Source organism: Streptomyces sp. NPDC019937, assembly GCF_040631655.1.
Classification (GTDB): Bacteria; Actinomycetota; Actinomycetes; order Streptomycetales; family Streptomycetaceae; genus Streptomyces.
The window spans coordinates 57,672-173,014 of record NZ_JBEYAL010000001.1 but is presented as its reverse complement, the minus strand read 5'-3'; the positions used below and the strand labels follow the sequence as shown (position 1 = coordinate 173,014).

Here is a 115,343-nt window from a genome sequence, read left to right as displayed (position 1 = left end):
CGAAGCCGATCCCCAGCGTCGCGAAGGACAGCAGGGTCGCCGACAGCGGGTCGGAGTCGGGGAAGAACACGTCGCCGAAATAGAGCGCCGCGGCCGTTCCGAAGCCGATGAAGTCGTATGTCTCGATGGTCGCGCCGACCCCGCATCCGACGGCGACCCTCAGCCGCTCGGGCGACCCGTGCGCCGCCTGTTGGGGCGCCCTGGACTCAGCCATGCCGATCCTCCTCGATCGTAAGCGGGTCATGTGTCCCGGACGATACCGACTGTTGCCTGTTGTCTGTTGACAGTCGACACCGAAAGAGATGCTGCGGCGGCAATGAGGTGCTGTCAACCCATCCGGCGAAGACTCTCGCCATCTAATCGGCTGGCGCGCGACCCCCACCGACACACGCCGGGCCGGGCACGCGGAGAGCGCAGGGGCGCCCGGCCCGGCGGTCCGGACGCACCACGTACCACCTCAGCGGAGCGCCGAGCGCGAGCGGGTCTCGGCGAGCTCGCTCCGGGCGGCTGCCAGGGTGACGAGAACGTCCTGAGCGGCGGCGCGGAGGGCGGTCCCGTCCGGCCTGGCAGAGATCTCGAGGGCTGCTTCGATCGTGTGGCCGAGCAGGTTCGCCCGGTGGGCCGGGGGGAAGTCCTCGCCCGGGGGGACGGCGATACCCCCCATGATGAACCCGGTCAGCACCGCGTCGATCGTGTAGATCTGCTCCGCCGCAGAGGCTGTCACGGTCATCAGCCCGTGCGCGCGCCATACGTCGACGAGGCGGGCGAGCAGGGCGTGGAAGCCCAGTTCCTGGATGACGGGAACGCCGTTCGCGGTGGTGGCGAGCGCGCCGAGGACTTCGCTGTCACCGGCATGGATGGCCCGGGCCACGGGGTCACGGGCCTGCTCCAGGAACACCTCGCGGACCAGCCTGCTGGGCAGGGCGGCGGACGGGTCCCGCTCGATTCCGGCGGCGACGGTGCCGAGCACCTTGTCGAGTTCGCGCCGCAGCAGCTCGGTGAACAGCGACTGTTTCGTCTTCCAGTGCAGGTAGACGGTGCCCTTGCCGATACGGGCGCGGCGGGCGATCTCATCGACGGTGACCCGCTTGTAGCCCCACGCCAACAGCAGTTCGCGCGCGGCGGCCAGGATGCGCTCGGTGCGTTCGTCGTCGTTCTGCGGGGAAGCGGCCAGGCGATCCGGGGTCATGAGCACAGCATCCACCCCGCGCATCGTGTGACCAAATTTCGAAACTGGTCATTCAGTATCGGCCAGGGGTAGGGTCGGGGCATGACCTCTCCGTCGCTCCCCCCACCCGGCGCCCGCCGTGCCCTCATCGTCGGGTCCGGCATCTCCGGTCTCGCCGCGGCCCTGAGCCTGCACCGGGCCGGCTGGCAGCCCCTGATCGTCGAGCGGGCGCCCGAACGCCGCACCGGTGGCTACTTCGTGCGCTTCAACGGTCCCGGCTACGCCGCGGCCGAACGCCTGGGCATCCTGGACTCGCTCCCGGACCGCCGCGACCCCCGGGGCCGCATGTTCGAAGTCGACTCCCGCGGTCGCCTCGCACCCGGCCTGACCTTCCCCGCACAGGTCAACGGCACCCCGCTGCGGATGCTGCTGCGCAGCGATCTGGAGCGCGTCCTGTACGAGGCTGTCCACGACCTGGTCGAGATCCGCTACGGCACCGGCCCCGCCGCCGTCACGCAGAACCGCGACCAGGTGACCGTGAGCCTCACCGACGGATCAGTGGAAGGCGCGGACCTGCTCATCGGAGCCGACGGCGTCCACTCCACCGTCCGCTCGCTGGTCTTCGGCCCCGAGGACCTCTACCGCAAGGACTTCGACCACGTGGTGGCCGCCTGCGTCATGGACGGGCCGCTGCCGGGCATGCGCGAGGGTGACGGCGCGGTGGCCACCGCCCCCGGCCGCTCCGCCTGGATCAACAGCTACCGCGACCACCCCCCGGTGGCCTTCCTTCTCTACCGCACCGACTGGCCCGCCGCCGAGATCCGCAAGAAGCCCTCCCACGCCCTGCGTCAGGCGTTCGCCGGCTTCGGCGGGGACATCGTGCCCGCCATGCTGGAGGCGATGGACCGCTCCGAGTCCGTCCTGTTCGACCAGGTCAGCCAGATTCACCTGGGCCGCTGGAGCCAGGGCCGGGTGGCCCTGCTCGGCGACTCCGCCTGGTGCATGACCCTCCACTCCGGCCAGGGCTCCGGCATGGGCATCGCCGGCGCCGAACTCCTGGCCCGCCTGCTCACCGAACACGACGATCTGCCCACCGCCCTGGGCACCTGGGAACAGCAACTGCGCCCGCTCGTCACCCGCTACCAAAGGGAAGCCCTGCGCATGCGGCACTTCTTCATGCCCGCGAACCGCTTCGGGCGCATCGCCCGCAGCACCCTGATCCGCGCCGCCTCCACCCCGGTCGGCGCCAAGCTCGGCAAAGCCCTGATGAGCTGACACCTCAACGAGAACGAGGACATGCGATGACCCGGACGACCGAGACGGTGGTCGATCGCTACATCACACTCGTTGACCGTGCGGTGCACGAGCCGGAAGCGCTCGGGACGGTGTTCGCACCGGAGGCCACCGTGCAGTTCGGCACACCCACAGCGGCACCGAGCGCGTAACCGTCGACGGTGATGCCGAGTAGCTCCGCCAGCTCGTCGGCCCCACGCCGTACGTCTCCCGGATCCGTACGCCGTCGGGGCCGACATCAACGTGAACCGGGGTGGGCCGAGCGGCGCTGCGAGCACGAGGAAGTGTTCGGCACGGTCAGCGACCCATCGAACCGGGCGCGGGTTCCGGGCGCGCACCGGCCGCTGGGGACTTGGTCAACCGCTCACCTTCTATGTCGACGTTGGGCAGGACGCGGTCGATCCGGACGGGCAGGGACCACGCCCGGCGGCCGAGGAGAGCCAGGACCGCCGGCACGATGGTCATGCGGACGATGAAGGCGTCGAGGGCGACAGCGATCGCGAGACCGAGTCCGAGGGCCGCGATGACGGAGTCGGTGGAGCTCATGAAGCCCGCGAACACACAGATCATGATGAGGGCCGCGGCCGTGACGACCTTGGCGCTGTGCTCGAAGCCCGTGACGACGGCCTGACGCGGATCGGCGCCGTGGACAAATGCTTCGCGGATACGGGTGACCAGGAAGACCTGGTAGTCCATGGCCAGGCCGAAGACGATGCCGACGGTGAGGATGGGCATCAGGCTCATGATCGGCCCGGCCTGTTCGACGCCGAACAGGTCCTTCAGCCACCCCCACTGGAAGACGGCTACCACGGCTCCGAGCGAGGCCAGGACGGACAGAAGGAAGCCCAGTGCCGCCTTCAACGGCACGAGCAGGGAGCGGAAGACGAGGATCAGGACCAGGAAGGCCAGTCCGACGACGACGAGGAGGTAGGGCATCAGGGCGGCGCTGAACTTGTCGGAGACGTCGATGTTCAGCGCGGTGCTGCCGGTGACCATGCTCCGTGCGCCGATGGAGCTCTCCGTCGTGGTCGCCAGGGAGCGGATGTCGGTGACGAGGTTCTTGGTCGCGTCGTCGGACGGCGCGCTGTCGGGGATGACGGTGATGAGGGCCGTGTCACCGGAGGTGTTGAACACGGCAGGGCTCGCCACGGCCACGTCGTCCAGATCACGGATCTTCGAGCCCATGATGGCGGCGGCTTCGTGGGCGGTGGCCATGGCTTCGTCGGTGACGACCACGGTCAGGGGGCCGTTGAAGCCCTCTCCGAAGGACCGCGCGAGCATGTCGTATGCCTTGCGCTGGGTGGTGGACGGCGGCTTGGAGCCGTCGTCGGGCAGTCCGAGCTCCAGCCCGGTGACCGGCAGCGCCACCACGATCAGTGCTGCCACGGCGGGGACGAGAACCCGCACCGGTCGGCGCACCACCGCCGCGGCCCACCGTCGGCCGAACTGCGCCTTGGCCTCACGGCGCTCGCCGCCCTCCGCGCGGTCGCGGGAACGTCCGCGGACGCGTTCGGGGCCGAAGGCGAGCATGGCCGGGACCAGCGTGATGGCGACGAGGACGACGACGGCGACGGCCCCGGCGGCGGTGACGCCCATGGCGGTCAGCACCGGGAGGTTGACCACGGCCAGGCCGACGAGAGCGATCATGACGGTGAGGCCGGCGAAGACGACGGCCGACCCCGCGGTGGCGTTCGCCCGGCCCGCTGCCTCGCGGGCATCGTGGCCCGCGGCACGTTCGGAGCGGTAGCGGGAGACGATGAACAGCGCGTAGTCGATCCCGACCGCGATGCCCAGCATCGAGGCGAGCGACGTGCTGCTGTTCAGATCGAAGACCGAGCCCAGCGCCGTGATCGCGGCGAGGCTGATGCCCACTCCGATCAGGGCCGTCAGCAGCGGAAGACCCGCGGCGATCAATGAGCCGAGGGTGATGAGGAGGATGACCGCCGCCAGAGCGAAGCCGATGGCCTCTGCCGGGGTGCCTTCCTCCTCTGTGGCGACCGCGTTGCCGGAGGCTTCGACCGTCAGCCCGGTCTTCCTGCCCTCGTTCAGAGCGTCGTCGAACCGCTCGTGGTCACGATCGGTGAGCTCCGCGGCCGCGGTCCGGTAAGTGACCGTGGTGTAGGCGGTCGCGCCGTCCTTGCTGACGGTTCCGCCCCTGAAGGGGTTACTGACGGCACCGACCCGGGAAGAGGAGGCCGCCAGGTTCTTCAGGGTCGTGGCCACCGAGGCCCGGTTGCCCGTACTGGTGATCTCTTCCCCGCGCGGGGCCCGCAGCACCACGCGGGCGGTGGCGCCGCCCGCGTCGGCCGCGGGGAATTTCTTGCTCAGCAGGTCGTTGGCGCGCTGCGCCTCAGTGCCGGGCAGGGTGATGGAGGACGTCGAACTGCTGGTGGTCTGCGCGGCGGTGGCGCCCACAACGGCAAGGACGATGACCCAGAAGAGAAGCACCAGCCAGCGCCGCTCGAAAGCGGTCCGGCCGATCCAGTGCAAGAAGGTGGCCATGAGGATGCGGAAACTTTCTGCTCTTGCGACTCGGGACGTGAGGTTGGGACGGGGAAGCGCGGTACACGCCGCCTCCTGGGGCGGCGCGCCGGTCGGAGGCCGAACCTCGGGAAGGCCCGCCGCCCGCGGTCACCATCGTCGGCCCGGGGCGCGGGGCGTCACGTCAGCCGTACGTACCGGGTGGGCGCGCGGCTGTCGGTCGTTCGGCCGACGACCGCGCGCCCACCGCGCTCCTACGCTGAGGAGCGTGGATCGAATTCTTCCGCGCACTCCGGACGTCAGACGGATGATCACCGTCAGCGGTCTGTTCGTGTTCGCTTTCACCTGGCTCGCGGACATCACCATGGTCATGAGCGATTCCATGACGTGCGGAACCGCCTGGCTGCCCGTTGTGGCTACCGGCCCCCTGATCGCCCTGGCTTCCGTCGAGACCCCCTGGTCGCCGCCGCTGGGGGCGTGCGTCGCCGCCGTGGTGTCACTGTCCTTGGCCCTGACCGCTTGGAGCCTGATCGCGCCGAGCACCATGGCGTGGTGGGGAGCACTGGAGACATTGGGGCTGCTGCACATGGCCCTGCGCACCACGGCCCAATCCGGCCGAACGGCCGCCGCGGTGGTGGAAACCGTCCTGATCAGCGCGACCGTACTTCTGCTGCCCCTGCGGGCCGGGTCGTGGCAGGCGTTCACCGGCGGCGGCTATGTGCTGACCGTCGGGCTCGCCATCTTCATCACCCTCGGCTGTACCATCCGAGCCCTGGAAGCACGCAGAGAGCGCACGGCACGGGAGGTCCGCTACGAGGAGCGCCTCGCCCTGGCCCGCGATCTGCACGATCTCATCGCCCATCACATGACCGGCATCATCGTGCAGGCCAACGCCGCTTTGTCCATCCAGGCCGCCGCTCCGGACAAGATCGAACCCATCCTGCGCGACATCGCCCAGGCCGGTGCCGAGACCCTGGAATCCACGCGCCGTCTGGTCCGCGTCCTGCGCGAGGAGAACAACACGCCCTTGCGGCCCGGCGACTTGCTCGCCGATCTGGGTGAACTCGTGTCCGCCCACTGCGCCGCCGCGTCGCCCGGCTCCGGGCCCATCGAAGCCGATACGGCACGTCTCGAAGCCACAGCGGCAGCGCGGGTGGCCCGACTGCGCCCCGAAGTGGAGACCTCCGCCCACCGACTGGTCCAAGAGGCCCTGGCCAACGTGCGCCGCCACGCACCGGACGCGCACACCACCGTCCGCCTCGACGCCGACACGGAGTATCTTCACGTGACCGTCACCAACACTCCGCCGCACCGCAGGGCGCTCACCCCGGCCGGGGGCCGGGGCGGCTTCGGCCTGCTCGGGCTCCAAGAGCGCATCGAGGCCCTCGACGGCACCCTGCGCGCCGGGCCGCTGCCCGGCGGCGACTGGGAAGTCTCGGCCTCCCTTCCGCTCGCACAGTCATGACCCCGGCCCCGAGAGGAACGGTCAGTGCCCGAACCCCGGATTGACGTCGTCATCGCCGACGACCAGGAACTGGTGCGGAGGGGATTCAGCCTGATTCTTGGTGTGCAGCCAGGGATCACGGTGGTCGGTGAGGCGGCGGACGGTGTGGAGTGCGTCGAACTCGCGCGTCGGCTGCGTCCCCGGGTCGTGCTGGCCGACATTCGTATGCCGCGGCTGGATGGGCTTGAGGTTGTACGACAGCTGGCCGGTCCCGGCGTGGCCGATCCGATGAACATCGTCGTGATCACCACATTCGACCAGGACGACTATGTGCGAACCGCACTACGCAACGGTGCATGCGGTTTTCTGCTCAAGGACGCCTCTCCCGCCCTTCTGGTGGAAGCGGTCCAGGCGGCAGCGCGGGGAGACGCCCTCGTCTCCCCCGCGGTCACCGTGCGGCTCCTGCGGAGGCTGGAAGCGACGGAACGCGGGATGGCACCGGCCCCCGCGGCGTCCGATGACGCCGGCCTCAGCGAACGGGAGCGGGACATCGTCCGACTGGTGGCCGTAGGGCGCACGAACCAGGAGATCGGCGATGAGTTGTTCCTGTCGTTGTCGACGGTGAAAACGTACCTGGGACGCGTCCAGGCCAAGCTCAACGCCCGCAACCGGGTCGAGGTAGCGGCCTGGGCCTGGGAACATGGAGCAGTCCGCGGGAGCCAATGAGACGGCCGGCGGTCAGGGCGCGGTGGGCTCGAGAGGCAACGGCCTGCCCCGGTCGAGAGGCCTGTTGACGCGCTGGCCGCGCCCGACTGGCGCTGCTATAACCGACACACTGATTGAATCGTTTTAGTATCCCGGCGAGAGCACGTCGCGCACCACGACGGTGAGTTCGCCCGGACCGGCTACCGTCTCGGTCCCGCGACGGCGTAGGCCGTGGTGCCGACGATCGTGAGGACCAGGGCTGTCCAGGTGCCCGCCGCCGTGCCGGGTGGCAGCAGCATCCAGGACGCCACCTGCGTCGGCACACTCGTCGGAGGCGGGGCGAAGAACGAGAACGAGAGCCAGACGAACGGCAGCGTCCACGCGTACTGTCCCCCGCACACCGCCGCCCCGACGGCGGCGAGCCCCATCAAGCCCGCGCTGTCGCGCACCACGAACGCGGCGGTGGCCAGGTCATTTCCCGCCGCCTGCACCGCCAGCGGCACCACGGCGACGACCGCGCCGGCGAGCAGCACGTGCACCGCCCTGCGGGGCACCCAGCGGATCGCGGCCGTCCGGTCCAGCGCGAGGTCCTGCCCGCTGAGCCCGATCGACAGCGCCATCGCTCCCACGGCGAGGACGAGCGCGGGCAGACGCGGATCGCCCGGCCCCTCGCTGCCGTCCCGAACGAGTGCCCACACGGTCACCGTGCTGATCACCACCGCGGCCAGTGACGCGGACACCTGACGCGAGCGCGCGTACAGCATCAGCCATCTCACCTGTGTGCACCCCCGGTCAGCGCGTCGAGTGCGTCTCCCTCGCAGGAGATCGCGGCGGCGCGCATCGCGTTGATCCGCGAGAGCTGCTCGGCCCGTGGCAGTACTTCGAGGTCCTGCCACACCGCGCGGGCCTGGGAGTCGATCTCGCGCCGCGATTTCGGTGGTCCCTGACCGGGCATCGTATTGAGGTGGCCGAGGACCCAGCCCACCGCGACGGTTCGCGCGATGTCCTCTCCCCCCGCGCCGCCGAAGCCGACGGGGACACACCCTGGCACCATGCCTTTGGCGATCAAAGCCCAGGTCAGCTCCTCGCCCTTCGCGGCGGCGATGATGTCGTCGTCGAAGTCGAAGAGCACGTCCTCGCGGGACCACCGCGGCGTGGAACCCTCGGGCTGTACGGCGGTGTTCTCCCGGACCGAGACCGGCGCCTGGCTCCCCAGGACGCCGTGCAGCAGGCGCAGCGCCTTTGTGCCGTGACGCGTGAGGTCGGTGAGTCGTTCCTGGTGCATCCTGGACACGCATACCGGACCATCGCACACCAACTCCGCGGCGTCCTTGTCGAGGACATACATCCGGCGCGGGTCGGAGGGGAGGACGAGCAGGGCGACGGCCGCGCCCGCCAGGGCGGGCGTCAGGGCGAGCAGCCGGGTGCGCGGTGTCGCGGCGACCAGCAGCGCGAAGCCCGTCGCGGCCAGGCCGAGCAGCCAGATCGTCTGCCCGACGTGCACGGCGGCGGAGAGCGTGACGAGCGCGTGGCGCACCTCTTCCACCTCCGGTGACAGCAGCGAGACCCGGTTCGGCTCCGAGATCGGGAAACCCTCCGCCGTCTCCGTCCGCGTCCGGCCCAGCGACATGCGCATGAGGGCCGTGAACGCGAAGGCGCTCATGGTCAGCAGTGGCGGGGTGAGGGCGGACGGCAGGGCGCGCCCGGCCCCCATGCCCAGCACGGCTCCCGCGACGAGTGAGAGTGCCCCCACCAACGAGATCGGCAGCCATCCGAGGTGGGTGTACTCGGTGTTGGCGAGTATCTGGACCGCGCCCACGAGGACGAGCACCACGAACGCCGAGGCCAGGGTGATCGCCATCGTGCCCGCCTGTGTGGCGGCGCGGTGCCAGGCGGGACGCGATGTGGTCGTCAGCAGCTCGGATGTCTTCGAGCGGTGATCGCGCAGCCCCTGCAACGCGCCGAGCCCCACGGCCAAGGGCCACAGGCAGAACAGCAAGGTGCGGGTCCACAGGGCCAGGGGCGTCCACTGGGCCGTCCACGCCGTGGTGCCTTTCCACCACTCTCCGTCCAGCAGGTACAGCAACGCCAGCGCGCTCGTCAGGACCACGGCTCCTGCCCAGGGGGCGACGGAGCGCTTCAGCTCGGTTCGCAGGACACGCGCATTCACCAGGCGCCCCTTCCCCGGCCCGGGCCCTCCAGCAGCGCCGAGTAGCCGCGCTCCAACGGGCTGTCGCCCACGTGCTCGGGGCCGCCCGCCGCGGCCAGCTCGTCCGGGGTGCCCTGGAAGACCAGTCGGCCCTCGGCGAGGAGCACCACGTGGGTGCAGGCGGCGGCGACGTCCTCCACCAGGTGGGTCGAGACGACCACGCAGGTGTCCGTGCCCAGTTCCTGCAGCAGCTCGCGGAAGCGCAGCCGCTGCGCGGGGTCCAGGCCGGCCGTGGGCTCGTCCAGCAGCAGGATCGACGGGTCGTTGACGATGGCCTGGGCGATGCCCACCCGCCGCACCATGCCACCGGACAGGGTCTTCATCCTCTCGTCGGCACGGTCGGCCAGGCCCACCCGCTCCACGGCGCGCTGCACCGCAGCGGGGATGTCCGCCTTGGGCACTTCCTTCAGCCACGCCATGTACTCGACGAACTCACGGACCGTGAAGCGCTTGTAGTAGCCGAACTCCTGCGGCAGGTAGCCGATCCGGCGGCGCAGCGCGCGGTACTCGCCTCTGCCGCCCGCGGACTTGCCGAGCAGCTCCAGGGTGCCCTCGGCGGGGCGCAGTACGGTGGCCAGCGCCCGGATGAGGGTGGTCTTGCCCGCCCCGTTGGGACCCAGGAGACCGTGTACGCCGGTGCCCAGCGACAGGTCGAGCCCGTCGACGGCCATGTGGTTCCTGCCGACTCCGACCTTCAGCCCGGTGGCCCGGATCTCCCAGGCGTAGGCCGTCGGTGCGATGTCGGCCGCGCTCGCCGCGAGCGTCATCGGCCGTGGCCGGCCACGAGGCCTTGACCGCGCCCGCCGGGCAGACCCGGCAGGTGCAGTACGTGTCTCAGCTCCGGCGCGAGGCGCCGGACCTTCCTCGTCCGGCTCGGCCGGTGCCTTCCTCACTGGTCTCACACCCTCTAGACGCCGGGTGGTGGCAGCGGGTTTTCGGTCGGCTGTGATCTCCGTCACTCCGGTAACGCGACCGACCAGGTCATCCACGGGCCGCACACAATGGCCTCGGCTCACCGGCTTCGACGTCCATCGACGGAGCGCTCCAGCAGCGGGCCGCGGAGCGCTCCGGGTGACCTGGTTCAGAACGGGCAGGTGTCCATCCAGCGCGTGACCAGGGAGGTGTTGTTCTTGTCGGCGTCACGCACGGCATCGCACAGGAACGAGCTGAAGCGGGTGTCGGCGCGTAGCCAGCGGCTGAGGAACGACACGATCCACTTGCCCTGCTTGTCCTTGTTGCCGTACCCGGTCATCGGGCAGAGGTGGTCGCCGGGAACCTCGATGTAGAGTTTCTCGGCCTGGGTCATGGAGTTGTACCAGGGCAGCGCATACCTGCTGCCGGGCGCGGCGACATCGCTTTGACAGGTGAGGAAGAAGGTGGGCTCGGTCACCCCGGAGAAGTTGGGGCTCGTGTGGTACGGGGCCGTGGGTACGCCGGCCTTGAAGCGGGGATCGTCGCGGAGGGCCGCCATGACACCGCCGCCGCCCATCGAGTGACCGACCGCGCCGAGGGTGCCGTTGAGCTTGCCGGAGACCGGGTTGCCGGTGGCGTTGCCGAGCGCGAGCAACTGGGTGCCGGCAGCGCTGATCTGGCGGCCGCGCGATTCAGGATCGTCGGTCAGCGTGTTGGTGCCGACGTTGATCACGACGAAGCCCCAGGAGGCGAGGCGGGGTGCGAGCCATTGCAGGTTCTGCTGGGTGCCCTGATAGCCGGGCATCAGCACGACGCCCGGATATGAGCCCGTGGCCGTGGGGTAGGTGATGGTGCCGGACCCGTATCCGCTCGGGTTGGGAACGGTGTAGGCAGCGGTGGACAGCGGCCCGTTCGTGGCCTCCAGCGAAGCGGTTGTCGGGTTCGGTATCCCGTCTCCGGGGGACGTGCCGCCGCTGGATCCGTATACCTGGAACTCCCACAGCGAGTAGCCATAGGGGGTGCCGCGCTGTGTGCCGTAGACGCGGACGTACCGGCCACTTCCGTTGACGTCGAGGGTCTGCACACCGCCGGTGCCGGTGGTGGTCGAGTGGATGGCGGTCCATGTGGTGCCGTCGTCCGAGGTCCGGATCTGGAATGCCCGGGCGTACGCGGCTTCCCAGCGCAGGACGATTCGGCTGATGGTGGCGGTGGTGCCCAGATCGACACCCAGCCACTGAGGGTCGCTGAACTGGCTCGACCAGCGGGTCGCGGTGCTGCCGTCCACCGCCGCGGACGCCGGGGTTGACGTGTTCTCGGTGGACGAGGCGGTCGCGGGTTTGCCCTGCGACAGCAACTCGGCCGCCTGCGCGGTCTTGCCTTGGGACAACGGCAGGGCAGTGGCCGTCGGCGATGTAGAGACGGTCAGCAGGGCCAGGGCGATGGTGGTGGCCAGGGTGATCAACAGCATCATGGCACGGGATCTGGTCCCTAAAGGCCACGTCGCGCAGGACGGACAACGGGGTGAGCGCATCAGGTTACCTCCGGTAGAACGCGCAGGTGCATTCCGGGAAACGCAGTGCGCCCACACCGTAGGCTCCGCGGCATCTACCGTGAAGCGATTCCTTTGCCGAGCGGGAGGATAAATAAATGACTGGTACGCATCAATACCCCTCACCGGAGATCGCCAATTATGCGGGAGGACCAGCCTGGATGACGCCGCGGTTGCCGAACGCTAGCCAGCGGGAGAAGTCGTTGAACGCCCGGCCTTGAGAAGTGCTTCTTTCCCCGCGACCAACAGGATTCTCGACAACCCCTGTCGTTGCGGGGGCAGAAGCACTTCTCGCGTCGGCGATCAAGCCTCGGGGCAGCTCACCCGATGAAAGCGCGAGGTCAGCGCTGCAGGGTAAGGACGCCCGGCCGCCAGGGCAGTTGGTCGTAGGGGCCGCTCGCGGAGGGGGATTTGCCCTGGTAGAGGAACTGCAGGTTGCAGGGGTCGATGGTCATGGTCTGGTCGGGGTTGTTGCGGACCAGGTCACCGTGGCTGATGTCGTTGGTCCACGTGGCACCACTGTTGGCCTTGCCCGCGAAGGGGTTGCTTTCGCTGCTGGCCTGCGGAGTCCACGAACCGCTCAGGCTGGAGGCCGTGAACGAGCGGAAGTAGCGCCCACGCGCACCCATCGCCTCCACGATCATGAGGTACTGGTTCTGGTCCTGAACCTTGTAGACCTGAACCCCCTCGAACAGGTTGTTCGTCGAGTCGCTCATGACCGTCGTGTACGACGAGCCGAAGTTGCCCGGGAAGTTCCCGATCGGCATGCTCGCCCGGTAGATCTTGCCGTTGTCACCGGCGAAGAACAGGTACATGTTCTGGCCGTCACCGATCAGAGTCTGGTCGATGGGGCCGGTGCCGGAGCCGGAGATGCTACCGGTGAACAGCGGCTGCGGAGAGGACCAGCCATTGGGGTTGGTGGGGTCGCTCGACGTGCGGTAGATGAAGGGCCACGCACCCCACTGGTACGCCAGCACCCAGATCTTCTTGGGTGCGAAGTAGAACAGCGTGGGCGCCACCGCGGACTGGCCCATCCCGGTCTGGCCGGCCGACGCCATGTCCGACCAGTTCGTGAAGGGACGGAACCCCATCGAGCCGTAGGACGATCCCGACACGTTCGACGCGTAGACCAGGTGCTTGCCGTTGTACACCACGTTGGTGAAGTCCTTGAGCGAGACCCACCCGTTCGACGGCTGCGCCAACACACCCGTCGACGTCCACCGGTACGTCGACGGAAGAGAACACGCGCTGGTGGCCGCCTGGGCCGGGCCGGCGACCAGCGTCGCCGCCAACGAGGCCAGGGCCGCGACCGAGGCGCCGAGCATCACAGACAGACGTTTGCGGCTGAAACTTCCTCTGCGCATGAGGACCTCTTGATTCTCGAGTAAGCGATTCCGGTGGGCCTCGTCAGAGGCCGTCCGGACGGGTTCGTCGAGCAGCGGAGAATGCGGGCGTGGCCCGGAGGTGTCCTGCTGAGCGAGTGGAGCACTGTGCTCTGTTCGCGATATCGAACAGGTGTCGAAGTGTCGAGCAATCCGGATAGTAGGGGATCGGTGGGCGGCGTCAATACCTCTCGCAAGCCGATCGAATGGCCGGGCTGGGCGGATGGACAGCCGCCCCCGGACAGATCGCGATCGGGCCGAGGTGTTCGGCTCGTGGATCAGTAGCCGTAGATCATCTTGTAGGCGGCCTCGGGGAGGAACTGTCCGGCCGAGGAGCCGGCTCCGACGCCGCAGTTGCCGTCGGATTCGCCCGGGGTCTTGATCCACAAGAGCATCTCGGCGCCTCCGCCCAGCTGGGTGGGGGTGCCGATACGGCGGCCTGAGGGGTTGCACCACTGACCGTTGGAGCCGTTGCCGTTGCGGCTGGTGTCCACCACGAACGGCTTGGTGTAGCCGTAGCGGGCTTTGAGTTCATTGTTGACGGCGTTGCCGTAGGCGGTGTTCTCGTTCGTGGTGAAGTAGTTGGAGACGTTGAGGGAGAAGCCGTGGGCCTGCCGGAGGCCGGCTTCGTGGAGGCGCCGGGCCATGGTTGCCGGGTCCGCCCAGCCCGGGTTGCCGGCGTCGAGGTAGACCCAGGTGTTGGGGGCCTGGCGGTTGAACTGGGCGAGGGCGCCGGTGAGCATGCCCTCGCGTTCGTCGATCTGAGCCTGGGTCATGCAGCCGTAGTCCCCGAGGGAGTCCGGTTCGAGGATGACGACCGCCGGTCGGTTGGCGATCCCGCCGGCGAACTGGGCGATCCAGGACGCGTAGGCGGACGGCGAAGCGGCCCCACCCGCGGAGTGCCCGCCGCAGTAGTCGCGGTTGTAGATGTTGTAGGCGACGAGGAGGGGCAGTTTGTCCCTGGAGTCCGCGGCGCCCGCGTAGGCGCCGGCAGCGGTGCCGATGGTGCCGCTCCAGGAGCCGAACCAGCGGGCCATCGGGGTGTTGGCGATGGAGGCGTTGATCGCCGACGCCCGGCCGTCGCCGGGGTTGGCGGCGGCCCAACGCTTCGCGCTGGAGTCGGGGTCCACGTAGAACCCGCTGGTCATGGTGGTCGGGTCGGCCGCGTGGGCGGACGGTGCGATGGCCAGCGCCAGCGGCAGAGCGAAGAGCGCTGCCATCAGGGCGCGGAGTCCGTGGCGCATGACTGTACCTCGGTTTCCTGACAGGGATGTGTCGCACGCTCTCGGTCACGAGCGAGCGACGCGCTGAGGAAGTGCGGTGGTACAACGCCCCCTTGCGCCGGCGACTCTCCGGCAAGGACGACAGGGCCGAAGGTCGGCAGCGAGCAGTGAGGGCACTCCGATTGGGAGCGCTCCCAACGGCACTGAGAGCACTTGAGGTGCGGCCCGTATCGTGTTGCGGGCTGGTCAAGCTGTCAAGGGCCGACGTACAACTCGCCCTTCACAGAGCGGAAGCAAGGCCCTACAGTCCCACAATTGGAAGCGCTCCCAACCTTCCGGTCTCTGAGGGCTCCGTACCCGTCCCCCGTCGCCCACTGGGCGGGTGGCAGCGGCATGAGCCGGAAGTGAGACGCATCCCGTCCGATCGAGAGGGAAGGGCTCATGACTCATGACCGAAGACGCGCCGCGCCGGCAGCCGACGCTCGACGAGGTGACCGAACTCGCCGGCGTCTCCCGCTCCGTGGCGTCCCGCGCGATCAACAACGCGCCGCACGTCAGCCGCGCCAAACGCGAGGCGGTCGAGCGGGCCGTCCGGCAACTCGGTTACGTACCCAATCCGACCGCCCGTGCCCTGGCCACCCGCCAGACAGGGTCGGCCGCCCTGGTCGTCTCGGGAGAGGATCCGTCGATCTTCGCGGATCCGTTCTTCGCCCAGGTGATCGTGGGAGCGTCGGCTGCCCTGGAGGAGGCCGACCTGCATCTGATGCTGTGCCTGGCCGCTTCCGACCGGAGCCGCAAGCGGGTGCGGGAACTCCTTCGGTCCAAGGGTGCTGACGGCGTGATGCTGATGGCGCTGCGTGAGGGCGATCCGGTGGCTCGTATGGCCGAGGAGGCGGAGATGCCCGTGGTGTTCGGCGGACGCCCGGTCGGTACGGCTCCCCGGTGGTACGTGGACGTCGACAACGTCGGTGGAGCGCGCGAGGCAACCGAGTACCTGGTCTCGCGCGGCCGGACCCGGGTAGCCGCGATCTGCGGGCGTCTGGACACCGAGGTCGGACGCGCCCGGTACCGCGGCTACCGGGACGCCATGCTGGCGGCCGGCCTTGGTCCGTTCCCGCCGCAGGAGGGGGACTTCACCGAGCCCAGCGGGGCCGCCGTCATGGCCGCACTGCTGGCGAGCCACCCCGACGTGGACGGGGTGTTCGCCGCCAACGACAACATGGGCGTGGGAGCGCTGCGCGCCGTGCGCGAGGCAGGCCGACGGGTCCCCGCGGACGTCGCGGTGGTCGGCTTCGATGACCTGGCCGTCGCCCAGATCGCCGATCCGCCCCTCACCACCGTCCATCAGCCCATAGCGGCTTTGGGCCGGGAGATGGCGCGTATGCTCGTCGCGCTCATCAGCGGACAGGACCCCACCCCGCTGATCCTGCCCACCCGCCTGGTCACTCGCGCCAGCACCTGATGGGCCTGTTCTCCCGCCTCTGGCCGCACCGGCCTGAGCATCGCCCGGCCGGGGGCATGACGCCTTTCACCGGCGTGCCGGTGCTGTCGGCGGTGCCGGAGGCGGCACCCGGGGCAGGCGGATGGTGAACACCGAGCCCTCGCCGAGGGTGCTGCTCGCCGTCACCGTGCCCCCGTGTGCCTGTACCAGCTTGCGCGCAATGGACAGGCCCAGACCGCCGCCGCCGGTCCGACGGCAGCGCGACTTGTCGGCGCGCCAGAAGCGGTCGAAGACATGGGGCAGGTCCTCGGCGGCGATTCCGGAGCCGGTGTCCGCGACCTCGATCAGCACCTCGTCACCGGCCTGGTGGGCGCGCAGAAACACGGCACCGCCGGACGGGGTGTGCCGGAGGGCGTTCGCCACCAGGTTGCCGACCGCCTGGTACAGCCGTACCTGATCGGCCTCGATGACCAGGCCGTCGCCGGGGATTTCCGAGCGGAGGGTGACACCCGCGTTCTCCGCCCTCGAGCGATGGGCCATCGCCGTATGGGCCAGCAGGTCCGCGATGTCGACCTCAGCGAGGTTCAGCCGCAGCTCTCCCGCGTCGGCCGCGGACAGATCCCGCAGGTCGTCGATGAGGTGCTGGAGGTGCAACGCCTCTTCCAGCAGCGAGGACACCAGCAGGTCGCCCTGCGGCACGACACCGTCCTGCGCGCCCTCCAGCCAGCCGCGAATATTGCTCAGCGGGGTGCGCAGCTCATGTGCCACATCGCTGACCATGTCCTTGCGCACCGCCTCCAGCTGGTCACGCCGTCTGGACATCGCGTTGAACGCCGAGGTGAGGCGGCCCAGTTCGTCGTTGCTGGTGACCGCCACCCGCGCGCCGGGCTCCCCCTCCTCCATGCGTCGCGCCGCATCGGTCAGCGCGTGCAGCGGCCTGACCAGCCGTAACCCGGCGAGCGTGGTGGCGGTGACGGTGACGAGCAGCACGAGGACGGCGCCGCCGGCGATACGGGCGCGGTTGCCCGCGGACAGGTCGAAGAACGTCGTGGCGCTCCGGCCGGGGCTGGTGACATACAGCGCCGCCGTGGGGGCGACATACGGTGCGAGCTGCTGGGCGCGGCCACTGGCCAGGCATGAGGTGACCAGTGAGCCATCTGCGTTCCCGGCACCACGCGACTCGGAAGGCGTCTTCTCCGGGAGGCCGGGACGCAACCCCGGCCGCGGCACGGCACGTGGTGTCCCCTGGTCGTCCAGGGCGAGCTTCACCTCGGCCGCGTGGCGCCGGGACAGGCAGGTGTTGACGAGGGCGTTGAGCGCGACCAGCGCCCTGGCCTCGGTCGGGGTGAGGGACTCGAGCGTCGTGGAGTCACAATGCGGGACCTCCGGCATCCGGGAGGCGCCGCTCTCCACGCGCGACCGCCCGCTCGGGGCCTCGACCACGGTCATCTCCTGGCCGAGGGCGGTCCGCAGGCACTCGGCCTGGCGTCGTGCCGCCCGGCGCAGCCTCGTGCGTTCTTCCTCGCTGAGCCGGAACGGCCCGACGGCGCGCGGATCGATCCGGGCGGAGGCGGAGTCCGAGAGCAGCTCGGGGCTCGCCGCCAGCGGGTCGATGGCGGCCGTCGCCTTGTCGGGCGGCCGGTAGGGGAGGTCCGGGGCGGGTTCGGAGTCGGCGATCCGCCGACCGTCCTCGGTGATGACGATACGGTGCCCGGTCTCCCGGGCCAGGGCGCGTACGGTCGGGCCCACGCCGTCCCAGCGCGGATGGCGGGCCGCGTAGCCGAGCAGGCGGTAGTAGATCCGGGTGTCGTCCGCGAGGGCCTGGCCCCGTTCCTCGTCGATGGCCACGACGGTCGTCCGCACGGCCAGCCATGCGGTCGTGGCGATCGAACACACGGAGACCAGCACGGATACGGCGAGCAGGCGCAGCAGCAGGCTGCGGCGCAGCGGTACGTCACGGCGCACGATGGGCTTCTCCGTCGTCGGCGGCATCCGTGATCACATCGGCCGCCGCGTCCGCGGCCGCATGTGCCGCCATGTCCGCGGTCCGACGTGCCGTGACGTCGACGATCTTGTAGCCGACGCCGTAAACGGTGACCAGGAAACGGGCCCGGCGCGGATCGACCTCCAGCTTCTTGCGAAGGTTCATCACATGCACGTCGACGGACCGTGTGGTGACGTACCGGTCGAAGCCGTGCAGCCGCTCCAGGATCTGCGGGCGGGTGAAGACGTGGCCGGGGCGGGCGGCCAGCATCTGCAGCAACCGGAACTCACCGGGTGTGCAGTCCACCGGCCGGCCGTGCATCGACACCTCGTACCGGGCGGGGTCGACGGTCAGGGGCCCGACGGTGAGCACCGGCTCCGTGCCCGTCGCGGCCGTGACGGCGGAGCTGCGCCGCAGCAACGAGTGGATCCGGGCCATCAGCTCGCGGGGGCTGAACGGCTTGGTCATGTAGTCGTCGGCGCCGATGCCCAGGCCCAGCAGCAGATCGTCCTCGGTGGCGCGGGCGGTCAGCATCAGCACCGGCAGGGTCGATTCCGCGCGCAGCACGCGGCATAAGTCGAGGCCGTCCACGTGGGGCATCATCACGTCCAGGACGAGCAGATCGGGCGGCTGCCGCCGGACCTCCGCCAGCGCGGCCCGCCCGTCGTGGGCGACCGTCACCCGGTGGCCCTCGTTCTCCAGATAACGACGGACCAGTTCGGCCTGCTTCCGGTCGTCCTCGGCGACGACCACGTATGCGCACATGGCGGCGAGTGTAGAAACTCGGGCGGCAAACGGACCGAGAAACTCCAGTCTTCACCAGGGCGCGGGCGATGGCGACGTCGGTTCACCCCGGACAGCTGATGCGGCCGCCGCTTCGTCCGCTCGGACCTTTACGTCTCCTTCCTGTCATTCAAAGCTGACAACAACCTCACATTCCGCATCCATCGTGATCTCCGGCCCCCGGAGACCCGGGCTCTCCCCTGTTGCCGCCCGCAAGGAGATCCGTACCGATGCACCCAACGTCCCGTCTGTACCGCTCGAGCGTGGTGCTCGCGCTGTGCGCCGCCCTCGTGGGCGCACCCGCCGCCGCAGCCGAACCCGCCGCCCCGGCCCCACCCGTCATCACCGCGGACCAGGTCATGCCGCATCTCGACGCCCTGCAGCAGATCGCGGACCGTAACGGGGGCAACCGCGCCCATGGCACCCCCGGCTACCGCGACTCGGTGGCCTACGTGAAGGCCGCGCTGGACCGGGCCGGATTCCGTACCGCCTTGCACCGCTTCACCCGTGACGGCGTCACCGGCTACAACCTCATCGCGGACTGGCCCGGCGGCGACCCCGAGCACGTCGTGTTCGCCGGAGCGCACCTGGACAGCGTGCCGATGGGGCCCGGTATCAACGACAACGGCTCCGGCTCCGCCGCCCTGCTCGCCACCGCCCTACAAGTGTCCAAGGCAGGTCTCACGCCCGACCGCCATCTGCGGTTCGCCTGGTGGGGCGCCGAGGAGGGGGGCTTGGTGGGATCCCGCGCCTATGTGAAGGATCTGTCGGCCGCCGACCGCGAACGGATCGACGTCTACCTGAACGTGGACATGGCCGGAACCACCAGGGAGAAACAGCTGTGGCTCGTCGTCGATGACGATCCCGCGGCGACCGCGGCGTTCAAGGACTGGTTCGCGGCCCGGGACCTGCCCACGTTCGACATCGGCATCGGCGGCAGCGACCACGTCTCGTTCGATGAGGCCGGCATCCCGGTGGGCGGTTTCGCCACGGGGGTCGACGACTGCATACACGAAGCGTGTGACCGCGTCGAGAACGTGAATCCGCGCACCGAGACCCTCAGCACCAACGCCCTCATCAACGCGGTCTGGCAACTCGCCGCGCGCCACTGACCCCGTCCCCGGGCCATGCCCTGGACACCTCCACTCCGAAGGAACAACCGCATGCCCGCACGCCGGACCCGCCGTCGCCGCGCCACCACCCTCGCCACCGCCGTGGCCGCCGGCATCGTGTTCACCGCCCTGCCCGCCTCCGCCGCCCCGGGCGGCCCCGGCGCCGGGGACCCGTACTACCCCGACGACGGCAACTCCGGTTACGACGTCAGCCAGTACGACGTGCAGGTGGACTACGACCCGGCCCGCCCCCGCCACTTGGCGGGCGACACCACGGTCCAGGCCGTCGCCACACAGGACCTGGACCGGTTCCACCTCGACCTGGTGGGCTTCCAGGTCAGCTCCGTCACCGTGGACGGCACGCCCGCCCGCGCCGTCACCCGCGAGGGCGCCCACGAACTCGTCGTCACCCCCGCCCAGCCGCTGGCGAAGCACACGCGCTTCTCCGTCCGCGTCCGCTACTCCGGCGAACCGGTCGGCGAGGGCTGGCACACCCTCGCCGACGGCGGCGCGAGCGCGGCCGGTGAACCGCACGCCGCCACGGCCTGGTACCCGGCCAACGACCACCCCTCGGACAAGGCCACCTTCCGACTCACGGCCACCGTCCCCGAGGGCTGGACGGTGGTGGGCAACGGCAGGCAGGGCGACACCACCAGCGGCGGTGGCACGACCACCTTCCGCTGGTACGAGGACCGGCCGATGGCCACGTACCTCAGCACCATCGCCATCGACAAGTTCACCGTGCACACCTCGAAGCTCTCCGACGGCACGCCCGTCGTCCATGCCTACAGCCCCGGGGCCGTCGTCAACCCGGAGTCGGAGGCGCTGCTGCCGGAGGTCGTCGATTTCCTGGCCTCGAAGTTCGGCCCGTACCCCTTCTCCTCGGCCGGGGGGATCGTCATCACCGGCAACGATGACGAGGGCCCGCTGGCGCTGGAGACGCAGAGCCGCCCGACGTATCAGGGGGCGTTCTCCGACAACTCCATGGTCCACGAGAACGCCCACCAGTGGTTCGGGAACAGCGTCTCCCTCGCCGATTGGCGCAACGCCTGTCTGGCCGAGTGCTTCGCCCAGTACGCCAACCAGCTGTGGGAGGAGAAGACCGGGGCCGACCTGGACAACGGTTTCTACCGCGCGATGCTGGAGGAGAGCGAGGCGGACCCCGGCTTCTGGTCGACCAGGCTCTACGACCCCGGCAAGGGCCGCGAACTGCACCATGTCCTGTACAGCAAGGGTCCCATGATGCTGCACGCCCTGCGCCGGACGGTCGGTGACCAGGCGTTCTTCGGCACCTTCAAGCGCTGGCAGCGCGACCACCGCTACGGCAACGCCTCCTGGCCGCAGTTCGAGGCGCTCGCCCAGGAGGTGTCCGGCAAAGACCTCACCGGTTTCTTCGACGCCTGGGCACACGGCACCACCGTCCCGCCGGAGAAGTACCTCCTCCCGGGCTCCCTCGGCTCCCTCGGCTCCCTCGGCTAGAAGGGCCACGGCGGCTCATGTCGCGGCGCGGTGGACTGTGAGGGTCCGGACTTCGCCGTCGGCGCGGGGCTTGTGGGGACCCGGCATGTGACGGGGGTCACGGCGGAGGGAAAACCTGGCGCCCGTGCTCGACGTCTTCCGGATGTGAGATCAGTCAGGAAGACATCGGGCGAACCGGACGAGGAGCATCTCGTCCGGCTGGTGGCCAGAGGTGACCGCGCCGCGTTCGAGGAACTGTACCGGCGTACGTCGCCGTGGATGGCGGTGCGGCTGCGGCGCCGCTGCGCGGACGAGCAGATCGTCGCCGAGGTCATGCAGGAGACGTATCTGGCGGTGTGGCGCGCGGCGGGTGCGTTCATCGGGACCGCGGCCGGGGGAACCGCCGTCGGCTGGCTGTGGACGATCGCGGCGCACCGGCTCGTCGACGCGTTCCGGCGCCGGGCCCACCACGCGGAGCCACCGCCCACGGCTGCCCCGCGGTCCGTGGCGCCCGCCGCCGAGGAGGAGGCGCTCGCGGCGACCGTCGGTGGTGAGGTCGGCGACGCGCTGCGGCGCCTCGCTCCGGAACTCCGACAAGTACTGCAGGCCATGGTGCTCGACGGGCTGTCCGTCCGGGAGACCTCCGTCTTGCTGGGATTGCCCGAGGGCACAGTCAAGACCCGTGCCCGCCGGGCCCGGATCGAGATGCGGAAGGCGCTGGCATGAGTGTGGAACACGCGTCGATTCGGATCATCGACGGTTACACGCGCGGCGACACGGACCTCGCCGCCGACGAGGTGTGGGCCCTGGAGGCCCACCTGGAGGCGTGCCGGGTGTGCCGTGACCGGCTGGCGGCCTCCGTCACGGCACAGGCGCCCGCCGTCGAGGCGCTGGTCGGCACGGTGTGGTCCGGCCTCGAACCCCAGCTCGCCGGCACCGCCCCGGTACCGCATCGACGGCGCTGGTCGGCGCGGCTGTCCACGTGGATGACGCCCGTGATGGTGCCGTGGTTGGCCATGGTCGTGGGGGTGACGCTGCTCGCGTTGCTGCTCGACCTGGCCGACACCGACTCCGGCGAGGTGTCGCTGGTGCTGCTGTTCTCCCCGGTCCTGCCCGTGCTCGGCGTCGCGGCGTCGTGGTCGCGCGGTCTGGACCCGGCGTACGAGCTGACGGCCTCCGCGCCGAGGGCGGGACTGTACCTGGTGCTGCGGCGTACCACGTCCGTGCTCGCCGTGGTCGTCCCCGCCTTGCTGCTGGGCGGATGCGTGACGGGGGTGATGGTCGCGCAATGGCTGCTGCCCTGTCTGGCCTTCACCTCGACGACCCTGGCGCTCGGCGGTGTCGTCGGTGTGACCCGCGCCGCCGCCTGGCTGGTGGCCGGATGGGCCGCTGTGGTCGTGGCACCGACACTGGCTGCCGGCCGTACGACCTTCGCCCTGGCGACGGACGGTCTGCCTGTGTGGGGGCTGATTCTCGCGCTCGGCATCGGTGTCGTGATCGCCCGCAGGGGCGCCTACTCCGTGCTGGGAACCCATCGTTGACCACGTGAAAGGAAAACCACATGATGCCCGGGGCGAGCGCGGCCGACATCGCACCGACGACCTACGCCTGGGAGATCCGGGCCACCGGACTGAAGGTCAGAGTCGGCAGGAACCACATGGCCGTCGACGGGCTCGACCTGTCGCTGGGCACCGGCGTACACGGTCTGCTCGGCCCCGGCGGGGCGGGCAAGACCACCCTCATCCGGGCGCTGGCCACCGTACTGCGCCCCGCCGAGGGCACCCTGGAACTGCTCGGCGAGTCCGTCGGCGACCTGAGCGAGCACCGCGCTCTGCGCCGCCGGATCGGCTACCTCCCGCAGGAGTTCGGCTACTACAGGCGCTTCACGGTGCGCGAGTCCGTCGAGTACATGGCGTGGCTGAAGGGGGTTCCCGGAGCGGACATCCCCGGGGCCGTGCAGCGCGCCGTGGAACGGGTGGGCCTGGCCGACCATGGCGAGGAGAGGATGAAGGCCCTGTCGGGCGGCATGGTGCGGCGGGCCGGGATCGCCCAGGCCATCGTCAACGATCCGGTCATCCTGCTGCTTGACGAACCGACGGTCGGCCTGGACTCGGCGCAGCGGCTGCGCTTCCGCGAGCTGCTGCAGGAACTGGGCACGGACACCTGCGTGGTCGTCTCGACCCACCTGGTGGAGGACGTCGCCGCCGCCTGCACCCACGTGGTGCTCCTCGCCGAGGGCCGACTGGTCTTCCAGGGCACCCCGGACGAGCTGGCCGCGGCGGGCGGCCCCGAGCACGCCGGTGCCAGTCCTCTGGAGCGTGGCTACTCGGCGCTGCTACAGGGCCCCGGCAAGCTCGGAGGATCTTGGTGAACCTGCGCATCCTGCGAATCGAGCTGAAGCGTTCCATCGCCCCGTGGGCCGGAGTCGCGGCCCTCACGTGGCGCCGGCCTTCTTGTACCTGACATCCGGCGAGGATGTTCCGAACCGCGCTCGCGCTATTCGCCCCGCGCCCGGCATCCGTTCGCCCGGATACGAGGGTCGGGGCGGCAGCGACCGGATGGCAGAGCGAAACCACAGGGTGTCCGAGGACGCCGGCGTCATTCCCCTCATCGCAGCGCGTTCGGGAAGCAACCTTTCCCGCCGCACGGCGTCCTGCACAGTGTCACGCTCGGAGGCTACCTCCGGGCGTGCGGCCAGCAAGAATCGTGAAAGGCGGTGCTGTCATGCTGAACCCTTCCTTCTGTCTGGACGTCCCGGACGGCTTCGACGACTCGGAGGCAGAGACCGGGGTGCACGCGGTGGCCCGAAAACTCTTCCTCGGATCCAGCCCCGCTCAGGTCTTCTCAGCAGCACACACCTGGGTGAGTGAGAACGATGTCCGCATTGCGGATCTGTCCTGGGACTTCCTTGACGGTGAGGTCGAGCCTCACTGCCTGAGTATGTATTTCACGTTCGAATCGCGACCTGCGGAAGGTTGAGAGCGGGGCGACAGCACCGTCATGCGCTCCGGTCGGCCGTAATGGAGCAAGCGCAGCCGGCACATGTCAGCATTCGTTGCTCACGCGCTTCACGCAGAGCTCCGCCACCGCTCGCAGCGGCCACGGCCCCATCAGATCGTCCGGGGTGGGGCCCTCGAATCCCAACTGGTTCAGCTGCTTCATCACTGCCGGCGCCATGACGGCGCTTCCTCCCTGCTGGATGTACGAGCAGTCCATGTCTACCGAGGCATCACCCCGAGCGATCTCCAGAGCTGCCGCAAGCGCTTCGTAGCCCGCTCCCCCGGCCTGCTTCTCCGGTCCAACGGGGACATCCGCTGCACCTGCGGCGTTGCCGGACGCCGTGGTCCCAACACCTGTCAGAGAACCGGACTCCGGCAACTCATCGCACCACACGAACTCGTGCGGACACATCAGGTCCGCGTTCTCACGCAGCGAGGCCAGGACGTGTGCGCGCACCTGGTCCTGCCTGCTCGGGTCCCCGACGAGTCGAGCCACGAGGGTCCGACCCTCCGATGGGCGCTCCACGACGCTGACCAGGGCAGCCTCGATTCCGTCCACCGAACTGACGATGTTCGCCAACTTGGCTGTATTGACCCAACTGTGATCGACATGGGCCCACCTCTCGTCGTAGGACGAGGCCGGTAGCCCGAATCGGTCGACCACATCCGCGACGGTGGCAGTCGCCAGATCCGGCTCATCCGCCCAGGCAACGAGGAACTGCTCCATCGCTGTCAGCATCTTCTCGATCTGATCTTGCTCAATCACGGACCGGTGAGCGATGAGATCCAGGTGTACCTCTCCGTTCAGCGCGGAGCTTCTGAGGCAAAGGTCGGTGTACTCGTCGCGCCACAGGCACTCAAGGCGCTTCATCGTGCTGCTCGGCCGCTCTCCTGCCGTCCGCTCCGTGGAGACTGGGCCACGCAGATTCCGCTCAAACCGGCCACCACAGTTGAGAACCGTGCCCAACCGGATCGACAGACCACGATCTGCCTCGATTCTTGCCTTACGGTCCCGAAAGGAAAGGTAGGAGTATTGCGCGTGCCGAGTTGCAACGAGAATGCGCTGCTTGGTTTCGGCCATCACTTCACTCATCGTTACTTGCGAGAGTATGTGTACCGACAGCAGCGCCTCCTGGAAGAAGCAGCCAACAGACTGACGTACCTCCTGGAAGCGATTTGAGAAATTCATCCTGAGGGTAGCTCTTGAATTTCCAGACAGAGCGGAAATCGCCACAGTAAATACAGCGGACAGATAATTCGTGACACTGAAACCTGAATTTTTGGAAAGTTTCCGCAGTGCCGAAAAAAGAGCGGGCGACTGGAGAACTACCCTATGATAGCAACTCTCGACATCCTGCCGCGGATCAACAGTCGCGGCGAAGCGAAATCGGGGGAATTGAGCAGCCGGGGAAGATGACAGGACATTCTCGCAATACCGCATCGCCCGCTCATGCGCGGGGGCGCGTCCAGTCGATTGCCGGCGCGCGACGGCGAGCGGCTGCATGTTCACTTTTTGATCATCTGTCGAGGATGAAATTTTCTCGTGCGAAACACTCAGATATCCTGTCAGTTCCGCCGCGATCCGATCCACACTGGTTCCGTCCACGGCGATGTGGTTCAGCACCAGGATGACCGTGGCCACGCGCCGATCCTTAAAGGTGAGACCTACCCTCAAAGGAAGTTCCACGGCCTGATCCATGGGCGGGGCAAAAAGAGCATGGAAGACGGCATCAATGTCTTCGATTTCATTACCGTCTCGACAGAACGGGGTGGGAGTCTCGAACTGATCGAGCACCAACTGAAAAGGCGCACCGGACTGGTCTGTCGGGTAGATCGTACGCAATGCCTCGTGCCGGTACATCAGATTCCGGACAGCGGCAATAACCAGTTCTTCCGGAACCCCCGGATCCGGCATTCGCAGGATCAGTCGAATCTTCGCACTGTCCACGATGGGAAGTGGCAGGTGATATTGATACCAGTACATCTCTTGAGACCACATCAGTGGCCCCCGGAGACCGGCGCCTGGCGGCGGCGTAGTTTTTTTGGTTTCCACACAGATTTGCCGTGACGTCATCGCAATCCTTCCCCGATCCACGCAACGGGCCTGCGCTTGAATTGCTGCGCGACCGAGTGCGCAACCAGTTCCACATTCGGCGTCACGTGGTAATCCGCTCGATGAGCCGGCGTACTGCCTCGTCCACTTTGCGTGGAGTGTATCGCTCCTCATACAGGCTTCTGGCATGCTCCGCGAGGGAGCGACGCTGGTTTCCGTCCACGAGTAACTGAGCTACCGCGTGAGCGAATGCCTCGACATCGTCCTCAATCCGAAGATGCACTCCGTTCTCGGCCGCCAACCCCTCACACCCGACACTTGTCGAGACGACAGGGACGCCGCTGGCAAACCCCTCAAGGATCTTGATCCGGGTGCCGCCGCCCACACGCAACGGAGCGATCATCACGTGCGCCCGGTCAAGATAAGGTCTCATGCGCGGCACTTCACCGACGACTTCTACACCAGGTGTCGATCCGAGATCTCTCACGGCCTGCGAGGGCTTTCCGACCAGCAGCAATCGAGCTTGTGGGTGCCTATCACGGACGCGCGGCAGAATATCTCGGACGAACCAGATCGCCGCGTCCTCATTAGGCGGCCATTCGTGCCACCCCTGGAACATAATAGTGTCGCCCGCACCGTAGGTTCGATTCCTCCTTTCTTGGCCGGCTCCCTCATCAGGCAGATAGGTGTTAGGAATCACGGTACTGTTATCGAAGGCCAACTTGGCTGCGTCCAGCTCGCTGGTGAACACCAGCATGTCGGCTCCTGCGGCAACCTCGGCGTGTGCGGCCCTGAGGCGATTGACTTCGGACTGTTGCGCCTCGAACTCAGCAGTGCCCAATGTGCTTCGTGTCGGACTCTTCCCGAGACGCAACCAGCGTTCCAGAAGCACGTCCTCCAGGTCATCCACATCCACCACGGCTTTTCCATTCGTCAGGCCGCCGGCGATGTGCCACAAGCGTTCCCTGTCGTACCAAACCACGTCGTACAGCTCGTCGCCTGCCCACTGCGGCAAGGCTTCCGCGAGCAATGCTCTATTCCGGGGAGTGTCGTAGGCGTCCTCCAGGAAGAGGACCTTGCGGAACGGGCCAACCGGTGGGTCGGTCTCCACCGGTGGCGCCCCCTTGAAGCGGAACACGACCAAATCGACCGTCCCGAGCCTGGCAAGAGCTTCGGAAGCGGCCCTGATGCGACGGGCCCCTCCCGTGGCCGCCCAGGGCCGCGTGCCGGTGATTACCAAAAACCTCATTACTTGCGCTCCTGGTGACGAAGAGAGTTTCGGCCGGCGGCTTTCGGATACACCCAATCCAAAGCAAGACCGGTTTTTTCTGTTGCACTGGTCACTACCCATCACCCCGCGGTTGAGAGACGCCGCCAGGCTCGCAGAAGGTCCTCCCTGAACAAAGAAACAGAGATCTGCCGACCGACGGTCTCTGCCAGCTCCTCACCTTCTTGACGTACATCGACACGGGCGAGACGCCGCACCACATCGGCGAGTCCATCAGCCGTTCGATTGAAGCGCAGTTTCTCGGGGAAGTCTTGCGGCCTCCACGAAGGGCGAATCAGGAATGACAGTGACCACTCCGCTCAACGCCGCCTCAAGCGGAGTGATGCCCAAGGTTTCGTACCTGGAAGTACATGCAAAAATAGCTTGTCTCCGCAGTGAAAGAAAAAGGGAATACAGCTCGCTCTTCGCAACCCTTTCCGTAATCATGAAGCTTTCGGCATACCGGACAGACACCCTTCCCCCGAGCTCTTTTCGCGAGATATCGTCGAATTCCCCGCCTCCAACGATAAGCAACTTCACCGGAACGCCGCTATCCATCAATCGCACACCAGCCTGCAGAAGCAGGTCGACATCCCTGAACACATCCAGTCGCGCCACGGCCGTAAACAAGACAAGACCGGCCGATTCGAGGAAGGAACACAGCTGTCGAGGAATCGGGCCGCCCGGATTTTTGTCCGGATTGACCGGCGGGGTCACCTCCACGATCTTCGCGCAGTCCACACCCTGCTTTACGAGGTATCCACGCTGGAGCCTGGAGTGCTGTCTGACGCGCATGCCGGCCGCGGTCCTGACCGCCCCGATCCCCTCCCTCTGCTGCTTCCTGATGTGCAGTGCTTTCTCCATTCCGCCAAAAGCCTCCAGAGCGGCGCCGACCGAGAATTGTTCCGCGAAGTCATCGAAAAATGGACCGTGGTGCGTGACGCACCCGCAAGGTAACTGGGGTGAAATCTTGCCATGACGTCCGTCTGATAATAGAGAGCGGGATATGGTCGCTTCACGTCTCTCCGGGAGGTCAACTCCACCACTGCCCGAGCAAGGAGCGAGCGGATCACCTCTTCTCGCATTTCAAACTGGAACCGCATTATCACGCAATCTATTCCGCCCCTCGTTGTTGAACACAACGAGGGCTCCTCCAGCCCCTCCTTCCTGCGGTAGAGAATCATCCCTACGAAAATGCCAGCCGCCCTGAAGCATTCCATTGCTTCGATAGCGAAAGACGTCGCACCCACCGCAGCCGGCTCATCGCGACGCCCTGGAAGATATCTGTCGTTCAACACGAGAATCGCCGGCGACAGTTCTCCAGCCAAAGGCATTCTTCCTCCAGATTCCGACTGGCCAGTGTGCCGCACTACAGGCTCAGTGGGCGACGCAGGCGTTGCGCCATAGTGCCCGGCAAAACGCCGGATGTGCCATCCGGAATCATGGAGGTGGCGAGCCACTCCGGGGTAGCCTCGGATTGCAGGTCCAGCTCGGCGGTAATCTCGGAGCCAAACAGCGCGTCAGTGTGGGCAACTACCCAAGCCGTCGGCTGAGCCAAGTCGAATCGTTCAATCGTGTGGCTGGTTTCGGCGCGCTCGGCAGGGCGAAGCCGATGCCATTCGGTGACCACATCACCGAACTGGGACAGCGTCAACGGCTTGCGAGAAGCGATGCGAGTGAGCCACCCCTCACGGAACAAGTGGAGGCAGGTGAACAAGAAGGCGTACTGCGGGAGGAGAGCGTATAGCTGCTGCCCAGGGCCGGTTTCGACGCTGCGCAGTTCTGCCAGAACCTCCTCCATTGGCACCTGCCAGGAACTGGTGTGCCAGGTGAGGCTGTTCGCGACGTCGACGGCGATGTACGGGACCACCGGGTCCGGGCCGAGTCGGTAGTAGTGCGGAAGGTGATCCGGAGAAAGCTGATAGACGCGCAACGCTGCCTTCGACTGCGGCACCAGGGTACGGGTGGTGGCATCGTAACGGGAGTGCCGGCTGTAGCCAGAGGCGGTGAGCACCTCGTCGACCGTCTTACGGTGCCGCGGGTGAATCATGAGGTCGATGTCGTCGAACAGCCGGGCTCCGGAGCTTTCGTGAAGGGTGTGGTGGGCCACCACACCCTTGGTCCAGGCTCCGGTGACGTTGGCGTCACGGAGTACCCCGCCGAGGCGCTGTGCTTCTTCGGTCAAGATCGCTGCGCGATGCCGTCCCGCATTGCAGTGGATGTCCAACTGGCCGAGCAGCCGATGTGGAACGGCACGGCGCAAGCCGTGGACTTTCAGGAAGTCGGCCAAGGCTGCCAGCAGGCGGTGACGTACCGCGTTCCCGATCAGTCCTTCGAAGTCGAAGCCCGGGGTGGCAAGGAGCGGCATGACGCGCTCCCGTCCGTCGGGGATCGCGCGGGCCGCTGCGACGGTGATCAGCACGTCCCAGATCGTGTCGGACATGTTTACCGGGGCCGGCCCCGCATCGAGGGTCGTGCTCATCGTGAATGCGATTCCTTTCGCTGGGGTCCTGTGAACCTTCGCCGACTGTGGTGACGTCTCACAGCAGCCCCACGGAGCGGTCCACCAGGCTGAGGGCGCCGGTGGCGGTCCAGAGACGGTCGTTGGAGTAGTTGAGCGCGGCCGAGCGCAGATCGCGGAAGACCCGTTCCAGGGGGATGGGGGCGTCAGCGCTGTAGCCGACGGACAGTCCGGCCAGTTGCACCATGCGGTCGACCGCGCGGAAAGTGAGCTCGGAGGCCGCGAGTTTGAGCGTGTTCACGTGGATGTGGAGATCTGGCCTATTGAGGCTGCGGCCCCGCTCGCGCAGGGACTCGATCTCGTTACAGGTCCGCTCCAGGTAGGCGTGGACCAGTTCCAGATCAACTCGAATGCGGGCAACGCGCTCCTGGACCAGTGGTGAGCCGCGATCGACCGGAACGGTAGTGCCGATCTGTTGCAGCAAACCGAGAAAGGCCTGCTGGGCGGCGCCCAGCCAGCATGCGCTCCAGGCCAGGTGGCCCAACGGGATCATGCTGTCGTGGGAGATCTCGCGGAAGCGTCCGGGCTGTCCGACCAGCCGGTCTCGGCGGACGGTTCCGTCCAAACGCAAGGCTCCGCTGGCGGTGGCCCGCATGCCTAGTGGGTTCCACTCACCGATCCTGCGTATCGTCAGGTCCGCGCGGGTGGCATAAACCAGGGAGACCCCCTGGTCGGAGTGGCCGGAACCGCAGCGCATCGTCACCAGAAACGCGTCGGCGTACTCGCCGCCGGTCACCACCGGGGCGGTCCGGCCGAGGGCGAGGACTTCTTCGTCGGGCGCGCCGGTCAGGGTCTCGTCGACCGACATCAGATGGCTGCCGGCGGTGCCAGTGGTGACTGAGGCAAGGTAGATTTCACCAGCGGCGACCCGCGGCAGGACTTCTGCCTTCAAGTCCGAACTGGCGTGCCGGACCAGGCAGTCGACTTGCTGGCAGTGCATCGCCCAGATCAGTGCTGTGGACATGCAGGCACCGGCAAGACCTTTGGCAATGCGGACCAGCCCGTTCAGGTTGCCGCCCATGCCGCCGTATTCCGTCGGGACGAGGTAGCCCATATAGCCGTTCGTCCGCAGTGCCGCCACACTCTCGACTGGGAAACGCGCCTCGCGGTCGACGTCGCGGGCATGGCGGCCGATGAGCTCCATCAGCGAGGCAGGGGCGACGGTCGGTGGGGGTGCGAGGCTGTCGGCTTCAGTCACGGAAGGTCACTTCCTGGGTGCGTAGTTCGAGGCGGCCCGCGGCGACTACGCGGTCGCCGTCGAGCACGACTTCGGCGGGGGGAGTACGGCTGAGGAAACCCAGGAGGCTTGCGGTGGGGCCGTAGGCGCCCGTGTTGGGAACCGCTAGCACCTGACCGGGGTAGAGGTACGGGGCGTCGATGGCGGGAGCGAGTACGTCGAGTGGCGTGCACAACGGGCCGACCAGGGTCACCGGGGTGGTCGAGCTGAGTTCAGGGGAGGGCGTTCCTGCATCGACGGGTATGGGGACGATGCTTGGCGGCCTGAGCCGGCCGATTCCCGACATTCCGCCGATCACGTTGACGCCGGAATCCAGCACGGCGAAGGTGCGATCACCGCTTCGCTTGACATCCAGAACGGTGGTAAGCAGCGTTCCGGCGGCCGCCACCAGGGCCCGGCCGGATTCGAAGACCACACGCGTGCCATTGCGGCGCCGGTCGGGGAAGACTGTGTCCAGGACCGCGTCGACGGCCGCCTGCAGCTGGGGATGGCGAGGCAGCGCTCCAGGGCGGGCGAACGGGGCGGGGAATCCTCCGCCGAGGTCGAGCACGTCAGGCGTGAATCCGGCAGGCCCGGCTAGTGCGGCAATCGTGCGAACGGACTGCTCGAACTCGGCAGCCAGTGCCGCAGGGTCTGCGATATTGGTTGCACAGAAGGTGTGCATACCGATGGGCCGGACTCTTTCGAGCGGTCGCAGCAACCGATCGAGAGCCTGGGTATCGGTGTGATCGACACCGAAGGCGCTGGGGCGACCGGTCATGCGCAGGGATCCACCGGTGCTCCCCCGCGGGCTGTTGATCCGTATCAGGTAGCCGGCCTCGGTGCCGGTGCGCGAGCATGCTTCGGCGAGGCGCTGCCGGTCAGTGACGGACTCGACCGAGAACAGCCGCACCCCACGGTTGAGTGCTTCCTCCACTTCTTCCGGGGTCTTGCCCGGTCCGGTGTACAGCACGTTGTGCGCTGGGCAGCCGGCGGCCAGTGCCACCGTCAGCTCGCCGATCGAGCTGACCTCGGCCCGTGCGCCCAGAGCGACCAGTTGAGCTACCAAACGTGGATGCGGATTGGCCTTCAGGGAGTAGAACAACTCCGAGCCGGCCGGCAGGTCGTCCCGGAGGGCGGCGAAGGACGAGCGCACGACGGCCATGTCGTAGACGTACGCGGGGGTGCCGACGTTCTGGACGATCCGCGCCAGACGGCGCCTGGTCGACGCAGGGAATTCCGATCCGGTGGAGGCCTCGGTCATGGCTGCACCCGTGTGGTTCGGCGGAGTTCCGATGCGTCGACCTTGCCGTGCGCGGTCAGGGGGAGGCTGTCGCACACGATGCAGCGGTCCGGGGTTCGCTCGGGGCCGAGTCGGGCCCGTACCCCATCGAGGACTTGACTCGGTGTGAGCGAGGTGACCGCCCACACGGTCAGCCGACCGTCGGGGCCGGGCGGTAGGGCTGCCGCGGCCTCGACGCCGGGGATGTCCGTGAGGACGACCTCGAGTTCTGTGGTGCTCATTCGCCACCCGCGATGCTTGAACATGTCGTCATCGCGTCCCATGAAGTACAACCTGCCGGCGTCGTCGAGCTTGCCGCGGTCTCCGGTGAACACCGCCTTGCCGTGGCCGTCCGGTGACGGCCGGAACCTTCGTGCGGTCTCGGCCGGTGCGCGCCAATAGCCGTCCATCACATGCGGCCCGGCCGAAACAATCTCGCCCGTCTTGCCCGGGGGCAGAGGTAGTGCCGCGGAGTCCACGATGAACAGCCGCGTGCCGGGCAGAGCGCGTCCGACGCTTTCGGGGCTGACCAGGTCCTCGTCCGGGGCTGCCACCGTGATGCGCTTGCACTCGCTCATGCCGTACATCAGGACGATGCCGGCCTCGGGGAACGCCGTACGCAGCCGCGCGGTGTGGGCCGGGGTCAGCGCTGCGCCGGTGTTTGTGAACAGTCGAACATGGGTCGGTCTGGAGTCGCGCCGGGCCAGTCGAGTGAGAGTCTGGGCCAGTGCGGGAACGACTGGGACGACCGTTGCCCGTGCGGCTCGCATATGTGCCAGCTCACGGGCGGACAGCTCCCCGGTTGGCACGACGAGTTCGGCACCTGTCAAGGCGCATAGAAAGAGCTGGTAGAGGCCATAGTCGAAGGAGACCGGGAGCCGGTTCCATATCACGTCGCCAGTGCGGTAGCCCACCTGTTCGGCGATGGCTCGCACGGCGAACAGGACCGCAGCATGCGGGCACACGATTCCCTTCGGGCGGTTGGTGCTGCCCGAGGTGTAGAGCAGCAGAGCCGGGTCCGCCCCGTCGATCTGTGCTGCCAAGAGGGCGGGACTGTCCTCGCGGTCCAGGTCGGCGGGTCTCAGGACGGCTGCGCCGGCCTGCTCGACCACGTCGGCTGACAGCCCGTCCGCGACGACAACGACCGGATCGGCGTCCTGGATCAGCCATTCCAGCTCGTAGGCGGTCGCATTGTGCCGGGCCGGGACCAGGATCGCGCCGAGTCGCAGGACTGCCGAGAGTACGGTGGCGAATCCGGGGCCGGGTGCTAGGGACACCATCACCCGGTCGCTCCGTCCGACCCCGGAGGCAGCCAGTTTTCCGGCCAGCCGCCGCCCGGCCAGGCCGAGCTCGGACCAGGTGAGCGAGTCCTCGTCAGTGGTGCGAACCGCGATCCGTGAGGCGTGGGCTCGCGCCGCGAACTCCAGGAGGCCGACCAGGTTGGTGCAGTCATGGGGAGCGGGGCGAAGTGTTACGGCGTCGGCGGGTGGCGGGACAGTCATCGCGTCACCTCTCGGAAATCCCTAACGCCCATGGTCTCCACTCTTCTCACGGTCGTTTTGCGCAACAGCACCAGGTAGGTGTATCTCCCGGTCCACGCTTACATTGATCGACTGGTGAGCCGACTGTCTCTCGATTTGCTGATATGCGCAAAGATTGGCGCCGGCGCAAGCCGCACGGAGACTCCTCAGCTGTAGCATGTCGGCTAATGAGGCGGCTCGGTAACGGCGTATTCTGCCGCTCTCGCATGTAGGTGAACACTCGCCGTTCGGGTCGAACCCTGAAGCACCATATCCCCCTTACGCCGGAATGGCCGCCGGCCCTCCGAGTCGCCAAAGAGAATCGAGAGGCAGGATTTCATGGAGCAACCGGAGATCGCAGACGCGGTTCGAGAGGTGGTTCGCGAAATCGCCCCCGATATATCCGAGTTGGAAGAACGCACATCATTGAATTCCCTGGGTCTTGATTCGCTGGCCAGCGTGGAACTCACCCTTCGCCTGGAGGATCGTTTCGGCGTGGTCTTCGAGGATGACGAGCTGGCATTTGAACATTTCGAGAGCGTTGCGTCCATTGTCGACCTGCTGTCGACGAAGACCGCTGCGTGAGAACCCGCCCTTCGGGCCGTCGGAGGATCAAGAAGCAGGTGAGACACCCCCACGACCTGGGGGCAATAGTTCCGTGGCCTTCACCATAAGGAGATCGGTGGTGCAATTCCGTGTGCTCTCTTCACGGATATCCCTCGTCAGATCGTTGCTGACCGACCGTCTCCACCTTGTGCGACTGTCCGTCGCCGACCGTCGCGCCGGTGGTCTCCTGGCCTTGGTCCACCTGTGGTCAGCGGCGGTACCCGCCCTTACCGCAGTGGCCACCGGCCGGCTGGTAACCGGACTCACCGGCGCCGCCACCGGGCGGGAGACCGCCTCGGCAGTGGCGTGGCCGCTGGTCGCCGTGTCCTCGCTGCTGGTGGCCGACGAGATCCTCACCTCACTGGGTGGCACACTCGAGCAGTACACCGCCGGACGCCTCGACGCGCGCATGCGGCGCCGGGTGCGCCGCCTGGCCATGACGCCGTCGAGCATGGCGCACCTGGAGGATCCGGCCTTCGCCGATGATGCCGCCCGTGCATCGGATGTCGGTGAGGGCCGGGTCCGCTCACCGGGGACCGCGGCGGTCGGTCAGCTCCGTCTGGTTTTCCGTTTTCTGGGGGCGCTGGGATCCGCGGCCGTGATCGCCCTGACCTTCTCCCCGTGGCTCGCCGTCATCCTGTTGGTGGTCTGCATGGTCAACCGGGCCCTGATACGGCGCTGGTGGGTGTATCTGGCCGAGGTGCGGGACGAGCGCGAGAGCATGCGGCGCCGCGCGGAGTATTGGAGCGAGGTCGCCTCGACGGGGCTGGCTGCCAAGGAAATCCGTCTCTTCGGCCTGCAAGAGTGGGTGGTGCGGCGGCGCACCCGCGAACTGCTGGCCTGGGCAGAGACGATCTGGTCGGCGCGCCGAGGGATCCTGCGCCGGCAGGGCTGGATCGCCCTGCTGGCAGCGATCGCCGCCGGCTCCGCGCTTCTCCTGCCGGGGCTGGCCGCCGCGCGCGGCAGCCTCCCCGCCGGCGATTTGATGACCGTGCTCGTGGCCGCATGGGGCGTCTTCCAAATCGCCGCCATGGGGCGCGAAGCATTCGACATCGAGTACGGGCTCGGCGCGGTCCGGGCGCTGGAGCGTCTGGACACCACCTACCGCGGGATCGCCCCGCCCGGCAGGACCGGAGCCCAGCGGTCCGGTGAGCCGTCGGCCACCGCGGGGGAGGTTGCCCCGGCGGCCCTGCGCACCGAGGGGCTCGTCTTCGCCTACCCCGGCAGCCGGCATCGAGTCATCGACGGTCTGGACCTGACCGTCCGTCCTGGTGAGGTTCTGGCGCTAGTCGGGCACAACGGCGTCGGCAAGACCACGCTGATCAAACTGCTCGCAGGTCTCTATCTCCCGACCGCCGGACGCCTGCTCGTCGACGGACAGCCCCTGGACGCGGCGCGCGTGGCGGCGTGGCGCAGGCGCGTCGCGGTCGTCTTCCAGGATTTCAACCGCTATCCGCTCACGCTCGCCGACAACATCGCCCTCTCCGCGCCCGAACACCGCCACGACAGGGAGGGGATCCGTGCCGCCGCCCGCCGCGCCGGTATCGACGCCCTCGCCGAGGAGTGGCCCGACGGCTATGACACCGTGTTGAGCGCCGATCGCACCGGCGGCACGGATCTTTCCGGCGGCCAGTGGCAGCGCGTCGCGATCGCGCGCGCCGTCTTCGCCGTCGAGCACGGCCGCGACCTGCTGGTCCTGGACGAGCCGACGGCCCACCTGGACGTCGAGGCGGAGGCCCGCTTCTACCGCCAGGTGGTCGCAGAGGTCGCCGGGACGACCGTGCTGCTCATCTCACACCGGTTGTCCACGGTGCGTCAGGCGGACCGGATCGTGATGTTGGAAGTCGGACGGGTCGCCGAGCAGGGCAGTCACCGCGAACTACTGGAGGGCGGCGGCGTGTACGCCCGCCTCTTCCGGCTCCAGGCCGCCCGCTTCACCGATACCCAACAGCACACCGGCGGGAAGGAAGCAGCACGTTGAGCACGAAGAGCGCGATGGGCGTGGGGAGGGCCGGATCCGGCACCCTGGTCACCGCACGCCACACCTTCGCCTTGTCTTGGCGCGCCGACCCCCCTGTGGTGAGCGCGATCATCGGCCTCTCTCTCGCCCAGGCGGGGGCGGTCGCGGCCACGGGACTGAGCCAGCGCTGGGTCGTCGACGCGACGCGGAGCCCCGGCGGGCAACCGCTCGGTGCCTTGGCCCTGGCCGTCCTGATCGGGGTGGCTGCCCACATGACCTCCGCGGCCGGCAACCGCACCCGGTACAACTACCAGCACGATCTCACCGACCGTGTCGATCTCGAAGTCAACCGGGAGATCCTCACCGCCACCGCCTCCATCCCGACCCTTGAGCACCTCGAACGCCCCGACTATCTCAATCGTCTGGAGCTGCTGCGCCGCCACACCAGCGCGCTGGCCGGCTCCTGCTGGGCCCTGACCGACACCGGGATCGCCGTGACGGGCGCCGGGCTGTCACTGTGGCTCCTGATCGGCGTCCACCCCGCCCTCGCCGCCCTGGCGTTACTCGCACTCCCCCCGCTGTGGGCGGCTAAGCGCGCCCAGCGCGGCCTCGCCGGCGCCCGTACCGCCACCGCCGAGGACCAGCGCTTGGAGGATCGGGTCCACCGCATGTTCCTGGCACCGGAGTCGGGCAAGGAAATCTACCTGGCCGGAGCCGACGCCGTCCTGGACGAGACCGCACACGCCGCCCGCACCCGCGTGGTCACCGCTGTCCTCAAGGCCCGACTCGGAGCGACCGGCTGGCAGCTCACCGGCTGGGTGTGCTACGCCGCCGGGTTCATCGCCGCTCTGGTCCTCACCGTCTCGCTCGTCGCCCGGGGGGCGGCTTCGCTCGGGGATCTCATGCTGGTCATCACCCTGGGAACGCAGCTGCGTTTCCAGATCCACGCCACCGTCTCCGGCTTCTCCCGCATCGCCGAGGCCGGCCACGCCACCGACCACTATCTGTGGCTGTCGGCCTACGCCCGTCGGCAGCGGCCCACCGGCACCCGCCAGGCACCCCGCAGGCTGGAGCACGGCATCCAGATGCGCGACGTTGCCTTCACCTACCCCGGTTCGCACGAACCGGTCCTTTCCGGAGTGAACCTTACGCTGTGGCCTGGATCCACAGTCGCCGTGGTCGGCGTGAACGGCGCAGGCAAAACCACCCTGGTCAAGTTGCTGAGCGGGATGTACGCACCCACCGCCGGGAAGATCGAGGCCGGCGGCATCCCGCTGGGCGAGCTGGACATCACGGCCTGGCGCCGCCGCCTCACCGGCGCCTTCCAGGACTTCGTCCGCTTTCAGCTGCCCGTCCGTCACACGGTGGGGATCGGCGAGCCGGACGCGATGGACGACCGGGAAGAGGTGGCCCGCGCGGTGCGTGAGGCGGGGGCCGGCCCGATCGTCGCCGCGCTGCCCGAGGGCCTGGACACCCAACTGGGCACCGTCTACGGGGGAGCGGAACTCTCCCAGGGGCAATGGCAGCGCCTCGCCCTGGCTCGCGCCCTGATGCGCCGGCGCCCCGTGCTACTCGTCTTGGACGAACCCACCGCCGCCCTCGACCCGCTGGCCGAGCACGAGCTTTACGAGGTGTTCATGCGGCAGGCGGATGCAGACCCGGGCCGGATCACGCTGCTGGTCTCTCACCGCTTCTCCACGGTGCGGGGAGCCGACCACATCGTGGTCCTGGACGGCGGCCGCGTCACCGAACAGGGCACCCACGTCGAGCTGATGGCCGCAGGCGGCCGCTACGCAGAGCTTTACATCACCCAGGCCGCCGCCTACCAGGAGAAGGACAGCCGATGAGGTGAGCCGCCTTGGGCATGGAGGACCGTGTCCTGCTCCGGACTGTGGGAGATCGCGAAGCCGCTGCTCCCACCGTCGAATCCTGTCGGACGCGGCCGGACTGCGCGGTGCCCGCCCGGCGGCGGGCATCCTGGGCCTGCCCTACTGACCGCCGCCGCCGGCCGCGCAGCCGCACGGCCGGTCCGCCGTCGGCCGCTGCGCGAGCAGGGCGGCGGCGAGCGCCTCGGTGGCCGTGCTGAGCGCCGCGAAGTAGGCCTCCTCGCCGGCGCCCGGGGCGGGTTCGAGGCCGAGATCGAGCACGGGATGGTGGCGCCCGCTGCGCCCGCAGGTCAGGTCGCACGTGCTGAGCGTGATCCGGACCGGCGCCGGGACGGCCGGGGCGGCGGCGCGCACGCTCCGGCACAGGGCCGCCGCCGCCCGCGTGAACTCCCGCGGGGAGCGGGGCAGTACGCCGACCCGGCGCCGGCCGGGCGCGAGGGACTCGGAGCGGTAGGCGTGGCCCTCGCAGCTGTCGTACGTGGCGAGCCGCCACGCGCCCGTGGTGAGCGCGGCCACCAGGGGCCAGACACCGTCCTCGATGGCGGCGCGCCACTGGGGGTGCCCGGGGTCGACGTCGTCCGCCTCGTGGATGCCCGGGAGCCCGACCGTGTTGATGTTGCCCTCCCGGCTCCTGCGCAGCCGGGCGGGGCGGCGGGGTGCGGCGGGTGCGTTCCAGCGGCCGAGGAACTCGTCGACGTCGGGCATGACGTTCGGAAACCGGGGGCGGTGCGCGAGCGTGCGGCAGCCCCCGCCCGTCACCGTCGCCGTCCCCTCTTCGGTGCCTGTCACGATTCCCTCCCGGTTTACGGTCCACGGATTCATAATGCTGTCCGGCGACCCTAACGACGAAAGGCGGCGAAACGGCCCGTCACTTCTCGCGGAGGGCCGGAAAATGCGCATTCCCGCAGGGCCCGGAGACGGCCGGCACCTTCTTCCGTTCGCATTTGCGCAATTCCTTGGCCGCGGGCCGGGCGTCTCGGTCATCCTGCTGGAACGTGCCGCCGTCCACGGCGGATCACAGAATCCTCTTCCGCCATATTGGAAGGAGTCGGGGCCGTGGCTGAAAGGTATGACCTGGCCGTCATCGGACTCGGTTACGCCGGACTTCCGCTGGTCGTCGCGGCTGCCCGCAACGGCATGCGGGTCGCGGGCTACGACCTCGACGCCGGCCGCGTCGCCGCCCTGGCCGGCGGGACCAGCTACGTGGACGACATCTCCGACCAGGAGATCGCCCAGGCGCTGGCCTCTGGCTTCACCCCGTCCTCCGATCCGGAGGTGATCGCCGCCGCGGCCGCCGTCGCCATCTGCGTGCCGACGCCGCTGCGGGACTCCGTGCCCGACCTGAGCGCCGTCCTGGACGCCGTGCGCCTGGTGGCACCCCGGCTGTGCCCCGGGGGGCTGGTGGTGCTGGAGTCGACCACCTACCCGGGGACCACCGCCGACGTCGTGCTGCCCCTCCTCGCGCAGGGTTCGCGGACGGTCGGCGAGGACTTCCTGCTGGCCTTCGCCCCCGAGCGGATCGACCCCGGCAATCCGGCGTTCGGACTGCACAACACCCCGAAGGTGGTCGGAGGCGTGACGGCCCGCTGCGCCGAGGCCGCCACCGCGCTGTACGAGCGCATGGTGCAGAAGGTGGTGACGGTGAGCACGCCGGCGGCGGCCGAACTCACCAAGCTGCTGGAGAACACGTACCGGCAGGTCAACATCGCGCTCGTCAACGAACTCGCCGTGTACTGCGACGGGCTCGGCGTGGACGTGTGGGAGGTGATCGCCGCCGCGGCCACCAAGCCGTTCGGCTTCCAGCCGTTCCGGCCGGGCCCGGGGGTGGGCGGCCACTGCATCCCGGTGGACCCCGGCTACCTGACCTTCAGCGGCCGGGAATCGGGGTTCCCGCTACGGCTGCCGGAGCTGGCGCAGAAGGTGAACGACCGGATGCCGGCGTACGTCGTCGACCGCATCGCCCGGCTCCTCGACGACCGGCGGCGCAGCGTCCGCGGCACCCGTGTGCTGCTGCTCGGGGCGACCTACAAGGCGGACATCGCCGACGGCCGCGGCTCACCGGCGGTGCCCGTGGCCGAACTCCTGCTGGACCGGGGCGCCCTCGTGCGCTTCCACGACCCCCATCTGCGCACCCTGCGGCTGCACGGGCGGAGCGTCGCCGGGGTCGAGTCGCTGGACGCTGCGGTGGCCGAGGCCGACCTCGTCGTGCTGCTGCAAGCGCACCTGGACTACGACCTGGCCGCCCTCGCCGACACCGCGCCGCTGCTGTTCGACACCACCGGACGTACCGTCGGCGCGCGCGTGGCGCGTCTTTGACCCGGTCGCACGACCACCCGGCCGGCCTCCTTCCGAAAAGGACGCCGGCCGGGCATTCCGCATTCCGCATTCCGCATTCCCGGAATAAAACGCTGCGGATATCGGAAATCAAAGCCTCTGCAATTCGTTGATCCGGCCGTCCGGGCGCTGCTAATTTCGTTCCAGGGAATCAACGGGTTCCTCGACGTAAAAGGAAGAGGTACATCATGCCCGAGAAGAACGAGATCACCTTCGACGCGTTCGTCGACGCCGTGAAGTCGTACGACCTGGAGTCCGTCAGCGCCAAGGACACCGCCCACTCGTCGGCGGTCTCGGTGAAGCCCTGGGAGCACGTCACGGAGCAGGCCTCGGACGCCGTCTGATCCGCTGCGCCACACCGGCGGGCGGCTGTCCGCAGCCGTCCGCCGGGACCCCCGCGCCCGCCGCGCTCCAGCGGCCCGGCGCCCGTCCCGTCGGCCCTGCGAGGTGGCACATGCTCGACCCGTCCCCGTGGGCGGACCCTGCGGACCGTGAAGTGGAGACCGAGGTGCTGATCCTCGGCGGCGGACTGGCCGGACTGGCGGCCGGTTCCCTGCTCGGCGACCGCGCGGTGGTGGTGGAGGCAGCGGACCGGCCCGGTGGCCTGGTGCGCACCGAACGCGTCGGGACCTACTGGTTCGACCGCGTCATCCACCTGCTCTACTTCAGTCATCCCGACGTCGAGGCCCGCGTCCGCGCGCTGCTCGGTGACGTCCTGCGCCCGTGCCCCCCGGACGCCCGGGTCGAGACGGCCCGGGGCACCACCCGCTTCCCCGTCCAGCTGAACCTGCACGGCCTGCCCCGCGAGGTCCGCGCCGCCTGCCTGGCGGACCTGCGGGCCGCGCACGCGCGGAACACGGCTCCCGGCGACTACGAGGAACTGCTGATGAGCGCCTTCGGCCGCACCCTGTGCGAGCTGTTCTTCTTCCCGTACAACCGCAAGCTGTGGCGGCGTCCGCTCGGCACGCTGTCGGCGTCCGGCTTCCACTGGAACCTGACCCGGCCCAGCGTCGCGGAGATCGAGCGCGGCGCCGACTCGGCACGCCCGGCGGACGGTTACAACGCGCGGGGCTGGTACCCGCGGCCCGCCCCCGGCGGCCTGCGCGGCATGGAGGTGCTCTCGCAGGCGCTGGCCGGCCGCGTCCGGGACCTGCGGCTGCGGCACACCGTCACCGCCGTCGACCCCGGGTCCCGTACCGTGCGCACCCGTTCGCCCGAGGGCGTCACCGACTTCCGCTATACGCACGACTGCGTCTCCACGCTCCCGCTGCCCGCCACCGTCGAGCTGTGCCGCGGGACGCCCGAGGCGCTCGTCGAACGCTGCCGTGCGCTGCCCCGCAACCGCGTGCGGTCGGTGGCGCTCGCCGTCCAGGGGCCGCGCCCGCGCGACACCGGGCACTGGCGGTACTACACGCGTGAGGACGTGCCCTTCACCCGCCTCGTCTTCATGACGGAGTTCGACCCGGACATGGCACCCGCCGACGGCTGGGGCGTGCTCGCCGAGGTACTCGAACCGTCCGAGGGGCCGCGCGCGGCGGACGACGCACTGGTGGCCGATGTCCTGCGCGCGGTCGGGACGGTCGAGCTGCTCGGTCCCGGCAGCCGGGTCGTCGGGACCCGGGTGTTCACGAGCGACCCCGGCTACGTCGTCTTCACCGACGAAGCCCGGGAGACCGCCGACGAGGCCATCAGCCACCTCGCTTCCCTCGGCATCACCCCGCTCGGCCGCTACGGCACCTGGACCTACTCCTCCATGTCCCAGGTCATGGAGGACGCCTTCGCCTGGGCAGCGCGGCGTTCGGCCCCGGCGACGACATGACCCGGACAGCAGACAGGGAGATCCCCTTGCCCAGCACCACGCACCACGGATTCCTCGCGCTGGAGGGCGTCGACGGATCCGGGAAGACGACGACCGCACGGCTCATCGCCGAACACGTCCGCGCGCAGGGACGGCCGCTGTCCCGCATCGGCCAGCACTCGTGGCTCGATCCGCAGGCGGCACGCGTCATCATCGACGTCCGCGAGGACCGGACGCACCGGCACAGCCACCGGCGGATCACCGAGGCCTACTTCCGCGACAAGCAGTTGCAGGCCGGCGCGATCGACGACCTGCTCCGCGACCGCACCGTGCTGTCGGACCGCTACATCTTCAGCGACGCCGCCTATCTGGAAGTGCTGTACGGCATCCCTGCCCGCGAGACGCTGGATCGCCACCACGCGCACGGCACCCTGCTGCCCGACCTGATCGTCTACCTCGACGTCCCCGTCGAACTGGCCGCCGACCGCGTCGTCTCCCGCGGCAAGAGCATGCGGCACTACGAGAACAGCTACACCCTCGACAAGGTCAGCACGGTGTACCGCGCGCTGCTCCTCGACGACCCACCCCCCTACCTGCCGCCGGTGCACGTGTTCCGCAACACCGCCGGTGCGCACGAGGACGGCCGGATGCGCGCCCTGTACCGGGCCGTGGACGACGCCGTGGCCGCGCCCGGACGCGAGCTGCTGGAGACCTCGTGAGCCGCCTGGACGTCGTGATCCCCTGCCACAACGGCGCGCACTGCGTGGGCCGGCAGCTCGCGGCGCTCGGCCGGCAGCGCACCGACGCCCACTGGGGTCTGGTGATCGTGGACGACGGCTCGACCGACGCCCTCGCGGCCGTCGTCGACGACCACCGCGGCCACCTGCCGGCGGACACCCGCATCGTGACCCGCCCCGTGCGCGGGGGCACCGGGGCCGCCCGCAACACGGGTGCACGCGCGACACGAGCCGACCGTCTTCTGTTCCTGGACGCCGACGACGAGATCGCCGACGACCACGTCGCGGCGATGGCGGCGGCGCTGGACCGGGCCGAACTGGTCACGGCCGGAATCGACTACCGGCGGCTCAACCCGCCCGAGGTACTGCGCGGCACACCGCCCGATCAGCTCCCCGACATCCTGACCGCGAGCCTGTTCAAACCGCACGTGCTGGGCGGGCTGATGGGCATCTCCCGGGGCCTGTTCGAGGAACTGGGCGGCTTCGACGAGCGGTTGCCCGCGCTCGCCGACGTCGACCTGTCCTGGCGTGCCCAGTTGGCGGGCCGCACCATCGGCGTGGCGGACACCGTCGTGTCGGTCGGCATCCGCGCCACACACCGCGGCAGGTTCCGCAGGGGCAGGTTCCAGGGGCACGACATCGTGGCCCTGCGGCGCAAGTTCGCCGCGCACGGCACCGATCCCGTGACCTGGCGAAGCCATCTGGCGGACTGGCTACGCCTGCCGGTCACGGCCGCCCGCGCGGGCGCCCCCGCCGCCCTGTCCGCCCTGGTGTGGGAACTCGGCTGGCAGACGGGGGTCCTGGACGTCCTCCGGTCCCGAAAGACGCCTCCCATCCCCCTCACCGCGCCGGAGCCTTCATGATCGCCCTGTCCCGGGGGCTGAACCCGCACGAGACGGCCTGGGCGGAACCGGTCGTCCCGGACCGGCCCCCCTTCACCCTCCTGCACGGCAGCCCCTCGTACATCAACGTGCTCGACGCGCTCGGCGCCCGGGAAGCGGTCCTGGCCCTGCGCGAGCGGACCGGCGTGGCAGCCTGCGCCTCGTTCAAGCACACCTCCCCCGCGGGCGTCGCGCTCGGCGGGCCCTTCCGGCCGGAGGAGCAGGACCTCCACGACCGGGGGCCGCTGCCGGACGGCGCCCTCGGCCGGGCCGTCCTACGGGCCCGGAACACCGCGCCCAAGTGCTCCTACGGGGACTTCGTCGCGGTGTCCGAGCCGGTCACGGCGGCTCACGTGCCGCTGTTCGCGAACGCCATCGGGGTCATCGCCCCGGACTTCACCCCCAAGGCGCTCGCCAGCCTCTCCCGCTCGAACCACGGCCGGTTCATCCTGCTGCGCTCCCACGAGGGCGAGGAGCCGAACGGGCACGGCGGGACCGCGCGGGAGTCGGTCGAGACGGCGGGACTCCGGCTGACGCGCTCGGCCGCACCGCTGCCGGGGTTCGCGGGCGGGACGCGTACGGAGTGCGGCACGCCCGGTAGCGCGGACGACCTGGCCGTCGCCGTCGAGGCCGTCCGGCACGCGCAGTCGAACGCCATGGCCTTCGTCGTGGACGGCAGCACGATCGGCATCGGCATGGGGCAGCAGAACCGTCTGGACTGCACCCGCCTGGCCGCGGCCCGCGCCCGGACCTGGCAGCGTCGTCGGCATCCGGACGTCCTGGGCCTGACATTCCGGGAGGGCGTGGGGCCCGCGGAACGCGCGGTGTGGCGGGCGCGGCTCGCCGAGGGCGACCTGACCCCCTCGGTCCGCGCCGAGTTCGCCGGGGTGCTGGCGGACCCCCGGGACGCCGACCGGGAACCGGACTGGAACGCGATGCCGCCGCTGTCCGGGGTGACCCTGGCGGCCGACAACCACTTCCCGTTCGTCGAGGTCGTCGAGATCGCGGCCCGCCGGGGCGTCACCCAGCTGGTCACGCCTGCCGGATCGACCGAGGCGGACGCGCTGCGGGACGCCTGTGCGGCCCACGGCATGAGCTGGATCGTGACCGGTGAGCGCTTCTTCCGGCACTGACATCGGCCCCCTCGGCACGGGACCCCTCGGCACGGGACCCCTCGGCACGGGCGCCGCCGAACGCCCCTGGCGGCAGCCCGGCTGGCGTCCGCGTGCCGTGGCCGTCATCGACGCCCGGCTGTCCGCGGCGGGCCTGCGGCGCACGGGGCCCGTCGAGGACGTCAAACGCTGGGCGCTGTCGGCCGTGCTGCGCTGCCCGACCAGCGGGGGCGCGGTGTTCCACAAGCAGTCGCTGCCGTCCCTCGCACACGAGGGCCGGGTGCTGGCCCTGCTGGCGGGCCGTCACCCCGGTCTGGTGCCCGAGGTCCTGCCACCCGGGCCGCCGGACGAGGGCTGGTGCACCCGCGGGGTCGCCCTGCGGCCGGGCACGGAACTGCCCGACGAGGCACGGGGCCGGGCCCTGGCCGTCCTCGGCGCGGTGCAGCGCGACTGGCTGGGCCGGACCGCCGACCTCACCACCGCCGGCTGCTGGGTGCGCACCCCGCGCGCACTGGCCGGCCTGGCGCCGCTGTCGGAGCGGGGCGACCTGTTCGGCCCGGACTCGGGACTGCCGGACCCGCTGAGTGCATCCGAGTCCGTCCGACTGGCCGATGCCTGCGCCCGGCTGCCCGAACTGTGCGCGGCGCTGGCCACGGCTCCGCCCGGCGAGAGCCTCGTCCACGGCGACCTGCACCCGGGCAACTGGGGCATGACCCCCGCGACCGGCCGGACGGTGTTCCTCGACTGGGCGGAGGCCTCCGTCGGCCACCCGTTCCTGGACATCGCGGCGGCCCTCAGGAGCTGCCCGGACCCCGGCGTCCGATCCCGCGCCCTCGACCGGTACTTCGCGAGCTGGTCGCCGCTGATGCCGACGGCCGAGTGCCGGGAGGTGTGGCGGCTCGCCGAACCGGTCGCCGCGTTCAACCAGCTCGTCACCTACGCGCACTTCACCGACATGGCGGAACCGCACGAGCGTTCGGGCTGGGCGCCACGGCTGCTGGGGTGGGCGCGGGCGCTGCTGCGGACCGCGGAGCGCGCCGGACGCTGCTGAGGCACCGCTCCCGCCCCCGCGCGAAACCCCCGATCCCCTCGGCCGCCCCTCCCCCGCTTCCCATCCGAAGGAGACACCGACATGTGGTCCACCCCCTCGACACCCGTGCTCGTCACCGGCGGCGCCGGCTTCATCGGCAGCCGGCTCGTCCGTTCCCTGGCCGCGGCGGGCCATCCCGTCCGGGTCCTGGACGACCTCACGACGGGCCGGCCCGAGTCCGTCGCGTCGGTCCCGGGTGCCACCTTGGTGCGCGGCAGCGTGCTCGACGCGGACGCGGTGGCCGAGATCGCGCGCGGCACGGGTCTGGTGCTGCACCTCGCGGGCGTCGTCGGCATGCGGCTCGCGGCACAGCAGGCCGAACTGGCCTACGCGGTGGGCCGCCAGGGAACGGCGAACGTCCTGGCCCACACCGGGGACACACCCGTCGTGCTGGTGTCCAGCTCCGCCGTCTACGGTCTCAGCGACAGCACCGCCGAGCTGCGCGAGGAGCGGGCCGTGGACCGGGCCGTCCCGCTGGCGTACGACGGCGGCAGCCCGGGCTACGCCACCGGCAAGTGGGAGATGGAACGGCTCGGGCGCGAGGCCGCCCGGCACCGGCCCGTGCTCACGGTGCGGCCCTTCAACGTCGTCGGCCCCGGCCAACGGGGGCGCTACGGCATGGTGGTGCCGACATTCTTCCGGCAGGCCGAGTCCGGGGAGCCGCTGACCGTCCACGGCGACGGCAGCCAGCGTCGCTGCTTCACCGACATCGACCAGTTCACCCGACGCCTGCTCGACCTCGCGGCCACCGAGGGCGCGTGGCGGCCCGGCTCCAACGTGTTCAACATCGGCTCCCGCACCGAGACGACCATCGCCTGCCTCGCCCGCCTGGTCCTCGACGCCACCGGCAGCACGGCGGGCTCCGTCCACGTGCCGTACGAGTCGGTCTTCCCCGGCCGCACCGACGTGACCGGCCGGGTGCCCTGCCTGGACCGGCTGACCGCCGCCGTCGGCGAGACGGACTGGCTGTCCGCCGCCGCACTGGTGTCCAAGACGGCGCGGGCACGGCGGGCCGACGCGCTCACCGCCGCCCGGTGACGAATTCGCCGCGTGCGGGTTCACGCAAGAAGAAAAGCATTTCGTTGACGCGTCTCCACCACCACGAGAGCATTTTCCCAGACATTCAGCACGGAGGAGCTGCACCATGAAACTTCAGCTGCCGGCTCCCGGGGAAACCATATTGGCGATGCTCAAACTCCCCGGAGAAATGTGCAATATCAACTGCCATTACTGCTACGAGCGGCGCAAGCCGTACCCCAACGCCCTCATGCTGAAGCCGGAGGTTCTGCGCAAGTTCCTCGCCCTGTGCGGCGGACGGCCGCTGGCGGTCGAACTGCACGGCGGCGAACCGCTGTTGATCGGCCGCCGAAAAATGGGCGATTTGTTCGCCGAACTGCGCGCCTACGAGGGCCCGGTGACGGTCTCGATGCAGACCAACGGCATCCTCCTGAACGAGGCGTGGCTGGACTTCTTCGACAGTGAATGGCCGGACATCGAGATCGGCATCAGCCTCGACGGCGACGAGCAGGGCAACGCGCACCGCGTCGACTTCCGGGATCGCCCCACCTACCCCAAGGTCACCAAGGCGCTCGACATGATGGCGGCCCGGGGCCGCAACGTCGGTGTCATCGTCGTCGTCACCCGCCGCATCCTCGGCCGGGCCGCGGACGTGCTGGACTCGCTGAGCACGTTCGAGGCCGTGAAGGTCGTCAAGCTCTCCGGGTGCCTCGACTTCAACGTGAAGAGCAAGGACTACCGGACGCCGAACCGCCAGTCGCTCCAGATCCTCAACCCCGACGGCGTCGGCATGCCCGGCTGGGCGACGACGCCCGACGAGTACGCCGACTTCCTGATCGAGGCGTTCGAGCACTGGTCGGCGACCCGCTCCTACGGCGCGTACGTGCTGGAGCCCTTCTTCAGTGTCATCCGGTCGCTGTCCGGGCTGCCCACGAGCTACACGAGCTTCAGTGACCGCAAGGAACCCTTCGTCGTGACGCTCTACCCCGACGGGCGCATCGGCAGCTCGGACGAACTGAGCATGCCCGGCGCGCTGCTGGGTTCCGTGGACACGGCAACCGGAATGGACGAACTGCTCACCCTGGACACCAACCCCGCGCTGCGCCGGGACCTGTCCGCGCTGCTCGACAAGTGCGCGGGCTGCTCGCACGAGGCCTCGTGCCGCGGCGGCGCCCTTCCCGACCGGCTCCGCTTCGAGGGGACCGGGTTCGAGGAGCAGTACTGCGACTACCGGCGCAAGGTCATCGACCATGTGGCCGCGGCCCTCCCGGCAGCGGTCTGAAAGGGAAAACCGCGATGTTCCTCCTCCCCGTCATCGACGACGACGAGACGCAGAACCGCTACTGGAACGCCTCGCTGGACGGCCGGGCCATCCACTCGTTCCTGCTGTGGGTCGAGCCGCACAGCACCGCCTGGGCCCGCCGTGCCGCCGTGGTGGCCGGCAGCGGGACGCCGGACACCACGGAACTGCCCGACCCGCTCACCCGTGCCCTCGTGGGTCTCGCCGGCGCCCCGGACATCGCCGTCGACCCCGCCGAGGTGGGCACCGCGCCGGCGGCCCTGCCGGACGGTCCCCGTCTGGCGGTCCTGCAGGGCATGCCCGAGGACGGCGGCCGGCTGCGGCTCGCCCCGGCCACCGCGCCGGACCGGGCAGCGGTGGGCGACGCCGTGCGGGTGCTGGACGGCGTCGGCCTGCGGTACATCGTCGACCTCGCGCTGGGGGCGGTCGTCCTCGGCGACGCGGCGGGCGCCGCCGTACCGGCCGACCTGTGCGACGTGGCCCGGTTCTCCCCCGGCGGGTCCGACGCGCCGTCCCGCGCCGAGGCGTTGCTGCGCGGGGGCGCCGCGTCCTGGATGGGCCAGTGGCTGCGCACCGAGGAGGCCGTCGGCGCCCGCGGCGGTCCGCTGTCCGGGACCGACCGCGCCTGGCTGACCGGTGTCTTCGCCGAATCCCTCGCCTTCCATCTGTACGACCGGCTCGCCGCCCGCCGGCCCGGGGAGACCCCGGAGCCCGTCGCGCGCCGTCGGCGGGAACTCCTGGACGGGCTTCGCGCGCTGCGTCCCGTACTGCCGGGCCGGGTCGGCGAGACGGTCGGCATGGGCATCGTCGCCGAACTGATCGGCACCACCTATCCCTGCTGGAACCGGCGGCAGTTCGCCGTCAAGTCCCCCTTCGACTACATCCGCGAGATCCGGCCGCTGACGGACGCCGAGAAGGCGGAACACCTCGACCGGTGGGCCGCCCCGAGCGCCGTACGATGACCACCGCCCCGAAAGGACCGGAGACCATCATGACCGCATCCGACACCCTCGAGGCGTCCGCGTCCGTCACCTCGCTCCGGACCGAGCTGACCGCGCGGCTGGTGCGACACCGTGCCGAGCGGGCGCGCACGCTGCTCGCCAGCCTGCGCAGTCTCGTGCCCGGCACGGAGCTCGACGGCCCGGACGGCGCTCCGGACGCCTTCGACAACGCCGTCCTGCACCACGCCTTCCAGCAGGCGCGCCTCGCCGCGCGGACCCGCGACGAGGACCGGGCTCGGCGGGCCGTGCGCCTGTGGCAGAACCGGGCGGCGCTGCGGGCCGAGGCCGTGCGGACCGCCGTCGGACCGGTCCTGGTGCTGCGGGCGGTGGACTGCGACGCCGTGGACGACGACCGCCTCGGCAGCCGTATGTACCTGCTCGGCGGCTCGACCGAGCAGGACGCGCAGGAGCGGGCGCGCATCGCGCGGGCCCTGAACGAGGCAGTCGACGCCGCGCTCGCCGTAGGCGGCGAGGTGCTGCGCTCCTCCACCGCCGTCGTCGTCTGGACCGAGGCCGTGCCGCTCGGGGCGACCTGCCGCAGCCACACGTTCGACTTCCTGCCCGGCACCGTCGTCCTGAACTGGACCGACGAACCGCTGCGCCTGGGCGAGACCCTCGTACACGAGGCCACGCACTCGTGGCTGAACGAGTCCTTCGACGCCGAGGGCGTGTCCTTCGCCGACGACGGCCCCCGCTTCCACTCCCCGTGGAAGAACGAGGACCGTCCGGTGTTCGGGATCGTGCACGCGGCCCTCGCCTTCGCGAACGTCATCCACTACCTCTCCCGCATCCAGCCGGCGCCGGACGACGACTCTCAGCTCGCCGCCGTGCTGCGGCGCCGCCTCGAGGTGGAACTGGAGTCGCTGGAGGTCGGCCACGCCTCGGCCCTCGCCTGCTTCGACCAGGTGCCCAGCGCACCACTGCGCACCTACCTGCGGGCCGCCGTCGCCGACGCGCGGCGCGCGGGCTGACGGCGGCACCGGTGCCGGGTCCGCCGTACCGTCACCAGGGGCCGCTGCCCGACCTCACCGCCGAGGACCTGCGCGAGCCCGTACGGACGCTGCTGGGCGATCCCATGGCCGAGGTGAGCGGCTGGACGGGTGAGCCGATCGGCTACGAGAGCTGGAGCAGGGGGAGCGACGGGCTGTACGCGGTGCGGGGCACGGCCTCGGGCGACGGTGACGGCGACGACCGCGCGTGGGAGATGGTGCTGAAACAGGTGCGGCACCGCCCCTGGGTGCCCGGCCCGCATGATCTGGCCCGGCAGATCGACGACGGCGGCGACGGTCCGGCGGACTGGGCCTACTGGCGGCGCGAGGCGCTGGTACTGGGCTCGTCGCTCCCGTACGCCCTCACCGGCCGGTTCGCCGCCGTCCGCTGTCTGGGGATCGTGCCGGGTCCCGGTGGCCGGCTCCGGCTGTGGCTGGAGCGGGTCGACGGGACGCCCGGCGGGGACTGGACAGCGCGTGAGCTGCTCGACTCCGCCGAGTTCCTCGGCGGGTTCCACGCCCGCTCGCTGCGGCGGCCGCCGCCGTCCCGGGAATGGTGGTGCAGGCCCTTCCTGGAACAAGCCGCGCTGCGCGGGCGGTTCGCCCTGATCGAACGGGTCGCCGACGCGGAGACGAGTGCGGATCCGACGGTGCGCGGCCTGTTCCGGCCGGGGACCGCCACGGCGCTGCGGTCGCTGGCCCGCCGGCACGCCGAGGCCGTCCGGACGGTGCGGTCCCTGCCGACGGGGCTGGTGCACCGGGACCTGACACCGCGCAACCTGTTCCGGACGGCGCGGGGCACGGTGGCGATCGACTGGGGTCAGGCGGGGCTGGGACCGGCCGGTGAGGATCTGGCCACCCTCGTCCTGTCGTCGGCGGTGGCCGCGGATCTGGACGCCGCCGCCACACTCGCCCTCGGGGGCGCCGCCGCCACGCGCCACGCCATGGGGATGGCGGAAGAAGGGAGCCCGTGTGACCCGGAGGACGTCGTCCTCGCCTACCGTCTCGTGGCCGCCTACCACTTCGGACTGCCCGTGGTGCGGTTCGCCGACCGGCTGCTCGCGCGGGACGCCGCGTCCCGCGCAGAGACAGCCGCCGATCCCGGCACGCGACGGCGGGTGGAGGTGATGACGGCGCTGGTGGAGGAGGCGCAGCGGGATCTTTGAGGTCCTCCGCATGCCGGCCCGAGCCCATCGGCCGCCGGGCGCAAGCCCTCGGGAGCCTCCGGAGCCCGGTCCTCAGGCAGGGCCCGACGGGCGCATACCGGTCATGGTGAGCCGGCCGCGTTCCACCCGCAGCCGGTACCAGGCGCCCCGGCTCACGATCCGCGGCAGCGCGCAGTCGTGGGCCGCCGACAGGTACGCCAGTGTGGCGGGGATGGCGTCGCCGTGCGAACAGGCCACCGCGTGGCCGCCGTCGTGCCGGGCGGCGATCTCCACCAGCGCGCCCACGGCCCGGCCGGCCGCCCACGCGCCGCCGAGCGACGGGCCGACGAGGGCGAAGACCCCCTCGGTCCAGGCTGCCGGCTCGGCGAACCCGCGCGCCTCCCGCAGCCGGTCGTCGGCCACCACGGGGACCCCGGCGACGGCGGCCAGCGGGGCGACGGACTGTCGGCAGCGCAGTGAAGGGCTGCTGTAGACGGCGTCGACCCCCTCCGAGAAGACGTGGCCGAGGACTTCCGCCTGCCGTGTTCCCTCGTCGCTCAGCGGACGCAGATCGTCGTCCCCGCTCCACGCCTCGCGCGGCGACGAGGAACAGTGCGGAACCAGATCCAGCACAACGGTGCATGAATTCGCGAACATAGCGCGCATCATGCCCGGGCCGCCGGACGGAAGTCCAAGGATTAGCTGGTATCCGCAAAAAAGTTGACCACGCCGATCGGGCGCACGGAACCTGAATCCGAAATGGAGTGCAGGGCGGGCATGTTTCGCAGGCTACGGAGTCGGTATGGAATTGGTCGACACAGCGGCGCACCACGGGGTGCGGGAATTAGCCCGGGAATTCCTTGAGCACGGGGCCCCGTTCCTCTGGCCGGAGCTGCCCGACCTCGCCGGCCTGCCGCCGGATCGTATCGCCGCTCTCCCTCCCCTGCCGTACGGCGACCCGAAGTTCAGCGCCCGGCTGCTACGGGAGCAGACCGACACCACGACGACGGACTCGTCCCGCCCCCCGGCGGTGATAGAGCAGCAACTCGCTTGGCTGCGCGACGAGTTGCCCGGGTGGCGAGCGGGCTGTGTGTACCATCCGCTGTGCGGACCCGGCGCCTACGCGGCCGCGCTGGGCGGTCACGGTCTGACGGCGTACGTCGGCGTCGACGCGGGCCCCGCGGTGGTCGAACACGCCCGCCGCCGCTTCGCCGGGCAGGACCACATCCGCTTCGTCCGCGGCGACGCGACGGACGCCGCCCGGCTCGGGGAGGTGGTCTGCGACACGATGCTGCTCACCTACGACGCCACCAACTTCTTCGCGCCGCGCGTCTTCCAGGAGCTGCTCGGTTCGTTGGTGCGGGGGCTGCGTCCGGGCGGCACCGCCGTCCTGGACCTGAGGCTGGCCGAGGACGGCACCGCGGGGTTCGACGAAGGCCGGCGCGTGCACCGGCGCCGCACCGGCTCGGTGTTCCGGGACGGCCCGCACCTGCTGCTCAGCGAGGGGTTCACCGCCGCGGACGGGGCCCTGCTCGGTCACCGCATCGTCGCGGTGGACGACGGCCCCGGCGGCCGGCCGGCCGAGGTCTTCCACTCCGTGCTGCACGTCCCGACCGCCGCGCGGCTCACCGCCGCGCTCACGGCCGCCGGACTCGACGTATGCGTACGGGGACGCCCTTTCGCCGGCTCCGACGACCCCAATCTCGCGCGGCACCTCGTCGCGGCGCGCAAGCCGCGCACCGCCCACCGCACCCCTCCGTGGAGGCAGCCATGAAGATCACGTTCCTCGGGCACGCCGGCGTTCTCGTGGAGGCCGACGGCGTGAAGCTGGTCTGCGATCCGTGGTTCTCCGAGGGCGGGGCCTTCCTGTCGGGTTGGCACCAGCTGCCCGACAACAGTTCCTGTGCCCCGCTCGTGCACGAGGCGACCCATGTGTACGTGTCGCACGACCACCAGGACCACTTCGACGCCGACGTGCTCGACGCGCTCGACCCGTCGGTCACGCTGCTGATGCCCGACTACCCGCTGCCCACCTGGAAGCGGCTGGTCCGCACGCTGCGCGGCCCAGCGCCCGTCCTCCTCGGCGACCAGACGGTGTTCCAGGCCGGCCCGCTCCGGCTGCGCCTGATCCACTCCCCCACGCCCCGGCACCAGGACTCGGCCCTCGTCATCGAGGACACCGGCACCGGCCAGGTCGTCGTCAACCTGAACGACTGCCAGGTGGACCGGGACCAATTGCGGACCATCCGCCGGCTCCATCCCCGCATCGACGTCGTCCTGGCGCAGTTCTCCGGCGCCACCTGGTTCCCGTTCGCCTACTCCTTCCCCGCCGCGGAACAGGTGGAGGCGGCCCAGCGCAAGAGGGTCAACTCCATGCGCCGGTGGACCCGTTACATGCGGGCCCTGGCCCCGCGCACCGCGGTCGCGTTCGCCGGGCCGCCGGCGCTGCTCGACCCGGAGCTGGCCCCGCACTTCTTTGCGGAGTCCTCGGTGTTCACCACGCCGCCCGAACTGCTCGCGTGGCTCCGCCACGACCACCCGGGCCTGGCGGAGCGCACCGTGGCACCGCTGCCGGGTGACGAACTCGACGTGGCCACGGGACGGTTGACCGCCGACCCGGAGATCCGACGGGGATTCGACTGGGAGAACCTCGCGCCCTACCTCGCGGACTACGCCCGCAGACGCGCCCCCGCCATCGCCGAGGTGGCCGCCCGGTACCCGGAGCCGCGGCACAGCCTTTACGACGGCTTCGCCGCCCACTTCACGGCGCTGTTCGCGGCCGGGGAGAGCCTGTGCCGTGCCGTCGACGCCGTCGCCGCCTTCGATGTGCGCGGCGCCGGGGGCGGCTTCTGGCTCGTCGACTTCCACTCGCTGGAGGTGCGCGAGGGCACCGGGCCGGAGACCGACGCGTACGACTACCGCTTCACCCTGTCCTCGCGGTACCTGCCGGAGATCCTGGAGGGCGGGATGAGCTGGGAGGAATTCCTCTTCTCGTTCCGTTTCAGCGCTTGGCGGCCCGGGATCGGCGCGTACAACGAGGAGCTCATGTCGGTGCTGCGGTGCAGCGATCCCGACGACCTCGCCGCGTACCTGCGGCGGACGGCACAGGGCGGCGAGCGCCCGGCCGGCACGTTCACGCTGGAGACGCCGAGGGGGACGTACCGGGTGCCCGACGTCTGCCCCCACCTGGGCGCGCGGCTCGGCCCGGGGGACTACGACCCGGAACTGGACGCGGTCGTCTGTCCCCAGCACGGCTGGCGCTTCGCCCTGCCGGACGGCGCCTGCGCCAACGGCCGGGCACGGCTCGGTGTCTCGCCGGCCGGAGCGGCGGCGGACCTTCCCACCGGCCTCTCCGCGGACACCCCGACGGACGCCCCGCGGCGTCCCCGAGAAAGGCAGGCACACCAGTGATCGACTACGCGGCCATGGAACGGCAGCTGAACGCGGCGCACGAGCCCTGCTTCCGCGCCGACCCCTTCCCGCACTACGTGTGGGACGGCATCCTTCCCGCCGACGCCCTGCACGCCGCCGCCGACGCCTACCCGGACACCGCCCTGATGAAGGCGAAGCCAGGCATTCCACGCTGGCACTCCCAGGACCGGGAGCTGGCCGGGCCGGCCCTGCGGGACCTGTGCGAGGCCCTGCTCGGCGGCGACCTCGCCGCCTTCCTCGGCAAGGTGACGGAGGTGGAAGGGCTGCGTACGGAACCGGACGGCGACTGGGGCAGCTACCGGCTCGCCGGTCACGGCGCCGTGCACCACGCGCACGTCGGCTCCAACCGGCACCCGGAGACCGGGCGGCTGCGCCGGTACTCGTTGTTCACGTATCTCACCGAAGGCTGGTGCCCGGAGGACGGCGGCTGGCTGGAGCTGGGCGAACCGGTCGACGGCGCGTCCCCGGCCCGGATCGTGCCCTCCTTCAACCGCAGCGTTCTCATCGAGACGACGGCCCGTTCGCTGCACGGCGTGTCCCTGGTGCGGGCCCCGGCACCGGTCCTGCGCAGGACCGTGGCCGTGCACTTCTGGACCGATCCGGCGACGGACGGCGCGGCGTGAGGGGTACGAGGTGAGGCACCGCCGGCTGGGCCGCAGCGGTCTGCAGGTCAGCGAGTTGGTGTACGGGAACTGGATCACCCACGGCGGGCAGATCGACGAGGACCGCGCCCGCGCGTGCGTCAGGGCGGCGCTGGACTGCGGTGTGACCAGTTTCGACACGGCCGACGGTTACGCTTTCGGCGCGGGCGAGGAGATCCTGGGCCGTGCGCTGGCGGGCGAACGGCGGTCGGGGGTCGAGATCTTCACCAAGGTGTACTGGCCGGTCGGCCCCGGGCCGAACGAGCGCGGACTGTCCCGCAAGCACATCATGGAGACGATCGACGTCTCGCTGCGCCGGCTCGGTACCGACCACGTCGACCTCTACCAGGCCCACCGCTTCGATCACGGCACCCCGCTGGAGGAGACCATGACGGCCTTCGCCGACGTGGTCCGCGCGGGCAAGGCCCTCTATATCGGCGTGTCGGAGTGGCGGGCGGAGGAGATCCGCGCCGCGCAGGGCCTCGCCCGCGAGCTGCGGGTGCCTCTGGTGTCCAACCAGGCGCGCTATTCGGCCCTGCACCGCGTGATCGAGGCCGAGGTGATTCCGGCCTGCCGGGAGCTGGGCCTCGGCCAGCTCGCCTTCTCCCCGCTGGCGCAGGGTGTCCTCACCGGGAAGTACCTGCCCGGCCGGCCGCCGCCGGCCGGGTCGCGCGCGACCGACACCAAGGGGTTCGGGGGGCACTTCATGGAGAAGGTGCTGCGCGAGGACATCCTCGTCCGCGTGCAGCGGCTGCTGCCGCTGGCCGAGGAGGCGGGGCTGCCCCTGCCCGTCCTGGCCCTGGCCTGGGTGCTGCGGGAGCCGAACGTAGCGGCCGCGGTGCTCGGGGCCAGCGGACCCGAGCAGATCGCCGCCAACGCCGCGGCGTGCGACGTCGTCCTCGATGAGGATCTCAAGGCCGCGGTGGACGCCGTCCTGGCACCGGTGGCGCTCACCGACCCGGCCCTGACGACCAGCCCAGCCCCCGTTTCCGTTCGCAGGGGCACGGCTTAACTGGCTGTCACAAAACCCTAGTCATGACCCGCGGAGCGCATCTTTTTCCTGGCTACCATTATGCGAAATTCAGCACCTTTTCACCCCTCTCTCGGCGACCCATAAACCGCCCAAAAATCAACGAAACGCCTTTCTCGTCTCACGCAATTCCGGTGTTGACCACCGAGTCATGCTGTGCCAGCATTTGACTCGAGGCAGTCAAGTGAGTCACAAAAGGAATCACTTACCACTGTCGGCAGGAATAGAGTGAGGACTGAAGATGAATCGCTTAAGGTGCCTTTCGGCGACCGTCGCACTCGTGCTGTTCGCCGCACCGGTGGCGTCCGCCGCGCATGCCGAGCGGCCGGCCGGTTCCGGATCGCCCGCCGTCACCGCCGCGCCCGCGCCCGCACCCGCACCCGCACCCGCACCCGCACCCGACGCGTACCCGGTCGTCGGCGACACCCCACTCTGCTGCTGACAATGGGGCCTCAACGCGCGAAGGCGGCAGAGGCGTTCCTTCTTCCACCGCCTTCGCGGCGGTCACTTTTCCTCCCGCGCCTTCCCTCCGTGCGCGACGTCGGCTTCTGGCCCGTCAGGAAGGTCTCCCGGTGCCCCATGCACCGCGTGCTCTGCCGACACAAGGGCGGAGAGGCAGTAGGCGACGTCCACGCCGCTGCCGACCCCGCGCAAGCTCGTGAGGCTCTGGTCGGGAACGTCGCGGGCGACCTCCGGCTGCGCCGTCTCCGACGGGGGGAGAAGCATGGCGTAGGCGTTCCGCAGCCGCGCCAAAGCCCGCTGGTCCTCGCCCTCCGCGTAGATGGCCAGCGCCTTCTCGATCAGCGTGAGGGCGTCCGCGGTGTTGCCGTTGCGGTGCATGACCACGCTGGCGTTCCAGTACGCGGCGCCGAGCGCCCGGGAGTGCGTGACCGTCCCGGTCTGTTCGATCACCTGGGCGGCGAGGCGCGCCGCCCGGCGCAGGTCGCCGCGCTCCATGTAGACGCCCACCAGGGTGCAGAGCAGTTCGATGCCGATGACGGTCGGTCCGAGCTGGAGCTTTTCCAGATCGGCCAGGGTGGACTCCGCCACCTCGATGGCACGGGACAGGTCGCCCAGCCTGCGGTAGCACCGGCACAGCGCGATCGCGGTGGGGAGACGCGGCACCAGGTCGGGACGGTCCAGGGACGCCGTGAGTAGGGATTCGAACCGGTCGGCCGCCTCCTCCAGCCGGCCGCCGTGCTCCAGCGACCGGGCCATGCCGTACTCCGCCTGGTGCCAGACCTCGGGCCGGTCGACGAAGCCCACCTTCTCCTGAAGCGTGCGGTACGCCTCGAACGAAGCGTCCGGGTCCCCGCTGTTCAGGGCCATCTCGGCATAGTTCAGCGACAACTGGAGCTCGTTGACCGAGATCTCCGCGGGGGCGCCGGTCAGGTCGGACGGGTCACAGCCCAGCCGCCTGGCCAGTTGGGCGAGTACGTCCGCCGACGGCGCCCGCTTGCCGGCCTCCAGCAGCGAGATGTAGCTGGCGGACAGGTCGTCGCCGGCGACTTCGGCCTGGGACATTCCGGCTGCCCGGCGCATGCGTCGGATGCGCGCACCGACTTCCCCCGAGTTCTTCACACCTGCTCCTCGGCCGCACGGACGGATATTGGACGAATATTACCAGTCAGTCAATTTTAGTCAAATCGACGACCCACGGGGAGCCATTCCGTTGAGCAGAAACCCACCCACCGGAAAAACGGCGGCGCCCGGCCGCTGCACCCCATCCGACCACACCGACCAGGGGAGCCTCGTGCGTAGCCCAACGAACCCCACACCTGTGCGCCGCAGCAGCCTCCGGATACCCGGCGGCGAACAACGGTCCGTCCCGGTACGGCCGCCCCTGGAGGAGAGGCTCGCCGCCGTCATGCCCCTGGACGAGCGCCAGCGCAAGCTGGTGGTACTGCTGCTCGCCGGGCATACGGACGCGAGCGCGGCCGGCCGGCTCGGCGTCAGTCCCCGCACGGTGACGAACATCCTCCGCTCGCTGATGGACAGACTGGGGGTCGACAACCGCTTCCAGTTGGGGGTGGCCCTCGGCAGCAGGATGCGCGTGCCCGACCGGCCGAACCACCCGCCCCGACCCATCCCGTTGCCGGGCGAGCCGATGCCCGAGTTCGGCGTCCCGATGCCGCCGGCCCGCCGCGAGGCCGGTGCGTAGGCCTCGCGGCGGCCGTGGCCCTGCAATCACGCCCGCACCGTTGACGCACCGGCCGGAGTGCGCCTCATAATCGAGCACTCGATGTCATCGATGACACAAGTCAACGATGACACTCCTGGTCGGCCGCACGGACGTCGGCGTCGGCCCGGGGTGTCACTTTGCGGTCCGTCCGCGCCGGAGCCCCACTCGCCGCTGGGCGGACGACCGCGGGACAAGGAGGTCTCGATCCATGAGCTCTGGACGCGCATCCCGGTATGCCCGCATGCGGTTGATGGCGGCGGTGGCGACGGTCTGCGCCCTGTCCGCCACGCCGCTCGCCCCCCGGGCCGTCGCTGCCAACACCCCGGCGTACGCGGAGACCTACAGGCCCCAGTTCCACTTCACCCCGCAGAAGAACTGGATGAACGACCCCAACGGCCTGGTCTATTACGAGGGCGAGTACCACCTCTTCTACCAGTACAACCCCAACGGCGACTCTTGGGGCGACATGTCCTGGGGGCACGCGGTGAGCAAGGATCTCGTGCACTGGAAGGAACTCCCGCTCGCCCTGTCGCACGACGACGAGGAGATGGTGTTCTCCGGCAGCGCGGTCGTCGACTGGAACAACACCACCGGGTTCGGCACCGAGAAGAACCCGCCCATGGTGGCGATCTACACCAGCGCCTACAAGAACGGCGGCAAGCAGGCCCAGTCGCTCGCCTACAGCACCGACCGCGGCCGCACCTGGACCAAGTACCAGGGCAACCCCGTGATCGACATCGGCTCCGCCAACTTCCGCGATCCCAAGGTCCAGTGGCACGCGCCCACCAAGAGCTGGCTGATGACGGTGTCGCTGTCCACCGAGCACAAAGTGAGGTTCTACGCGTCCAAGAACCTCAAGGACTGGGAGCTGCGCAGTGAGTTCGGGCCTGCCGGTGCGACGGGCGGTGTGTGGGAGTGCCCCGACCTTTTCCCCCTCGCCGTCGACGGGGACAAGAACAACATCAAGTGGGTGCTGGTCGTCAACATCAACCCCGGTGGCATCGCGGGCGGTTCGGCCGCCCAGTACTTCGTCGGCGACTTCGACGGCAAGAAGTTCACGCCCGAGGACAAGGGCACCTACACCCCTCCCACGGGCAAGGCCGTGCAGGACGTCGAAGGCGGAACCTACGGCGAATGGACGGCGACCGGGGACGCCTTCGGCACGCACGTCCTGGCCGACCAGTTCACCGCCGCCGACCAGCCCGCCAAGTCCTCCGTGCGGCGCGCCGACTGGGCCGATTACGGCAAGGACTACTACGCGGCGGTGTCCTGGGAGAACGCGCCGGGCGGCAAGCGGTACATGATCGGCTGGATGAACAACTGGGACTACGGGCAGTCCGTCCCCACCTCTCCCTGGCGCGGCGCGCAGAGCGTGCCGAGGGAGATGGCCCTGCGCACCGTCGACGGCAGGGTCCGGCTGACCAGCAAGCCGGTGGACAGCCTGGCGTCCCTCCGGCAGAAGCGCCCGGCGACGGCGGCCGGCGTCACCGTCCATAGCACGTCCAAGCCCCTGACGGGCCCCGCCGCCAGGGGCAAGGCGCTCGACCTCGAGGCGACCTTCTCCCTCGAGGACGCCGACCGCTTCGGCCTGAAGGTCCGCACCGGAGCAGGCGGCGAGGAAACCGTCATCGGCTACGACACCACGACACAGGAGCTGTACGTCGACCGCGGCCGCTCCGGCGCCGGGGACTTCAACAGCACCTTCCCCGGCGTCCAGACCGCGCCCCTGAAACCGAAGAACGGCCAGGTCAAGCTACGTATCCTGGTCGACTGGTCGTCCGTCGAGGTCTTCGGAGGCAGCGGCGAAGCGGTGATCACCGACCAGATCTTCCCCGACCCCGCCAGCACCGGCGTCGAGGTCTTCGCCGAAGGCGGCACCGCCACCCTCGATCACCTGCGGGCCTGGCAGCTGAAGTCCATCTGGCGGTGAGAAGCCGGGGCCCGTGCGCCGGTCGGCCGGAGCGGCTACCGGCGCACGGCTCTCGGCTCTCGGCTCTCGGCTCTCGGCTCTCGGCTCTCGGTGAGAGAGGTCTCCCGCGCTCCGGCTCCGGGTCGCCGCCGGGCTCCGACGTCTCGTTACGGATGCGTGGCAAGCGGGTCGAGGAACGTCAGCACGGAGGCGTTCTCCTCGATCAGCGGGGCGAGGGCCGCGTTGAACGGGGTGCCGTACGGGGCGTTCAGGTGCGCCTTGAAGGCGTCCTCGTCCCGGTAGACCTCGAAGATCCAGTAGGCGCGCGGGTTCGCCGCCTTGGTGTAGACGTCGAAGGCCAGGTTGCCTTCCTCGTCACGCACCTTCCGGGCGTAGTCCCGGATCAGGCGGGCGACCTCGTCCTCCGCTCCCTCTCGGGCGGTGAACTCGGCGAGCAGTGTCTTGGTCATGGTTTCTCGTCCTTGTCAGTGGGTGGAGTCGAGGTTCCGGACGGCTTCCCCGTCCGTCGTGGTGGGTGCTTGATGGCCCGGGTGCATGGGCAGCTCTTCAGCGTGGGACGCGCCGGTGGAACGGGCACCTGGCAGGCAGGCGCCGACCCGCTTCGGGCGGGCAACTGCCGCGGCGTTGCCGATTTGTGACGGGTACAAGGCATTGACGTTGCCCGGAGGCGGAGTCCATCATCCTCGCCAAGCAGTGTCAACGATGACATGAGTCAACGATGACACCGCGGGCGGCATGCCTCGAAGCCGACCGCTTCGCCCGCAATCTCGCAGGAGTCGTTCATGTCACGTATGTCTCGCCCGTCCTCCTCCGTGCTCAGAGCCGCCGCGTGCACGAGTGTCGCCGCCCTGGCCCTGACCGCTTGTGGCTCCGGATCCGGATCGGGCACCGCGCGCACCGGATCGGGCAGTGTCAAGGTCGGTCTGATCACCAAGACCGACACCAACCCGTTCTTCGTGAAGATGAAGGAGGGCGCGAAGAAGGCCGCCAAGGAGGACGGGGTCGAACTGTCCACCGCAGCAGGCAAGTTCGACGGCGACAACGCCGGGCAGGTCACCGCCGTCGAGAACATGGTCGCGTCCGGTGTGAAGGGCATCCTGATCACCCCGAACGACTCCAAGGCGATCGTGCCCGCCCTCGAGAAGGCCAAGGCCAAGGGCGTCCTGGTCATCGCCCTGGACACCCCGACCGACCCGCAGAGCGCGGTCGACGCCCTGTTCGCCACCGACAACCTCAAGGCGGGTGAGCTGATCGGCGAGTACGCCAAGGCCGCCATGAAGGGCAAGACGGCGAAGATAGCCACCCTCGACCTCGCGCCGGGCGTCTCCGTCGGCGTCCAGCGGCACAACGGCTTCCTGAAGGGCTTCGGCATCAAGAAGGGCGACTCCTCCCTCGTCTGCTCCCAGGACACCGGCGGCGACCAGGCCAAGGGCCAGACCGCGATGGAGAACTGCCTGCAGAAGGCCCCCGACATCAACGTCGTCTACACCATCAACGAGCCCGCCGCCCTGGGCGCGTACACCGCCCTCAAGGCGAAGGGCCGGGCGAAGGACGTGCTGATCGTCTCCGTCGACGGCGGCTGTACCGGCACCCGCGCCGTCAAGGACGGCAAGATCGCCGCGACCTCGCAGCAGTACCCGCTGAAGATGGCCGCCGAAGGCGTCAAGGCCATCGCGACGTACGCGAAGGACGGCAAGAAGGCGTCGGGCTACACCGACACCGGCGTCACCCTGGTCACCGACAAGGCACAGGACGGGGTCGCTTCCAAGGACACCGCCTACGGCCTGGAGAACTGCTGGGGCTGAGCCGCCGGCCCCGGCTGCCGCCGCTCCGAGCCCCGCGGCTGCCGCCGATCGACACCCCTCGGCGGGGCGGCCGGCCCCTCCTCCCCGACCGGGGACGGCCGCCCCCTCGTCCTCCTGCCGTCCGACGAGGACGGACAAGGACTTCTGTCTTCCGACAAGGACCTCGCATGACTGCCACGTCCACGCCGCCCTCCACGACCACGCCGTACGCGGAGCTCAAAGCGCCGACCGCGGCCCGCAGACTGCTCACGCAACCGACCACCGGACCGCTGGCCGCCCTCCTGCTGGCCTGCGTGTACTTCTCCGTCTCGACCGACCAGTTCCTCACCGGCGGGAACTTCTCGCTGATCGTGCAGCAGGTCATGGTCGTCGGCACCCTCGCCATCGGCCAGACCCTGATCATCCTCACGGCGGGGATCGACCTGTCCTGCGGAGCCGTGATGGCGTTCGGCAGCATCGTGATCGCCAAGATGGCAGCCGAGGGCTCCCTGCCCCCGCTCTCCGCGATAGCGCTGGGCCTGGTCGTCTGCGCCGGATTCGGCCTGCTCAACGGGACGCTGGTGCAGAAGGTCCCGCTGCCGCCGTTCATCGTCACCCTCGGCATGCTCAACGTGGCGTTCGCACTGACCCACATCTACTCCGAGGAGCAGACGGTCACCAACCTGCCCGGCCCGCTGACGGCCCTCGGGCAGACCTTCCCGCTCGGCAAGACCGACATCACCTACGGCTCGCTGGTCACCATCGCCCTGTTCCTCCTCCTCGCCTACGCGCTGAGCAGCACCAGCTGGGGCCGGCACGTCTACGCGCTGGGCAACAGCCCGGAAGCGGCGCGCCTGAACGGCATCCGCACCGCCCGGCTGACCATCGGCGTCTACACCGCGGCCGGTCTCCTCTACGGCATCGCCGCCCTGCTGCTCATCTCCCGCACCGGAGTCGGCGACCCGCAGGCCGGGCAGACCGACAACCTCGACAGCATCACCGCCGTGGTCCTCGGCGGCACCAGTCTCTTCGGCGGACGCGGATCGGTCCTGGGCACGTTCATCGGCGTCCTGATCGTCGGTGTCTTCCGCAACGGCCTGCAGCTGATGGGCGTCGCCTCCATCTACCAGACCCTGATCACCGGTGTCCTGGTGATCCTCGCGGTGACCGTCGACCAGATCTCCCGGAGGAAGGCCCGATGACCACCACCACTGCGACCCCCGTCCTGCAGGCCCGCGGTCTGGTCAAACGGTACGGACAGGTCACCGCCATCGACGGTGCCGACTTCGACCTGCTGCCCGGCGAGGTCCTCGCCGTCATCGGCGACAACGGCGCCGGCAAGACCAGCCTCATCAAGGCCCTCACCGGCGCGGTGGTGCCGGACGAGGGCGAGATACGCCTCCACGGCAAGCCGATCCAGTTCTCCGGTCCGCAGAGCGCGCGCGCCCACGGCATCGAGACGGTCTATCAGGACCTCGCCGTGGCGGCCTCCATGGACATCGCCTCCAACATGTTCCTCGGCCGCGAACTGCGGCGCCCCGGCATCCTCGGCAGCGCTTTCCGCATGCTCGATAAGAAGCGCATGCGCCAGGAGGCCGCCGAGCACATGGCCGACCTGAAGATCGGCCTGCGCTCGCTGACGCAGTCCGTCGAGACCCTCTCCGGCGGCCAGCGGCAGGCCGTCGCGGTCGCCCGGGCCGTCGCCTGGGCCCGCAGCGTCGTCGTCATGGACGAACCCACGGCGGCCCTGGGCGTCAAGGAGTCCGGACAGGTCCTCGACCTCATCCGCCGCGTCCGCGACAAAGGCATGCCGGTCGTCCTGATCAGCCACAACATGCCGCACGTCTTCGAGATCGCCGACCGGATCCACGTCCACCGGCTGGGCAGGCGGGCCGCTCTCATCAAGCCCTCCGACTACTCCATGGCGGAGGTCGTCTCCATCATGACCGGCGCGCTCGGCGTCGACGAGGACGGCGGTACTGTCGTAGCGGATTCCGAGGCCGCGAAGGCCGCCGGAGTGCAGGCCACCTGACAGCGCAACCCCGCTCTCGCATGTTCCGGCCGAGGCCGCGGCCCGGAGTCGGAGAGCACTCAGGAGACAGGTTCCTCCATGGCAGCGAACCGCCGCCCCACCTTGGCCGATGTCGCCCGAGAAGTCGGCGTCAGCGCCAAGACGGTCTCCCGGGTCCTCAACGAGGACGGGCCCGTCTCGGCGCGGACGCGGGAACAGGTGCTCGACGCCGTGTCCAAGCTCGGCTTCCAGCCGAACCTCATGGCCCGCAACATCCGCGTCGGCGGTCCGGACACCACCATCGGGCTGGTCATTCCCGACCTCGCCAACCCCTTCTTCGGAGCCGTGGCCCGGGGCATCGAGGACACGGTCCGGGACCGCGGCCTGACGCTGCTCATGGGGTCGTCCGCGGACGACCCCGAGCGCGAACGCGCCCTGACGGCCCAGTTCCTCGCCCGGCGCGTCAGCATTCTGATCGTCGTGCCGTCCGTCGGCGCCGACCACTCCGACCTGAAGTCGCACCGTACGGCGGGTCTGCCGATCGTCTTCCTGGACCGCCCGGGAGTCGGCTTGTCCACGGACAGCATCGTCAGCTCCAACCGTGCGGGGGCCCAGCAAGGAGTCGCCCACCTGATCGCTCACGGGCACCGCCGCATCGGATTCGTCGGTGACCTGCCCGTCAAGCTGTACACCCGACGCGAACGCCTGGCCGGATACCGCGCGGCACTGCGCGAAGCCGACCTCCCCTACGATCGCTCGCTGGTCGCCAGCGCACATGACCAGCAGGGGGCGGAGGCCGCGACCTCCCAACTCCTCGAACTGGCCGATCCTCCCACGGCGCTGTTCGCCGGCAACAACATCATGGCGCTCGGAATCGTCGCCGAACTCGCCCGCGGCAAGCGCAAGGACGTAGCCGTCGTCGCCTTCGACGACGTGTCCCTCGCCGAAGCATTGGAACCGGCCCTGACGGTCGTCGCCCAGGACCCCGAAGAAATCGGCCGCAGTGCCGCGACCACCGCCCTGGCCCGCCTCGACGGCGACCGCTCCCGGGCCCGCACCATCACCGTGCCCACCCGGCTGATCGTCCGGGGCTCCGGGGAGCAGCCCGCACCCGAGCCGTAAGCGGTTTGCCCATGTCGGCTCCGGGCGCGTCCTGGTGGTGAGGGGTTGCCCGGGCGCGGCCCCACCGGCTTCTTCCGCGGCAAACCGTCGGCCACCACGGCGGGCGCATGCTCACCGCGCGGTGTATCCGCCGTCCGCGTAGACCTCCGAGCCGGTCATGAAGGTCGAGTCGTCGCTGACCAGGAATGCGACGACGGATGCGATCTCCTCCCCACGGCCCAGCCTTCCGATCGGGGTGCCGGCCAGCATGGCTTCGTGGCGGGCCGTGCCCTCGTACCTCTCGAGCAACTGCCGGGTCCCGATGAAGCCGGGGTGCAGGGAGTTGACGCGAACACCGGAGCCCGCCCAATGCAGCGCCGCGTTCTTGGAGAGCGTGCGGACCGCCCCCTTCGCCGCGTGGTAGGCCGCGCTGTTCCCCATGCCGCCCACCGTGCCGAGGATCGAGGAGACGTTGACGATCGATCCCCCTCCCGAGGAGGCGATCAGGGGGCCGAGGTGCTTCATGCCGAGCCAGACCCCGGTGGAACCGATCGACATGACCGCCTCCCAGTGCTCGACCGTCTCGTCCTCGACCGTGGCGATGCTGCCGATGGCAGCGTTGTTGACCAGCCCGTCCAGTCGGCCGTACGCACTTTGGATGAAGCCGGCCACATCAACCCACTGCGACTCCTCGGCCACGTCGAGCCGCGCCGTCACATGCCGTCCCGGCGTGCCGTCCAACTCGGTGGCGAGGGCGGCGCACGCCTGCTCGTCGAGGTCGGTGAGCACAAGGTGGGCGCCCTCCTCCGCGAGTCTGGCGGCCGCGGCCGCGCCCAGTCCTCCGGTGGCGCCGGTCACGCACACGACCTTGCCCCTGATGCGTTCATCCACCGCCGGCACAGCACACCCCATTCATCGAGTCAGCCGAGGCTGACGAGCGTCTTTCCGGTCGTTCGACCGGCGATCATCTCCGTCAGCGCGTGCGGAGCCGACTCCAAGCCCGCGAAGACGGTCTCGCGATGAGCCAGCTCGCCGCCGCGAAGCCATGCCCTCATCCGGCGCTGCATCTGCCCCAGGAGACGCAGGTTGCCGCTCCCGCGGAACCCACGAAGGGTCAGGTCCTTGGACACCGCGAGGAACAGGTTCCGTGGCCCGGCCGAGCCGGACTCGTACTCCGAGATCGAGCCACACATCGCTACGCGCCCGCCCCTCCTCAGGTGCGACAGGGCAGCCTCGAGGTGGGTCCCCCCGACGGAGTCGAAATAGACGTCGATGCCGTCGGGCGCGATGTCGCCCAGTCTCGCCTCGAGATCCCCCACCCGGTAGTTGAAGGCGTCGACGCCCAAGCGGTCGCGCAGCCACTCGACCTTGTCGTCGGTGCCCGCGCTGGCCACCACCCGGTTGCCCATGAGCCGTGCGATCTGCACGGCCAAGCTGCCCACCGCCCCCGCGGCGGCCGAGATCCAGACGGTTTCCCCACCTCGTAGCGCGTCGACGACGTGCAGACCGGCATAGGCCGTCAATCCCATACCGCCCAGCGGGCCGAGATACCACTGCGGCTCGCATGCGCCGACGTCCAGGCGTGTCAGGGTGCCGAGTCCGCCGAGCTGCTCGGCCCCCGCGTCCACGACGGCGTACTCGCGCCAGCCCTGGGCGTGCCACACGGCATCGCCCGGGGCGAAGCCCTCGGCCCGGGACTCCACCACCTCCCCCACGGTCATGACGCCGTCCATGGCGCAGCCGAGGGGGAAGGCGGCGAAGTAGCCGGAGGGCGCGTCGGGACGCAGCCGCAGCCGAAGGCCGGGGTCAACGGATGTCCACGTGTTGCGCACGAGCACCTGCCCCGGCCCGGGCCGGGGCACAGGGACCTCGACCACCTCGAAGTCGTCCGGGCTGACACTGCCGACCGGGTATGTCCTGACCCGGATCTCCCGCCCGGTCCGCATCATGCCGGTACCACCGCGTGACGCGCCCGGGCGCCCCGATCGAGGCGCGTGGTGTGCTCTCCGGAGTGGATCAGCATGCCGGAGGCGAGGGTCTGGGCATCTGCAGCGAGGGCCATATTGAACCAATATCAGTTTGGGTTGGTGGGGCGCAATGGTGAGGCGTGTCTTCACGGCCGCGTAGTGGATCCGGTTTCTCACCGCGCCGCTGTCACGCGGTGTCGTACGGCGGCGGCGATCCTGACGGCGGCCTCCCGTCCCTCGGCGATCGCGTGCGCCACCCGCCGCGGCACCACGGCGTCGCCAACCGTCAGCACCAGGGGGGCGGCGCAGTCCAGGGCGTCGTGCGGGCGCCGCTCCCCCACCACGACGACACGGTCCGCGGGCACGGTGGTGGTCCCTTTGGAGATGCGGTGAGCGACGGTGACGCCCTCGGGCCCGATGCCGTTCGCCGTGCACAGCGGCAGGATCTCGAGTTCGCAGGTGCCCGACAGACGTTCCAGCAGTTGGACACGGCTCTCGGGCGGGATCGCGCCGGCGAAGGCCGTTCCCGGGGTGACGAATGTGATGCGGGGCACTCCCGCGGCTACGGCCAGTTCTACGACGTCGCACCCCGGCCACCACCCGAACCCGTCGTCGGCCACCAGCACATGCGCGGCACCGGCCAGCGACGGAACCCCCCGCGCCAGCGCGGCCGACGAGGCCATGGCACCGGTCTCCAGCAGCGGGGACGTCTCCGCCGCGCCCGTGGCCAGCACCACGGCGTCGAATCCTTCGAGTTCAGCGCCCGGTTCCACGGTCTGCCCCAGACGTACCTCGACACCCGAGGCGGACAGCCCCCGTTCGTAGAAGCCGAGCAGCGCGGCCCAACCGGTGCGGTGGGGCGCCAGTGCCGCCGTGGACATCTGTCCACCCACCCGGTCGGTGGCCTCGAAGAGGACGACATCCGCCACGCCGGCGTGGGCGAGACTCAGCGCGCACTCCAGGCCCGCGGGTCCCGCCCCCACGACGGCGACGCGCTGTCCGGTGGCGCGTGCCGGGACCCACACGCGTACCAGCGGTGCGGCCGGCCGGCGCGGTTCGCCGGGCGGCGCGAGGTCCGGGTTGACCACGCACAGCAGCACCGGATCGAACGTCCGGCAGTCCTCGTTGCAGGCCACGCAGGGCCGGACTTCCGCCGCACGTCCGGTGAGCACCTTGCGCGGCAGGTCCGGGTCGGCGATGAGTGCGCGCGCCATCCCGACCAGATCGGCTCCGGCCGCCAAGGCCTCGCCGATCGCGGCCGCCGTACGAAAGGCGTGGGACGCCACAAGCGGGCGGGTGACGAGCGGCCGCAGACGTGCCAAATCGTCCAGCACCGGCGGGCTTTCGGTGGCCATGTCGCGGACGTACGTGGTCCGTACCCCGACGGTGACGTTGACGTAGTCGACCAGCGGATCCACGGCCGGCAGCAGCGCGGCCAGCTCGTCCGGTGTCAGCGCCACGTCCTCCGAGGCGTCGACGCTGAAACGGACGCCCAGCAGTGCGTCGGCCGACAGCCCCCGAATCGCGGCGATCACCCGCTCCAGTACCTCGAACCCGTCACGGCGCGGGTTCGTGCGCGGCGAGAGGAACTGCTCCAGCAGATAGGCGTGCGCGGCGTGCAGCTCGATGCCGTCGAATCCCGCCTCCAGGGCGTGGGCGGACGATACGCGGAACGCCTCCACCACATCGTCGATATCGCTGCCGCGCAGCGCACGCGGCGCCGTCGGCTCACGGGGAGAGCGCACGGTCGAGGGGGCGACCGGCGCGTAGTACGACTGCGCACCGAGCGTCTCCCGGCCGAGATGGACAAGCTGGCAGACGGCGACCGCGCCTTCGGCGTGGATGGCCTCCACCCGCTTCCGCAGCGGACCCACCGCCTCCGGACGATGGAGCTGAAGGATGTTCCCCTGCCGCGGCGCGGACTCCGGCGCCACCGTCGTCCCGCCGCAGACCAGCATCGCGGCGCCACCGGCCGCCAGACGACCCCAGTACTCGGCGTCGCCGACGATCGGCAGCCCATCCCGTACGAATCCGCTGGCGTGGGCCGTGGCGACCAGCCGGTTCCGCAGCGTCGACGAACCGACGGCCAGCGGCGCGGCGGCCGCCGGAAGCTGGGATTCGGCCATGAGCGCTCCGGCATCGGTCATGATCGTGACTCCGACTGGGTGACGGCTCCCTCGCCCGCGACGGGGCCGGCGCGGCGTCCGCGGATGAGGTCCGACAGCCGTTCCGCGGCGGCGATGACCGGCAGGTTCGTGTTCGCCCGCGGCACCTCCGGGAACACGGAGGCGTCGGCGACCCAGAGCCCGTCGACGCCGAGGACGCGGCCGGACGGATCGACCACCGCGCGGGGGTCGTCGGGCGCGCCCATGCGGCAGGTTCCGCAGATGTGGCCGGTGTCGCCGACGGTCTCCATCAGCCAGCGGTCGACCGTCGCGTCGTCGGACAGCGCGTCGAGGCTCCGGCCGGTGATGTCGATGGCGATGTGCTCGAAGGCGGTGTCGAACGGTCCGCTGCGCAGCAACTCCACGCAGTGCTTGACGCCTTCACGCATCCGGACGAGGTCCGAGGAGTCGCTCAGCAGATCCTGGTCCATCACAGGATGCGCGTCGGGGTCCGCGGAGGCCAGGCGCAGCACGCCGCGCGAGAACTGCTGGTTCGCCCACAGACAGAGCAGGCCAGGACCACCCGCGGCGTGGCCGCCACCCGCGCCGCCCCAGGTTCCGCCGGTGCTCTTCGCGACGAGGTGGGACTCGCCCGGGTTCGGCAGGGCGAGCGTCTGGTTGATCGAGGCGATCATCATGTCGTTCTCACCCGCTCCCGCCAGTCCGGAGGAGTAGCGCAGGCAGCAGTTGGTCTGCCGGGCATCGATGTCGGGCTGCTTCCCGGGCCTGGCGTACAGCCAGAACAGCGCCAGGGGATGTTCCTGCATCCCCTCACCGACCGGGAGCGCCGCCACCGGGCCGTTCGGCCCGATACCGGACCGCAGCAGAATCGCCGGGGAGTGCACGGCTCCGGCGCACAGGACGACGTGCCGGGCACGGACGTCCGTCCAGTCGTTCCCCCGGCGCACTCGCACCCCCACGGCCCGGCCGCCCTCGACGAGCACCGTGTCCACCGTGGCGCCACCGAACACCCGCAGATTGGGGCGCTGTCGGGCCGGCTCGAGGTAGGCGTCGTTGGTCGTGACCCGCCCACCGTCGCGGGAGGTGATGGCGTACGGCGAGACGCCGGTCCCCGTCGGCCCGTTGTGGTCCTCGCACCAGGCGTGGCCCCGTCCCAGCGCGGCCTCGGCGAGCGCGTGGTCGGCGGGGCCCCAGTCCTCACGGCCGAGCCGCTGCACCGGCACGGGCCCGTGATCGCCGTGGTGCGGGCGGTCACCGAAGTCCGCGTCGCTCTCCATGCGTCGCAGGTACGGCACCATGTCCGCGTACGACCAGCCGGGACAGCCGTACGCCGCCCACCGGTCGTAGTCGTCCGGCATGGCCCGGAAGGCGATCATGCCGTTGACCGACGACGAACCGCCGAGGCCCCGTCCGCGCACATGCGGCCGCGGCGCTTGCGCGCGGCTGCGCCGTGACGTGAGACCCGGCCACTGGAACTCCGCGCAGGCCGTCTCGTCCAGCGCCCGCCAGCCGTTCATACTGCGCAGTTGTGGTGGGGCGTCGGCGGACCGCCAGTCGCGCCCGGCCTCCAGCAACACGACCTCGCCGGCCGGATCCTCGCTCAGGCGTGCCGCCAGCACGCACCCCGCGCTACCGCCGCCGACGACCACCCAGTCGGCTTCCAGTGCCGGCTTCATGGTGCCCCCACCTTCATCCACACGCTCTTCCTCACGGACAGCTCCTCCAGCGAGGCGGCTCCGGTGGACCGTCCGTGGTCGGGGCCGCCGGGGCCGCCCCCTGACACGTGGACGGCCGCCCCGAGTAGTCCGGTGGCCGGGTCGATCACGGGTACCGTCGCCCCGTCGAGCGAGGCGACGGTCTCACCATTGACGGACTGGCTGGGCATCTGCGACTCCCCTTCGCGCGACGCTGTGCGCGTGGTCGGCCGGTTGGCTCGGCCATGAAGGTCGTCGCCCCACGACGACCCCCGCGCCGGATCGCGCGTGGACGACAGAGATTGAACTAACTTCAATTCTGTGGGAAGCGTACTGGCCCTGGCGGAACAGCGGCAAGACTCGTGCCGGGCCTTGATGCCGTAACGCCGGCTTCCGCGTCCTCGCGCGCGACATCGGAGGACACCGTGTCGGCGCTGCTGCACGAGGGGCGCGAAGCGGCCGCCATCCGGTCCGCCTTCCGCGAGGAGCAGGCGGTGACCGTGCTCAATGAGGTGCTGGACGAGGTCGAGCGCGAGGAGGGCGACAAGACCGTGTGCCACCGCGAGGTGATCGAGGGCCCGGCCCACCGGGTCCTGCAGGACGTGTCGGAGCAGGCCGGCCTGCTGGTCGTCGGCTCCCTGCACCGTCGCGACCGATCCGGGCTGCGGCTCGGCCGGGTCAGCCACGCCATGCTGCACCGCGCGGCATGCCCGGTGGCCGTCGTCCCGCAGCGGGTGTGATCGGCACGGGGGTGCTCAGCGCCACCGTCGTGCGGCGCGCAGCCGTCGCAGATAGGGGTCGTAGGTGCGGCGGGGCAGGATGCGCAGCCGGACGTCCAGTGCCACGACACCATCGGGCCGGGCCACGACCGGGTTGAGGTCGGTCTCGGCGAGTTGCGGGAGGTCACAGGCCATCCGGGACAGCCGTAGCAGGAGCTGCTCCAGCCCCTCCAGGTCGACGGCCCCGCCACCCCGATAGCCGAACAGCAGTGGGGCGCAGCGCGGTGCGGTGAGGAGGCTGTGCACATCGCGGTCGGTGAGCGGGGCGAGCCTCGCGGCGTGGTCGGCGAGGAGTTCGGTGGCGGTGCCGCCGAGGCCGAAGAGCACCAGGGGGCCGAACACCTCGTCCTGGACGACGCCCGCGAACAGCTCGATGCCCCGGCGCGCCATGGGCTGGAGGAGGACACCGGTCATCCGGTCCCCGAAGCGGGTGCGCAGCTCCCGGTAGGCGTGGCGCACCTGGTCCGGCCCTTCGAGATCGAGGCGCAGCGCTCCCTGGTCGCTTTTGTGCACCAGCCCGGGCCAGTACGCCTTGACGGCCACCCGGCCGTCCCGGTCCTCGACCAGGTGCCGTACGGCGGCCACGGCGGTGTCCTCGTCCTCGGCCCAGGCCCAGGGCAGCTGGGGGATGCGGTAGCGGTCGAGCAGGGCCGCGCAGTCACGCGGGTCGAGCCAGCCACCGCCGGGGTGACGGGAGAGGAACGTCTCCACGAGGTCCGCCGCACCGGCGCGGTCGATCCCCGACAGCGGGGGCACGCTGCCGGGCGGTTCGGCGCGCCAGCGGGCGTAGCGGACGGCGTGGGCGAGGGCACGGGCCGCCGACTGGGGTTCGGTGTAGGCCGGTATCGGGCTGTCGTCCGCGGTCGGCAGGAACCGTACCGGGGCCTCCTGGTCGAGGAGGACCGCGGCCACCGGGCGGGGCCGCCGGCCGGGCGCGCCGGTGAGGGCGAGCAGCGGGTCCTCCCGGGTCCCGGTGGCCAGCGCGGTGGGCACGAGTGCCACCAGTACGGCGTCCACGGCTCCGATCGTCGCCAGCCGGTCCAGGCAGGAGCGCATCCGGTCGGCGGTGACCGCGGCCGTGGTGTCCACGGGGTTGGTGGTGACGGCACCAGGCGGCAGCAGGGCCCGCAGCTCATCCGCCAGGTCCGGGGCCAGGGCGGGGACGGTCAGCCCCGCGTCGACGCAGGCGTCGGCGGCGAGCACACCGGCTCCCCCGGCGTTGCTCACGACCGCGACGCGGGCCCCCGCGGGCAGCGGCTGGGCGTGCAGCAGGGCCGTGGTGTCGACCAGTTCGGCGACGCTCTGGGTGGCGATGATGCCCGCCTGGGTGAACAGGGCCCGGCGGGTCATGGTGGGAGTGGCCGCGGCGGCGGTGTGCGAGGCGGCGGCACGCCGTCCGGCTTCCGAGCGGCCCGCGTCCACGGTGAGGACGGGCATGGTGCGGGCGACGCGGCGGGCGGTTCGGGAGAAGGCCCGCGGGTTGCCGAAGGACTCCAGGTGGAGCACGGCGAGCCGGGTCGCGGGGTCCGACTCCCACCACTGGAGCATGTCGTTGCCGCTGACGTCGTACTTGTCGCCGAGCGAGACGAAGCCGGACACGCCGACGCCGAGGCGCCCGTACCGCTCCAGCAGCGCGATGCCGACGCCGCCGGACTGCACGGCGACGCCCACGCACCCCGGCAGCGGAGGATGCGCGGCGAACGTGGCGTTGAGGCGTACCTCGTCGGACGTGTCGGCGATCCCCAGGCAGTTGGGGCCCACCAGCCGCATCCCGTGGCGGCGGCAGCAGGTGAACAGCGCCTCCGCCTGGTCGGTGTCGAGTCCCGCCGTCAGGACGACCAGCGCCCGCACCCCCACCGCACCGCACTCCTCCGCCACCCCCGGGACCGCGGGCGCCGGCACGGCGAGCACGGCGAGTTCGGGTACGAGGGGCAGGGCGGCCACGGACGGGAACGCCGGTGTTCCCTCGATGACGGGGGCGTGGGGGTTGACCGCGTGCAGCGCACCGGTGAAGCCCCCGGACCGCACGTTTCCCAGCACGGCGCGCCCCACCGATCCGGGCCGCCGGCCCGCGCCGACGACGGCCACCGAACGCGGCCGCAGCAGGGGCCGCAGGCTGGCCACATCGGCGATCCGGCCCCGCTGGTCCACCGCGGCCAGATAGTGCTCGTCCTCCTCCAGGTGGACGGTGCAGCGGACGTCGGTGCCGTCGAAGTGGCGGGAGGTGCGCAGGCCCAGATCGCCGAAGACCTTCAGGACCTCGTGGTTCTCGGCGAGCGCTTCGGCGGTGAAGGCGCAGACGCCCGCTTCCCGGGCGGCGTGCACCAGGTGTTCGAGCAGCAGGGTGCCGATGCCCTGGCCGTGGCGGCCCTCGGCGACGGCCAGGGCGATGTCGGCGGACACCGGTTCGCCGGGGGCCGTGGGCAGCGTGTCGTACTCGGCCACGCCGATCACCCGGCCCTCGGCCACCGCGACGAGCGCCTGGTATCCGTGGTGTGCCGGTGCGCAGACGCGCTCCGCCGCCGCCCGTGCGTAGCGCGGGTTGACGGCGAAGAAACGCAGCCGCAGGGCCTCGGGGGACATCTCGCGGTGCATGCGCAGCACCTCGTCCAGGTCCTGCGGCCGTGCGGGACGTATCTCGACGGTTCTGCCGTCCGCGAGCAGCGCGTGGACCGTGCCGGGACGGTGGGTGGTGTCGGTCACCCGTGCCCCCTTCCAGCAGCCGTGTCGTCAGTCGTGGGGTACGACGGCGACGGGACACGCGGCGTGGTGGAGAAGTGCGTGGGTGACATGGCCGAGACGGGGTGCGACGGGGGGCCGGTCGGTGTGGCGTCCGACGACCGCCAGCCCGGCTCCCGCGGCGGCGGCCAGCAGGACATCCGCCGGATGGCCGTGCTCGACCCGCTCGGTCACCGGGACGTCCGGGTACTTCTCCCGCCACAGTTCCACGGCTTCCGCCAGCAGCCTCCGCTCTTCGTCCCCGGTATCCGCACCGTGGTCAGGATGTGGCCGGGTCCGCGGACCGTGGGTGAACACCGGCGGTGGCAGTGCCCGTACGGCGCGCACCCCCGCTCCGTGTGCCGCCGCGGTGGCGAAGGCGAACTCGATGGGTGCGGCCGACTCCGGCGGGTCCTGGACGCCCACGACCACCTCACCGCCCTCGGGCCCGGTCCGTTCTCCGCCCCCGCGCACCATCACCACCGGGCTCGTCGAACCCGCCAGCACCCGCAGTCCCACAGAGCCGAGCACATAGCCCGCCACGGCGCCCCGTGCGTGCGACCCGAGCACCAGCATCTGGGAGGACGCCCCGTGGCCGGTCAAACCGTCGACGGCCGTCCGCGGGATGAGCTCGACCGAGACCGGCACCTCCGGGTGGCGGTCCGCGATGCGTGCCTTCGCCCCTTCCAGGGCCTCCTGCGCCCAGAGTTTGCGCATCTCGGGAGCCTGGGCGGTACGCGCCGTCTGCGCCGGCAGCATCCAGGCGTGGACCAGCCGCAGCGGCGCACGCCGGCACCGCGCTTCCCGCGCCGCCCACTCGGCGGCGGCCAGGCTTTCGGGCGAGCCGTCCAGGCCGGCCGTGATGGGGCGTGCCATGGGGGTCTCCGTCATCGGGACTCGGCCTCCTCGCGGATTCCGGTGCCGTCGCGGACGGGCGGTCGGCGGTGGCCCCGTGCACGGGTCGGGGTCCGGCCGCCCCTGCGGCCAGTGTGGCACCGATCCGGCGGCCACGCCGCCGGGCCCGCGTCGTCCGTGGACGGCCCAGTCCGGCGCGACAGGCCCCCACCCGGTGCGGACACTGGGAGCGAGGGCCGAACCATGAGGAGAGGTCGTGGCCGGACTCCGTGACTTTCTGCTGCGGTTCCGCCCGGTCGGCTCGCCGGGCCGGGCGGCGCCCGGCGGCGTGCCCGCGGACCGTACGGCAGAGCTCACCGCCGAGTTGCAGCCGCCCCTTTCGCTCCTGGAAGGAGCCGAGGAGGAGGCCGGGCACATCCGCGACGGCGCGGCGCGCGAGGCGGCGGAGAGGCGGCACGCGGCCGAGCGCCGGGCCCGGGAGATCGTGGAGAGCGCCCAGGGCCGGGCTCGGGAGGTGCGGGCGGCCACCTCCGCCAGGATCCGCCGGGACGCCGAGGCCGAGGCGGCGGAACTGCTCGCCACCGCCCGGCGGGAGTCGGCCGCGGTACGCCGCAGGGCCGAGGAGCGCATGCCCCGTCTCCTGGACCGGGTGGCGGACCTGGTGGCCGACGACATCGAGAGCCCGCCCACCCCTGCCGGAGGCCGGCCCGGGGACGCCGCGCGGAGGGGGCGGTGATGGGCGCCGGATGGGTGGCCGGGGTGACACGTGCCAGGGCCATGCTCTCGCGCGCCCTCGGCAGACGGGAGGCGGAGGAGGTGGCGTCGGCACCGGGCCTGGACGCCGCCGTACGCCACCTGGGTTCCTCGCCCTACGGCCGGGGACTGCTCCCCGGGACATCGCTCGCCGACGCCCAGCAGGCGGTGGCGGCCGCCCTTCTGTGGCATCTGCGGGTGCTCGCCGGCTGGCAGCCGCTCAGCGGCGCGAACATCATCCGTCTGCTCGCCTCCGGATTCGAGATCGCCAACGTGGAGGACCATCTGCGGACGCTGACGGGCGTCGGCCGGGCCCGGGTGCCGTACCGGCTGGGCGCGCTGGCGACCGCCTGGCCCCGGGCGGCCCGTACCGGATCGCCGCGGGAGCTGCGGGCCGCGCTGGCCGCTTCCGGCTGGGGCGACCCCGGGGCGGCCACCCCCGCGGCGGTGGCCGTGGGGATGCGGGTGTCCGCGGCGGTGCGTACGGCGACGGCCGTACCGGAGGCCGCGCGCTGGGCGGCGGGTCGGCTCGCCCTGCTCATCGGGCGGGAGGTGTTCGTCGCCCGCCGCTCCTTGGCCCGGCCGTCCGCGGAACGGGCGGCACGGCTGCTCGGAGCGAAGGCCATGGCCGCGACGTCGTTCGCCGACTACCGGCGCGAGTTGCCGCCCGCCGCCCGCTGGGCCGTGGCCGGGATCGACGACGAGGCCGGTCTGTGGCGGGCGGAGGGCCGGTGGTGGGACAGGCTGGACGAGGGCGGGTGGGCGCTGCTGCGCGGCTCCAGGCCCGGCCCGGCACCGGTCGTCGGCGCGGTCGCCGTGCTCTGCGCGGACGCCTGGCGGGTACGCGGCGCGCTGGAGGGCGCCGCGCGGGGCGGCGGAGTCCTGGAGGCGTTCGATGCGGCGGCCTGAGGCGATGGTGCCGGTCCGCATGCGGCGGGTGGCGATCATCGCCCCGCGGGACGCGCTGCGGGACACGCTGGTGCGCGTCGCCGAGGCCGGTTGCGTCGAGATCGACCACACCGAGGGTGGCGGTCCGGGCGTTCCCGGGCAGGGCTCCGCGTCCCATCGGCTGCGGCGTTCGCGGGCCGAGCCCGAGCGCGCGGTGCTCAGTGCCCCGGCTCCCGACCTCGACGCGCTGGAGCGTGCGGGCCGCACCGATCTGCTGGCCGGTGAGGCGCAGTTGGAGGAACGCCGGGGCGGGGCGGTGCTGCGCGGAGACGTCGCGGCACTCGCCGGATGGTGTCCCGCCGACGACGTTCCGGCGGCCGCGCGACGTCTGGCAACGGCGGGAGGGGCGCTGGTGCCGCTGCGCGCGCCGCGCGGAGTGGAGCCGCCGACGCTGCTCCGCGAAGCCGGGGCGGTGAGGCGTTCGTTCGTGCCGCTGGTGCGGACGTACGGGACGGTTCCGTACCCGGATCTCGACCCCACGCTGCCCGCGGGCATCGCCTACGTGGTGATGTTCGGGGTGATGTTCGGTGACGCCGGGCACGGGGCCCTGCTGGTGCTTGCGGGGCTCGCGCTGCGGCTGGGCCGCCCTCGCCGGGCCGCGTCGCTGCGTCCGCTGTGGCCTTTCATCACCGGAGCCGGACTGGCCGGCTGTCTGGCGGGGGCCGCGCACGGCGAGTTCTTCGGGCCGACCGGTGTGCTGCCGGTGCTCTGGCTGGACCCGCTGCGGGACCCGCTGCGGCTGATCGTCGCGGCGATCGGCTTCGGCGCGCTGCTGCTGGCCCTGGCGTACGCGGCGGGCATCGCGAACCGCTGGCGGGAAGGCGGTCCGGCCAACGCCCTGTTCGCGCTCTCCGGGATCGCCGGGGCGATGCTCTACGTGGGCCTCGCCGTCATGGGTGGCGGCGTCTGGTTCGGGCGCGCCGCCCTCGTGGCGGGCGCCGTGATCGCGGGGGCCGGCCTCCTGCTGGCCGGATCCGGGCTGTCCGCCGTGGCCGGCGGTGGCGCGCAGGGCGCCGTTCAGGTCGGGATCCGGCTCTTCGACGGGGTGCTGCGCATCGGCTCCAACGTCGTCTCCTTCGCACGGCTGGCGGCCTTCGGGCTCACGCATGCCGCGCTCGGCGCGATCGTGTGGCGTGGCACCACGGCACTGGCGGACCGGGGCGGGGCGGCGGTGCTCGCGGCCGCGGTGCTCTTCGCCGTCGGCAACGCGCTCGCCTTCGCCCTGGAGGCACTGGTGGCCGGGGTGCAGGCACTGCGGCTGGAGTTCTACGAGCTGTTCTCCCGGGTGTTCGAGGCCCAGGGGCGTCCGTTCCGTCCCTGGCGCCTGCCCGTGCTGAACGGTGAGGGCCACGCGGCGACCGCGCCGCGCGGTGAGGCGACGTACGAGGAGGCCATGTGATCGCCTGGTTCATCGCTCTCCCCGTCGTCGGCGTGGTGCTGGCGCTGGGGCGGCTGCTGCTGCGACGGTCCCGGCACAGGGCCCTGCGGTGGGTGTTCGCCGCCAACGCCGTGCTGTTCGCGGGGGCGGTGGCTCTCCTCATGGTGGCCATGGGCAACGGGTCCGCGCAGGCGGCGGCACCGGCCGCGGCACAGGGATCCGGCGCCGCCTCGGCCGCCCTCATCGGGGCCGCCATCTCGGTGGCCGGGGCCTCCATCGGCGCGGCGATCGCCGTGGCCTACACCGGCGCCGCCGCGGTGGCGGCGCTCAGCGAGCGCCCGGAGCTCTTCGGCCGGGCAATGGTGATCGTCGGACTGGCCGAGGGCATCGCCATCTACGGGCTGGTCGTCGCCATCATCCTGATCGGGAAGTCCTGACCATGGGACGGGTGGCGGCCCTCGGGGAACGGACGCGCGTGGCGGGGCTCGCTCTGGCGGGTGTCACCGTGGTCGCCGCCGAGGAGCCGGACGCGGTCCGCGAAGCCTGGCGTTCCCTTCCGCCCGGGACCGCGCTGGTCATCCTCACGCCCGCGGCGGCGGACGCGCTCGGCCCCGGGCCGCTGCAGGGCGTCCGGCCGCTCACCGTGGTGCTGCCATGATGAGGAAACCGGTGTCCGACGAGGCGGTGCCCGCTCTCGCGCCGGTGCGCGCGGAGTTGCTGCGCACGGCGCGGGCCGAAGCGCGGGAGACCCGGGACCGGGCCGACCGGGAGGCCGCGGCGCTGATCGGCGAGGCTCGGGCCAGGGCGCGCGCCATCGTCGAGGAAGCCCACCGGCAGGGCGAACGGGAGGGCTCTGCCGCCGCCCGCGGCATCAAGGCGGGCGCCCGGCGAGACGCCCGGATGCGTGAGCTGGCCGCCCGCGAAGCGGCGTACGAGGAGCTGAGCCGCCGGGCCCTCGCCCACGTTTGTCAGAAGTGGGGCCGGGCCGGCTTGGACCGACTGCGAGAACGCGCCCGAGCCCTGCTGGGGCCGGACGCCGAGATCACCGAGATCCCCGGCGCGGGCGTGGTGGCCCGTGCGCCGGGTCGGCGGGTCGACTGCACCGCGGACAGCCTCACGGCACGCGCGCTGGACCGGCTCGGCGCGGAGGTCGAGACGCTGTGGTCGCCGTGAGCGGAGCCGGAGCGGCGCGGCGCCCCAGCCGCGTTCTGCGGGTCGCCGGACCGCTGGTCGAGATGGAGTACGCGGGTGACACCGCGATGTACGACGTGGTCTCCCTCGGCCCGTCCGGGATCCCCGGCGAGGTGGTGTCGATCAGCGGCGGTGTGGTGACCGCCCAGTCCTATGAGTACACGGGCGGCCTGGCCCCCGGTGACGAGGCACGGTCCCATGGGGCGCCGCTGTCCGCGACGCTCGGCCCCGGCCTGCTCGGAGGCGTGTTCGACGGCCTGTTGCGGCCGCTGTCCGGCAGCGGGGACTGGCTGCTGCCCGGGGCCGCCCGGGACCGGGACACGGAGCGCGAGTGGTCCTTCGTTCCGGCGATCGGCGAGGGAGAACACGTCGCGGAGGGCGGCGTGCTCGGGGAGATCCGCGACCGGGGGCCGGTACGGATCCGGGTTCTCGTGCCCCCGGGAGTCAGCGGTGTGGTGGAGCGCATCGCACCGCGGGGTAGCCACCCCCAGGACACCGTGGTGGCCGTCGTGGGCGGCACGGAGGTCCGGATCGCCACCTCGTGGCCGGTCCGCCGACCGCGCCCGGTGCGGACACGTGGCGGTGAGCCGGAGGCGCTGCACACCGGCCAGCGGGTGATCGACCTGCTGTTTCCCGTCGCCCGGGGCGGCACGGTGGCCGTGCCCGGCGGTTTCGGCACCGGGAAGACGATGCTGCTCCAGCAGATCGCCAAGTGGTGCGACGCCGATGTGATCGTGTACGTCGGCTGCGGGGAGCGCGGCAACGAGATGGCCGATGTCATCGCCGAACTGTCCGCGCTGGAGGACCCGCGCACCGGCGGACGGCTCGCCGACCGGACGGTGACCATCGCCAACACCTCCAACATGCCGCTGATGGCCCGGGAGGCCGGCATCCACACGGGGGCCACCGTCGCCGAGTACTTCCGCGACATGGGTCTGGACACCGTGCTGATCGCCGATTCCACCTCGCGCTGGGCCGAGGCCCTGCGCGAATTCGCCTCCCGCACCGGCGCGCTGCCCGCCGAGGAGGGCTACCCGGCCGGGCTGGCGTCCGCGATCGCGGCCTTCTACGAGCGCGCGGGAGCGGTGACGACACTGGGCGGCGACCGGGGTTCGGTGACCGTGATCGGGGCGGTGTCCCCGCCCGGCGGCGACCTGACCGAACCGGTCACGGCTCACACCGAACGGTTCGTGCGCTGTGTGTGGTCCCTCGACCGCGACCTCGCCTACGCCCGCCACTACCCGGCCGTGTCCTGGGCGGGGTCGTTCTCCCGGGACGCGGCGCCGCTCGCCGCCCGTCGGGCGGCCGCCGGCGATCCCGCCTGGTCCACCCGGCGCGACCGGCTCGCCGCGGTGCTGGCGGAGGCCGACCGGCTGGCGGATCTGGTCGACCTGGTCGGCATCACGGCCCTGCCCGACTCGGAACGTGTCAGCGTCCTGGCCGGACGGCTGGTGCGCGAAGGAGTGCTGCAGCAGAGCGCACTGTCCACCAACGACGCCTACTGCGGCCCGGACAAGGCCGCGGCACTGGCCGACGCCGTCCTCGCGGTCGTCGAGCGCTGCCGGGAACGCGTCGCTTCCGGCGTCCCGGCGGCAACCGTGGAGGCCGCGGACTTCGGACCGGTACTGCGAGCGCGCGAGGAAGTGGGCCCGTATGACACGGCGGGAGTGACGGCACGCCGGCAGGCCATGCTCGCCCGGCTCGGGGAGCTGCGGTGAACGGCCCGCCCCCGGCCCGTCCCCGGCGGGCCGGGAGACGAGGCGCCGTGACCACGTGGAGCGAGGTCGAGTACACGGCCGTCACGGAACTGCGCGGCCCGCTCGCCATGGTGCGAGGAGTCTCGGGGGTGGGGTGGGACGAGTTCGTACGGATCACCCTGGACTCGGGCGAGCGGCGATACGGCCTGGTGCTGGACGTCGACCGCGAACTCGCCGTGGTGCAGGTGCTGGAGGACACCACCGGAATGGACCCGTCACGCCTGCGGGTGTCCTTCGCCCGGGAACCGCTGCGCGTCCCCGTGGGCCCGGGCTGGCTGGGCCGGGTGTGCAACGGCCGCGGCGAGCCCATCGACGGCGGACCGCCGGTGTTCGGCGAGGCCAGCGCGGCGGTGAGCGGTACCCCGATCAACCCGGTCCGGCGGGAGCCACCGTCCGATCCGGTCCTCACCGGCATCGGCGCAGTCGACGCGCTGACGACCCTGGTCCGCGGGCAGAAACTGCCGGTGTTCTCCGCCGCCGGGCTGCCGCATCTGGAACTGGCGGCCCAGATCGCCGCGCAGGCCACCGCCGGTGGCGAGGCGTTCAGCGTCGTCTTCGCGGGCATGGGCCTGACCCATCCGGACGCCGCATTCGTACGGGACGCGCTGGAGGAGCGTTCGGCAGCGGGCGAACTGGTGCTGCTGCTCAACACCGCCGACGATCCTGTGATCGAACGGACCCTGACCCCGCGCGTCGCGCTCACCGTGGCCGAACACCTCGCCTTCTCCCTGGGCCGCCACGTGCTGGTGGTGATGACCGACATGACCGCCTACGCCGAGGCGCTGCGCGAGGTCTCCGCGGCCCGGGGCGAGGTCCCGGCGCGCCGCGCCTACCCCGGGTACCTCTACAGCGACCTGGCCTCGCTCTATGAACGCTGCGGCCGGATCCGCGGCCGAGCGGGCTCGATCACGGTGCTGCCCGTCCTCACCATGCCCGCGGGCGACATCACCCATCCGGTCCCGGACCTGACCGGCTACATCGCAGAAGGTCAGATCGTGCTCTCCGGCGAGGTGCACGCCCGGGGGGTGTATCCGCCGGTGGACGCCCTGTCGTCGCTGTCCCGCCTGATGCGCAAGGGAGCCGGTCCCGGGCGCACCCGTCCCGACCACCTGGACCTCGCGGCCCAGACGCTGGCCGCGCTCGCCCGTGCCCGGCAGGTCAGGGAGCTGTCGGACCTGGTGGGCGAGGCGGCCCTGAGCCCGACCGACCGCCGCTACCTCGACTTCGACGAGGCGTTCCTGCGCCGGTTCCTGCACCAGCGTCCCGACGAGGCGCGCCCCCTGGACCGGACGCTGGACGCCGCCTGGCAGGTTCTGCTCGCCCTCCCCCGCGGTGAGCTGACGATGCTGCCCGCCGCGCTGCTGGACGCGCACGGCGCGCGGACGGAACCGGACGACGGCGAGCAGGCGGAGCCGGATGGTGACGGCGAGCGGAACGGGGCGGAGCCATGACGGCCCCGTCCGGCCCCCCGCCCTCCCGCGCCGGGCGGCTGCGCCTTCGGCACAGCCTGGGTGTGGCGTTGCGCGGTGCGGAGCTGCTGGAGCGGAAACTGCGCGTCCTGCGGGCGCGGCACGAGGCGCTGCTGCGCGCCGAGGAGGCCGGTGCGCGGGCATGGCGGCAGGCCGTTCGGGACGCCGAGACGTGGCTGCTGAGAGGGCTGCTTCTCAGCGGCGAACACGCCCTGGAAGTGGCGGCGGAGGGGGTCGGTGCCGCGGACTTCTCCTGGCGTGAGGAGTCGACGGTGGGGGTGCGCCACCCCGCGCTCGCCTCGTGCCGTATCCCGGACCGCTCCCCCGACGCGGCCACCCCGGGCAACACCGCCCTGGTGCACGCCGAAGCCGCCTATCGGCAGGCGCTGCTGGCCGGCGCCGAGTACGCCGTCGCACGGCAGGCCGCCCGGGTCGTCGGGGCGGAGGTGGCCGGCACCCGCCAGCGGGTCCGCGCCCTGCGGCGCCATTGGATCCCCCGGCTGGAGGAGGCGCTGGCCCGGATCAACCTGGCTCTGGAGGAGAGCGAACACGAGGACGCCGTACGCCGCCGCTGGGCCGCCGGCAGGTAGTCCTGGTCGTCCGCCCCCTCGGTCGGATGACCCGGGACAGCAGGACACCCGCGTTCCCGGCTTCCGCGCGGGATGCAGTTCGGCCGGGTCCGCTGGACCGGCAGGGACGGCACGGAGCGGACAGCCGTCACCCGTGTGGAACGCGGCATGCCTCGGGGCTCACGCAACCGCGGAAGGACCCTGTGTGTCATCGGAACGGAAGGAGATGCGCTCGGTCACCGAGACCACCCCGTCCACGCCCCGGCACAGCCGGACGATGACCGGAATCAGACTTCTCGCCTCCACCGATCCGCTCAGGGTGACCTCGCCCTCCCGCACCTCGACCGTCACGGCCGAGGGAGCCAGCCGGAGGGTCCGGGTCAGCACATCGCGGCTGATCTCGTCGTGGATCGCGTCGTCGTGGCGCAGGAAGATCCGCAGCAGGTCACCGCGGCTGACGATGCCCAGGAGCCGGTCGGTCTCGTCCACGACGGGAAGCCTCTTGATGTCGTGGACCGCCATCAGGCGGGCGGCCTCGGCGACCGTCCACTCGGGGCGTACGCACACGGCGGGGGCCGACATCAGCTCCTCCGCCCGCGCCCCCTCGGTCTTCGCCCGCTCCCATGCCTCCGGATGCGGCAGCAGTACCCGGCCGGACGGATCGGCCCGGCCCGACACCTTGCGCAGCAGGTCGGCCTCGGACACCACGCCCATCGGGCGGTCGGAAGCGTCCACGACCGGCACCGCGGTGACGTCGTTCTCGGCGAGGAGCGCGACGAGTTCCTTGAACGGCATGTCACGTGGCGCCCGGACCACCCCTCGGGTCATGAGCTCTCCGACTGTTCTGTGGTGCATCTGCCGCCTCCTTCCGGGTCCCTGCTGCCCCGGTCGGCCCCGACTGCCGAGCGTCGCAATTCATGGTGGCCTCCGATTGAGCTTCTCGGCCCATCCGGTCGGCCGTTCGGCCCAGGACATCCCCCTCCCGCCGTGCCATGGTGGAGGAAGAGGAAGCGAGGGGGACGGGAGGCGGGAAACTGATGCGTGCCCATGTCGGCGACCAGCTGATCGTCGAGAGCCCGAGCACCGGCGCGACCAGGCGGGACGGTGAGATCATCGGGCTGCACCATGACGACGGAACGCCTCCCTACGACGTGCGGTGGTCGGATTCCGATCGAGTCAGCCTCGTGTTCCCCGGCCCGGACGCACACATTCACCACATCGGGCACGCGTCGGAAAGACCTCGGGGGCCCAGGGCCCCCGGATAGCGGTGGGTGTTCAACCGCCGTCCGACGACGCCGTCGCAGCGCTGGTACGGGACGCCACGGCCGCCCCGTCGATGCACAACGCACAGCCCTGGCGGTTCCGGTACTTCCGCGGCAGGCGCCTCTTCCACATCCGGGGAGACCTCCGGGGGTCCCTGCCGCACTCCGACCCGGAACAGCGCGCCCTGTACATCGGATGCGGCGCGGCCCTGATGAATCTGCGGGTCGCGGTCGCACACCAGGGCTGGCAGGCGACAACCCGGCTGCTCCCCGTTCCCGCCGACCCGATGCTGCTGGCCTCCGTGGCGCTGACCGGCCCGCTCGACGACGGCGACGAAGACGATCCGGCTTCCCTGTATCCGGCCGTGCACGCCCGGCACACCAGCCGTTACCCCTTCACCGAGAGGGAGATCCCCGATCCCGTGCGCACCGCTCTCGCCGACGCCGCGCACCGCGAGCACGTCTCACTGTCGTTCGCGTCGGGGTGGCACCTGAGGGCCGTCCTGGACCTGGCGCTGGAGGCCGAGGCACGCAATCTCGCCGATCCCGGTGTCGCGGCGGACCTGGCGCGCTTCACCCGCCGGGCGGACGACACGCGGCCTGCCACGGAAGGTGTCCCGGAGTACGCCTTCGGGCCCCACCGCCGGACCGGCAAGGCCCCCGTGCGGGACTTCGCGGGCGGCGAACCGATCCCAGGCCGCCAGACCGCTGATTTCGAGACCACCCCCCACCTGGCCCTGCTGAGCACCGGACGCGACCGGCCCGAGGACTGGCTGCGCACCGGCCAGGCGGTGCAACGGGTTCTGCTGCGGGCCACCCTCGACGGGCTGGCCACCTCGTTCGTCACCCAGGCCCTGGAATGGCACGACCTGCGCTGGCCACTGCGCGACCCGCTGTCGGGATCGGCCTATGTGCACATGGTGCTGCGGCTGGGATACGGCCGGCCCGGCGCGCAGACCCCCCGGCGGCCGGTCCCCGAGGTGCTGGACATCGAGCCATAGCCCGCTCACGCCGCCTCGCTCCGCCCGGCGGCCCGGAAGTGGCATTCGACATCCACGACGCCCTCCACGGCCCGGGCGAGGCGTGCGGCCACCGGAATCAGCGCGGTGTCGTGCAACTGCCCGCTGAGCGTGACCACGCCCTCGTCCACCCTCACGTGGAGGGCATGTCCGAGGGCTGGGAAGAGGGGAGATACCACCGTGCGGCGGATCTCCTCCTCGATGTCCTGGTCCGGCCGGAGGAACACCTTCAGCAGATCACCCCGGCTGACGATGCCCTGCAACGTCCCCTCGGCGTCGACCACGGGAAGCCGCTTGACCCGCCTGACCGCCATGATCCGAGCCGCCTCGGCCAACGTGGCGTCCGTGTGCACGGTCACCGCCGGGGTGCTCATCAGCTCCTCCGCCGTCAGCGCCCCCGCCTTCGCCAGGTCGGGCAGGCGGCGCATCCGCTCGAAGCGGGCCGGATCGCTGTCCCGGAACTCCTCCTTGGGGAGCAGGTCCGCCTCCGAGACGACGCCGACCACCCGCCCCTCGCCCTCCAGCACCGGCATGGCACTCACCCGCCACTGGCCCAGGGTCCGCACCAATTCCTTGAACGGCGCGTCCCGCCCCACGGCGACGACCGTTCGCGTCATCACATCGCTCACGTTGTACGGAGTCCCGGACACGGCCTTCCTCATCCCCCGTCAGGCACGCGGGAAATCCGCCCTCGACACGGCCGTGATGGACCGAACGGGAAGGCCGGCACCGCCATGCGGGCGTATCCGCTCTCCTCCCCGCGTCCGCTGCCGCCGGTCGTCCTCGACATCACCGCCGGCGCCCGCCATGGCCGGACGCGTGCGGGACGGCGATGACCGGGCAGCGCGCGTGGTGCAGTACGCCCTGGCTGACGGAACCCAGCAGCATGCCGGTGAAACCACCGTGCCCGCGCGTGCCCACGATCAGGCCGAGCGCGTGCTCGGACGCCTCGGTGAGGACCTGTACCGGGTGTCCCCGCACGAGTTCATGGCGCAGTTCCACCTCCGGATGGGAGGCGCCGCGCCCGGCCACCGTCTCCGACAGCAGCCGACGGCATTCCCGGACGGCCGCGTCCTCGTCCAGGACCCCGAGCATCGGCGGGTGCCACACGTAGAGGGTCCGCAGGACCGCGTTGCGCAGCGCGGCCTCTTCGAAGGCGACGTCCACGGCGGTGGCGGAAGCAGGGCTGCCGTCGACTCCGACCACGAAGTACGGCGGTTGCTGGGTGATGTGCTCCGGCTCCGGTACGACCACCACGGGGCAGGGTGCGTGGACGATGAGCGGCAGGGTGACGGCGGCCGAGGTGAAGAGCTCGTGGAGAGCACTCAGGCGCCATGAACCGAGCACGACCTCCGTGGCATTCTCCGCCTGCTCGCGCAGCACCCACGCGGGGTGCCCCTCCGCCAGCAGCCCGGACACCCGCACCCGCGGGTGCCGGGTCTCGACGTAGGCGACCGCCTCGTTCAGCAGACGGTCCCCCGTCGCGTGCAGCGCCTCGTTCCACTCCTCCCAGGACGGGCGCCCGCCCGTCGGCCGGTACCCGGGAGTGGGCACGTTCTGCGCGAGGACCAGCAGCAGCGGGAGGCGGCGTCGGTCCGCCGCGTCGGCTGCCCAGGCGAGCGCCATGCGTTTGTCCGGATCGGGATCGATACCGACCACGATCGGGGGAGGTCCTGCCGTGCGCGCCATCGCCGCCTCCCGCGTTCGTGCCGCGCACGGCGCCTTGGCGCTCGCGCCTCCCCCGCACGACGACTGTTCTCCGGTCGATGTCCATGGTGCGCGCCTCCACCTCACCCGGCGAATCGGGCATCGAGCCGCAGTGCGGAGTTGAGCTCGACGACGTTCACGCGTTCCTGGCCGAGGAAGCCGAGGACACGGCCCCGGACGTGTTCGGTGACGAGGTGGCGTACCGTCGCCGGCTTCAGGCGGCGGGCCCTGGCGACCCGGTTCACCTGCTGGTACGCGTAATCCGGGGAGATGTGCGGGTCGAGGCCGGAGCCGGAAGCGGTGAGGGCGTCCGCCGGTACGTCTTCCGGCTCGACACCGTCGAACGCGGCGATGGAGGCCCGCCGCTGCTCGACCGTCCTGGCCAGCTTCCGGTTGTTGGGGCCGAGGTTGGAGGCACCGGAGGCCAAGGGGTCGTATCCGCCGGCGGACGGGCGGGGCTGGAACCACCCCGGGTCGGGCCCGGCCGGCTCGTCCGGGTCGTGGGAGTTCTTCCCGGGCAGGGTGAAGTTCTGGCCGAGCAGGCTGGAGCCGACGGTCTTCCCGTGCCGCTTCACCCGCGAGCCGTTCGCCTGGTCCGGGAACGCCACCTGGGCGACTCCGGTGACGGCGAGCGGATAGATGATCCCGGTGAGGGCGGTGAACACGAGCAGCATCCGCAAGGCCGACAGGTGGTTGCGGACCACGGGGGAAAGACGTCTGGGCACGGTGAGAGCCTCGTTCTGGGTCGGTCAGCGCAGTCCCGGCACGAGCTGGACGAGCAGGTCGATGAGTTTGATGCCGATGAACGGCAGCACGAGCCCGCCGAACCCGTAGACCCGGATGTTGCGGCTGAGCAGGGCGACGGCGGAGGAGGGCCGGTAGCGGACGCCGCGCAGGGCGAGTGGGATCAGGGCGACGATGATCAGCGCGTTGAACACGATCGCGGAGGCGATGGCCGAGGTCGGGCTGTGCAACCGCATGATGTTCAGCTTCTCCAGACCCGGATACGCCATGGCGAACATCGCCGGGATGATCGCGAAGTACTTCGCGACGTCGTTGGCGATCGAGAAGGTGGTCAGCGCGCCGCGGGTGATCAGCAGCTGTTTGCCGATCTCCACGATCTCGATGAGCTTGGTGGGGTCGGAGTCCAGGTCGACCATGTTCCCGGCCTCCTTGGCGGCCGAGGTGCCGGTGTTCATGGCCACGCCGACGTCGGCCTGGGCGAGCGCCGGGGCGTCGTTCGTGCCGTCGCCGGTCATCGCCACCAGCTTGCCGCCCGCCTGCTCGCGCCTGATGAGCGCCATCTTGTCCTCGGGAGTGGCCTCCGCCAGGAAGTCGTCCACGCCCGCCTCCTCGGCGATGGCCCGGGCGGTCAGCGGGTTGTCGCCCGTGATCATCACGGTCTTGATGCCCATCCGGCGCAGCTCGTCGAACCGCTCCCGCATCCCGTGCTTGACGACGTCCTTGAGGTGGATGACGCCCAGCACCCGAGCCGATGCGTCCCTGCGCTCGGCGACCACCAGCGGGGTGCCGCCCGCCTCCGAGATCCGGTCCACCACCGACTGCACCTCGACGCCGGACTGCCCGCCGTGCTCGGTCACCCAGGCGGCGACCGACGACGCGGCGCCCTTGCGGACCTCCCAGCCGTCGATGGTGACCCCGCTCATCCGGGTCTGGGCGGTGAACGGCACGAACTCGGCGTGCCCCAGCTCGCCCTCGTCCCGGGCGCGCTTTCCGTGTCTCGCTTTCGCCAGGACCACGATCGAACGCCCCTCCGGGGTCTCGTCGGCCAGCGACGACACCTGGGCGGCGTCCGCGAGCTCGTCGATGTCCACCCCGCCGACGGGCAGGAACTCGGCGGCCTGGCGGTTGCCGAAGGTGATGGTGCCGGTCTTGTCCAGCAGCAGGGTGTTGACGTCCCCGGCGGCCTCGACGGCGCGCCCCGACATCGCCAGGACGTTGCGCTGCACGAGCCGGTCCATGCCCGCGATGCCGATCGCCGACAGCAGCGCCCCGATGGTGGTCGGGATGAGCGCGACCACGAGGGCGACCAGGATGACGATGGGCTGCTCGGCGCCCGCGTAGATCGCGAACGGCTGCAAGGTCACCACCGCCAGCAGGAAGACGACGGTCAGGGACGCGAGGAGGATGTTCAGCGCGATCTCGTTCGGGGTCTTCTGCCGCGCGGCGCCCTCGACCAGGGCGATCATCCGGTCGATGAAGGTCTCCCCCGGCTTGGACGTGATCTTCACGACGATCCGGTCCGAGAGCACCTTCGTGCCACCGGTCACCGCCGACCGGTCGCCGCCGGACTCCCGGATGACCGGGGCCGATTCCCCGGTGATCGCGGACTCGTCGACCGACGCGACGCCCTCGACCACATCACCGTCGCCGGGGATGATGTCGCCCGCCTCGCAGACCACCAGGTCGCCGACGCCCAGCGCGGTGCCCGGCACATGCTCCTCGGTGCCTTCCGGACCACCCGTCAGACGGCGTGCGACGGTTTCGGTCCTGGCCTTGCGCAGCGTGTCGGCCTGCGCCTTGCCACGGCCCTCCGCCACGGCCTCGGACAGATTGGCGAAGACAGCGGTCAGCCACAGCCATGCGGTGATCACCCAGGCGAAGACGCTCGGGTCCTTGATCGCCGAGAGGGTGGTGAGGACCGCGCCGACCTCCACGACGAACATGACCGGGTTCTTGACCATGGTCCGGGGGTCGAGCTTCCTGACCGCGTCGGGCAGGGAGACCAGGAGCTGCTGGGGATCGAGCAGTCCTCCGGAGACGCGGGGGGACGGGTTCGGATCCTCCCCGGGCGCGCCCTGGGGTTCGAGGGTGGTGGAGGACATCACCGCAGACCTTCCGCGAGCGGCCCCAGCGACAGCGCCGGGAAGTACGTGAGACCGACGACGATGACGACCACGGCCGTCAGCAGGCCGACGAACTGGGGCCGGTGCGTGGGCAGCGTGCCCGCCGTGACCGGCGTCGGCGCCTGCTCGGCGAGCGAGCCGGCGAGCGCGAGGACGAACACCATCGGCAGGAAGCGGCCGAGGAGCATGGCCAGGCCGAGCCCGGTGTTGTACCACGCCGTGTTCACGCTCAGCCCGGCGAACGCGGACCCGTTGTTGTTGGCGGCCGAGGTGAAGGCGTACAGCACCTCGGAGAACCCGTGCGGACCGTTGTTGAGCATCCCCGCCCGCTCACCGGGCAGCGCCATCGCCAGACCCGAGCCGGCCAGCACGATCGCGGGGGTGGTCAGGATGTACAGGGAGGCGAACTTCATCTCCCGGCCGCCCAGCTTCTTGCCCAGGTACTCGGGCGTCCGCCCCACCATCAGCCCGGCCACGAAGACCGCGATGACGGCCAGGATGAGGATGCCGTACAGGCCGGAGCCGGTGCCGCCGGGCGCGATCTCGCCCAGCATCATGTTGAAGATCGTCATGCCGCCGCCGAACGGCGAGAACGAGTCGTGGAAGGAGTTCACCGCTCCACTGGAGGTGAGCGTGGTGGACGCGGCGAACAGGGCCGACGCCCAGATGCCGAACCGCTGCTCCTTGCCCTCCATCATCCCGCCCGCCGCATGGCCCGCCTGGCTGCTGACGCTGTGCAGCTCGTTGGCGGTGATGATGGCGACCGAGGAGGCCCAGATCAGGGCCATGACGGCGACGATGGCGTACCCCTGGCGGTCGTCGCCGGCCATCCGGCCGAAGGCGCGCGGCAGCGCGAACGAGATCACCAGCAGCAGGTAGATCTCCAGCCAGTTGGTGAAGGCGTTGGGGTTCTCGAAGGGGTGGGCGGAGTTGGCGTTGTAGAAGCCGCCGCCGTTGGTGCCCAGCTCCTTGATGACCTCCTGCGAGGCGACCGGGCCTCCGGTGAGGCTCTGGTGGCCACCGGCGATGGTGGAGATCGACTCGGTGCCGTGGAAGTTCTGGATCACCCCGCCCGCGACCAGCACGATCGCGAAGACGAAGGCGATGGGGAGGAGGACCCGCAGCACGATCCGCGTCAGGTCCACCCAGAAGTTGCCGACCCGGTCGGTCTTCTCGCGGGTGAAGCCGCGGATCAGGGCGGCGACGACGGCGACGCCCACGGCCGCGGAGACGAAGTTCTGCACCGCCAGGCCCGCCATCTGCACCAGATGCCCCATCGTCGCCTCACCCGAGTACGACTGCCAGTTGGTGTTGGTGACGAAGGACGCGGCCGTGTTGAAGGACTGGTCCGGTGCCACCGGCTTCATGCCGATCGACAGCAGCAGACGGTTCTGCGAGCGCAGGAACCCGTACAGGAAAAGCACCGACACGGCGGAGAACGCGAGCACGCCGCGCAGATACGCCGGCCACCGCTGATCGGTGTCGCCGTCCACCCCGCCCAGCCGGTATATCAGCCGCTCGGCGCGCAGATGCCCGGGCGCGGTGAGGACGTGGGCGATGTAGTCGCCCAGAGGGCGGTAGGACAGCGCCAGCGCCCCGATCAGTGCGAGGACCTGAAGCCATCCCGCGAGGGTGCCGTTCACTCGAACTTCTCCGGGAAGATCAGGGCCAGCACCAGATAGCCGAGGAGAGCCACCGCGACCACGAGACCGATGACATTGTCAGCTCTCACAGCCGTCCGGCCCCTTTCACGACCAGGCCGAGGACCGCGAACACGGCGACGATCAGGACGATGAACCCCACATCTGACATACGGAAGACACTCCGGCGGCTCGTGGCGCGGTCACCGACGACGCCCCTTGTTAGCGTGGCGGCGGCCCCCGTCCGAAGACGCTGACGGTGTCCCGGCACAAATCGGCCCACTTGGCCTACTCCCCGCGACACGCCTGCGCTGAAGGAGCCCCTCCCGGGCGCACCATGGACATGCGGGTGCATGGTGGCGCTGAATCGGCGGGAGGCCGCCCGTGGCACGTGGACGGTTGCGGATCTACCTCGGGGCGGCGCCGGGGGTCGGGAAGACGTACGCCATGCTCCAGGAGGGGCAGCGGCTGCGCGCGCAGGGCGCCGACGTGGTGGTCGGCCTGGTCGAGCCGCACGGGCGGCGGCTGACCGCCGCGCTGGCCGAGGGCCTGGAGACCATCCCCCGGCACACCCTGGTCCACCGGGGTACGGCCTTCACCGAGATGGACTTGGACGCCGTGCTGGCCCGCCGTCCCGGAATCGCCCTGGTCGACGAGCTGGCGCACACCAACGTGCCCGGATCGCGCCACACCAAGCGCTGGCAGGACGTCGACGCGCTCCTCGACGCCGGGATCGATGTCGTCACCACCCTCAACATCCAGCATCTGGAGTCGCTCAACGACGTCGTACGGCAGATCACCGGCGTCGTCCAGCACGAGACCCTGCCGGACGAGGTGGCGCGCCGTGCCGACCAGATCGAGCTGGTCGACCTGCTGCCCGAGACCCTGCGCCGCCGTCTGGTGCACGGCGATGTCTATCCGCAGGACCGCGTCGAGAGCGCCCTCACCCACTACTTCCGGCTGGGCAACCTCACCGCACTGCGGGAACTGGCCCTGCTGTGGCTGGCCGACCGCGTCGAGGAGGGGTTGCAGCGCTACCGCGCCGAGCACGGCATCACCGCCCCCTGGGAGACCCGGGAACGCATCATGGTCGGCCTGACCGGCGGCCCCGAGGGCGAGACCCTGATCCGCCGCGCCGCCCGGATCACCGCCCGCACACCGGGCAGCGAACTGCTGGCCCTGCACGTCGTGCCCGGTGACGGGCTCGCCCAGCCGGCCCCGGGCGCGCTGGCCGGGCAGCGGGGCCTGGTGGAGTCGCTCGGCGGCAGCTACCACCAGACCACCGGCGAGGACGTCCCCGCGGCGCTGCTGCGGTTCGCCGAGGCCGAGAACGTCACCCAGATCGTCCTGGGCGCCAGTCGGCGCGGCCGCCTCTCGCTCCTGCTGCGGGCCGGTGTGGGACAGCGCACGATCCACGGCTCCGGCCCCATCGACGTGCACATCGTCACCCACGAACAGGTCGGCGGAACCGTGTTCCCCCGGCTGCCGCGGCGGCCGTCCCGAGGCACCGGACCGGTGCGGCTGTGGTCCGCGCTGATCGGAGCCGCCCTGCTGCTGCCCCTGCTCACGCTCGTGCTGACCGCGCTGCGCGACCGAGTCGGTCTGCCGGGCGCGCTGCTCGGCTACATGCTGGTCGTCGTGTCGACCGCCCTCGTCGGTGGCGTCTGCCCCGCGCTGGCCACCGCGATCGCTTCAGGGGTGCTCGCCGACTACTACTTCACCGCACCGCCGCACTCCCTGAAGGTCACGCACCCCATCGACATCGTGGCGCTGGCTGTCTTCGTCGCCGCCGGGTGGCTGGTCGGTGCCGCCGCCGGTGCGGCCGCGCACCGTACCCATCAGGCCCGGCGGGCGGCCTCCGAGGCCCGGGCGCTGAGCCGCCTGGCAGTCGCCATGACGCGCGGGCAGGACCTGCCGGCGCTCCTGGAACAGGTCCGGGAGAACTTCGCCCTGACCTCGGTCAGCCTGCTGGAACGCGAACCGGGCCGCGGCACCGAGCCCCGCTGGTACGTCCTGGCCAGCACCGGCGAGCGGCCCCCCGAGCTGCCCTATGACGCCGATGTGGAAGCCCCCGTCGACGACCGTCTCACCCTGGCGGCCCGCGGTCGTGGGCTGAGCGCGGACGACCAGCGCATCCTCGCCGCGTGCGCCACACAGATCGGCATCGCCCACACCCACGGCAGGCTCACCCGGCACGCCGCCGAAACCGACACCCTCGCCGCCGCCGAACACACCCGCGCCTCCCTGCTCCTCACCGCGAGCCACGACCTGCGGGCACCACTGCGCACGGCCGGGGAAGCGCTCCAGCGCCTGCACCCCCTGCCGCCCGAACAAACCCGCCACCTCGCCACCGCCCGGTCAGCGGTACACCGCGCCGCCCAGCTCGTCACCGACCTCGAAGACCTGAGCCGACTGCACATCGGAGCCCTGGACCTGTACCTGCGGCCCACCGACCCGGACGAGGCGCTGACCGCCACCCTCGACGACCTCGGCACCGGCGGCCACACCCTCGCCCTCCGACTGCCGGAAGAGCTTCCCTACGTACTGGCCGACGCGGCCCTGCTCACCCGTGTCCTCACGGTGCTCGGAGCCGACGCACTGCGCCACAGCCCGCCCGACGCCCCACCGACCCTCACGGCGGAGGCCCGGCCGGGCCACTTGACCCTGCGCCTCACGGACGGCACCGGCTCCGGGCCGACCGGCGCCCGGACCAACAGTCTTTCTTTCCGGCTGTCCCGCGACCTCGCCGAGGCGATGGGCGGCACCCTGGAACCCACGACCACCGGCGGCACCTTCTCGGTGACCCTCACCCTCCCGACCGCGGCGCCCCGCCCCGGAACCGCCGTGGACCATTCGGACCTCGGCTCCCCGCCGTGATCACCCGCCGGAGCGGGCCAGGGACAACCGCTCGCCTCCGAGGTCATTCATGGGGGACCACGGCGACCGGACAGGCCGCGTGGTGCACGGCCGCCTGCACCACGGGGCCGAGGCGGGGGCCGAGGGCGGGCGGGTGTTTTCGCCGTCCCACCATCAGCAGGTCGCTGTCTGCGGCGGCCCGTACGACGGCTCGGGCCGGGCTCTCCCATCGGACCTCGTCGACGACCCGCACCCGGGGGAACTTCTCCCGCCACGGCCGCAGGACCTCCTCCAGTTCCCCTCGCGCCTGCTCCGCCAGGTCCCGGGCCACGTCCGATCCCGCGCCCCGGACGCCGGTGTACGCCCGGTCGGGCTTTCTTCCGTGGACGGCGTGCAGCGGCACACCACGGGTGAAGGCGGTGACATAGGCGAACTCCAGGAGGTTGTCCTGGGGACCGTGCAGACTCAGGCCCACGACCACACGCCGTCGGCGTTGCTCCGCCGCCCGCTCCCCGCGGACCAGCACCACGGCCCGCTCCGCCCGACCGACGACATGCAATCCGACATCGCCCAGGAAGAAGCTGGCCACCGGGTCCAGCCCCCGGGAACCGAGCACCAGCATCCGCGACCGCGCGGCCGCGTCGAGCAGGGCCGTCTCGGCCTCGTCCGCGACCAGGTCCTCCACGATGGTCAGTCCCGGATGGCTGCTGGACAGCTCCGTATGCGCGTCGTGCACGATCCGCTTCGCCCAGTAGTTCTGCTCGTCCGCCGCGGAACTGTCCGGAGTGGGCGGGGACAGCAGGATCCACGCATGCGTCAGACGCAGCGCCAGTTCACGCCGCTCCGCCTCGTCTGCGGCCCAGCGAGCGGCGGCCAGGCTCTCGGCCGAACCGTCGAGGCCCACGGTGACCACTTGTTCCATGGTGGTTGCCTCGTCTCACAAGGAGCACCTGTCCACATGCGGAGTACCCCCCAAGCGCTCAAACCACCGCCCCGGCCGGCCGGTGTTGCCCCGGGCACGGGCACCCTGCCGTCGGCCGACTACGTGGCGGCACGTCCCGGCACTCGGCTGCGGGGCAGCCGCAGGGCGGAGAAGCGGAAGGCGGCCATTTCCGGCAGCGGGGCCGGGCCGGTGTCGCGGCGCAGAGTCCCGGCGGCCCGGCGCAGCCGCAGCAAGCCCGAGGAGATCGCCTGCCACCTGGCCTACGCTCCGATGGAGACTGAGATCGTCGATCTGGTGCGGATCGCAGGGACACGTTGGCGGATCGAGGAGTGTTTCCAGACCGCGAAGAACGAATGCGGCCCGGACCAGTACGAGGTCCGCCGATACGTCGGCTGGTACCCGCACATCACCCTGGGCCGCTGTGGGTGAGCAGCGGGGCGGCCTCCGGATCGGAGCTGGTCCAGCCCTGACGCTGTCACCAGCCGATCGCCTTGCGCGCGATGGACAGCTCCCGGTTGACGGTGTCGGCGTCCACATCATCGGCCCGCAGGTCGGCGACTCCTTCGGCACCGCCGTGTTCTACCGCACCTGCACCACGACCTTCAGTCCCGCATGACCTCGGGTTCGTGCCGGCGCAGCAGGCGGACCACCGCGAAGCCGCAGACCAGCCCGATGGCCAGGAGCACACCGAGGTCGATGCCCCACTGGGTGACGGTGTGGGCCCACAACGGGTCGACGTCGTCCGGCTTGTCGAGATTCCAGGGTGGCATGGTGTGCGCGAGGTCCAGTGTGGTCCCGGCGCCCGCGACCGCCCAGCGGGCGGGCATCAGCCAGCCGACCTGTTCGACGCCCGGGGAGTCGAACAACTGGAAGAGGACCCCGGTGAAGACGACCTGGACGACGGCGAACATCACCAGCAGCGGCATGGTCTTCTCCGTGGTCCTCACCAGGGCGGAGATGACCAGGCCGAACATCATGGTGGTGAGGCCCAGGGCGCTGATGACCACGCAGACCTCGACGGCCGTGGGCATGAGCACCCCCCGGGCGGGCAGTTGGCGGACGGAGAAGCCGATCGCGCAGATGACGACTCCCTGCATCGCGGTGATCAGGCCGAGGACGATCACCTTTGACATCAGATACGCGGATCGGGACAGCCCCGTGGCTCTCTCCCGTTCGTAGATCACCCGTTCTTTGATCAACTCACGTACGGAGTTGGCCGCGCCGGAGAAGCACATCCCGACGACCAACACCAGCAGAATCGTTCCGGACTCCTGGTTGTAGCGGAAACGACTGTCCGGCGGTGGCGGGGCGAGTCCGTAGGGCGCGGGAACCAGACAGCTCACTCCGCCCAGCACGGCCGGGAGCAGCAGCATCAGCGCCATGAAGCCCCTGTCGGAGGCGATGACCGACACATAGCGGCGCATCAGCGTCCACAACTGGCCGAGCCAGTCCTGTGATCTGGGCTTCAGGGCTCGCGCGCGCGGCTGCGCCGCGGGAGTGCCCGGCGCTTGCGGCGGTACGGCCGAGTCGATCTCCGCGACGCACCGGTCGTACTGCCGGGAGGCCAGCCAGCGCCCGCCCCAGTCGTCGTCGCGATGGTTCTCGAAGGCGGAGAAGACATCGGCCCAGCTGTCGTGACCGAAGAAGTCCAGGGCCTCGCCCGGGGGACCGAAGTACGCCACGGAGCCACCGAGCGCCATGACCAGCACCCGGTCGCACAGGGCCAGTTCGGCGACCGAGTGCGTGACCACCAGCACGGTGCGGCCGTCGTCGGCGAGCTCCCGCAGCAGCTTCATGACATCACGGTCCAGGCCGGGGTCCAGCCCGGAGGTGGGCTCGTCGAGGAAAAGCAGGGAGGGCTTGGTCAGCAACTCCAGGGCGACGGACACCCGTTTGCGCTGGCCGCCGGAGAGCGAGGCGACCTTCTTGCCCCGGTGGACGTCGAGCTTGAGCTCCCGGAGCACCTCGTCGATGCGGGCCTTGCGCTCGGCCGCCTTGGTGTCACCGGGAAAGCGGAGCCTGGCGGCGTACTTCAGCGCGATGTCGACGGTCAGCTCCTTGTGCAGGATGTCGTCCTGCGGGACGAGCCCGATGCGGTGGCGCAACTCGGCGAACTGGGCGTAGAGATCGCGCTGGTCGTAGAAGACCTGACCGCGGTCCGCGGGCCGGTAGCCGGTGAGTGCGCGCAGCAGGGTGGACTTCCCCGAGCCCGACGGCCCGATCACCGCGACCAGCGACTTCTCGGGGATGCCGAAGGAGACGTCGTCCAGGATGGTCTTGCCACGCCCGACGGTCACGGTCAGGTCGCGGGCGGTGAAGGAGACCTCGCCGGTGTCGACGAACTCCTCCAGCCGGTCCCCGGCGAGCCGGAAGGTGGAGTGGCCGACACCCACGATGTCGTGCGGGCCGATGATCCGGCGGCGGTCCACGGGCTGCCCGTTGACGTAGGTGCCGTTGTGACTGCCGAGGTCGACGATTTCGAAGCGGCCACCGGGCAGGGGCCGGAACTCCGCGTGGTGGCGGGAGACATGCGGGCCCTCCACCACGAGTTCGTTGTCCTGCGCGCGACCGATCCGCAGCCGTTGCCCCCTGACGATCTGGTGGACGCCCGAGGGGTTCCGGTCGAAGGAAAGGGTCGCGGCGGCTCCACGGGGAGCGTCCGCAGGTGTTTCGTCAGCACGCGTCTGATCGTCAACCACCGCCTCCGGGGCTCCGGTGAAGTCCAGCCGCGTGCCGGTGGAGACGTCGCCCAGCCGGACGATCGAACCGTGGGCGATCTCGATCCGCTGGACACGGCTCCCGTCGGCGAACGTGCCGTTGGCGCTGCCGAGATCTTCGATGACCCATGTTCCGCCGTCACAACGGATCATCAGGTGCCGCCGGGAAACCCGGCGGTCGACGCACCGGATATCGGCCTGCTGGTCGCGCCCGATGGTGTAGCTCCGGGACGCCTCCAGGGGCCAGGTGCGTCCATTGGTATGCAGTACAAGTTCCGGCACGTGTGTTCCAAGTCGGTCGTCGGCGCGTAGATCATGGCCGGCGTGGAAGAGGGTGCGGGAGCTGCGGAGGTTGCGCGCCGCAGGTGTGCGTTGTGCCTGGCTGCGGAACGGGGGTGCCGACACGCTGCCCGGCACGGACGGTTCCGGCTCCCCGGCGAAGGTCGGCCCGATCGGGAGCGCCGGTCAGGGCGGCTGACCTGCGCCACGTCCCACGGCGCTCGGGCCGCACCACGACACCCCCTAGCACCCACCGGTGCGGACTCCCGTGTTCCGTAGCCGTGACACAGGTGTGACGGCACCGGCGTTGATGTGGCTTGATGCGGTCATGATGATGCGCGTATGGCTGAAAACGGGGGCGGGGCGGTCAGGCCACCGCGGAACAGAACGCCTGACGATCCTGAGGCCGTCGCGCGCAGACGGGCCTTCGCCGAGCTGCTGGGCGAATTCCGGCGTACGGCGGTGCTGGTGCCGCTGGGCGAGGAGCCCGGCCCGGACGGCGAACGGGGGCTGCTGACCGCCGACTGGGGCGGCATCCGCTTCATCCTCGCCTTCTCCGACGAGCAGGCCCTGGCCCGTTACGCCCAAGCCCGCGGCGCCTACCGCCGCGCGTGGACGTACCAGACGATCCTGGGCGCCCGCCTCCTCGACGTGGCCGTCCCGGCTGCCGGGGCGCCCTGCGGGGTCGCGCTGGACTGCGCGGACGGCGAGGACGGCATGGTCTTCCCGCCCGTACGCGGCATCGTGCCCGAAGGGGCGGCCGTCGACCGTGACGAGGACGAGGGGCGTGCCGTATGACCGCCGGGGGCGGCAAGGACCTCAAGACGGACGGCCTGGGCCTGATCGCCAAGGGGCTGACGGAGGCCCTGGGGGAGCTGAAGGAACTCGGGATGGTGGGCATGGCCGGGGCCGGGCGCGGCTTCGGGGACATCGCGCTGTCCGGTCTGGAGCTGGGCCATGAGGGGCTGACGGGGCAGTTCACCTCGTTCTGCGAGCGCTGGGAGTGGGGGGTGCGGTCGCTGATCAACGAGGGCAACGCGCTGGCGAAGAAGACCGGTATGGCCGCGGGCACGTACTACGAGACGGAGAAGTACGCCGAGGGCACCTTCAAGGTCGTCGCCAACGCGGCCATCGGCAATCCGTACGCCTCCGAGGAGGAGGTCACCCAGAAGGGCTGGGGCGACATCGCCACCTCCGGTGCATTCGGCGGCGTGGACTACAGCAAGGAGTCCTTCGACCAGGCCATGGCCAACAGCGCGCAGGGCTGGAAGGACGCGGGCCGGGACGTGATGACCTCGTACACGGTCGGGCCGCTGGGCCTGAACCCGGAGAACCTGCACGGTGCGCTCGGGGTCTCCGACGCCGAGTACGACCGGATGCTGGACGACACCTTCGGCCCCTCCCCCGAAGACCGCGCCAAGGCGGCCGGACAGCAGGGCGCCGACCGGGGCGGTGAGGGCTGATGGGCCTGCTCGGCGACATCGGCGACGGCCTCAAGAGCGGCGTCAACAAGGGCCTGAGCATCGGTGAGGACCTCATCGACGAGGGCAAGAAGAAGCTCGGCGAGGGCATCGACTACGCCACCGACAAGGTCGGCGACGGGCTCGACTACGTGGGTCTTGAGGGCGCGGCGGACGCCGTGGAGGACTGGGGCGACGAGGTCGCCTCCGACCTGGGCGCCACCCCGGGCGAGCAGCAGCTCGGCGAGACCGAGGAGGCCAATGAGCTGATCCACGGCAACCCCGGCAAGATCCGCGAGAGCGCCAAGCACCTCAAGGACTTCCAGGCCGCCTTCGACAAGGTCGCCCAGGGCATGCGGAAAGTCGACTCCGACGGCTGGAAGGGCGAGGGCGGCGAGGGCTTCCGCGAGAAGTTCGGCCTCCACCCCACCAAGTGGGCACAGGCGGCACAGGCGTGCGAGACGGCGGGCGGGGCCCTGGACGCGTACGCCGACACCGTCGCCTGGGCCCAGGGGCAAGCGCAGGACGCGATCGACCTGTACAAGAAGGGCAGGAAGACCTCCGAGGACGCCGTGAAGGCGTACAACGACAAGGCCGACGCCTACAACGCCAAGCTCAAGGCGAACGAGGACCCGGGCCCCCGGCCCGCCCCCTTCCAGGACCCCGGCAAGGCCGACCTCGCGACCGCCCGGAGCAAGCTCGCCGAGGCCCGTAAGCAGCGCAACAGCGCGGCCTCCGACGCCCAGAAGAAGGTCGAGTCCGCGCTCGCCCACGCCCCGGCCGAGCCCCCGCCGCTGGACCGCCTGGGCGACAACCTGACCGACGGCTACCAGGCGGCGAACGTCGAACTCACCCATGTCGTCGGCGGCGTCCTCAAGGGCGGGGCGGGGCTGGTCGACTTCGCCCGCGGCCTCAACCCCACCGACCCCTACAACCTCACCCACCCCGCCGCGTACCTCCAGAACGCCTCCACGACGCTCTCCGGCCTCGTCTCCACCGCCGCCCACCCCGAGCGCGTGGTGCAGGCCGCGGTGGACGGCTTCACGAAGGACCCCTCCGAGTTCGTCGGCCGCCTCATCCCCGAACTCGTCGGCACCAAGGGCGCGGGGCTCGCCCGGGGCGGACTGCGCCTCGGGATCCGGGCCGGTGAGAAGGCCGCTCTGCGCGAAGGGGAGAACGTCGCGCGCAAGGCGGTGGAGAAGGAGCCGCACGCCCGGACGGAGACTCCGCGCGAGAAGTACGAGCACGACCCCAGCGACCCGATCGACCTGGTCACCGGCAAGATGTACCTGCCGGAGACCGACATCACGCTTCCGGGCACGCTGCCGCTGGTGTTCCGGCGCCGGGTGGAGTCCGGTTCGCGCCTGGGCCGCTGGTTCGGCCCGTCCTGGACCTCGACGCTGGACCAGCGTCTGGAGATCGACGCCGAGGGCGTCATCCTCGTCTCCGAGGACGGTCTGCTGCTCACGTACCCGCATCCGGCACCCGGCGTCCCGACCCTGCCCACGCACGGCAGCCGCCGCTGGCCCCTGGACCGCCTCGACGGCGGCTACACCGTCGGCGACCCGCACACCGGCCGTACCTGGCACTTCGCCGACCAGGGCGAGGACCGGGCCGTCCTGGAACAGATCGACGACCGCAACGGCAACTGGATCACCTTCGAACACGACGCCGAGGGCACCCCGCTCGCCGTCGTCTCCTCCGGCGGCTACCGCCTGAAGGTCACGGTGGAAGACAGCCGGGTCACGGCCCTGCACCTGGCCGGTGCGGGCCCCGACGGGGCGGACCAGGAGATCAAGCGCTACGCCTACTCCGAGGCCGGCGACCTCGTTCAGGTCTTCAACTCCTCGGGCCTGCCCCTGGAGTTCACCTACGACGACCGCGGCCGCGTCACGTCCTGGACCGACAGCAACGACCGCTCGTACACCTACGCGTACGACGACCGGGACCGGTGCGTCGCCGAGGGCGGTGCCGCCGGGCACATGACGCTGCGTCTATCGTACGACGAGGTGGACGAGGCCACCGGATACCGTGTCACCACGACGACCAGCGCGGAAGGCCACCGCATCCGCTATCTCATCGATCACGACGGCCAGGTGATCGCGGAGACGGATCCGCTGGGCCACACCACACGCTTCACCCGTGACCGTTTCGGCCAGGTCCTGACCCGGACGGATCCCCTCGGCCACGTCACGTCGTACGCTTACGACGACGCCGGGAACGTCCTCGTGGTCGTACGCCCCGACGGCCGCGAAGTCAGCGCGGAGTACGCCGCGTCCGGTCTTCCGTCCCGGATCAGGGGTGCGGACGGGACCACCACGCACCACACCTACGACGACCGCGGCAACCGCGTCTCGACGACGAGCCCTTCGGGACGCACCACCGTCTTCGCCTACGACGAGGCGGGCCGTCTGACCACGGTCACCGATCCGCTCGGCCACGTCACGACCGTCCGCTGCGACCGGGCGGGCCTGCCGGTGGAGATCACGGACCCGCTCGGCGCCGTCACCCGCTACGAGCGCGACGCCTTCGGCCGCCCGGTGCGGCTGGTCGACCCGACGGGGCTCGTCACCCAACTGGAGTGGACGGTCGAGGGGCACCTGGCCCGCCGTGTCTCACCCGACGGCACCAGCGAGTCCTGGACGTACGACGGCGAGGGCAACCGCACCAGCCACACCGACCCCGTCGGCGGCACCACCCGCTACGAGTACACCCACTTCGACCTCCTCACCGCCCGAACCACGCCCGAAGGCGCCCGCTACGAGTTCTCCCACGACAGCGAACTCCGCCTCACCCAGGTCACCAACCCCCAGGGCCTGACCTGGACCTACGCCTATGATCCCGCCGGACGACTGACGACCGAGACGGACTTCGACGGCCGCACCCTCACCTACACCCACGACGCCGCGGGCCGCCTCACGTCCAGGACCAACGCCCTGGACCAGAGGACCTCCTACGCGCGCGACGCCCTCGGCCGCACCACCCGCAAGGACGCGGACGGCCAGGTCACCACCTACGCCTACGACCTCACCGACCAGGTCGCCGAAGCCACGGGTCCCGACGGCACACGCCTGACGATCCTGCGCGACCGGTACGGCCGCGTCCGCTCCGAGACGGTCGACGGCCGCACCCTCGCCTACGCGTACGACGGGCTGGGCCGCCGCACCGGTCGGACCACGCCCACCGGGGCGCGCACGACCTGGTCGTACGACGCGGCGGGCCGCCCGGTGGACCTGGTCGTCTCCGGCCGCCCCGTCGACATCGCCTACGACGCGGCCGGGCGCGAGCTCACGCGCGGCATCGGCGGCTTCCTCACCCTCGAGAACACCTTCGACCCGATGGGCCGGCTGTCCGCACAGACGGCGACGGCGGGCGCGGACGGACGCACGCTCCAGCGCCGTGCCTACGCCTACCGCGCCGACGGCAACCTCACCGCCCTCGACGACCACCTCGACGGCCCCCGCACCTTCGAACTCGACCCGGCAGGCCGCGTCACCGCCGTCCGTGCCGCCGGCTGGACGGAGACCTACGCCTACGACACGGCCGGTAACCAGACGACGGCCGACTGGCCCGCTTCCCACCCTGGCCACGAGGCCACCGGCGAGCGCGGCTACGCGGGCACCGGCTTGGTCCGGGCCGGTGGCGTCCGTTACGAGCACGACGCGCTGGGCCGGGTCACGCTCCGCCAGAAGACCCGCCTCTCCCGCAAGCCGGACACCTGGGCTTACGTGTGGGACGCCGAGGACCGCCTGACCCGGGTCACCACGCCCGACGGAACGGTGTGGCGCTACACGTACGACCCGAAGGGCCGGCGCACGGCGAAGCTGCGCATGGCGGCGGACGGCGCGACGGTCGCCGAGCGCACCACGTTCACCTGGGACGACACGACCCTGTGCGAGCAGACCGAGCACTCGGCGGACCTACCCCATCCGATCACCCTCACCTGGGACCACCGCGGCCTGCACCCCATCGCGCAGACCGAACGCATCACCGCGGCCGAGGACCCGCAGGAGGAGATCGACTCCCGTTTCTTCGCCATCGTCACCGACCTCGTCGGCACCCCGCGCGAACTCGTCGACGAGCGCGGCGACATCGCCTGGCGGACCCGCAGCACCCTGTGGGGCACCACCACCTGGGACACGAGCGCGACCGCTTACACGCCACTGCGCTTTCCCGGCCAGTACTTCGACCCCGAAACAGGTCTGCACTACAACTACTTCCGACACTACGACCCGGAAGCCGCCCGATATCTCACACCCGACCCGCTGGGTCTCGCCCCGGCACCGAATTCGTCGTCCTACGTCACGAATCCGCACACCATCTGTGACCCCTTGGGGCTGATGCCCTCCGACTACAAGGAGATCGCCTACGGCGAGTCCAAGGGTGTCGGCAAGGATCTCAAACGGACGGCACAGGTCGGCGACGACGGCTGGCAATTCAATACCGGCCACGGATACGACCGCCCGCACCAGGGCCCCAACGGCGTCAACGATTTGCGGACCACCGGCCTGACTCCCGACCAGATCGAGCAGGGAATCGTCAACTCCGTCTACGATCACATGAAGAACGGTGGGACCGTACCCCGAGTGGGGCCGGGATTCACCGGCCCCATGGACGGGTCCGTCAAGATCGGGGGCCATGACATCGGGTACCGCGTCTCCCAGACACCCGACTCTGTGTACCGTGTGGCCACGTACTGGCTCAACCCGTGAACGAAATCGGATCATGACTGAACTGACGCAGCTGACCCAAGAATTGATCGGTTCGACTTACGAGGAGGGTGCGCCGCGCCTTCCTGACCCTGTCCGGGATTTCATCGAGAAAATCACGTTCGCCACGCCTGAGGAAATCCTCCCGGCGCTGCGCGGCGCGCTGGCCGAGGACTGGATGGCCATGCCGGTCTGGGCCCGAAATCTCGCGTATCGACTGGCCTGCCTACAGCACCCGGACGACCCCGAACTCCTGCGTGAGGCGGCGGCCGACCTCCTCTCCTTCGGACCCGACTGGGATCGCTTCGCGGAAGACCTCAAGGCCCGAGCCGCCCGCCTGGACGGCTGATTCCCCGACCGTCGTCTGACCTGCAGGGCGGGCGGCACCGCGCGGTACCTCCGGACCGACGAAAGCCCCTGTGCTCGCCGAGAATGTCATCCGCCGATCGCCAACTCGACGGTAGCCCGGCTCTGGGTATGGGCAGAACCACCCCGCCCACCGGTCAACTCCCCCGCAGAGAACCCTCCGCCGGCAGGTCAGCCGGAGGTCTCGGCCTTTACGCGGTGGCGTGCGGCCGGCGGCGCGCGGGATGAGGCAGGGGGATCTTCTGCGTGAGCTTGTCGCCTTCGACGTCGAGGTCGGGCAGCAGACGGTCCAGCCGGGCGGGCAGCCACCAGGCTTTCTCCTGTGCGAGTGCCATGGTGGCGGGGATGAGGGTCATGCGGATGACGAAGGCGTCGATAAGGATGCCGGCGGCCAGTGCGAAGCCGGCCTGTTTGATCATGGGCTGGGGGTTGAAGATGAATCCGGCGAAGACGGAGACCATGATGGTGGCCGCCGCGACGACGACGGAGCCGGCACGTGCGAATCCCGTGACGGTGGCGTTGAGCGGAGTGGCGCCGTGGACGTGGGCTTCCCGCATGGAGGTGACCAGGAACATCTGGTAGTCCATGGCGAGTCCGTACAGGACGCCGGTGATGATGATGGGCAGCAGGCTCACCACGGGGGCCCTGGCGTCGAGTCCGATCAGGTCCTGGCACCAGCCCCACTGGAAGACAGCCGTGGTCAGGCCGAAGGTGGCGCCGATGGAAAGCAGGAAGCCGAGGGTGGCCATCACCGGGATCATGAGGGAGCGGAAGACCAGGAGCAGGACGACCAGGGAGAGTGCGAGCACGGTTGCCACGTAGAGGGGCAGGACGTCGGCGAGCCGTTCGGAGACATCGATCGCGAGGGCGGTGAAGCCGGTGATACCGATGGTGGCGCCGTGGGCTTCGCCGATCTGTGTGCTCTTGTCCCGTACGGCGGTGACGAGGTCCTTGGTGGCGTCGTCGTTCGGGCCGCTGCCGGGAATGAGGCTGAGGATGGCCGTGGTGCCGGTGCTGTTCATTCCGGCCAGGGAGACCGAGGTCGAGCCCTTGATGCCTTTGATGCCGGAGGTGACTGCGGCGAGGGTTGCTGGAGTGAGGGGCCGTCCGTTGGCGGTGGAGGTGACGGCGACCATGAGCGGACCGTTGTAGCCCGGCCCGTAGACGTCGCTGACCAGCTCGTAGCTCTGTCGCTGTGCGGTGCCGGTGTTGTAGCTGGCCCCGGAGGGCAGGCCCATCTTCATGTCGGCGGCAGGCACGGCCAGGATCACCGGGACCAGGAGCGCGGCCGCGAGGGCCGGGTACTTGTGGCGGATCAGGCGCGCTCCCCAGCGGCTTGCCCGCGTGTGGTCGGCGGAAGCCTTCCGTTGCCGCACCCTGTTCCGGGTCCGGGTGGGACAGATGTGTTCCCGGACCAGCCCCAGCAGCGCCGGCAGCAAGGTCAGGGCGAGCAGGACGGCGAGGACGATCGTGGCGGCCGCCACGATCGCCATGGTGCTGAGCAGGGTGATCCTGACGACCAGGAGCCCCATCAAGGCGATGATGACGGTGCAGCCGGCGAAGAAGACCGCGCTCCCCGCTGTGCCGACGGCGCGGCTGGTCGCTTCGTGCGCGTCCAGGCCGTCCTCCAGGATCAGCCGGCGTTCCCGGTTGACGATGAACAGGGCGTAGTCGATACCGACGGCCAGCCCCAGCATCAGAGCCAGGACCGCGGTGAGCGAGTGGATTTCGAAGACGGCGGAGAGAGTGAAGGCTCCCCCCACCCCCACCGTGACCCCGACCAGGGCGATGACCAGGGGTAGCCCCGCCGCCACGACCGACCCCAGCGTGACCAGCAGGACGATGGCCGCGACGACGACACCCACGATCTCTCCGATGCCGATGATCTCGGGGATCTCCATCATGGACGCGGACGGCAGGACTTCGAGGCGGCCATGTGCGGCTTGCCGCTCGGCGGCCTTGATGGTGCTGTCGATCGTCCCGGAGGGCAGCTCGTAGGTCTGTTCATCGAACTGGAACTGCATCAGTGCTGTCGAGCCATCGGCGGAGACAGTGACTCCCGGCACCGGCCGTCCGTCCACCTGTAACGGGGCCGGCGTCTTGCCGGAGGCCCCCTGTCCGGCAGCCTGGGCCACCGCCGCCTGGCTCCGTATCAGGGGGCTGTTCTCCCCCTGGGCGGCTTGCTGAGCCATGACCTTCCGAGCGTCGATCACGTGGTCGTGGCGGTAGACGGCGTCCACTGCCGCGACCAGGGCGGCCTGGACCTTCCCGTCGTCGATCCGGGCACCGTCCGGCGCCCTGAAGGCCAGCATGCCCTGACCGCCGGACGCCTCGGGCAGGGACCTGGCCAGTTCGTCGATGACCTTCTGGGCCGGGGTGCCGTCGATACGGACCTCGTTGCTGAGTCTGACCGGGTTGGCCAGGAGGAGGCCCACCACAGCCGTCACCACGGCCAGCCAACCCCCGATGACGTACCAGGGTTTGCCGTAGGCGAACCTTCCCAGCCGGTACAGCAGAACGGACACGGTTCTCTCCCTCTTCCGTGCGTCGAGACCACGCCAGACGCGAAGTGATAGTGTCCTATCAAAGTGATAGGACACTATCAAGCGAGGGAGGATAGCCTTCACCACGGAGCAGGGAGGAGCCGTCGATGACAACCACGAAGGACCGCGGCCGCCGGCGCAGGGTCGACGCACGCACCAGCGTCGAGCGCATCACCGCTGCCGGGCGAACCGTCCTCGCCACCGGCGAGGCATCTCTGGAACAGATCGCAGCCGAGGCCGGCGTGGGCATCGCCACCCTCTACCGCCACTTCCCCAATCGGGAGGCGATCGTCCGGGCCGTCCTCGACGACATCCTCGAGACGGACCTGCTGCCCCGCATCGACCGCGCCGCCGATGCCCCCGACCCGCGCCGGTCCCTCCAGGACATCGCCACGCACTTGCTCGACCTGATCACCGAGGAGCGGGGACTGGTCAGCTTCGCCGGCAACTTCACCGACGTGGCCGTGGAGGCTCTCCAGCGTTTCAGCGACTCCCTCCACCCCTTGTTGCTGCGCGCGCAGCAGCAGGGGGAGATCCGCTCCGACCTCACCGCGGAGGACATTCCGCGTTTCCTGGTCATGGCGGTCGCCGGCCTCGCCCTCCCCGGCACCGCGCCCTCTCTGCGCGCACGCTTCATCACCCTGCTCTTCGACTCGCTCAACCCCGCCAACGCAACCCCCCTGCCCCCGCTGCTCGCCGGGGAGGACGACCTGCGTACCGCAGTCAGCAACGTCGCACGCGCGTAACCCGTCAGCCCTGGCCCTCTGCGGCACCGGAGCCGCTACAGGACTTCCTGCGGCGGTCCAGCGCGCCACATCCGGCGGCGTGAGGGACCGCGGATCAGGCAGACGCCGGCTTCCGGATGCGCGGATGGTTCTCCAGCGCCCACCGCACGGTCTTCGGCCGACGCCCGAGCAGGGTTTCCAGCTGGTCGGTGACGCCGCGGTACCCCCCGCCGCCGATCAGCCGGGTCAGGGTCTTCATGTGCTCCGCGGTGTGCGGAAGCTCGGCAAGGGCAGTGTCCACGTAGTTCTCGTTCCAGGTTTCGACCTCTTCGGGAACGTAAGTGACCTGACGTCCCAGCACAGCCCCGAAGTCCTCCGCGAACCCGTGCATGTCCTTCAGCTCCGGACCGTTGAGCTCGTAGGACCTCGAGATGTGCGGCGCCGGGTCGGCCAGGATCTTCGCGCACGCCTCCGCCACGTCATAACCCGCGATGGGCGCGAGCCGGTGGTGGCCGAAGGGCAGGCGCAGTTCACCGTGGCTCAGCGGTTCCAGCGCCAGCCGGGTCATCAAGGGGTTCTCGACGAACATGGCCGCCCGTACGTTGACGGTCGGGAGGCCGGACCACTCCAGCACCCGCTCGGCGACCCAGTGGGCCCGTTGCTGCGGCGACCAGTCCGCGACGAGTCCTCCGAGCCACGAACGCCGTTCATCCTCCGGGGCGGTCATCTTCTCGAACGTCATGAACGACTGCTCGAACTCCGACATGTTGACGAAGACCTCGACGTCGCCCTGGGCCCGCGCCGCCGCGGCCATCAGGCTGACGGCGTCGGTGTAGTACGGCGACAGACTCATGCTGAAGTAGATGCGCCGGCAGCCCTTCAGCGCGGCGGTCACGTCCGCGATGGTGAGCAGGTCACCGACGAAGATCTCGGCCCCGGCCTGGCGGAGCGAGTCCGCGCGTTCGTCGTCCCGTCGCACGAACGCGCGCACCGGGTGACCCTGTTCAAGCAGCATGTCGACCATCGTTCGGCTCACACCACCGATATGGCCGGCGGCGCCGGTGATCAGGATGGGATTGCGCTCTGGCATCGTCGTGTCCTCTGTCTGGTCGGGGTGGGCCATTCACCAGGCCCAGGATGTGGTCAGCGGCCTTTTTTGCTGCTCCAGCCGAACGATGCCGACCGGATTCTGCGTAGCGTCATCCGGTCGCCGAGCCATCGATGCGGGCGAGGAAGTCGAGGAGTGCGGCGTTGACCTCGGCGGGACGCTCCTGCTGCGTCCAATGCCCGCACCCCGGCAGTACCACGGGGCCGTGCAGTCGTGGCGCGAGAGCGCTCAGCGGGTTGCCGGACCCGCCCTGGCCGCGCAAAAGATCGCTCAGCGGGCTGCCTCCCTCCGGGGCACGCAATGCGGTGACCATGTCACGGTCTCCCACCACGTACAGCGCGGGGACGTCGATGCCGCGCCCCCGGAAGGGCGCAAGCAGTTCGTTGTTGCGTTCGATGTTCCGGTACCAGTTGAAGGCTCCGGTGAACGCCCGATCGCCGTGCAGGGCGAAGTCATCCGCGTAAGCCTGGATGTCCTCCTCCGTCAACCAGACCGGTAGAGCGGGCGACTCCGGCATGGTGTCCAGGAGACCCAGACCGTCGGGTACGACCAACGGGCGTGGCTCCCTGCCGAGCGGGTTGTCGCCCGAGGCGCCGACCAGAAGGCGGCGGAAGGAGTCCGGGATGTCCTGGGCGAACTCCGCGTCAGCGACTCCCGGCTGCTGGAAGTAAATCTGGTAGAAACCCTCGCCGTACTGGGTGCGGGTGATCGAGGGCGGGACCATTCCCCCGGGCAGAATCGGCGGAATGCTGAGCCCGGCCACCGCGCGGACCTTGTCCGGGCGCAGCATCGCCGCCGTCCAGGCAACGGGTGCGCCCCAGTCGTGACCGACGACGACCGCCTGCTCCTCCCCGAGCTCCTCGATCAGCGCGATCATGTCGCCGATGAGGTGGAGCAGGGTGTACGACGTGACGTCCCGAGGCTGCTCACTGCGGGCGTAGCCGCGCTGGTCGGGGGCGACGACCCGGTATCCGGCCGCCGCGAGCGCCCCGAACTGGTGACGCCATGAGTACCAGCTCTCCGGCCAGCCGTGCAGCAGCAGGACCAGCGGTCCCTGGCCCTGCTCGGCGATGTGCAGCCTGACCCCGTTCACATCGACGAAGCGGTGGGTGAGCGGACGTTCCACAAGACTTTCCCTTGAATCGGTGAGTGCGCACTACTGGGTCAACTGCGCGTACATGACCTCGAGATCAGCAGCCAGCTGCAACTTGACCCGACGGGTGGTGTCGTCGGCCAGCACCTCGTGTGCCCCCGCCGCGATACCGTCGAGCGCGGCAACGGCGACGTCGCGGGGGTCCGCCTTGGGTGCGTCGATGGCCGACGTCATGTCCGTGTTCACATAGGCCACATGGAGCCCGGTCACCGCGATACCGCGAGGCTGCAACTCCAGGCGCAAGGAATTGGTCTGCGACCACAGCGCGGCCTTGGACGCGCTGTAGGGCGTGCCGTCAGCCAGCCAGGACAGGGCGGAGTGGACGTTGAGAATGTGGCCCCCTCCGTTGCGCTCGATGATCGGCGCGAAGGCCCGGGTGACCAGCAGCGGCCCGTAGAAGTTGGTCTCCAGGTCCCGGCGCACGTCCTCCATCGCGGAGTCGAGGTACGAAGCGCCGGCCGATGCGCCGGCGTTGTTGATCAGGATGGTGACATCCTGGGCCTGCTCGGCGGCCGCTGCCACCGATGCCGGGTCGGTGACCTCCAGCGCCACCGGAACGGCATGGGGATGCCTCACCGTGCGCGGGTCACGGGCCGTGGCGTAGACCTTGCCGGCACCGCGCGCGTACAGCTCCTCGACCAGCTCCTTGCCGATACCGCGGGCGCCTCCGGTGACGAGAACGGTGGCACCTTCGAGTGCTGTCACGATTGCCTCCCAAGCAAGAAACCGATCGGTTTCCTCCACCGTAAACCGATCGGTTTCATCACGCAAGGCGGCCGAGCCGCATCGCGACGACCACCGCGCGCGACGCCGTCGACAGGACCTGGCCGCGGCCCGGGCGCCCACGATGTGGGGGTCGAGTTGACCGGACACTGCCTCCGTTTTACGCTCGACCCTGCACGGAGACAGCCTCCGTTTTATCGGGACCGCACCATCACGTGAGGCAGGAAGACGGATGAGCGTCAACGGGCAGCGGGGGCGCAGGCCCCGGGCGGACGTCCAGCGCAACCGTGCGGCCCTCCTGGAAGCGGCGCAGCGCCATTTTCTGAGGTCCGGGGTTGGCGCCTCACTGGAGGCGGTGGCCAAGGAGGCGGGCGTCGGACCCGGCACGCTGTACCGGCACTTCCCCACCCGGGAGGCACTGCTGGCAGCGGTGTTGCAGACGCGCTCCGAGGAACTGGTGGCCCGCCGGGCGGACATAGCGCAGCTCGGCGATGCTTCCGAGGCGCTGCGGCAGTGGCTGCGGGCCATGGAGGAGTACTTCAGTGCCTTCAGTGGACTGCCGGAACCGCTCATGGCCGCGGCCAGGGAGCAGGAGCCGGACAACCCGCTCACCCTGCCCTGCGACTACCTGATCGCCACCACCGACGACTACGTGCGGGCCGCACGGCTCACGGGGCACGCGCGCCCGTCGGTGCAGGGGTACGACCTGTTCCTCGCGGCCATCTCCGTTGCCTGGATCAAGGGCACCGGCGCCACCGACGAGGAATCGCTCGACCGCCTGCGCGCACTCATCGAAAGCGGATACCGCGAGCGGGACAACGAGGAGTAGGCCACCAGCCACTCACCGCACGTCGGTCTGCCGGGGCACCTCGCGGCGGTGTCTCGCCGCACAGTCAGCACACCTCGCCATCTCCTTCCCGGGAGTGGCGCGACTTCGAGAGGGACAAATCATGAGAATTGGCGTTATCGGTACGGGAGCGATCGGGACGACGCTGACGCGCACGTTCAGCGCGGGCGGACACGACGTTGAGGTGGCGAACTCCCGGGGCCCGGAGACGATCGACGCCGCTGCGCTGGAATTCGGGGCGCACGCGGTGACCGCGGCCGATGCCGTCCAGGGCAAGGACGTGGTCATCCTGTCCGTCCCCTTCGCCCGCATCCCGGACGTGGCGGGCCTCTTCGCCTCCGTGCCCAGCGAGACCGTGGTCATCGACACCTCCAACTACTTCCCCCACCTGGGCGGCCCCATCAACGCGGTCGAGGCCGGCCAGGTGGAGAGCCTGTGGGTCGCCGAGCAGCTGGGGCGCCCCGTGGTCAAGGCATGGAACGCCGCCCTGGCAGGCACCTTGCAGACCAAGGGCGTTCCGGCCGGTACCCCGGGCCGCATCGCGCTCCCGGTCGCCGCCGACTCCGACGAGGCACGGCACGTGGGCATGCGCCTGGTCGACGAGAGCGGCTTCGACCCGTTCGACGCGGGCGTGCTGGCCGACTCCTGGCGGCAGCAGCCGATGACTCCGGCCTACTGCACCGAGCTGGACCTTGAGGACCTGGGGCCGGCCCTTGAGGCGGCCGACCGGACCGAGGTCCCGCGCAACCGCGACCGCCAGATGGAGCGCTTCACCACCCTCACCTCCACACCCACGCTGGAGGAAGTCGTCGAACTCAACCGCTCCCTCCACCGCTGACACACCCGGCACCGCCCCCCTTGCCACAACACCCCCATGAGGCGCAGCCGCGATCACGCGAGCTGAGCCCACTCGAGAGGAATCGTTTTGCTGCCCACCACGGCTTCGCCCTTCACCGACCTCGTGCGGTCCCGGCGCTCCGTTCGGAAGTTCCTGCCCGCCCCGCTGTCGCCGTCGGACATTCGCGGCGTGCTGGAAGACGCTCAAACCGCCCCGTCGAACTGCAACACCCAGCCGTGGACGGTGCATGTCGTCTCGGGCGCGGCGCGGGACGCCCTGAGCAAGGAACTGCTCCACGCCGATGAGGAGGAGCGGTTCTCCTACGATTTCACCTTCGACTACGCCGACTTCGGCCAGGGCACCTACCTCGACCGGGCGCACAACCATGCCGCGACCCTTTACCAGGCTCTGGGGATACCGCGCTCGGACCGAACAGCCCGGAAGGCGGCGGCCCGGGAGAACCTGAACTTCTACGGCGCGCCCCATGTCGCCCTTCTCTTCGTGCCGGCGTTCGGAGACGGGGTGCGGGCGGCCGGTGACATCGGCATGTACGCGCAGAACTTCCTGCTCTCCCTGACGGCCCGGGGCTTCGACGGCATTCCGCAGACCATGCTCGGGTTCTACGCCGACACCATCCGCGAGTTCTTGGGTGTTCCCGAGGAGCTCAAGCTCCTGTTCGGCATCTCCTTCGGCACCGCCGACGAGGCCGCACCGGCGAACAGCTTCCGCATGGGACGAGTCCCGCTTGAGCACAGCGTCGTCCTCCACGACACCCCCGGCGTTCTCGGCGCGCAGTAGTTCGCCACCGACAACAGACACCGGCAAGAAAACTGGCCGGCGTTTCGCCAGCCGCCCGAGGCCTCCACCACCGCAATCCGCAGCGGCACACGGGACTTCCCCGCGCAGTTTCCCCGCAGGACCTCCGGCCCGCTCAATCCACTGCGCGGCTTCGGCGAGCGACTGAACCAGTCGGGTTTCTCTGCCCAGCCGCTGAGTCCTTCGCAGCCCGCCTACGGTGCCGGAACCACCGGCAGGACGATACGGGACGGTCGGGCGGCCGCCCGGCAGCACCTGCCGTCACGCATCCCGGTCGGAACATCGAACTCCATCCGGATCTCGGCGATGCGTCGCCCCCTGTGCCTCGTTTGCTCATGGGCGCGCTGGGGCGTGGGCGGGCGTCAGCCGGCCAGCCGGTTGTACTTGCGGATCTGGCTGCAGAAGATCCGGGAGGGAACGATGCGGCGCAGCGTGCTGATTCGCCCGGCCAGCGGGCCGACCGCGTCGCCGACCATGTCCAGATGGGTTGATCCACCGGCGGAGGGTCCCGTTCGACCACGGCAAGGCCCAGAGGCGTTCACGACAGGAAGGGCCGCGAGCAGCCCCTCCGTCGCCGCTCCGGCCGCCGGAG

At 70.5% G+C, this 115,343-nt stretch carries 98 protein-coding genes and 4 pseudogenes (1 of these 102 only partly in view); 60 read left to right on the top strand and 42 right to left on the bottom strand.

What is annotated here, in order from left to right:
* Positions 1–214, bottom strand: the start of a protein-coding gene (locus ABZ562_RS00640) for an MFS transporter (protein WP_361471916.1). Its footprint begins 1,139 nt before the window's first position; 214 of the gene's 1,353 nt are visible here — the first part of the coding sequence; it begins with the start codon at positions 212–214; its stop codon lies off the left edge, out of view.
* 243 nt (positions 215–457) lie between these two features.
* A complete protein-coding gene (locus ABZ562_RS00635) occupies positions 458–1,189 on the bottom strand; it encodes a TetR/AcrR family transcriptional regulator (RefSeq protein ID WP_361471913.1) in 732 nt (243 codons plus the stop codon).
* An 81-nt stretch (positions 1,190–1,270) separates the two neighbouring features.
* Between ABZ562_RS00635 and ABZ562_RS00630 the strand changes: the two genes are divergently transcribed.
* Positions 1,271–2,443, top strand: coding sequence for an FAD-dependent monooxygenase (locus ABZ562_RS00630; RefSeq protein ID WP_361471911.1), 1,173 nt, complete (start codon positions 1,271–1,273; stop codon positions 2,441–2,443).
* A 26-nt stretch (positions 2,444–2,469) separates the two neighbouring features.
* Positions 2,470–2,613, top strand: a complete 144-nt coding sequence (locus tag ABZ562_RS00625) for a hypothetical protein (protein ID WP_361471909.1) — start codon at positions 2,470–2,472, stop codon at positions 2,611–2,613.
* A 145-nt stretch (positions 2,614–2,758) separates the two neighbouring features.
* Here the strand turns inward: ABZ562_RS00625 and ABZ562_RS00620 are convergent, their stop codons facing one another.
* Positions 2,759–4,963, bottom strand: coding sequence for an MMPL family transporter (locus ABZ562_RS00620; RefSeq protein WP_361471908.1), 2,205 nt, complete (start codon positions 4,961–4,963; stop codon positions 2,759–2,761).
* 247 nt (positions 4,964–5,210) lie between these two features.
* On the opposite strand from ABZ562_RS00620, the gene ABZ562_RS00615 reads away from it, so the two are divergent.
* Positions 5,211–6,407 carry a histidine kinase gene (locus ABZ562_RS00615; RefSeq protein WP_361471905.1) on the top strand — a complete coding sequence of 399 codons (1,197 nt, stop codon included), beginning with the start codon at positions 5,211–5,213 and terminating at the stop codon, positions 6,405–6,407.
* Positions 6,408–6,431: 24 nt separating this feature from the next.
* Positions 6,432–7,112, top strand: coding sequence for a response regulator transcription factor (locus tag ABZ562_RS00610; RefSeq protein WP_361471902.1), 681 nt, complete (start codon positions 6,432–6,434; stop codon positions 7,110–7,112).
* A gap of 179 nt (positions 7,113–7,291) precedes the next feature.
* Here ABZ562_RS00610 and ABZ562_RS00605 read toward each other — a convergent pair whose 3' ends face one another.
* From ABZ562_RS00605 to ABZ562_RS00580, 6 genes and pseudogenes are all read right to left on the bottom strand, one after another.
* Positions 7,292–7,867: a hypothetical protein gene (locus ABZ562_RS00605; protein WP_361471898.1), complete on the bottom strand. Its 576-nt coding sequence runs from the start codon at positions 7,865–7,867 to the stop codon at positions 7,292–7,294.
* Positions 7,864–9,261 carry a hypothetical protein gene (locus ABZ562_RS00600; RefSeq protein ID WP_361471895.1) on the bottom strand — a complete coding sequence of 466 codons (1,398 nt, stop codon included), beginning with the start codon at positions 9,259–9,261 and terminating at the stop codon, positions 7,864–7,866. The genes ABZ562_RS00605 and ABZ562_RS00600 overlap by 4 nt, the downstream gene beginning before the upstream one ends.
* On the bottom strand, positions 9,258–10,067 hold the full coding sequence (locus tag ABZ562_RS00595; protein WP_361471892.1) for an ABC transporter ATP-binding protein: 810 nt from the start codon (positions 10,065–10,067) through the stop codon (positions 9,258–9,260). The genes ABZ562_RS00600 and ABZ562_RS00595 overlap by 4 nt, the downstream gene beginning before the upstream one ends.
* A 314-nt stretch (positions 10,068–10,381) precedes the next feature.
* A complete protein-coding gene (locus ABZ562_RS00590) occupies positions 10,382–11,683 on the bottom strand; it encodes a discoidin domain-containing protein (RefSeq protein ID WP_361471889.1) in 1,302 nt (433 codons plus the stop codon).
* A 419-nt stretch (positions 11,684–12,102) separates the two neighbouring features.
* A pseudogene (locus tag ABZ562_RS00585) lies at positions 12,103–13,005 on the bottom strand (non-reducing end alpha-L-arabinofuranosidase family hydrolase); the annotation flags it as partial.
* Positions 13,006–13,421: 416 nt separating this feature from the next.
* The gene (locus tag ABZ562_RS00580) at positions 13,422–14,387 is read right to left on the bottom strand and encodes a glycoside hydrolase family 6 protein (RefSeq protein WP_361471887.1); all 966 of its coding nucleotides are present in this window, start codon (positions 14,385–14,387) and stop codon (positions 13,422–13,424) included.
* A 427-nt stretch (positions 14,388–14,814) separates the two neighbouring features.
* Here ABZ562_RS00580 and ABZ562_RS00575 point away from each other — a divergent pair, with 427 nt between their 5' ends.
* Complete coding sequence (locus ABZ562_RS00575) at positions 14,815–15,828, top strand: LacI family DNA-binding transcriptional regulator (protein WP_361471884.1); 1,014 nt, start codon at positions 14,815–14,817, stop codon at positions 15,826–15,828.
* A gap of 66 nt (positions 15,829–15,894) precedes the next feature.
* Here the strand turns inward: ABZ562_RS00575 and ABZ562_RS00570 are convergent, their stop codons facing one another.
* Together ABZ562_RS00570 and ABZ562_RS00565 are read right to left on the bottom strand one after the other, a co-directional pair.
* On the bottom strand, positions 15,895–17,799 hold the full coding sequence (locus ABZ562_RS00570; RefSeq protein WP_361471881.1) for a HAMP domain-containing sensor histidine kinase: 1,905 nt from the start codon (positions 17,797–17,799) through the stop codon (positions 15,895–15,897).
* Entirely contained in the window at positions 17,762–18,556 is a 795-nt protein-coding gene (locus ABZ562_RS00565) for a response regulator transcription factor (protein ID WP_361471878.1), read from the bottom strand. Before ABZ562_RS00565 ends, ABZ562_RS00570 begins: the two co-directional genes overlap by 38 nt.
* A gap of 248 nt (positions 18,557–18,804) precedes the next feature.
* On the opposite strand from ABZ562_RS00565, the gene ABZ562_RS00560 reads away from it, so the two are divergent.
* The 6 genes from ABZ562_RS00560 to ABZ562_RS00535 all read left to right on the top strand — a co-directional run bounded on the left by ABZ562_RS00560 (position 18,805) and on the right by ABZ562_RS00535 (position 24,123).
* Positions 18,805–19,686, top strand: a complete 882-nt coding sequence (locus ABZ562_RS00560; protein ID WP_361471875.1) for a M20/M25/M40 family metallo-hydrolase — start codon at positions 18,805–18,807, stop codon at positions 19,684–19,686.
* A 51-nt stretch (positions 19,687–19,737) separates the two neighbouring features.
* A complete protein-coding gene (locus ABZ562_RS00555; protein ID WP_361471873.1) occupies positions 19,738–21,165 on the top strand; it encodes a M1 family metallopeptidase in 1,428 nt (475 codons plus the stop codon).
* 144 nt (positions 21,166–21,309) lie between these two features.
* On the top strand, positions 21,310–21,870 hold the full coding sequence (locus ABZ562_RS00550; RefSeq protein ID WP_361471870.1) for an RNA polymerase sigma factor: 561 nt from the start codon (positions 21,310–21,312) through the stop codon (positions 21,868–21,870).
* The gene (locus ABZ562_RS00545; protein ID WP_361471867.1) at positions 21,867–22,685 is read left to right on the top strand and encodes a zf-HC2 domain-containing protein; all 819 of its coding nucleotides are present in this window, start codon (positions 21,867–21,869) and stop codon (positions 22,683–22,685) included. Before ABZ562_RS00550 ends, ABZ562_RS00545 begins: the two co-directional genes overlap by 4 nt.
* Before the next feature lie 20 nt (positions 22,686–22,705).
* Complete coding sequence (locus ABZ562_RS00540) at positions 22,706–23,515, top strand: ABC transporter ATP-binding protein (RefSeq protein WP_361471864.1); 810 nt, start codon at positions 22,706–22,708, stop codon at positions 23,513–23,515.
* Between the two features lie 353 nt (positions 23,516–23,868).
* Complete coding sequence (locus ABZ562_RS00535; RefSeq protein ID WP_361471862.1) at positions 23,869–24,123, top strand: hypothetical protein; 255 nt, start codon at positions 23,869–23,871, stop codon at positions 24,121–24,123.
* Between the two features lie 66 nt (positions 24,124–24,189).
* Here ABZ562_RS00535 and ABZ562_RS00530 read toward each other — a convergent pair whose 3' ends face one another.
* From ABZ562_RS00530 to ABZ562_RS00500, 7 genes are all read right to left on the bottom strand, one after another.
* Positions 24,190–26,091 carry a condensation domain-containing protein gene (locus ABZ562_RS00530; protein WP_361471859.1) on the bottom strand — a complete coding sequence of 634 codons (1,902 nt, stop codon included), beginning with the start codon at positions 26,089–26,091 and terminating at the stop codon, positions 24,190–24,192.
* A 208-nt stretch (positions 26,092–26,299) separates the two neighbouring features.
* Complete coding sequence (locus ABZ562_RS00525; RefSeq protein ID WP_361471856.1) at positions 26,300–27,334, bottom strand: glycosyltransferase family 4 protein; 1,035 nt, start codon at positions 27,332–27,334, stop codon at positions 26,300–26,302.
* Positions 27,335–27,697: 363 nt separating this feature from the next.
* Positions 27,698–28,327 (bottom strand): glycosyltransferase, encoded by a 630-nt coding sequence (locus tag ABZ562_RS00520; protein ID WP_361471854.1) that lies wholly within the window; start codon positions 28,325–28,327, stop codon positions 27,698–27,700.
* A gap of 505 nt (positions 28,328–28,832) precedes the next feature.
* Positions 28,833–29,945 (bottom strand): nucleotidyltransferase family protein, encoded by a 1,113-nt coding sequence (locus ABZ562_RS00515; protein WP_361471851.1) that lies wholly within the window; start codon positions 29,943–29,945, stop codon positions 28,833–28,835.
* Positions 29,946–30,003: 58 nt separating this feature from the next.
* Entirely contained in the window at positions 30,004–31,182 is a 1,179-nt protein-coding gene (locus ABZ562_RS00510; RefSeq protein ID WP_361471849.1) for an acyl-CoA dehydrogenase family protein, read from the bottom strand.
* On the bottom strand, positions 31,175–32,464 hold the full coding sequence (locus ABZ562_RS00505; protein WP_361471847.1) for a type III PLP-dependent enzyme: 1,290 nt from the start codon (positions 32,462–32,464) through the stop codon (positions 31,175–31,177). Before ABZ562_RS00505 ends, ABZ562_RS00510 begins: the two co-directional genes overlap by 8 nt.
* Positions 32,461–33,984, bottom strand: coding sequence for an AMP-binding protein (locus ABZ562_RS00500; RefSeq protein WP_361471844.1), 1,524 nt, complete (start codon positions 33,982–33,984; stop codon positions 32,461–32,463). Before ABZ562_RS00500 ends, ABZ562_RS00505 begins: the two co-directional genes overlap by 4 nt.
* 357 nt (positions 33,985–34,341) lie before the next feature.
* Here ABZ562_RS00500 and ABZ562_RS00495 point away from each other — a divergent pair, with 357 nt between their 5' ends.
* The 3 genes from ABZ562_RS00495 to ABZ562_RS00485 all read left to right on the top strand — a co-directional run bounded on the left by ABZ562_RS00495 (position 34,342) and on the right by ABZ562_RS00485 (position 38,415).
* On the top strand, positions 34,342–34,587 hold the full coding sequence (locus tag ABZ562_RS00495) for an acyl carrier protein (protein WP_361471841.1): 246 nt from the start codon (positions 34,342–34,344) through the stop codon (positions 34,585–34,587).
* A 256-nt stretch (positions 34,588–34,843) separates the two neighbouring features.
* On the top strand, positions 34,844–36,589 hold the full coding sequence (locus ABZ562_RS00490; protein WP_361471839.1) for an ABC transporter ATP-binding protein: 1,746 nt from the start codon (positions 34,844–34,846) through the stop codon (positions 36,587–36,589).
* Positions 36,586–38,415, top strand: coding sequence for an ABC transporter ATP-binding protein (locus ABZ562_RS00485; RefSeq protein WP_361471836.1), 1,830 nt, complete (start codon positions 36,586–36,588; stop codon positions 38,413–38,415). Before ABZ562_RS00490 ends, ABZ562_RS00485 begins: the two co-directional genes overlap by 4 nt.
* A 141-nt stretch (positions 38,416–38,556) precedes the next feature.
* On the opposite strand, the gene ABZ562_RS00480 is transcribed toward ABZ562_RS00485, so the two are convergent.
* Entirely contained in the window at positions 38,557–39,243 is a 687-nt protein-coding gene (locus ABZ562_RS00480; protein WP_361471834.1) for a hypothetical protein, read from the bottom strand.
* Between the two features lie 267 nt (positions 39,244–39,510).
* On the opposite strand from ABZ562_RS00480, the gene ABZ562_RS00475 reads away from it, so the two are divergent.
* The 12 genes from ABZ562_RS00475 to ABZ562_RS00420 all read left to right on the top strand — a co-directional run bounded on the left by ABZ562_RS00475 (position 39,511) and on the right by ABZ562_RS00420 (position 51,879).
* Positions 39,511–40,770: a nucleotide sugar dehydrogenase gene (locus tag ABZ562_RS00475; RefSeq protein WP_361471831.1), complete on the top strand. Its 1,260-nt coding sequence runs from the start codon at positions 39,511–39,513 to the stop codon at positions 40,768–40,770.
* A 206-nt stretch (positions 40,771–40,976) separates the two neighbouring features.
* Entirely contained in the window at positions 40,977–41,132 is a 156-nt protein-coding gene (locus ABZ562_RS00470) for a hypothetical protein (RefSeq protein WP_361471829.1), read from the top strand.
* A gap of 110 nt (positions 41,133–41,242) precedes the next feature.
* Entirely contained in the window at positions 41,243–42,607 is a 1,365-nt protein-coding gene (locus tag ABZ562_RS00465) for an FAD-dependent oxidoreductase (RefSeq protein ID WP_361471826.1), read from the top strand.
* Positions 42,608–42,633: 26 nt separating this feature from the next.
* A complete protein-coding gene (locus ABZ562_RS00460; protein ID WP_361471823.1) occupies positions 42,634–43,305 on the top strand; it encodes an AAA family ATPase in 672 nt (223 codons plus the stop codon).
* Positions 43,302–44,186, top strand: coding sequence for a glycosyltransferase family 2 protein (locus tag ABZ562_RS00455; RefSeq protein WP_361471821.1), 885 nt, complete (start codon positions 43,302–43,304; stop codon positions 44,184–44,186). The genes ABZ562_RS00460 and ABZ562_RS00455 overlap by 4 nt, the downstream gene beginning before the upstream one ends.
* Positions 44,183–45,337 (top strand): hypothetical protein, encoded by a 1,155-nt coding sequence (locus ABZ562_RS00450; protein WP_361471818.1) that lies wholly within the window; start codon positions 44,183–44,185, stop codon positions 45,335–45,337. The genes ABZ562_RS00455 and ABZ562_RS00450 overlap by 4 nt, the downstream gene beginning before the upstream one ends.
* The gene (locus ABZ562_RS00445) at positions 45,315–46,367 is read left to right on the top strand and encodes an aminoglycoside phosphotransferase family protein (protein WP_361471817.1); all 1,053 of its coding nucleotides are present in this window, start codon (positions 45,315–45,317) and stop codon (positions 46,365–46,367) included. Before ABZ562_RS00450 ends, ABZ562_RS00445 begins: the two co-directional genes overlap by 23 nt.
* A gap of 81 nt (positions 46,368–46,448) precedes the next feature.
* Positions 46,449–47,444 (top strand): NAD-dependent epimerase/dehydratase family protein, encoded by a 996-nt coding sequence (locus ABZ562_RS00440; protein WP_361471814.1) that lies wholly within the window; start codon positions 46,449–46,451, stop codon positions 47,442–47,444.
* Between the two features lie 106 nt (positions 47,445–47,550).
* The gene (locus tag ABZ562_RS00435) at positions 47,551–48,705 is read left to right on the top strand and encodes a radical SAM protein (protein WP_361471811.1); all 1,155 of its coding nucleotides are present in this window, start codon (positions 47,551–47,553) and stop codon (positions 48,703–48,705) included.
* A gap of 14 nt (positions 48,706–48,719) precedes the next feature.
* Positions 48,720–49,685 carry a hypothetical protein gene (locus ABZ562_RS00430; protein ID WP_361471808.1) on the top strand — a complete coding sequence of 322 codons (966 nt, stop codon included), beginning with the start codon at positions 48,720–48,722 and terminating at the stop codon, positions 49,683–49,685.
* 29 nt (positions 49,686–49,714) lie between these two features.
* Entirely contained in the window at positions 49,715–50,695 is a 981-nt protein-coding gene (locus ABZ562_RS00425) for an HEXXH motif-containing putative peptide modification protein (protein ID WP_361471805.1), read from the top strand.
* Positions 50,696–50,706: 11 nt separating this feature from the next.
* Positions 50,707–51,879 carry a phosphotransferase gene (locus ABZ562_RS00420; RefSeq protein WP_361471802.1) on the top strand — a complete coding sequence of 391 codons (1,173 nt, stop codon included), beginning with the start codon at positions 50,707–50,709 and terminating at the stop codon, positions 51,877–51,879.
* A 72-nt stretch (positions 51,880–51,951) separates the two neighbouring features.
* Here ABZ562_RS00420 and ABZ562_RS00415 read toward each other — a convergent pair whose 3' ends face one another.
* Positions 51,952–52,515, bottom strand: a complete 564-nt coding sequence (locus ABZ562_RS00415; protein ID WP_361471799.1) for a histidine phosphatase family protein — start codon at positions 52,513–52,515, stop codon at positions 51,952–51,954.
* A 145-nt stretch (positions 52,516–52,660) separates the two neighbouring features.
* Here ABZ562_RS00415 and ABZ562_RS00410 point away from each other — a divergent pair, with 145 nt between their 5' ends.
* The 5 genes from ABZ562_RS00410 (at position 52,661) to ABZ562_RS00390 (ending at position 57,403) form a co-directional block, all read left to right on the top strand.
* Positions 52,661–53,632, top strand: coding sequence for a class I SAM-dependent methyltransferase (locus tag ABZ562_RS00410; RefSeq protein WP_361471796.1), 972 nt, complete (start codon positions 52,661–52,663; stop codon positions 53,630–53,632).
* Positions 53,629–55,269 (top strand): MBL fold metallo-hydrolase, encoded by a 1,641-nt coding sequence (locus tag ABZ562_RS00405; RefSeq protein WP_361471794.1) that lies wholly within the window; start codon positions 53,629–53,631, stop codon positions 55,267–55,269. Before ABZ562_RS00410 ends, ABZ562_RS00405 begins: the two co-directional genes overlap by 4 nt.
* Positions 55,266–55,913 carry a 2OG-Fe(II) oxygenase gene (locus tag ABZ562_RS00400; RefSeq protein ID WP_361471791.1) on the top strand — a complete coding sequence of 216 codons (648 nt, stop codon included), beginning with the start codon at positions 55,266–55,268 and terminating at the stop codon, positions 55,911–55,913. Before ABZ562_RS00405 ends, ABZ562_RS00400 begins: the two co-directional genes overlap by 4 nt.
* A 10-nt stretch (positions 55,914–55,923) precedes the next feature.
* Positions 55,924–56,943, top strand: a complete 1,020-nt coding sequence (locus tag ABZ562_RS00395; RefSeq protein ID WP_361471789.1) for an aldo/keto reductase family protein — start codon at positions 55,924–55,926, stop codon at positions 56,941–56,943.
* A gap of 259 nt (positions 56,944–57,202) precedes the next feature.
* Positions 57,203–57,403, top strand: coding sequence for a hypothetical protein (locus ABZ562_RS00390; protein ID WP_361471786.1), 201 nt, complete (start codon positions 57,203–57,205; stop codon positions 57,401–57,403).
* Between the two features lie 62 nt (positions 57,404–57,465).
* On the opposite strand, the gene ABZ562_RS00385 is transcribed toward ABZ562_RS00390, so the two are convergent.
* Positions 57,466–58,542 carry a helix-turn-helix domain-containing protein gene (locus ABZ562_RS00385; protein ID WP_361471784.1) on the bottom strand — a complete coding sequence of 359 codons (1,077 nt, stop codon included), beginning with the start codon at positions 58,540–58,542 and terminating at the stop codon, positions 57,466–57,468.
* A gap of 199 nt (positions 58,543–58,741) precedes the next feature.
* Between ABZ562_RS00385 and ABZ562_RS00380 the strand changes: the two genes are divergently transcribed.
* Positions 58,742–59,122 (top strand): helix-turn-helix transcriptional regulator, encoded by a 381-nt coding sequence (locus ABZ562_RS00380; protein WP_361471782.1) that lies wholly within the window; start codon positions 58,742–58,744, stop codon positions 59,120–59,122.
* 229 nt (positions 59,123–59,351) lie between these two features.
* Positions 59,352–61,073, top strand: coding sequence for a glycoside hydrolase family 32 protein (locus ABZ562_RS00375; protein WP_361471779.1), 1,722 nt, complete (start codon positions 59,352–59,354; stop codon positions 61,071–61,073).
* 146 nt (positions 61,074–61,219) lie between these two features.
* Here ABZ562_RS00375 and ABZ562_RS00370 read toward each other — a convergent pair whose 3' ends face one another.
* Positions 61,220–61,522 carry a putative quinol monooxygenase gene (locus ABZ562_RS00370; protein WP_361471777.1) on the bottom strand — a complete coding sequence of 101 codons (303 nt, stop codon included), beginning with the start codon at positions 61,520–61,522 and terminating at the stop codon, positions 61,220–61,222.
* Between the two features lie 333 nt (positions 61,523–61,855).
* Between ABZ562_RS00370 and ABZ562_RS00365 the strand changes: the two genes are divergently transcribed.
* The 4 genes from ABZ562_RS00365 (at position 61,856) to ABZ562_RS00350 (ending at position 65,990) form a co-directional block, all read left to right on the top strand.
* A complete protein-coding gene (locus tag ABZ562_RS00365) occupies positions 61,856–62,878 on the top strand; it encodes a sugar ABC transporter substrate-binding protein (RefSeq protein ID WP_361471774.1) in 1,023 nt (340 codons plus the stop codon).
* Positions 62,879–63,045: 167 nt separating this feature from the next.
* Positions 63,046–64,059 (top strand): ABC transporter permease, encoded by a 1,014-nt coding sequence (locus ABZ562_RS00360; protein WP_361471771.1) that lies wholly within the window; start codon positions 63,046–63,048, stop codon positions 64,057–64,059.
* Positions 64,056–64,889, top strand: a complete 834-nt coding sequence (locus ABZ562_RS00355; protein ID WP_361471768.1) for an ATP-binding cassette domain-containing protein — start codon at positions 64,056–64,058, stop codon at positions 64,887–64,889. The genes ABZ562_RS00360 and ABZ562_RS00355 overlap by 4 nt, the downstream gene beginning before the upstream one ends.
* Before the next feature lie 78 nt (positions 64,890–64,967).
* The gene (locus ABZ562_RS00350) at positions 64,968–65,990 is read left to right on the top strand and encodes a LacI family DNA-binding transcriptional regulator (RefSeq protein WP_361471765.1); all 1,023 of its coding nucleotides are present in this window, start codon (positions 64,968–64,970) and stop codon (positions 65,988–65,990) included.
* Positions 65,991–66,101: 111 nt separating this feature from the next.
* Here ABZ562_RS00350 and ABZ562_RS00345 read toward each other — a convergent pair whose 3' ends face one another.
* The 5 genes from ABZ562_RS00345 to ABZ562_RS00325 all read right to left on the bottom strand — a co-directional run bounded on the left by ABZ562_RS00345 (position 66,102) and on the right by ABZ562_RS00325 (position 71,947).
* Positions 66,102–66,827, bottom strand: coding sequence for an SDR family oxidoreductase (locus tag ABZ562_RS00345; protein WP_361471763.1), 726 nt, complete (start codon positions 66,825–66,827; stop codon positions 66,102–66,104).
* A 62-nt stretch (positions 66,828–66,889) separates the two neighbouring features.
* Complete coding sequence (locus ABZ562_RS00340) at positions 66,890–67,918, bottom strand: NADP-dependent oxidoreductase (RefSeq protein ID WP_361471761.1); 1,029 nt, start codon at positions 67,916–67,918, stop codon at positions 66,890–66,892.
* A 191-nt stretch (positions 67,919–68,109) separates the two neighbouring features.
* A complete protein-coding gene (locus ABZ562_RS00335; protein ID WP_361471758.1) occupies positions 68,110–70,083 on the bottom strand; it encodes an NAD(P)-binding protein in 1,974 nt (657 codons plus the stop codon).
* The gene (locus ABZ562_RS00330) at positions 70,080–71,738 is read right to left on the bottom strand and encodes a GMC family oxidoreductase N-terminal domain-containing protein (RefSeq protein WP_361471755.1); all 1,659 of its coding nucleotides are present in this window, start codon (positions 71,736–71,738) and stop codon (positions 70,080–70,082) included. The genes ABZ562_RS00335 and ABZ562_RS00330 overlap by 4 nt, the downstream gene beginning before the upstream one ends.
* A complete protein-coding gene (locus ABZ562_RS00325) occupies positions 71,735–71,947 on the bottom strand; it encodes a hypothetical protein (protein WP_361471753.1) in 213 nt (70 codons plus the stop codon). Before ABZ562_RS00325 ends, ABZ562_RS00330 begins: the two co-directional genes overlap by 4 nt.
* Before the next feature lie 171 nt (positions 71,948–72,118).
* On the opposite strand from ABZ562_RS00325, the gene ABZ562_RS00320 reads away from it, so the two are divergent.
* On the top strand, positions 72,119–72,496 hold the full coding sequence (locus ABZ562_RS00320) for a universal stress protein (RefSeq protein ID WP_361471750.1): 378 nt from the start codon (positions 72,119–72,121) through the stop codon (positions 72,494–72,496).
* Between the two features lie 15 nt (positions 72,497–72,511).
* Here ABZ562_RS00320 and ABZ562_RS00315 read toward each other — a convergent pair whose 3' ends face one another.
* Both ABZ562_RS00315 and ABZ562_RS00310 read right to left on the bottom strand, forming a co-directional pair.
* Positions 72,512–75,238, bottom strand: coding sequence for a bifunctional GNAT family N-acetyltransferase/acetate--CoA ligase family protein (locus ABZ562_RS00315; RefSeq protein ID WP_361471747.1), 2,727 nt, complete (start codon positions 75,236–75,238; stop codon positions 72,512–72,514).
* Positions 75,239–75,265: 27 nt separating this feature from the next.
* Positions 75,266–76,144: a universal stress protein gene (locus tag ABZ562_RS00310; protein WP_361471745.1), complete on the bottom strand. Its 879-nt coding sequence runs from the start codon at positions 76,142–76,144 to the stop codon at positions 75,266–75,268.
* A 220-nt stretch (positions 76,145–76,364) separates the two neighbouring features.
* On the opposite strand from ABZ562_RS00310, the gene ABZ562_RS00305 reads away from it, so the two are divergent.
* From ABZ562_RS00305 to ABZ562_RS00265, 9 genes are read left to right on the top strand one after another with little or no spacing between them, the layout of a single operon-like run.
* Positions 76,365–76,844 carry a hypothetical protein gene (locus ABZ562_RS00305; protein WP_361471743.1) on the top strand — a complete coding sequence of 160 codons (480 nt, stop codon included), beginning with the start codon at positions 76,365–76,367 and terminating at the stop codon, positions 76,842–76,844.
* The gene (locus tag ABZ562_RS00300; RefSeq protein ID WP_361471740.1) at positions 76,844–77,770 is read left to right on the top strand and encodes a hypothetical protein; all 927 of its coding nucleotides are present in this window, start codon (positions 76,844–76,846) and stop codon (positions 77,768–77,770) included. The genes ABZ562_RS00305 and ABZ562_RS00300 overlap by 1 nt, the downstream gene beginning before the upstream one ends.
* Positions 77,757–79,208 carry a V-type ATPase 116kDa subunit family protein gene (locus ABZ562_RS00295; RefSeq protein WP_361471737.1) on the top strand — a complete coding sequence of 484 codons (1,452 nt, stop codon included), beginning with the start codon at positions 77,757–77,759 and terminating at the stop codon, positions 79,206–79,208. The genes ABZ562_RS00300 and ABZ562_RS00295 overlap by 14 nt, the downstream gene beginning before the upstream one ends.
* Positions 79,205–79,624, top strand: coding sequence for an ATP synthase subunit C (locus ABZ562_RS00290; protein ID WP_361471734.1), 420 nt, complete (start codon positions 79,205–79,207; stop codon positions 79,622–79,624). Before ABZ562_RS00295 ends, ABZ562_RS00290 begins: the two co-directional genes overlap by 4 nt.
* A gap of 38 nt (positions 79,625–79,662) precedes the next feature.
* Complete coding sequence (locus ABZ562_RS00285; protein ID WP_361471731.1) at positions 79,663–79,845, top strand: hypothetical protein; 183 nt, start codon at positions 79,663–79,665, stop codon at positions 79,843–79,845.
* Between the two features lie 11 nt (positions 79,846–79,856).
* Positions 79,857–80,360 carry a hypothetical protein gene (locus ABZ562_RS00280; protein WP_361471728.1) on the top strand — a complete coding sequence of 168 codons (504 nt, stop codon included), beginning with the start codon at positions 79,857–79,859 and terminating at the stop codon, positions 80,358–80,360.
* The gene (locus ABZ562_RS00275; protein ID WP_361471725.1) at positions 80,357–82,096 is read left to right on the top strand and encodes a V-type ATP synthase subunit A; all 1,740 of its coding nucleotides are present in this window, start codon (positions 80,357–80,359) and stop codon (positions 82,094–82,096) included. The genes ABZ562_RS00280 and ABZ562_RS00275 overlap by 4 nt, the downstream gene beginning before the upstream one ends.
* Before the next feature lie 47 nt (positions 82,097–82,143).
* Positions 82,144–83,586: a V-type ATP synthase subunit B gene (locus ABZ562_RS00270; protein ID WP_361471722.1), complete on the top strand. Its 1,443-nt coding sequence runs from the start codon at positions 82,144–82,146 to the stop codon at positions 83,584–83,586.
* The gene (locus ABZ562_RS00265) at positions 83,583–84,194 is read left to right on the top strand and encodes a V-type ATP synthase subunit D (protein WP_361471719.1); all 612 of its coding nucleotides are present in this window, start codon (positions 83,583–83,585) and stop codon (positions 84,192–84,194) included. The genes ABZ562_RS00270 and ABZ562_RS00265 overlap by 4 nt, the downstream gene beginning before the upstream one ends.
* Before the next feature lie 159 nt (positions 84,195–84,353).
* Here ABZ562_RS00265 and ABZ562_RS00260 read toward each other — a convergent pair whose 3' ends face one another.
* A complete protein-coding gene (locus ABZ562_RS00260) occupies positions 84,354–85,028 on the bottom strand; it encodes a CBS domain-containing protein (RefSeq protein ID WP_361471717.1) in 675 nt (224 codons plus the stop codon).
* A gap of 182 nt (positions 85,029–85,210) precedes the next feature.
* Here ABZ562_RS00260 and ABZ562_RS00255 point away from each other — a divergent pair.
* A pseudogene (locus tag ABZ562_RS00255) lies at positions 85,211–85,393 on the top strand (DUF1918 domain-containing protein); the annotation flags it as partial.
* A 47-nt stretch (positions 85,394–85,440) separates the two neighbouring features.
* Positions 85,441–86,436 carry a nitroreductase gene (locus ABZ562_RS00250; RefSeq protein ID WP_361471714.1) on the top strand — a complete coding sequence of 332 codons (996 nt, stop codon included), beginning with the start codon at positions 85,441–85,443 and terminating at the stop codon, positions 86,434–86,436.
* 5 nt (positions 86,437–86,441) lie between these two features.
* Here ABZ562_RS00250 and ABZ562_RS00245 read toward each other — a convergent pair whose 3' ends face one another.
* The 6 genes from ABZ562_RS00245 to kdpF form a co-directional block, all read right to left on the bottom strand.
* Positions 86,442–87,104, bottom strand: coding sequence for a CBS domain-containing protein (locus tag ABZ562_RS00245; protein ID WP_361471712.1), 663 nt, complete (start codon positions 87,102–87,104; stop codon positions 86,442–86,444).
* 139 nt (positions 87,105–87,243) lie between these two features.
* The gene (locus ABZ562_RS00240; RefSeq protein ID WP_361471709.1) at positions 87,244–88,143 is read right to left on the bottom strand and encodes a universal stress protein; all 900 of its coding nucleotides are present in this window, start codon (positions 88,141–88,143) and stop codon (positions 87,244–87,246) included.
* Positions 88,144–88,244: 101 nt separating this feature from the next.
* A complete protein-coding gene (gene kdpC, locus ABZ562_RS00235) occupies positions 88,245–88,886 on the bottom strand; it encodes a potassium-transporting ATPase subunit KdpC (protein ID WP_361471706.1) in 642 nt (213 codons plus the stop codon).
* A gap of 24 nt (positions 88,887–88,910) precedes the next feature.
* Complete coding sequence (gene kdpB, locus ABZ562_RS00230; RefSeq protein ID WP_361471703.1) at positions 88,911–91,007, bottom strand: potassium-transporting ATPase subunit KdpB; 2,097 nt, start codon at positions 91,005–91,007, stop codon at positions 88,911–88,913.
* The gene (gene kdpA, locus ABZ562_RS00225) at positions 91,007–92,671 is read right to left on the bottom strand and encodes a potassium-transporting ATPase subunit KdpA (protein ID WP_361471700.1); all 1,665 of its coding nucleotides are present in this window, start codon (positions 92,669–92,671) and stop codon (positions 91,007–91,009) included. The genes kdpB and kdpA overlap by 1 nt, the downstream gene beginning before the upstream one ends.
* Complete coding sequence (gene kdpF, locus ABZ562_RS00220; RefSeq protein ID WP_361471697.1) at positions 92,668–92,760, bottom strand: K(+)-transporting ATPase subunit F; 93 nt, start codon at positions 92,758–92,760, stop codon at positions 92,668–92,670. Before kdpF ends, kdpA begins: the two co-directional genes overlap by 4 nt.
* Before the next feature lie 292 nt (positions 92,761–93,052).
* On the opposite strand from kdpF, the gene ABZ562_RS00215 reads away from it, so the two are divergent.
* On the top strand, positions 93,053–95,545 hold the full coding sequence (locus ABZ562_RS00215; protein ID WP_361471695.1) for a DUF4118 domain-containing protein: 2,493 nt from the start codon (positions 93,053–93,055) through the stop codon (positions 95,543–95,545).
* Positions 95,546–95,588: 43 nt separating this feature from the next.
* Here the strand turns inward: ABZ562_RS00215 and ABZ562_RS00210 are convergent, their stop codons facing one another.
* On the bottom strand, positions 95,589–96,446 hold the full coding sequence (locus tag ABZ562_RS00210; protein ID WP_361471692.1) for a universal stress protein: 858 nt from the start codon (positions 96,444–96,446) through the stop codon (positions 95,589–95,591).
* A gap of 234 nt (positions 96,447–96,680) precedes the next feature.
* Between ABZ562_RS00210 and ABZ562_RS00205 the strand changes: the two are divergent.
* Positions 96,681–96,881: pseudogene (locus tag ABZ562_RS00205) on the top strand (IS701 family transposase); the annotation flags it as partial.
* Between the two features lie 188 nt (positions 96,882–97,069).
* Here the strand turns inward: ABZ562_RS00205 and ABZ562_RS00200 are convergent.
* Positions 97,070–99,466: an FHA domain-containing protein gene (locus tag ABZ562_RS00200; protein ID WP_361471689.1), complete on the bottom strand. Its 2,397-nt coding sequence runs from the start codon at positions 99,464–99,466 to the stop codon at positions 97,070–97,072.
* 112 nt (positions 99,467–99,578) lie between these two features.
* Between ABZ562_RS00200 and ABZ562_RS00195 the strand changes: the two are divergent.
* The 5 genes and pseudogenes from ABZ562_RS00195 to ABZ562_RS00175 form a co-directional block, all read left to right on the top strand.
* Positions 99,579–99,662, top strand: a pseudogene (locus ABZ562_RS00195) (DUF4232 domain-containing protein); the annotation flags it as partial.
* Positions 99,663–99,805: 143 nt separating this feature from the next.
* Positions 99,806–100,261, top strand: coding sequence for a hypothetical protein (locus tag ABZ562_RS00190; protein WP_361471687.1), 456 nt, complete (start codon positions 99,806–99,808; stop codon positions 100,259–100,261).
* Positions 100,258–100,926, top strand: a complete 669-nt coding sequence (locus tag ABZ562_RS00185) for a hypothetical protein (protein ID WP_361471684.1) — start codon at positions 100,258–100,260, stop codon at positions 100,924–100,926. Before ABZ562_RS00190 ends, ABZ562_RS00185 begins: the two co-directional genes overlap by 4 nt.
* Positions 100,926–105,635 carry a putative T7SS-secreted protein gene (locus ABZ562_RS00180; RefSeq protein ID WP_361471681.1) on the top strand — a complete coding sequence of 1,570 codons (4,710 nt, stop codon included), beginning with the start codon at positions 100,926–100,928 and terminating at the stop codon, positions 105,633–105,635. The genes ABZ562_RS00185 and ABZ562_RS00180 overlap by 1 nt, the downstream gene beginning before the upstream one ends.
* Positions 105,636–105,648: 13 nt before the next feature.
* A complete protein-coding gene (locus tag ABZ562_RS00175; protein WP_361471678.1) occupies positions 105,649–105,981 on the top strand; it encodes a hypothetical protein in 333 nt (110 codons plus the stop codon).
* A 208-nt stretch (positions 105,982–106,189) separates the two neighbouring features.
* Here ABZ562_RS00175 and ABZ562_RS00170 read toward each other — a convergent pair whose 3' ends face one another.
* Entirely contained in the window at positions 106,190–108,523 is a 2,334-nt protein-coding gene (locus ABZ562_RS00170; RefSeq protein WP_361471675.1) for an MMPL family transporter, read from the bottom strand.
* A gap of 125 nt (positions 108,524–108,648) precedes the next feature.
* On the opposite strand from ABZ562_RS00170, the gene ABZ562_RS00165 reads away from it, so the two are divergent.
* The gene (locus ABZ562_RS00165; protein WP_361471672.1) at positions 108,649–109,287 is read left to right on the top strand and encodes a TetR/AcrR family transcriptional regulator; all 639 of its coding nucleotides are present in this window, start codon (positions 108,649–108,651) and stop codon (positions 109,285–109,287) included.
* Positions 109,288–109,381: 94 nt separating this feature from the next.
* On the opposite strand, the gene ABZ562_RS00160 is transcribed toward ABZ562_RS00165, so the two are convergent.
* From ABZ562_RS00160 to ABZ562_RS00150, 3 genes are all read right to left on the bottom strand, one after another.
* Positions 109,382–110,356, bottom strand: a complete 975-nt coding sequence (locus ABZ562_RS00160; protein ID WP_361471670.1) for an NmrA family NAD(P)-binding protein — start codon at positions 110,354–110,356, stop codon at positions 109,382–109,384.
* 109 nt (positions 110,357–110,465) lie between these two features.
* Positions 110,466–111,500, bottom strand: a complete 1,035-nt coding sequence (locus ABZ562_RS00155) for an alpha/beta hydrolase (protein WP_361471667.1) — start codon at positions 111,498–111,500, stop codon at positions 110,466–110,468.
* Between the two features lie 30 nt (positions 111,501–111,530).
* Positions 111,531–112,232, bottom strand: coding sequence for an SDR family oxidoreductase (locus ABZ562_RS00150; protein WP_361472519.1), 702 nt, complete (start codon positions 112,230–112,232; stop codon positions 111,531–111,533).
* Positions 112,233–112,482: 250 nt separating this feature from the next.
* Here ABZ562_RS00150 and ABZ562_RS00145 point away from each other — a divergent pair, with 250 nt between their 5' ends.
* The 3 genes from ABZ562_RS00145 to ABZ562_RS00135 all read left to right on the top strand — a co-directional run bounded on the left by ABZ562_RS00145 (position 112,483) and on the right by ABZ562_RS00135 (position 114,733).
* Entirely contained in the window at positions 112,483–113,079 is a 597-nt protein-coding gene (locus ABZ562_RS00145; protein WP_361471664.1) for a TetR/AcrR family transcriptional regulator, read from the top strand.
* 121 nt (positions 113,080–113,200) lie between these two features.
* On the top strand, positions 113,201–113,935 hold the full coding sequence (locus tag ABZ562_RS00140) for an NAD(P)-binding domain-containing protein (protein WP_361471661.1): 735 nt from the start codon (positions 113,201–113,203) through the stop codon (positions 113,933–113,935).
* A 123-nt stretch (positions 113,936–114,058) separates the two neighbouring features.
* Positions 114,059–114,733 (top strand): nitroreductase, encoded by a 675-nt coding sequence (locus ABZ562_RS00135; RefSeq protein ID WP_361472516.1) that lies wholly within the window; start codon positions 114,059–114,061, stop codon positions 114,731–114,733.
* Positions 114,734–115,343: the final 610 nt, after the last annotated feature.

Bases quoted from the DNA above. Each gene is read 5' to 3' on its own strand.
- ABZ562_RS00160 (WP_361471670.1), bottom strand. From the start codon at position 110,356: ATGCCAGAGCGCAATCCCATCCTGATCACCGGCGCCGCCGGCCATATC.
- ABZ562_RS00540 (WP_361471864.1), top strand. From the start codon at position 22,706: ATGATGCCCGGGGCGAGCGCGGCCGACATCGCACCGACGACCTACGCC.
- ABZ562_RS00265 (WP_361471719.1), top strand. From the start codon at position 83,583: ATGACGGCCCCGTCCGGCCCCCCGCCCTCCCGCGCCGGGCGGCTGCGC.
- ABZ562_RS00210 (WP_361471692.1), bottom strand. From the start codon at position 96,446: ATGGAACAAGTGGTCACCGTGGGCCTCGACGGTTCGGCCGAGAGCCTG.
- ABZ562_RS00140 (WP_361471661.1), top strand. From the start codon at position 113,201: ATGAGAATTGGCGTTATCGGTACGGGAGCGATCGGGACGACGCTGACG.
- ABZ562_RS00635 (WP_361471913.1), bottom strand. From the start codon at position 1,189: ATGACCCCGGATCGCCTGGCCGCTTCCCCGCAGAACGACGACGAACGC.
- ABZ562_RS00430 (WP_361471808.1), top strand. From the start codon at position 48,720: ATGTTCCTCCTCCCCGTCATCGACGACGACGAGACGCAGAACCGCTAC.
- ABZ562_RS00350 (WP_361471765.1), top strand. From the start codon at position 64,968: ATGGCAGCGAACCGCCGCCCCACCTTGGCCGATGTCGCCCGAGAAGTC.
- ABZ562_RS00300 (WP_361471740.1), top strand. From the start codon at position 76,844: ATGGGCGCCGGATGGGTGGCCGGGGTGACACGTGCCAGGGCCATGCTC.
- ABZ562_RS00435 (WP_361471811.1), top strand. From the start codon at position 47,551: ATGAAACTTCAGCTGCCGGCTCCCGGGGAAACCATATTGGCGATGCTC.
- ABZ562_RS00545 (WP_361471867.1), top strand. From the start codon at position 21,867: ATGAGTGTGGAACACGCGTCGATTCGGATCATCGACGGTTACACGCGC.
- ABZ562_RS00440 (WP_361471814.1), top strand. From the start codon at position 46,449: ATGTGGTCCACCCCCTCGACACCCGTGCTCGTCACCGGCGGCGCCGGC.
- ABZ562_RS00310 (WP_361471745.1), bottom strand. From the start codon at position 76,144: ATGACGGAGACCCCCATGGCACGCCCCATCACGGCCGGCCTGGACGGC.
- ABZ562_RS00165 (WP_361471672.1), top strand. From the start codon at position 108,649: ATGACAACCACGAAGGACCGCGGCCGCCGGCGCAGGGTCGACGCACGC.
- ABZ562_RS00630 (WP_361471911.1), top strand. From the start codon at position 1,271: ATGACCTCTCCGTCGCTCCCCCCACCCGGCGCCCGCCGTGCCCTCATC.
- ABZ562_RS00325 (WP_361471753.1), bottom strand. From the start codon at position 71,947: ATGCCCAGCCAGTCCGTCAATGGTGAGACCGTCGCCTCGCTCGACGGG.
- ABZ562_RS00450 (WP_361471818.1), top strand. From the start codon at position 44,183: ATGATCGCCCTGTCCCGGGGGCTGAACCCGCACGAGACGGCCTGGGCG.
- ABZ562_RS00465 (WP_361471826.1), top strand. From the start codon at position 41,243: ATGCTCGACCCGTCCCCGTGGGCGGACCCTGCGGACCGTGAAGTGGAG.
- ABZ562_RS00590 (WP_361471889.1), bottom strand. From the start codon at position 11,683: ATGATGCTGTTGATCACCCTGGCCACCACCATCGCCCTGGCCCTGCTG.
- ABZ562_RS00575 (WP_361471884.1), top strand. From the start codon at position 14,815: ATGACCGAAGACGCGCCGCGCCGGCAGCCGACGCTCGACGAGGTGACC.
- ABZ562_RS00625 (WP_361471909.1), top strand. From the start codon at position 2,470: ATGACCCGGACGACCGAGACGGTGGTCGATCGCTACATCACACTCGTT.
- ABZ562_RS00515 (WP_361471851.1), bottom strand. From the start codon at position 29,945: ATGAGCACGACCCTCGATGCGGGGCCGGCCCCGGTAAACATGTCCGAC.
- ABZ562_RS00535 (WP_361471862.1), top strand. From the start codon at position 23,869: ATGCTGAACCCTTCCTTCTGTCTGGACGTCCCGGACGGCTTCGACGAC.
- ABZ562_RS00595 (WP_361471892.1), bottom strand. From the start codon at position 10,067: ATGACGCTCGCGGCGAGCGCGGCCGACATCGCACCGACGGCCTACGCC.
- ABZ562_RS00365 (WP_361471774.1), top strand. From the start codon at position 61,856: ATGTCACGTATGTCTCGCCCGTCCTCCTCCGTGCTCAGAGCCGCCGCG.
- ABZ562_RS00565 (WP_361471878.1), bottom strand. From the start codon at position 18,556: ATGTGCGCATACGTGGTCGTCGCCGAGGACGACCGGAAGCAGGCCGAA.
- ABZ562_RS00570 (WP_361471881.1), bottom strand. From the start codon at position 17,799: ATGCCGCCGACGACGGAGAAGCCCATCGTGCGCCGTGACGTACCGCTG.
- ABZ562_RS00375 (WP_361471779.1), top strand. From the start codon at position 59,352: ATGAGCTCTGGACGCGCATCCCGGTATGCCCGCATGCGGTTGATGGCG.
- ABZ562_RS00260 (WP_361471717.1), bottom strand. From the start codon at position 85,028: ATGCACCACAGAACAGTCGGAGAGCTCATGACCCGAGGGGTGGTCCGG.
- ABZ562_RS00560 (WP_361471875.1), top strand. From the start codon at position 18,805: ATGCACCCAACGTCCCGTCTGTACCGCTCGAGCGTGGTGCTCGCGCTG.
- ABZ562_RS00295 (WP_361471737.1), top strand. From the start codon at position 77,757: ATGCGGCGGCCTGAGGCGATGGTGCCGGTCCGCATGCGGCGGGTGGCG.
- ABZ562_RS00240 (WP_361471709.1), bottom strand. From the start codon at position 88,143: ATGGCGCGCACGGCAGGACCTCCCCCGATCGTGGTCGGTATCGATCCC.
- ABZ562_RS00405 (WP_361471794.1), top strand. From the start codon at position 53,629: ATGAAGATCACGTTCCTCGGGCACGCCGGCGTTCTCGTGGAGGCCGAC.
- ABZ562_RS00190 (WP_361471687.1), top strand. From the start codon at position 99,806: ATGGCTGAAAACGGGGGCGGGGCGGTCAGGCCACCGCGGAACAGAACG.
- ABZ562_RS00335 (WP_361471758.1), bottom strand. From the start codon at position 70,083: ATGACCGATGCCGGAGCGCTCATGGCCGAATCCCAGCTTCCGGCGGCC.
- ABZ562_RS00410 (WP_361471796.1), top strand. From the start codon at position 52,661: ATGGAATTGGTCGACACAGCGGCGCACCACGGGGTGCGGGAATTAGCC.
- ABZ562_RS00470 (WP_361471829.1), top strand. From the start codon at position 40,977: ATGCCCGAGAAGAACGAGATCACCTTCGACGCGTTCGTCGACGCCGTG.
- ABZ562_RS00425 (WP_361471805.1), top strand. From the start codon at position 49,715: ATGACCGCATCCGACACCCTCGAGGCGTCCGCGTCCGTCACCTCGCTC.
- ABZ562_RS00505 (WP_361471847.1), bottom strand. From the start codon at position 32,464: ATGACCGAGGCCTCCACCGGATCGGAATTCCCTGCGTCGACCAGGCGC.
- ABZ562_RS00580 (WP_361471887.1), bottom strand. From the start codon at position 14,387: ATGCGCCACGGACTCCGCGCCCTGATGGCAGCGCTCTTCGCTCTGCCG.
- ABZ562_RS00145 (WP_361471664.1), top strand. From the start codon at position 112,483: ATGAGCGTCAACGGGCAGCGGGGGCGCAGGCCCCGGGCGGACGTCCAG.
- ABZ562_RS00175 (WP_361471678.1), top strand. From the start codon at position 105,649: ATGACTGAACTGACGCAGCTGACCCAAGAATTGATCGGTTCGACTTAC.
- ABZ562_RS00520 (WP_361471854.1), bottom strand. From the start codon at position 28,327: ATGGAGAAAGCACTGCACATCAGGAAGCAGCAGAGGGAGGGGATCGGG.
- ABZ562_RS00555 (WP_361471873.1), top strand. From the start codon at position 19,738: ATGCCCGCACGCCGGACCCGCCGTCGCCGCGCCACCACCCTCGCCACC.
- ABZ562_RS00330 (WP_361471755.1), bottom strand. From the start codon at position 71,738: ATGAAGCCGGCACTGGAAGCCGACTGGGTGGTCGTCGGCGGCGGTAGC.
- kdpB (WP_361471703.1), bottom strand. From the start codon at position 91,007: ATGTCCTCCACCACCCTCGAACCCCAGGGCGCGCCCGGGGAGGATCCG.
- ABZ562_RS00185 (WP_361471684.1), top strand. From the start codon at position 100,258: ATGACCGCCGGGGGCGGCAAGGACCTCAAGACGGACGGCCTGGGCCTG.
- ABZ562_RS00390 (WP_361471786.1), top strand. From the start codon at position 57,203: ATGAATCGCTTAAGGTGCCTTTCGGCGACCGTCGCACTCGTGCTGTTC.
- ABZ562_RS00370 (WP_361471777.1), bottom strand. From the start codon at position 61,522: ATGACCAAGACACTGCTCGCCGAGTTCACCGCCCGAGAGGGAGCGGAG.
- ABZ562_RS00620 (WP_361471908.1), bottom strand. From the start codon at position 4,963: ATGGCCACCTTCTTGCACTGGATCGGCCGGACCGCTTTCGAGCGGCGC.
- ABZ562_RS00495 (WP_361471841.1), top strand. From the start codon at position 34,342: ATGGAGCAACCGGAGATCGCAGACGCGGTTCGAGAGGTGGTTCGCGAA.
- ABZ562_RS00500 (WP_361471844.1), bottom strand. From the start codon at position 33,984: ATGACTGTCCCGCCACCCGCCGACGCCGTAACACTTCGCCCCGCTCCC.
- ABZ562_RS00360 (WP_361471771.1), top strand. From the start codon at position 63,046: ATGACTGCCACGTCCACGCCGCCCTCCACGACCACGCCGTACGCGGAG.
- ABZ562_RS00355 (WP_361471768.1), top strand. From the start codon at position 64,056: ATGACCACCACCACTGCGACCCCCGTCCTGCAGGCCCGCGGTCTGGTC.
- ABZ562_RS00340 (WP_361471761.1), bottom strand. From the start codon at position 67,918: ATGATGCGGACCGGGCGGGAGATCCGGGTCAGGACATACCCGGTCGGC.
- ABZ562_RS00415 (WP_361471799.1), bottom strand. From the start codon at position 52,515: ATGTTCGCGAATTCATGCACCGTTGTGCTGGATCTGGTTCCGCACTGT.
- ABZ562_RS00180 (WP_361471681.1), top strand. From the start codon at position 100,926: ATGGGCCTGCTCGGCGACATCGGCGACGGCCTCAAGAGCGGCGTCAAC.